This is a genomic window from Paenibacillus cymbidii (assembly GCF_004764705.1).
GTDB classification, from domain to species: domain Bacteria; phylum Bacillota; class Bacilli; order Paenibacillales; family NBRC-103111; genus Paenibacillus_AN; species Paenibacillus_AN cymbidii.
In genome coordinates this window covers 1-95271 of sequence record NZ_SHLX01000034.1, presented here as the reverse complement: position 1 = coordinate 95271, position 95271 = coordinate 1, and the positions used below count along the sequence as shown (strand labels likewise).

Below are 95271 nucleotides of genomic sequence, written 5' to 3'. Positions count from 1 at the left end.
CCCGCTCGACTTGCATGTATTAGGCACGCCGCCAGCGTTCGTCCTGAGCCAGGATCAAACTCTCCATAAAGGTAGTTCGAACTTGCTCTTCAAAACACTAGCTTACGATCCGAAGATCGTTGTTGCTTGCTCACTCGTTGTTCAGTTTTCAAAGGGCAATGATGAAGCTTGGTGTCGCCCGAAAAGTCAAGCCGCGCAAGACATTGTCGTGATGTTGCCGTCTTGTTGCGAAGCATCTTGCCGGTGGGCTGTCGTTTAACGGCGACTTTTATATCATACCACATCGCCGATCACGATTGCAAGCTTTATTTTTTTCTTCTTCTTTCGTCCGCCGCGCTTCCGGACAAGCCTTCCAAGCGGCGAGTACTAATGTATCACAGACCCGGAACCGAAGTCAACCCCTGTGGAAGCGTTTTTTTACCTTCGGATCAGTCGCCGCAGATCGCTCTTCAGTGGTTCGTCCTGCTTCGGGCGTATTTGGAAATCTCCTTCGGCGAAGCCAGCCTGGCGTACATGCGGAAGATCACCCGATACCGGCTTTCGATCGCTTCCTTCATGTCATTTTCGGTACGCTTGTCGCTCAGATCGAACAACATCTCGTCTAGCTCTTTGCGGAGCACATAATCCAATTCCCGGCATTCCCTGTCGTTAAACAAAAAACCGATCATACTGAGGAACAATCCCCTTTCAGAGGTAGTTCAAAAAGTCGTCTTTTGATCACGAAGCTTTTCATGAAGCGTATTCGGCATCGAATCTTGCGTTCACCTTCGAAGTCCGTTGCTCATTTCGTTAGCGGGGAGAGTTTAGCAAGCTAAACTCCCTATATAGGGCGTTTCCTAAACTCCGCTACTCCTTCTTCAGGTTCTCGCAACCTTCTCGGTGCTGAAAAGCCGTCTTTTTGAACTCGCAATTTCCGAAACTTGTGTGCAGCTCCGGCCCAAACGCCTCCGCCATCGCTTTACTGTTATGCACACATTTTGGAAATTTTATGATCCGCTTTTGTAAAAAAAATCTAGCTCGCCTTACCCCTCCACCAACCACATCGTCAACGTGCTTTCAATAACGGCCGCGACAAACAACAGCGCCACAAGCACCAGCAGCAACGGGATGGAGACGCGGAAGAAGGCGAGCAACTTGCCGCCTGCGCGCGCCCTGCGTGTCGGAAAAGGTAGCGAAAGAAACGCCTGCAGCGTCAATACGCCAAGGCGAATGCCAAATGCGCTGGCGATCAGAATCGCCGGAATTTCAATGATGCCGTGAGGCAGCACCGCCTGAAAAAACCGACCGAGCTGATGGTCGTTAATCGCGGCCAAATGGCCGAGCAGCATGCCATTGGTCAGCAGCGAATACAACGGCATGATCATGAGGAATGCGCCCGTAAACATAATCAGCGTCGTTACGATGGAATTATTCAGGAAAATAAACAGAAACATTTTCAGGTTCTGGTATTCCCCCTGCGACAGGGCATTCACGATGGACTGCAAGCGGTCTTTTTGCGAATCGATCAAATGCGAGAAGCTGCCGTAGTCCTGGGCCCCCAGCCAAATGCCGACCGCAAACACAAGCGTAGCGGCGATAAAATAATGCTTCATCCCGCGGGCGTACAGCAGGAGTGCGCGAATGTTCATGAGATCCTCCAGGTTGCAAGTCCGCGGGCAGCGCAGGAAATCCGGCCAAAAAAGCTGCGGACAAACTGACATAAGATAGGTGTACATGCATACATTGTACAAAGCATGAAACAAGCCGTCGCATGTCCTGCGGCAGGCTACGAAGGAGGAACGGATGCTGTGAATTACTTCTATGTCCTGAATGGCAAAAAACTGAAGCAGGTGCTGATTATCGTTGTTGCTATGTTGTTCGCGGCCGGTATTTTGTATGCGGAGAAGGATCATGTCTCGGTATTCGCGCCGACAGGTCCGTCAGCCATTTACAGCGTGCAAACCGAAAAGAAGGTCGTTGCCCTTACGTTCGATATCAGCTGGGGCGAAAAACGGGCCGAACCCATCCTGAACATCCTCAAGGAGAAAGGGGTCGCGAACGCCACCTTCTTCCTCTCCTCTCCCTGGAGCAAAACGCATCCCGAAATCGTCGACAAAATCGTCAAGGACGGCTTCGAAATCGGCAGCCACGGGCATAAACACCTCAATTACAGCACACTGAGCGACGATGACATTCGCAAACAAATTTCAACCGCTCATCAGATGCTGACCGATCAGACAGGCAAAGCGCCGACGCTGATTCGCATGCCGAACGGCGATTTTGACAAGCGCGTGCTGCGCATTGCCGGCGAGCTTGGCTATACGGTCATCCAATGGGATACCGACTCCCTCGACTGGAAAAACATCGGCACCGAAAACATCATCAATCGGGTCGTATCCAAGGCGCATCCCGGCGACATTATTTTGCTTCATGCCAGCGACTCGGTCAAACAAACGCACGAAGCGCTTCCGATCATCATCGATCAACTGCGGGCCAAAGGCTACGAATTCGTCACGGTATCCGGCCTGTTGAACCAGACGAAAAGCGAACAGCAGCCCGTCGACGACAGTCAGACAAACGGGAATATGGGCTAACGACTCCGCGAAGGAGTCTTTTTTTTGCCCGATTTGGCCTTCTGCCCGCGCGATCCGCCGCCCCCCGCGGGACGATCGTTCCTCGCCGCGGCGCCCGGCGTGCCGGCCAACTGCGGCCGCAATGCCGCTTGCGCGCCTGCTCCACCCGTCTCCTGCTTCTCGCCGCCGGCATTGCCGACGAGCTTGTGCAGCAGCATAATTTGCCACCCGTTGCACACCACGAGCACAGCCAGCATGTACAAATCCAGCGGCAAGCTGTTCTGGCGCAGCGCAACGACCGCCTCAAGCGCAGTAACGGTGTACATAAAAAAAAGCGTCGGCACAAACGCATTGCGATTCGTCTGCCTCACCTTCCAATAGGAAATGAGCAGCGCGGCGGCGAGCAGCACGAGCGGAATCGCCAAATAAGAAGCGATGCTCTCCCCTGGCTCGGCAAAGTTGGCGTATGGCAAATAAATCATGGCGAATACCGTGTCGGCAATAAGGAAAAGCTGGACATACTCCCACAGCCGTTTGCTGCGGAAAATGCCGATCGCGATATAGCGGATAATCAAATACGAAAAAAAGCCCATCTGGCTCAGCACGCTGATCGTCGCGCCAATCAACACGACGAACGTCACCGTATAGCCATCGAACCCGGCTTTCGTCCCTTCGGCCAAGCTGATATCGTCAAACAGCGCGAGCAGCAGCGCCCCCATGGCTACCGACACAACCGTTCCGAGCACAAGCGTTGTCCAGAAAATATAAATCCATTTCTTGATCGTCAAAGCGATGTTCCTCCCAAGCAGGCGATCGGCCAAGCCCCTTTTTCTATAGTTAATAATACCAACGTTCACAGCAAAAAGCCAACCGCACGGTTTGATAAAAAATCAGGAAGCAACGGATACTAGGCCTATTCCGTAAAGCGAAAGGAGCATGCCCGGCGCCATGAAAACGAAATGGATTCGAGCGGTTCCGGCAGTCCTTCTGTGCAGTTTGGTGATTGCCTGCGGATCCGATCAGCAACAGCAGCAGGTGCAGAGCTACAAGGATACGAAATCGATCGTCATCGACGTGTTGAAATCGGAAGACGCCCAGAAGACGATCCAGGAAGCCTTGAACAAAAACAAGGACAAAACGGCGCAGCTGCTGTCGACCAACGAAGGCGTGCAAATGCAGATGGCCGTCAAGCAAGTGCTGACCGATCCGAACAACGCCAAGTTTATCGAAAAGACGATGACCGACCCGCGGTTTGCCGGCGAGTTCGCCAAGGCGATCGAGAAACAAAACAAGCAAATTTACAAGGATTTGCTGAAGGACCCGACTTATCAGAAATCGATGATGGAAGCGATGAACACGCCGGATTTTGACCAAATCATGTTCACGCTGATGAAGCAGCCCAAATACAAGCAAATGATGGCGAACGCGGTCACCGATACGATGCAAAGTCCGTTGTTCAAGCTGCAAGTCATGGATATACTGAAGAAAGTGGTGGAAGAAGGCGCCCGGCCGACAGAAGAAAACGCGCAGAGCGGCGGCGGGCAGAAACAGCAGCAGAAGCAAGGCAACCAGGGCGGACAGTCCTCCCCCTCACCGTCCCAGTCCCCGTCCCCATCCGACGACAACGCCGGCGGCAAATCGGGCGACGAAGCGAGCAACAAGAAGAAGAAGGAAGACGATCAAGAGGAATGACGCGATCACCGCAAAACGGGCCGCTGCAAGTCGACAGGATGTCGATTCGCAGGCGGCCCGTTATTTATGGGAATTTGACGATGATGGCCCGGGCCACCTCGTCGTACATACGGCCGGTCTCCGTATCCGCCTTATAGACGGAAGGCGAGTAGTCCGGCTCCGCAATATGGTTGTCCGGCGCTCCAAGCGGAATTTGGGCCAGCAGCTCGGTGTGAAGCTCTTCCGCCAGTTTGCCTCCGCCGCCGCGGCCGAACACGTAATCCTTCTCGCCCGACTTGTCCAGATAATACGCCATATTCTCGATGACGCCGAGAATTTCATGGTTCGTATGAATCGCCATCGCACCGGCGCGCGCCGCCACGAAAGCAGCTGTTGCGTGCGGAGTAGTCACGACGATTTCCTTGCTTTGCGGAATCATCTGGTGCACGTCAAGCGCAATATCGCCGGTACCTGGAGGCAAGTCAAGCAGCAAATAGTCGAGATCGCCCCACTCGACTTCGCCGAAGAAGTTGCGCAGCATCTTGCCGAGCATCGGACCGCGCCAGATGATCGGCGCGTTGTCTTCGACGAAAAAGCCCATCGACATCACTTTGACGCCGAACCGCTCGACAGGAATGATTTTGTTGTTTTCCTGTTCGGGGCGCTCTTCGATCCCCATCATGTCGGGAACGCTGAATCCGTAAATGTCGGCATCGATGATTCCGACTCTTTTGCCTTGACGCGCGAGCGCAACGGCCAGGTTGACGGTAACGGTCGACTTTCCGACGCCTCCCTTGCCGCTGGCGATGGCGATGAAGCGCACGCCGGACGAAGGTGCGAGCAGCTTGGCCGTTTCCGGCGCGCGCGGCGGGGCGGCGTGCTTATGCTCCGCTTGCGGCGGGGCAGCTTGTTTGGCCGGCTCGGCGGGTCGAGGCGCCTCTCCGGCCGGCGCCGGGTTCAACCGCTTCTCCAGTTCGCCGCGCTCGAAGTCGGTGATGGTGCGGAAGCGAATATGAATTTGTTGCTGGCCGAGCGCGTGGAGCGCTTCCTGGACATCCTGCCGGTATTGCTCCCGCAGCTTGTCCTCGTCCTGCGTCAGTACAACCGTCAAAGAAACTTGCTGCTCCTTGACCATAATGTCGCGAATCAGTTGCAGTTCGGCAAGGGGCTTATGGTAAGTTGGATCATAAATAAAGCTAACGGCTGCGAGCACTTGCTCTTTCGTTGCCAATTCGTTCACTCCTTGTGCCAGTTAAAATAATTATAGCATATTTTCATCCGGAACCCACTTTTTCTCCGCTGTAGAAGCGCAAGACGCCACGGTAAATCGCATCCGCCACCTGCTGCTGGTATTTGCTTTGCGCCATCAGCCGCGCCTCCTGCTCATTGGAGAGAAAGCCTACCTCGACCAGTGCGCTTGGGATTTGCAATGCCTTAAGCAGATAGACGTTGTCGGCCGACTTGATCACGCGGCTGGTATCCAGGTGATCGCGCAGCTCGCTCTGGATGAACGCCGCCAGTTGTTTGCCGCCGTCATTGCCCGCCGGATAAAAGGTTTGCGCACCGCTCCAATTGCCGGTCGGCAAGCTGTTCAGGTGCACGCTGAGCAGCAAGTCCGCCTTCATCCTGCGCACGTAATCGGCCCGCCGCAGCAAATCTTCGGTTTTGCGCCGGCTGAGCCCGTTCGTCCCCTCATCGGCCAGGTCGGTGTCGCTTTCCCGTGTCATGACGACGACAGCGCCGGCCTGCTGCAGGAAATCGCGCAAATAAAGGACGATCGAAAGGTTGATGTCCTTCTCGATAATGCCCGACTTGCTCGACGCGCCGCCATCGGGACCGCCATGCCCCGCATCGAGCGCAATCACCTTGCCCGACAGCGGCATCGTCCAGTAGGTCCACGTGCGAGCCGTGGGAAGCTCGTAACTGAACAGAAACAGCATCATCGCCACGAGCAGCGCCGACATCCCGATTTTGAACAGTCCGTTGCCGTTTACCCAAATGACTACGCGTTTGCGAATTTTGCGCATAAAAAAATCCACCCCTGCTCCAAATAGACTCATGCTCATCTATATGGGACGAGGTGGACAAATATACCTTAGATACCCGATGCGGTGAACTGTTCGCGTACGCCATCGATCAGCACTTCCGCCACTTCCGGACGGGTAAACTCTTTGGGCGGGCACTTGCCTTCGCGAAGCAGGCCGCGCACCTTGGTGCCGGACAGGTGGAGATGATCTTCCGCGCCGTGCGGGCACGTTTTGCTCGAGGCCATGTTGCCGCACTTGGTGCAGAAGAAGCTGTGCTCGAAGAACAGCGGCGTAATGGTCAGCTCTTCCGCGGTGAAGTTGCGGAAAATTTCCTGCGCTTCATACGTGCCGTAATAGTCGCCCACGCCGGCATGGTCGCGGCCCACGATGAAATGCGTGCAGCCGTAGTTTTTGCGCACCATGGCGTGGAAAATCGCTTCCCGCGGCCCTGCATAACGCATGGCGGCCGGGAAAACGCCGAGGAAGACACGATCCTTCGGATAGTAGTTCTCAAGCAGCACCAGGTAGCTGCGCATCCGCACATCGGCGGAAATATCGTCCGACTTCGTTTCGCCGACGAGCGGGTTCAGGAACAACGCGTCGACGATTTCCATCGCGGACTTCTGAATGTATTCGTGTGCCCGGTGCACCGGATTGCGCGTCTGGAAGCCTACTACCGTACGCCAGCCCTTCTCGGCGAACAGACGGCGCGTTTCCGCCGGGTCGAAGTAAAACTCCTGGAATTTCTCCGGCTTCGGACGGTTAAGCACATGAACGTCGCCACCGACATAAATCGACGGCTTCGTATACAGCTTCTGCACGCCCGGATGCGCTTCGTCGTCGGTCTTGAAGACAAGCTTCGCTTCGTGCTTCTGATCGACCTTGTAAATGCTGGCCACGTCGATGATCGCATAAATGACGCCGTCGTTTTCGCCGACAAGCGCCGCGCGTTTGCCGACTGCGAGCTGAGCAGCCAGTTCCTCGGTCACGCCAAGCGTGATCGGAATGCTCCATACATGGCCGTCCGCAAGACGCATGCGTTCGACGACCGAGCTGTAGTCCGCTTCGTTCATGAATCCCTTGAGCGGCGAAAAGGCGCCGATCGCGATCAAATCCAAATCCGATATGGCCCAAGTATTAACCGGAATCGCCGTCAGCGACGCCGCTTCCTGAAGCAATTGCTCACGCTTGCCGGCGTCTGCCAATCGATTGATCAGCGTGCCGCCATGCGGCTTGATCGTTTCTGCCATTGCATTTCCCTCCGTGCCCCGTCCGGGTATCGATTATTTATGCAGCCCGCATTCCGTCTTCTCGGACCCTGCCCAACGGCCTGCGCGCGGATCTTCGCCCGGCGCCACTTGGCGTGTGCAATACTCGCAGCCGATGCTCGGATAGTTCTGGTCATGAAGCGGGTTGTAGATGACATTGTTCGTGCGAATGTAGTTCCATACGTCCTCGGAGGTCCAACTGGCGAGCGGATTGAACTTGATCAAACCGAACTTGACGTCGTACTCCACTTTCTTCGCATTGGCGCGAGTCGGTGCCTGATCGCGGCGAATACCGGTAATCCAGGCATTGTAACGGGACAGAATGTCCGTCAACGGATCCACCTTGCGGATGTTGCAGCATTTGTTCGCATCGGACTTCCACAACGCTTCGCCGAATTGCTCCGCTTGCTCTTCCGGCGTCAGCTTCGGTTTCACCTGCACGAACTTCATGCCGTAATGCTGCTCCATCCGATCGCGGGTCTCATACGTTTCTTTGAAGTGGAAATCCGTATCTAAATAGAAGATGTCCGTCTTCGGACTTACCTTTTGCAGCATATCGACAAGCACAACATCCTCGGCGCCAAAGCTGCATGCGAGCGTAATACTCGGGAATTTCTCAACGGCCCAAGCCAGAATTGTTTCCGGAGATTCGTTCTCGAATCGTTCTGCCGCGTCCCGCACCAAAGCTTCTTTTTCAAATAAATTCATGGTTACAGCCTCCCGTTCATAATCCCAAGTAAAACAGTCTGAATAAAAAGTTTTGTCTTTATTATATTCCATTATGGATTAAAGTCAATGGCTTTCACACATTTTCTATAGGCACTTATCATCATATTGGCAAAAGGAAAAACTGGTGCCGGCCGGAGTCGGAGAATGACTAAAAAACCTTTCCCGCCGCATGACGGGAAAGGTTCTGAATCCAGGCCGGGGCCAGGATTAACGTTTCGAGAACTGAGGCGCGCGACGAGCTGCTTTCAAGCCGTACTTCTTCCGTTCCTTCATGCGCGGATCGCGCGTCAGGAAACCGGCTCTCTTCAGCGAACCGCGGAATTCCGTATCCGCCTTCAGCAGAGCGCGGGAGATGCCGTGACGGATCGCGCCCGCTTGACCTGTCGTGCCACCGCCGTGAGCAATAACCAACACGTCGTACTTGCCAAGCGTATCGGTCAGCGTCAGCGGTTGTTTCACGATCAGCTTCAGCGTTTCCAAACCGAAATAATCGTTGATGTCGCGTTTGTTGATGATGATGCGGCCTTCACCCGGCACAAGACGTACGCGCGCAACCGAATGCTTGCGACGACCCGTTCCATAGTATTGAACTTGAGCCATGAAACTGTCCTCCTCTAATGTTCGCTATTATCCGCGAAGTTCCCAAACTTCCGGTTGTTGTGCTTGATGCGTATGCTCGGCGCCTGCGAATACTTTCAGCTTCGTCTTCAAACGCTCTCCCAGACGCGTCTTCGGCAGCATGCCATGAATGGCAAGCTCCAGCATGCGCTCCGGATTCTTGTTCAACATTTCTTGTGCGGGGGTAACTTTCAAGCCGCCCGAGTACAAGGAGTGACGGTAGTACATTTTCTTCTGCAGCTTCTTGCCGGTAAGGACAACTTTGCTAGCATTGATGACGATCACAAAATCGCCTGTATCAACATGAGGCGTAAATTGCGGTTTATGTTTGCCGCGAATGATACTTGCCGCTTCGCTGGCGAGACGGCCAAGCGTCTTGCCTTCGGCGTCGATGATGTACCATTTGCGCTCAACTTCATTCGGCTTCGCCATATATGTGGTACTCATGGGTTTGATCCTCCTAAACGATTCATGCCTGACTCGAAAACTTGCGATTCAAAAGGTAAAGTGCGTTCTTCCGATCCGGGGCAGTGGGTGTGCCAATCAAAAAGAACAGCTTTATAATTGTACTACAGATTAGGAACGATATCAATACTTAACTTCCATCATCGTCAGTCCATGCGCCATGGCGGTCGGTCCCGCTCTCCTGCGGTTCCTGGCTGCCAGAATGGCCGGAATGGAGTCGCTTGGCCGCTTGCCTTCGCCGACGTCCATCAACGTGCCGACGATAATTCTCACCATATGCTGCAAAAATCCGCTGCCGGTAATATAAATATGGATCACACCTGCTCCACCATAATAATCCGATCCTTCCGGCACGAATTCGATTCGGGCGTCGTATATGGTGCGCACGTGTGATCCTACCGGCGTGCGGGCGGAGCAAAAGGAAGTGAAATCGTGCTCCCCCTTGAAGTGAGCCAGCGCTTCGCGCATCCGCTCGACATCGAGCGGGGTCGGATGATGAAACTCCGTTCGCCGCGTGAACTCATTGGGCCAACGCGAACGGCGGATACTGTACCGGTACGTCTTGGAAACAGCCGAGTATCGTGCGTGGAACTGGGCTGTCGTTTCTTCGGCCGACCGAATCACAATATCATCCGGAAGCCTGCCGTTAAGCGCCAGGCACCACCGCTCCAGCGGAATACGCGAATTCGTGGCAAAATGGAACACTTGCGCGAGAGCGTGAACGCCGGCATCGGTTCTGCCCGACGCTTCAATCTCGATCCTTTCGCCGGTCAGGTGCCAAATCGCATCCTGCAGCTTATCCTGAACGGTGTTGCCGTTTGGCTGCGTTTGGAACCCTTCGTATGCCGTCCCTTCGTAACTGACAACCATCACCAAATGTTTCACGGGACCCTCCGCCGAAGTGCTGCCTGCGATAGCTTGACTCGGGACGATCGAGGCCCTGAAGCCATTCGCTAAGAAACGTTATGCGCGGTCGACAAGCTCCAGGTAAACCATAGGCGCAGCGTCGCCGCGGCGAGGACCGAGCTTCAGAATCCGCGTATAGCCGCCTGCACGCTCGGAATAACGAGGCGCCAGCTCGGCGAAAAGCTTCTGAATCGCGTCTTGATCGTCGTTAACCGGCTCGCGGCGAACGAAGGATGCTACTTGACGGCGGGCATGAAGATCGCCGCGCTTCGCAAGCGTGATGAGCTTCTCGGCGATGGAGCGAACTTCTTTCGCTTTCGCTTCCGTCGTTTGGATACGCTCTTGAATGAACAGGTCGGTAACCAGGTCGCGGAACAAAGCTTTGCGCGCGCTGGCATCGCGACCGAGTTTTTGGTATGCCATGATGGTACCTCCTTACTGATTTGTGAAGCTAGTCTTCCATCCGAAGGCCGAGTCCAAGCTCTTCGAGCTTCTCCTGCACTTCTTCCAGCGATTTGCGGCCCAGGTTGCGGACCTTCATCATATCTTCTTCGGTCTTGGTGATGAGCTCCTGCACCGTATTGATGCCGGCGCGTTTCAGACAGTTATAGGAACGTACGGAAAGATCCAGCTCTTCGATGGTCATTTCCAGCACTTTCTCTTTTTTGTCCTCTTCCTTCTCCACCATGATTTCCGCGTCTTTCGCTTCATCCGTGAGACCGACGAACAGGAACAGATGCTCCGTCAAGATTTTGGCGCCCAGACTTACCGCTTCTTCCGGACGAATGCTTCCGTCCGTCCAAACCTCGAGGGTTAGCTTGTCGTAGTTCGTTACTTGACCTACGCGCGTATTCTCGACGCTGTAATTCACGCGGCTGATCGGCGTATAGATCGAATCGACCGGAATGACGCCGATCGGCTGGTCTTCACGCTTGTTCTTGTCTGCCGGTACATAGCCGCGGCCTCTGCTCGCATGAATGCGCATGTGCAGGCGCGCATCGGGCGACAGCGTCGCGATATGCAGATCGGGATTGAGGATCTCCACGTCGGAATCGGCCCGAATGTCGCCAGCCGTAATGCGGCCGTCGCCTTCCGCGTCGATTTCGAGCACTTTCTCCTCATCGGAATGAATCTTCAGCGACAGCGCCTTGAGATTCAAAATAATTTCCGTCACATCTTCAAGTACGCCGGGAATCGTCGAGAATTCGTGCAGCACGCCGTCGATCTGAACGGAGTTAACCGCCGCGCCGGGCAAAGAAGAGAGCAGAATGCGGCGAAGCGAGTTGCCAAGCGTCGTGCCGTAACCGCGCTCCAGCGGCTCGACGACGAACTTGCCGTATGTGCCTTCTTCGCTCAATGCGATGGTTTCGATTTTCGGTTTTTCGATTTCGATCATGACTACTAACCCTCCTTCGACGTCGCTACCTTTCCTGAACCGTCTATGCATTCAGGCTTCCGCTGGTAACCAGGCGGACATGAGTGTCTTTCCGGTAACAAGCAAAGAAACAGATAGTATGCCTATCCTTCAACACCATTATTCACATGTTGCGGATATTTATACCATGCATCATTAAACGCGACGACGTTTAGGCGGGCGGCATCCATTGTGCGGGACTGGAGTCACGTCTTTAATCATGTTCACTTCAAGGCCTGCGGCTTGCAAGGAACGGATAGCGGCTTCGCGGCCGGCGCCCGGACCTTTGACCATGACCTCGACGGTTTTCATGCCATGCTCCATGGCGGCTTTGGCAGCGGATTCGGCAGCCATTTGCGCGGCGAACGGCGTGCTTTTGCGCGAGCCTTTGAAGCCGAGATTGCCCGAGCTTGCCCAGGAAATCGCATTACCGTGCGGATCGGTAATCGTTACGATCGTATTGTTAAACGTGGAACGGATATGCGCCACGCCGGATTCGATATTTTTGCGGTCACGACGTTTCGTACGGGCTACTTTTGCTTTCGGTTTTGCCACTGGTCTTATCCCTCCTTATTATTTCTTCTTGTTCGCTACAGTACGGCGAGGACCTTTACGCGTACGAGCGTTTGTTTTCGTGCGTTGTCCGCGAACAGGCAAGCCGCGGCGGTGACGAATTCCACGATAGCAGCCGATTTCGATCAGACGTTTGATGTTCAGCGCGATTTCGCGGCGAAGATCGCCTTCCACTTTGCCGACTTTGTCGATCGCTTCGCGCAGGCGGCTTACTTCGTCTTCGGTCAAATCGCGAACGCGAGTGTCGAAGTTAATGCCGGTGCTTTTCAAGATGTTTTGCGAAGTCGTTCTGCCGATGCCGAAAATGTAAGTCAGCGCGATTTCCACTCGCTTGTCGCGAGGCAAGTCTACTCCAGCTATACGGGCCATGGTTGCAAGTGCACCCCCTTATCCTTGTTTTTGTTTGTGTTTCGGATTTTCGCAGATCACCATTACGTTGCCTTTGCGTTTAATGACTTTGCATTTTTCGCAAATCGGTTTGACGGACGGTCTCACCTTCATGATCTTTACCTCCTGTTTGAACATTCGCCTGAATGTCCGGTTATTCCGCGTTCATTTATCATTTAAAGCGATACGTTATCCGGCCTCGCGTCAGATCATAGGGCGACAGTTCCACCGTAACCTTGTCGCCGGGCAGGATGCGGATGAAGTGCATCCGAATTTTGCCCGACACGTGCGCCAGCACCTTATGTCCATTCTCGAGCTGCACTTTAAACATCGCGTTTGGAAGAGGCTCGATCACAGTACCTTCCACTTCGATTACGTCCTCTTTGGCCAACCGTCATTCTCCTCTCTGTTGCGCTTCCGCTTCGCGCTGTTCGGCGAATCGGGCTAACGCATATCGCAGTTTTCCATTGGTCACGCGGCCGGTTTCGCGAATGCTGTCGGCCACCTCGCGGCTGATCTCTGGCTGCAGTTGAAGATGCTGCACGTTCTTCTTCTTCGGTTGATCGAATTTGCGCTTGTCGCCGTCGGCAATGTGCACGAACCGTTCATCGACGATGGCGATCACGACGGCAAATTTGTCCGTTTCTCTGCCGCGGACGATTCGGACTACTTGCCCAAGCTGCGGGGCAGGTTTGCTTTGACTCATGGCACGGTCACCTACATCTCCCGCTTGGTTAAAATCTCGCAGCCGTCCGCCGTAATGGCAACCGTATGCTCGAAATGGCAGCAGAGCGAGCCGTCCACCGTCACCACGGTCCAATCGTCCTCCAGCGTTTTCACGAACCGTTCGCCGACGTTCACCATCGGTTCGATCGCCAGCACCATGCCGGGCTTCAGCCTGGGACCGCGTCCCGGCGGCCCGTAATTCGGAATTTGCGGCTCTTCATGCAGCTTTGCGCCGATGCCGTGACCGACATATTCCCGCACGATGGAGAAGCCTTCCTCTTCAACGCACTGCTGAATCGCGTGCGAAATGGTGAACAATCGCGTATCCGGCATCGCCAGCGCCAGTCCGGCATATAGCGACTTCTCGGTAATGTCGAGCAGCCGCCGAGCCGTTTCGGATATCGTCCCGACCGGATAGGTCCAGGCCGAATCTCCGTGATAGCCTTTGTATTGCGCGCCAATGTCTATGCTGATAATGTCGCCTTCGGCGAGCTTCCTGGGACCCGGGATGCCGTGTACCAGCTCGTCGTTGACGGAAGCACAGATGCTGCCGGGAAAACCGTTGTAGCCTTTGAAGGACGGAATCGCGCCCTGGCTGCGAATGTACTGATCGGCCATTTGATCCAATTCCTTGGTCGACACACCGGGTACGATGGCTTTGGCAAGCAACCGGTGCGTTTCCGCCACGATCTGCCCAGCCCTGCGCATGATGTTCAATTCGTCCGCGGATTTGATAATGATCATCAGGCTTGACCTCTCAGCAGCGAGTCGATCTGTCCGGTAACAGCCTCAATTTCCTGTTCGCCGTCAACTTCCCGCAACTTGCCTTGCTCGCTGTAGAACGCAAGCAGCGGCGCCGTTTTGCTCACGTACTCGTCAAGACGGGTGCCGACCTTCTCTTCGGTATCGTCGGAACGCTGGTACAGCGAACCGCCGCACTTGTCGCATACGCCTTCCGCCTTCGGCTGGTTGAACAGCACATGGTAGGTGGAGCCGCACGACTTGCAGATCCGGCGTCCCGTCAAACGGGCCAGCAGCAAACCGCGGTCAACCGTCAGGTTGATGACGTGATCGATGCCGCGGCCGGAGGCCGACAAAATCTCGTCGAGCGCTTCCGCCTGGGAAATCGTCCGCGGGAAACCGTCCAGCAGGAAGCCGCGCTTGCAATCGTCGTGCGCAAGCCGGTCGCGCACAATGCCGATCGTGATTTCGTCCGGTACGAGAAGCCCTTGGTCGACGAATTTCTTCGCTTCGACTCCGAGCGGCGTGCCTTGGCTCATCGCCGAACGAAACGCGTCCCCGGTAGAGATGTGCGGGATGCCGAACTCGCTGACAATGCGTTCCGCTTGTGTTCCTTTGCCTGCGCCCGGAGGGCCCATAAATATGACGTTCATCGTTTACCTCCTCCGATGCATCGGCGCCTCGCCGGAAATCGGAATCGATTTCGTTCGTGGTTACTTATTGATAAACCCTTTGTAGTGACGTTTGATCAACTGGCTCTCGATTTGCTTCATCGTTTCTAGCGCAACGCCTACGACGATGAGCAGCGACGTGCCGCCGACGCGCACCGTGTTCGGAAGACCCGCCACGCTGGCGAATACCATCGGCAGAATCGAGATAAAGGCCAAAAACAAAGCGCCCGTCAGCGTAATCCGGTTCATGACGCGCGTCAGGTAAGTCGAAGTCGTCTTGCCTGGACGAATGCCCGGGATATAGCCGCCGTTCTTCTTCATTTGCTCCGCCATTTGCACCGGGTTGATTTGGACAAAGGTGTAGAAATACGTGAAGCCGATGATCAGCAGCACATACAGCACCATGCCGAGCAACGCGGAATTGTTGTTGATGCTGAGGTTCTTCACGATCCAGTCGGCTACGATATTGCCGTGCCAGAACTGGGCGATTGTCGGCGGAAAGCTGACGAGCGAAATCGCGAAGATAACCGGAATGACGCCCGCCGCGTTAACCTTGAGCGGGATGTGCGTCGTTTGACCGCCGTACATCTTGCGGCCGACTACGCGTTTGGCATATTGCACCGGAATTTTGCGCACGCCCTGCTGCACGAAGATGACGAGCACAAAAATCAGGATCACCGCAACAATCATGAGCAGCACCATGAGGATGTTCAGGAACAGCGCATCCCCGGCATCGACAAAGTACTGTTGATACACTTGACGGATGCTTGTCGGGAAGCTGGCGACAATACCCGCGAAGATAATGACAGAAATCCCGTTGCCAATGCCGTTCTCCGTAATCATTTCGCCGAGCCACATCAGGAACGACGTCCCTGCGGTGAGCACGAGCGCGATGAGCGCGTAAGTGGCAAAGCTCGGGTCGATGACAAGCGGTTGGCTGTACATACGGTTAAAGCCGTACGACAGCGCGAATGCCTGGATCAAACCAAGAACGACCGTACCGTAACGAGTGACTTGCGTCATCTTTTTACGGCCGATCTCTCCTTCTTTCGCCCATTGCGCGAACTTCGGAATGACGTCCATCGACAGCAGCTGCACGATGATCGAAGAGGTGATGTACGGCATAATCCCCATCGCGAAGATCGAGAAGTTGAACAGCGCGCCGCCGGAGAACGTGTTCAGCAAGCCGAATACGTCGTTGCCGGAGCGGTCGGCTGCTTTCAGAACCTCCTGATCGATGTTCGGCACCGGGATGAACGACCCGATCCGATACACGATCAGGATCATCAGGGTAAATACGATCCGCTTGCGCAGGTCGCCGATCTTCAAAATATTTGAGATGGTCGCGAACATTAAATCACCTCGGTTTTACCGCCGGCAGCCTGGATTTTATCCACCGCAGATTGAGAGAACTTGTTTGCTTTAACAGTCAATTGCACGTTCAGTTCGCCGTCACCCAAAATCTTGATGCCACTCTTCGGATTTTTGACGATACCGGACTCAAGCAGCAATTCCGGTGTAACTTCTGTGCCTGCGGCAAATTTGGCAAGTTCAGTCAAGTTGACAATCGCAAACTCTTTGCGGGTAAAGTTCGTGAAACCGCGTTTTGGCAAACGGCGATAAATCGGGTTTTGGCCGCCTTCAAAGCCAGGGCGAACGCCACCGCCGGAGCGCGCGTTTTGACCCTTGTGACCTTTGCCTGCCGTTTTGCCCGTGCCGCTTCCGATCCCGCGGCCGATCCGCTTGCGCGGCTGGCGGGAACCTTCCGCTGGGCCGAGTTCATGTAACTTCATCGCTTACGCACCTCCTTAGTGTATTTGTCATGAATAGTACGTTCCTCGGAACGATTACGCTTCGACTACTTTCACTTCGACCAGGTGGCTCACTTTGCCGACAACGCCGCGGATCGCCGCATTGTCTTCGTGAACGACCGTTTGATGCAGCTTGCGAAGTCCGAGCGTTTGCACGGACGCGCGTTGACCTTCGGGACGGCCGATCAGGCTGCGCTTCAACGTAATTTGCAGTTTCGCCATTGTATTTCCTCCTAACCTAACAGTTCGGCAACGGTTTTGCCGCGAAGTTTGGCCACTTCTTCGGCTCTCTTGAGGCGTTGCAAGCCTTCAAGCGTTGCGTTCACCATGTTGTTGGAGTTCGAAGAACCGAGCGACTTCGTCAAGATGTCGCCGATGCCTGCAAGCTCAAGAACCGCACGAACCGGACCGCCGGCAATAACGCCGGTACCTTCGGATGCCGGTTTCAGCAGCACGCGGCCTGCGCCGAAACGACCGATGACTTGATGCGGAATCGTCGTGCCGACGATCGGAATGTGGATCAGGTTCTTCTTCGCGTCTTCGATGCCTTTCTTGATGGCGTCGCCGACTTCGGAAGCTTTGCCGATGCCTGCTCCGACCCAGCCGTTGCCGTCGCCGACGACGACCAGAGCACTAAAGCTGAAACGGCGTCCGCCTTTGACTACCTTGGCGACGCGATTGATGTGGACTGTCTTATCTTTCAGATCTAATGTATTCGGATCTACACGCAAGTCGTTTACCTCCTTATGGGTGATTCAAGCTTAAAATTCGAGTCCCGCTTCGCGTGCCGCATCAGCGAGCGCTTGAACGCGTCCGTGGTACAGGTAACCGCCGCGGTCGAATACGACCTTCACAAAACCTTGTTCTTTCGCGCGCTTCGCGATCAATGCGCCTACTTGCTTGGCGGAGTCGATGTTCCCGCCGTTGCCGATCGCTTCGCGAATTTCCTTGTCGTTGGTCGAAGCCGATGCAAGCGTAACGCCCTTCACGTCGTCGATCAACTGAGCATACATATGCTTCGAGGAACGGAATATATTGAGGCGCGGACGTGCTGCCGTGCCTTCGATTTTTTTGCGTACGCGAAGGTGCCGTTTCAGACGAGTCTGATTTTTGTCAGCTTTCGTGATCATTGCCCTTGTTCACTCCTTTCAGCTAGGCAGCCTTATTTCTTCTTGCCTGCTTTACCTTCCTTGCGGAGAATCCGTTCGCCTTCGTACTTGATGCCTTTGCCTTTATACGGCTCGGGCTCGCGTACCGAACGCACTTTAGCCGCCGTAGCGCCGACAAGCTCTTTGTCGATGCCTTTGACAATAATTTTAGTATTGGTAGGAACTTCAAACTCGATACCGTTCTCCGGCTGGATCTCCACCGGGTGCGAATAGCCGACGTTCAGTACCAGTTTGTTGCCGTTCTTGTTGGCACGATAGCCGACGCCGACCAGATCCAGGTTCTTCGAGAACCCTTCGGTCACACCGTTGACCATGTTGGCCACAACGGAACGGGTGGTGCCATGCAGGGAACGATGCAGCTTGTTGTCGGACGGACGCTCCACGTTGATGACGTTGCCGTCGACCGTTACTTTCATATCTTTATGAAGTTCCCGGGAAAGCGAACCTTTCGGGCCTTGCACCGTAATGTTGGTGTCGGCCAGCGTGATGGTTACGCCGCTCGGAACATTGATTGGTTTACGACCAATACGGGACATCTATTGCACCTCCATTCTTATGCGAATTGATTACCACACGTAGCAGATAACTTCGCCGCCGGATTTCGCCTGGCGAGCTTCTTTATCCGTCATGATGCCGCGCGACGTCGAGATGATCGCCATCCCCAGTCCGCCCAGAACGCGCGGTACTTCCTGGCTCTTCGTGTAAACGCGCAAGCCCGGTTTGCTGATGCGCTTCAGACCGGAAATGACACGCTCGTTGTTCGGGCCGTATTTCAGGAACAACCGGATAATCCCGTGTTTGTTGTCTTGCACGTATTCGGCGTCACGAATGAAACCTTCGCGTTTCAGAATTTCCGCGATTTCCTTCTTCTGCTTCGAAGCGGGAATTTCCACTGTTTCGTGACGAACGATATTGGCGTTACGGATACGCGTGAGCATATCTGCAATAGGATCTGACATTACCATAGTAGCGTACCTCCTTCCCGAATCGGGGATTTTACCAGCTTGCTTTTCTGACGCCAGGAATCTGGCCTTTATAAGCTAATTCGCGGAAACAAATCCGGCAAATTTTGAATTTGCGCAGAACGGAATGCGGCCGACCGCAACGTTCGCAACGCGTGTAGGCTTGCACCTTGAACTTCGGTTCGCGCTGCTGCTTGACGATCATCGACGTTTTTGCCACCTAATTAACACCTCCGTCGGCTTTACGCAGCCTCTTATTTCGTAAAGGGCAACCCGAGTTGGGTCAACAATTCACGCGATTCTTCATCCGATTTCGCCGTAGTGACGATGACGATGTCCATACCGCGGGTTTTGTCAATTTTGTCGTACTCGATTTCCGGGAAGATCAGCTGTTCTTTCAGACCGAGCGTGTAGTTGCCGCGGCCGTCGAACGCTTTGCGCGATACGCCTTGGAAGTCGCGTACCCGCGGCAGCGCCACGTTGAACAGCTTGTCGAGGAAATGGTACATGCGCTCGCCGCGCAGCGTAACCTTCGTGCCGATCGGCATGTTCTCGCGAAGCTTGAAGCCGGCGATCGATTTCTTCGACTTCGTGATGACCGGCTTCTGGCCGGAGATCAATTGCAGATCTTGTACGGCGGCGTCCAGTACCTTCGAGTTCGCAACGGCTTCGCCAACACCCATGTTGATGACAACCTTCTCGACCTTCGGCACTTGCATGACCGTTGTATAGTTAAACTTCTGCATCAAAGCGGGAGTGATTTCGTTCAGATAACGATCTTTCATTCTTGCTGCCATGTAACGTGGACCTCCTTTCCAACTTTACTCTTAGTCGATAATTTCGCCCGATTTTTTCGCAACGCGCACTTTTTTGCCGTTGTCGAGCACTTTGTAGCCGATCCGTGTCGGTTGGCCGCTCTTCGGATCGATCAGCATGACGTTCGAAGCGTGAATCGGCGCTTCCTGGTTCAAAATCCCGCCTTGCGGATTTTGTTGCGTCGGCTTCGCATGCTTCTTGATCATGTTAATGCCTTCCACGAGCACGCGATTCTCGCGCGGATAAGCGGCGATAACGCGACCCTTTTTGCCTTTATCTTTACCGGTGATCACAAACACCGTGTCGTCTTTTTTGACGTGCAGCTTGTGGTTGTGGGACTCCAATTTCTTCGGTTGTTTCGGCATCGATCTTACACCTCCTAGAAAAAAGCTATCGTCGTAAGCTTATTCGAACCCGGCAGTGCGGGCAGTCTTAGATAACTTCTGGCGCCAGCGATACGATTTTCATGAAATCCTTATCGCGCAGCTCGCGAGCCACTGGTCCGAAGATCCGGGTGCCGCGAGGGCTCTTGTCGTCCTTGACGATAACGGCTGCGTTCTCGTCGAAGGTGATGTAGGAACCGTCTTTCCGACGAGCGCCGCGCTTCGTACGAACGATAACCGCTTTGACTACGTCGCCCTTCTTGACAACGCCACCTGGTGTTGCTTCTTTAACGGAGCAGATGATCAAGTCGCCGATATGGCCGACACGACGTCCCGTACCGCCCAACACGCGAATGCACATCAGCTTCTTCGCTCCGGAATTGTCTGCCGCGCTTAACCGTGTAAATGGTTGAATCATGCGAATGCCCTCCTTTCAGCTAAGCTGGGTTAAATAACAACGGCTTCTTCTACGACCTCAACCAACCGCCAGCACTTGTCTTTGGACAGCGGGCGCGTTTCCATGATTTTCACGGTGTCGCCGATCTTGGCTTGGTTGTTCTCGTCGTGAGCCTTGAATTTCTTCGTGTACTTGATGCGTTTATGATACAGGTTGTGCTTCTTGTACGTTTCGACCGCGACGACGATCGTTTTGTCCATCTTGTCGCTGACGACTTTGCCAATTTGCACCCTGCGTTCGTTGCGTTGCTCAGCCATTTAAGCTCCTCCTTCCCGTGTCTTGGCCAATTAGCCGATCCCGAGTTCTCTTTCGCGCAAAATGGTTTTGGCCCGTGCAATTTCCTTGCGCACATCGCGAATTTGCGTCGGGTTGTCGAGCTGACCGGTAGCCATCTGAAAGCGGAGGTTGAACAGTTCTTCCTTGAACCCGGCGATTTTTTGCTCGATCTCAGCAGTGGTTAAGTTACGAAACTCACTAGCCTTCATTTGCTTCACCACCCAGTTCTTCACGTTTCACGAATTTCGTCTTGATCGGCAGCTTGTGAGCCGCAAGACGCATCGCTTCGCGTGCGATTTCTTCGGTTACGCCGGCCATCTCGAACAGGATCTTGCCCGGTTTGACGACGGAAACCCATTTCTCGACGTTACCTTTACCGCTACCCATCCGGACTTCAAGCGGCTTTTGCGTAATCGGCTTGGCCGGGAAAATTTTGATCCATACTTTACCGCCCCGCTTGATGTAACGGGTCATCGCGATACGAGCGGCTTCGATTTGACGGTTGGTTACCCAAGCCGGCTCGACAGCCACCAGGCCATATTCGCCGAATACGATTTCCGTACCGCCTTTGGCGTTGCCCTTCATGTTGCCGCGATGCTCTTTGCGGTGTTTGACGCGTTTAGGTACCAACATGATCAGTTTCCTCCTTCCTGAACAACCTTCTTCTTGGCTGGCGGAAGAACTTCTCCACGGTAGATCCAGACTTTGACGCCGATGCGACCGTAAGTAGTGTGCGCTTCAGCTGTGCCGTAATCGATATCGGCGCGGAGCGTGTGAAGCGGAACCGTTCCTTCGCTGTAGCCTTCCGAACGGGCGATTTCGGCGCCGCCGAGGCGACCGCTCACGCCGGTTTTGATCCCTTTGGCTCCGGCGCGCATCGAACGTTGAATCGCTTGTTTCATCGCGCGGCGGAACGATACACGGCGTTCCAGCTGCTGGGCGATGCTTTCGGCGACCAAGATGGCGTCGAGGTCAGGGGTTCTGATTTCCGTAATGTTGATGTGCACTTTCTTGTTCGACAGTTTCGCAATGTAATTGCGAATCACTTCGACTTCGGCGCCGCCTTTGCCGATCACCATGCCGGGCTTGGCCGTATGGATCGTCACGTTTACGCGGTTGGCCGCACGTTCGATATCGATATGGGACACTGCGGAATCTTTCAGTTTCCCTTTCAAATACTCGCGGATTTTGACGTCCTCAAGCAGCAGATCGCCGTAGTCCTTGCCTGCGTACCATTTGGACTCCCAGTCCCGGATGATCCCGATGCGAAGACCGACCGGATTTACTTTTTGACCCACTCGTTATCCCTCCTTATTTCTCGGCTACCACCAAAGTGATGTGGCTGGTGCGTTTGTTGATCCTGCTTGCACGGCCCATAGCGCGTTCGCGGAACCGTTTCATCGTCGGCCCTTGGTTGACGAACGCTTGCGTAATCACGAGCTTCTCCGGATCCAAGGAATGATTGTGCTCCGCATTGGCGATCGCCGCGCTCAAAATCTTCTCCACCACAGGCGATGCCGCACGCGGCGTATGGCGCAAAATCGAAATCGCTTCGCCTACTTGCTTGCCGCGGATCAGATCGATGACCAGCTGCACCTTGCGAGGAGCGATGCGGATGAATCTTGCATTAGCTGTTGCTTGCATGGAATACCCTCCTCTCGAACATGTCGCTTAAAGCTTGGCGGCAACTTAACGTTTGCCGGTTTTTTTGTCGTCGTCGGTATGACCTTTGTACGTGCGCGTCGGCGCGAATTCGCCGAGTTTGTGTCCGACCATGTCTTCCGTCACGTAGACCGGCACGTGCTTCTTGCCGTCATATACGCCGAAAGTATGTCCGATAAATTGTGGAAAAATCGTCGAGCGGCGCGACCACGTTTTGATGACTGTCTTCTTCTGCGTACCGGAGATAGCGTCCACTTTCTTCAGCAAATAGTCGTCGACGAATGGGCCTTTCTTCAAACTGCGTCCCATAGAGATCCTCCCTTCACATGAACCTTGCGAATGTACATCAGGCTAGCGCAGCGATTACTTCGTGCGGCGGCGTACGATGTATTGGTCCGAAGCTTTTTTCTTCTTGCGGGTTTTGTAGCCGAGAGTCGGTTTGCCCCAAGGGGACATAGGCGACTTGCGGCCGATCGGAGCGCGGCCTTCGCCACCGCCGTGCGGGTGATCGTTCGGGTTCATGACGACGCCGCGAACTTCCGGACGTTTGCCGAGCCAACGAGCGCGGCCTGCTTTACCGATCTTCACGAGCTCGTGGTCTTCGTTGCCGACCGAACCGACTGTAGCGCGGCATACTTTCAGTATTTTGCGCATTTCGCCGGACGACAGACGAATCGTCACGTACTCTTCCTCTTTACCAAGCAATTGAGCTTCGGTGCCGGCAGCGCGTACGAGCTGGCCGCCTTTGCCCGGCTTCAATTCGATGTTGTGGATGATCGTACCGACCGGAATGTTCTCGAGCGGAAGCGCGTTGCCGGTTTTGATGTCGGCGCCTGCGCCGGATTCGATCACGTCGTCTACCTTCAGGCCTTTCGGCGCGATGATATAACGCTTCTCGCCGTCTACATAGTGGATCAACGCGATGTTGGCGGAACGGTTCGGGTCATACTCGATTGTAGCAACGCGACCTGGTATGCCATCTTTGTTCCGTTTGAAATCGATGATCCGGTATTGGCGTTTATGTCCGCCGCCGTGATGGCGTACCGTAATTTTGCCTTGGTTGTTGCGGCCCGCTTTCTTGAAAAGAGGTGCTAAGAGCGATTTCTCCGGTGTCGATGTGGTGATTTCTTCGAACGTCGAAACGCTCATCGCACGCCGAGCCGGGGATGTCGGTTTGTACTTTTTAACTGGCACGTAGATTCCCTCCTTGCTTGACAGGATTTCGGTTATACCGATTCAAAAAATTCGAGTTCTTTGCTTTCCGGGCTCAAAGTAACGATGGCTTTTTTCCACTCGGACGTATAGCCTTCGTGGCGGCCGTAACGCTTCGGCTTCGCCGGCATGTTCATCGTGTTGACACCCGTAACTTTTACTTTGAAAATCTGTTCGATCGCTTGTTTGATTTCGGTTTTGTTCGCGCGCTTGTCGACTTCAAAAGCGTACTTCTTGATCGCCATCAGATCGCTAGTCCGTTCCGTAATCACCGGGCGCTTGATAATATCGCGTGGATTTTTCATTACGCAAGCACCTCCTCCACTTTCTCTACCGCCGCTTTCGTGATGATCAGCTTGTCGTGCACCAGCACGTCCAACACGTTGATGCCTTCGGCCGTAACGAATTTTACGCCGGGCACGTTGCGTGCGGAAAGAGCCACATTGTCATCGAAATCGGCTGCTACCACGAGCGCTTTCTTGCCAACTTTCAGGTTGTTCAGCACGGCAACGAATTCTTTCGTTTTCGGCTGGCTGAAGCTCAGTTGATCCAATACGATAATTTCGTTCTCCGCCACTTTCGAGGAAAGCGCCGATTTGATCGCGAGACGACGCACTTTCTTCGGCAATTTGAAGCCGTAGCTGCGCGGAGTCGGTCCAAACACAACGCCGCCGCCTTTCCATTGCGGAGCGCGAATGGAGCCTTGACGAGCGCGGCCGGTTCCTTTCTGTTTCCAAGGCTTGCGACCGCCGCCGCGGACTTCCGAACGTCCTTTGACTTTGTGCGTGCCTAGGCGTTGCGAAGCTTGCTGCATAACGACTGCATCGTGAAGCGCGTACTTGTTGGGCTCGATGCCGAACACGCTGTCCGCGAGCTCGATTTCGCCCACTTGCGCGCCGCTTACGTTGTATACCGATACTTTAGGCATGTAGGATCCTCCTTTCTGAACCTGTTACTTTTTCACCGTTGTTTTGATGCTGACGTAGCTATTTTTAGCTCCTGGAATCGAGCCTTTTACGAGAATAACGTTGCGATCGGCGTCGACTTTCACGATTTGCAGGTTTTGCAGCGTGACGGTCTCTTGCCCCATGTGACCCGGCAAGTGTTTGCCTTTCGGTACGCGGTTCGCCTGGATCGAACCCATCGAACCCGGTCCGCGATGGTAACGGGAACCGTGAGCCATCGGGCCGCGCGATTGTCCCCAACGCTTGATTGTACCGGTAAAGCCTTTGCCTTTGGAAGTGCCTGTTACATCGACGAATTCGCCTTCGGCGAACAGGTCCGCTTTCAGTTCCTGTCCTACCTCATAGTCCGTCAACTGGACTCCGCGAACTTCTTTAATGTAGCGCTTAGGCGCTGCGCCCGCTTTCTTCGCATGGCCCAGCTCCGGTTTGTTGGCGCGGCTTTCTTTCTTGTCGTCAAAACCGATTTGGATGGCCTCGTACCCGTCGTTGTCCGCATCTTTCTTCTGCAGCACCACGCAAGGGCCTGCTTGGATTACGGTAACCGGTACAACCAATCCTTCCGGGGTAAACACTTGGGTCATCCCCAGCTTCTTCCCTAAGATACCTTTGGTCAATGTTGACACCTCGTTCCTTTTACGTTTGTTGTTCGATTATTAAAGCTTGATTTCAATGTCTACGCCAGACGGCAAGTCAAGACGCATCAGCGCATCGACTGTTTGCGGCGTCGGGTTGACAATGTCGATCAAGCGCTTGTGCGTGCGCATTTCGAATTGTTCCCGGGAATCCTTGTACTTGTGTACCGCGCGCAAAATCGTGATGATTTGCTTCTCGGTCGGAAGCGGAATCGGCCCGGACACACCTGCACCGGAACGTTTTGCGGTTTCCACAATCTTCTCGGCGGATTGATCGAGAATTCTGTGATCGTACGCCTTCAAACGGATTCGAATCTTTTGTTTTGCCATATAAGTCCCTCCTTCTATCGCCCAATATCAGTTATCGGACCTACTCCGCGAAAATCTCCTGATCACTCACCATGGCAAAGGGGCCGGGTGTATCAGCAACCTCTCGCATCATCGCATCGTCACAGACCAACGTTCACTATTATATAAAAAATGAAAATGAAACGCAAGAAAATTTTCAGTAAATGCCCAGTTTTTTTTGCGAAACGATTTCTTGTTGCGTTTCTTCTATTATATAGAGAAACACGGGCGATTTTTCGCTCCCGCTGCGCGCGGGGGTTGGTATTCCGATCGCTTCTTGTTTTCCGGATTCTTCTGAATCAATCAGGTCGAATGATGAATCCGGAAAACAAAGGCGAACGCTGCCGCTTCTCCACACCACCCCCCGCTCTCCGCTCCCGCCCCCTCGCCTCTGCTTTCAAACATTGCGAATCGCCGCCGCCGGCGCATTGCTTCGCTCGCTTCTTTGTGCCGCCGCCCCCCGCTTCCGCGGCGGCTGAAAATCCTTTTGCCCCAACGGCCGCCGCACGCAGGGCACAACTTCATGTGCCCTGACGATTTCGGGCAATGGCAGTTTCTCCATCCGCATATTGCAGGATGGCAGGCGGACGCAGCGGCTGGTGATGCAGCCGCACGGTAGGAGCCCCCCTCATAAAGTTGACACTTTGTTTGATGCGCCGCATTCTCCCCTCCGTCTGTTTACAAATTTGCTTCTGGGCTGCTCGAGTAAGGCGCTTCGCGAAATAGGCCATGTTTTATTGCCTATTTCGTCAAAAACGGCCGCCCTCATCCAAATAGCCAGTGATTTCACTTGCTATTTGGCTTGAAGTGCCTATTTGATGCCAACCTTGGACTCGTTGATCCCGGGCATCCGAAAACAAGAAGCGATCGGAGGAGCACCCCTTCCGCGCAGCGGTTAAGGCGTGAAGCTTCGTTTGCATTGCTGATGTTTCACGCAAGTAGCGGAGTAGAAGGGGTGCTCCGGAGAAGCGGCAGCGGTCGCCTTTATTTTCGGATGGCCACCTTGACCTCGTTGATTCCAGGCCATCCGAAAACAACAAGCGATCGGAGGAGCAACCCTTCCGCGCAGTGATGCTTCGTGATGCGGTTGCTAAAAAGCCGCCTCATCCCCGTTCGGGAAGAAGCGGCTGTCGGACAGCGGGCCGATCAAGTCATAGCCGCCAATGGATAGTGGCAAGCCGACCAGTGGCCGTCCGCAGTTTCGCGGAACATCGGTTCCGTCGTCTCGCAGCGTGGCTGCGCATAGGGGCAACGGGTATGGAACGGGCAGCCGGACGGGGGATTCGTCGGGCTGGGCAAGTCCCCCTGCAGCAAGATCCGCTCGCGCCGCCGCTCCGGTTCGATTTCCGGAATGGCCGATAACAGCGCTTGCGTGTAAGGATGGGCCGGCTGATTAAAAATCGCATCTACCTCGCCCAGCTCGACCAGCCGCCCCAAATACATCACGCCGACGCGGTCGGCAATGTGATGGACGACACTCAGATTGTGCGAGACGAACAAGTAAGTTAAACCAAACCGCTGTTGCAGCTCCTGCAGCAAATTCAATACCTGCGCCTGTATCGAAACGTCGAGCGCCGATACCGCCTCGTCGCAGACGACGAGCTTCGGTTGGAGCGCCAGCGCCCGCGCGATGCTGATCCGCTGCCGCTGGCCGCCGGAAAATTCATGCGGATAGCGCTGCAGCATCTCTTCGCTCAACCCTACGATTTGCATCAGCTCCTTGACGCGGCGCAGCCGTGCGGCGGCATTGCCTTCCCGATGAGCGACCAGCGGCTCGGCGATAATATCCTGTATTTTCATCCGCGGGTTCAGCGATCCGAACGGGTCCTGGAAAATGATCTGCATGTGCCGCCTCATCTCGCGCATCCGCTTCCGCGACAAGGCAAACAGATCGTTCCCCTGAAACTTCACCGTCCCCGACGTTGGGTCAAGCAGACGCAGAATCAAGCGGCTTGCCGTACTTTTGCCGCAGCCGGATTCGCCGACAAGCGCAAACGTTTCGCCGTCCCGAATGTCGAAGGTCAGCCCGTTCACCGCCTTCACTGTTCCGGCCGGCTTGCCGAACAGCTTGCGTTCGGTCGCAAAATGCTTCGACAGCCCCTCCACCTGCACGAGCGGAGGCGGAGAGGGGACCGCCGGTCCGGAAGCCGCGCCGCGTGCTGCCGTTACGTTTCCCATGGCGCTTTCCCCTTTCGTGCGGCATCGCCAACCGCAAGCGATTGCGTCGGCTGCAGTCCGAGCTGCTCCGCATACCAGCAGGCCGCCATTCTGCCGTTGCCCGCTTCCCGAAGCTGCGGCATCTGCTGCGTGCAGCGGTCGAAGGCGTGCGCGCAGCGCGGATGGAACCGGCATCCCGCCGGCATCGCATGCGGCGACGGCACGCTGCCGGGAATGGAAAACAACCGGCCGCGTTCCTTGCCGATGACAGGGATGGACTGCAACAACGCCGCTGTATACGGATGCCGCGGATCACGGAATACGTCGGCAACCGGGCCTTGCTCCACGATTCGTCCGGCGTACATCACGATGACGCGTTCGCAAGTTTCGGCAACGACGCCGAGGTCGTGCGTCACCATCAACAACCCCATGCCTTCAAACCGGTTCAGCCGCTTTAGCAAATCGAGAATTTGCGCCTGAATCGTCACATCGAGCGCCGTCGTCGGTTCGTCGGCGATCAGCAGCTGCGGATCGCAGGACAACGCCATCGCTATCATCACCCGCTGCCGCATGCCGCCGGAAAGCTGATGCGGGTATTGGCGCAGCCGCGCCTCCGCCATCGGAATGCCGACCTTCTCCAGCAGGTCGGCGGCTCGCTTCATCGCTTCCATACGCCCGCGGCTTTGATGAAGCCGGATCGTTTCGGCCAATTGTTCGCCGATGGTCAATACCGGATTGAGCGACGTCATCGGTTCTTGAAAAATCATCGCCATTTCCTTGCCGCGAATAGCCCGCCATTCCTTCGGCCGACATCCGGCCAGCTCTTGGCCGCGGAAGCGGATCGAGCCTTCGAGCACGACGCCCGGATGCTTGACGAGCCCCATAACCGACAATGACGTCACGCTTTTGCCGCTGCCCGACTCGCCGACGATGCCGACCGTTTCCCCGTACGCCACGTCGAACGAAATGCCGTCCACGGCGCGCACCGTGCCCCTCCCGGTGCGAAACGCCGTCACAAGATTGCGCACCGACAGCAACTGCTCCTTCATGCCCGTCCTCTCCTTTCCTGCAGCAATCGGAATCGCTCCGCGCATCGCCGCCAGTCGTCGCGAACCGCGACATTCGGTTCAAGCACGCCGGTTAGGCGAACGATACGTTCGGCAGCATGCCGCCATGTCGGGACGACCCCAAGCCCTTTCAGCGCGATCATCGCTGCGCCGAGGGTGCCGTCCCCACCCTGCGTAAGCACTACCGGCAGTTGAAACAAGTCGGCCATATCCTGCATCCACGGCCGGTTCGCCATGCCGCCGCCGATCGGCCGAATGTCGCGGAAGCCGCGGCCCGCAAGCGCCGGCGCCATCCCCCGGTGCAGCGCGAGCAGGATGCCGTCCTGCACTGCGCGCAGCCGTTCGCCGCGGCCGACGGATTCGCCGCCGCCGACAAAACGATTCGCCTCTTCTTCGGCATACGGGTCGAACTGCAGCGCGCCGTCGCCCATCGTGCGCGCCGGCAATGGGGCCGTCTCGTCTGCAAATGCCGGCAGCAGCGGCTCCAGCGCAGGCCCCGCGCCTTCCAGCCGGCAGCCGTGCAAAAACAGCCGGCCGCCGAAATGCTGGCGGAACGTCCGCCGCCGCATCGCCGCCTCCGTCCCTTCCTCGGCTGCCGGCGCCACTTCGAAAGCCGGGTTCTCCTCCGAAAAATAGCGCGTTACGGCGGTCGTACCGAATGAAACGCAAAGCTCGGCGGAGGTGATCGCGCCGGTCGACAAGTTCGCGGCAGGTCCGTCGCCTGTGCCTACCAATACCGGCATGCCCTCGAACAAGCCCAGTTCCCGGGCGGCAGGCGCCATCAGCGACCCCGCCGTTTCCTCCGGAGCGAGAAGCGTCGGCAGCATGCCGCTCTTGATGCCGATCGCCGCAATCGCTTCCGGCCACCAATCGCCGGATCGCTGGTCGTACAGCTGCGTGCAGGAAGCCGTTGCCGGATCGGTCACCCAACGGCCGGTCAGCCGCTGCACGACATATTCCTTGACGCCGCCGATGAAACGCGTGCGCCGCAAGGCATCCGGCTCTTCTGCCCGCAAACCGATCAGCTTCACGCTCGGGTAGATGCCGATCGGCGGGCAGCCGGTACGCGCATAGACGAGCGGCTCCTGGAGCCGTTCGGCGAACGCCTCCACGTACGCGGCACCGCGGCTGTCGACACCGGGAATCATGCCCCGCACCGGTCGAAACCGTTCGTCCAGCAGCACCAGACCGGCCATTTGCGACGTCACGCTTACCGCTTCAAGCCGTGCAGCAACGTCCGCCGTCTGCCGGTGAACGGCCTGCACTGCTGACACAAATGCCGCCCACAACGCTTCCGCCTTCAATTCCGCTCGTTCGCCCGTACGTTCGACGGGCAGCGTCGTTTTACCGGCAGCGATTATCGCGCCGTCCGCAACCCTGATCAATGCCACCTTGACCAGCGTGGAGCCGATGTCAACCGCAAGCAGCAGCTCGCGACCGCCCGACTCCGCAGGGTCGGAATTGCCGCTGCCGGACCGCTGCCCGTCCGCCCCGCGCGCGGTCATGCTCCGCTCCCCGCGAACAACCGCTCCACTTCGCGAGCGGCACGTTCCAGTCTGGCGATGTCGAGATCATTCGTCGACGGGTCCTTCAGCGAACCGTATAAATGCGGCATAACGCACCTCACCCCTTCGGCGAGGCAAGCATCGACCACACGCGCCACATTGTCCGGGGTTATGCCGCCGGTTGGCTCCAGCATCATATCGGCGGCTGCAACCGCGCGGGCGACCGCGCGCACTTCGTCCAGCCGGAGGTCGCCCTCGATCGGAAACAGTTTCACCGACACGATACCCATCTCGCACATCATGGCAATCGCCGCATCCGCCGGCACTCGTACCCCGCCTGCCATTCTGCCGCTGAGCGGACCGGTGCCGAGCGACACAATGCCCGGCTCGCCGGCAGGGCGGATCATGGCGTTCACGACGGTATGCGCTCCTTCGCGCCGGAGCGCGAATTGCGAGAGCGCCGCCGCCGAAAAAATTTGATTCAAATGCGGCGGACGAGCCGCCAGCGCCAGCTGTAGCGCCCGTTCCCACTCGTCGGGGCTGCCGTCGCCGAGTCCGGCGGACACTTGTATACCGGCTTCGTGCAAGCGCCCGATATAGGCGGCCCCGTCGGCCAAATTCGGATAATCGCGAGCCATGACGCCAACGAATACGGCGCGGCCCAGCAGTTGATGCGCAGCCAACGAGGCGCCAAGCGAGCTCGTCTGGACGTTCAGGATGACGCTTCCGCCGATCGCGTGTTCAAACCATTCCATTGTCTCTCCCCCTATCCCCTTGACCAATCCCCAATCGCGCCAGGTCCCAATCTTATAGCCAAATTACGTCAGAATCATGGTCAGCGCTTGCCGGATGATCTTCGTCTCTTCCGGCTTCAGCTCCCGCGGATCGAACTGGATGATGCCTTCGTCCACCAGGTGGTTTCGGGTCCGGATCGACGGGTTGCCGGCTTCCAGCAGCCGGATGACTTCCTTCGCCGTTCGGCCCGCGCCGGCCTGCACGGTCACCAGCAGACGCGGGATCGGCCGTGTGGCATCCCAGACGATGCTCGTCGCAATGCCGGGCAAATCGGCCAATTCCCGCTGAAGCTCCTCCGTTACGCGCAAACAACGCTCCTGCGCCGCTTCCGGCTGCTGGCGAACGTAAGCTTCCAACGCCTTGTAGAAGCCGATCAGGTTCTCTTTGCCCAGCTTCATGGCGCGTCCGTATCCTTTTTCTTGCATCATACATGCGTCGATCAACGGCTTACGGCCGACAATCAAACCCGAAGTCGGTCCGCCGATCGCCTTGTGCCCGCTATAGACGACAAGATCGGCCCCTTGCGATATATACAGCGCAAGATCGACCTCCGCCGCGGCGTCGACAATCACAGGTACGCCGCGCTTCGCCGCGATGGCCGCGACTTGCGGCAGCGTCAGCATCTCGTTGGATACCGCATGATGCGACACCACATATACAATGGCAGCCGTCGTTTCGGACAACGCGCTTTCCAAATGGTACGGCTTGACGCCGTTCACTGTGCCGATCTCGACAAGGCGCGCGCCGGTCATACGAATCATCTGCGCCAGGTTGGCGCCGAAATTTACGACATGCCCCTTTTGTAAAATAACCTCGCGCTTGGGGCCCGTTATATCCGGCAGCGCCTCAATAGCCGCCAAATCAGTGCCGGTCAACGCCGCGGCCACCGATATAACGATGCCCGCCGCGGCGCTTGCCGTGACGCAAGCCGCCTCCGCACCGGCCAACCCGCCCGTGCGGTCGTTGATCGTCCGTTTGAGCGCGGCCATATCGACATAGCTTTGCGCCGCCTGGGCCATCGCCTCCGCCACTTCCGGCAGAACGGCCGAGCTGCCGAGATACGTCATTTTGCCGGCGGCATTCACGACACGCGGCAGGCCAATCGATTCATAAGGGTCCATCGCGAATTCCTCCTTCTCTTAGCCTTTCGCCCATCCGTTAAGGTGCATTGTCGCCGCCATATGCATGAGCCCCATCAGCGCCTCGTTGATCTCCTGGCTCGTCCCGTCATTTTTGGCGTCGACGTATGCGGTCAGGCCGTCGATAGCGCCTGCGTCGACAAGACGCTGGGTGATTCGGGAAACGCTGATGCCCCGGATAATGTCCGGTTTGCCGATCATGGCCGACAGCATGGCAGCCAACCCGTATGCGCCCCAGTTCGATATATTGGATGCGATCAGCACGTCGACCTCGGTAACCGGCGCGACGGTGTCGCCATTTTTCAAATGTTGAACGATCGCTTGCTTGACGTTGCCCATGCCGAGCTCATTGCCGCCGTCCCCGATGCCGATCGTGGGGATGCGACGCCGGCCGGCTTCGCGGAACAAGATATCCGCCTTGATGACCAACTGGGAAGGCACTTCTCTCGCCGTTACATTGTGATACTTGTCTTCCGCATTGGCTCCCGGCAGTTCAACTGCAATAAGCGCCGCCGGCCCGAGCTCCTGAAGGAACGCATCTGCCGCCGCACGGCCGGCCTCCCAATCGGTCGGGTAGGCAATCGCAGCCGCGACAGCAGCCGAAGGTGGCCCCGGTTTGGAACGAAGCGCCGTTTGCAAATCGCTTACGATCAGTCCGGCCGCGCGAAGCGCCGTTTCTCCGAACGGAAGGAGCGATTGCTCCATGACGACAATCGGTATCGCACCGAGTCCTTGCTCGATCGCACGAGCCAGCACGGCGGCACCCACAGGTCCGTCCGTTTCGGTCAAGCCGCGAATCAGCCAGGACCGCGATGGCCAGCCGGTAAAGATAAGCACCCGATCGCCGGGACGCACATGCCGCACAAGCAATGCCGCGGCGGCGGTCGTCAGCGGCAGCCCGGTCTGGGCGCGGGCTTGCTCATACAGCTCATGCGAGATGCCTCTCGCCGTAAAATCTTTCGATACGAGCGCATCGATCGTTTCGCCGAGCCGAATAAACGTACGGTCGATGGTAGTCGATGGTGTCCCTGTTTCTTTTCCCACTTTTATTCAACTCCGCTTCTTTCCGGTATCGTAAGGATGATGGAAGCAAGGATCATGCCGCCTACCGTTTCTTTGCGTCCAGCGTATCCCTCAGGCCGTCGCCGAGCAGGTTGAACGCGAGAATCAGCAAGGCGATCGCCAGACCGGGAAACAGCATCAGATGCGGCGCCGACATGAAGTAGGAGCGGCTGCGGCTGAGCATCGTCCCCCATTCCGGTTCCGGCGGCTGTACGCCGAGCCCGAGAAAGCCGAGCGCGGCGGCGACGAGCACCGCTTCGCTGGCAAGCAGACTGACGACGACCAGACTGGGACCCAGTATGTTGCGGAGCACATGCCGCATGAGAATGGTCAACGTGCGGCTGCCGGCGGCTTTCGCAGCCGCGATATACTCCATTTCCCTCACCTGGAGCACGAAGCCGCGCAAATAGCGAACGATTTGCGGCGCTTGCGTGATCACAATCGTAAGGATCAGGCCGCTTTTGCCCGAACCGATCATCGAAACGATGATAATCGCCAGCACGAGCGACGGGAAGGTCAGAATCGACTCGGATATCGCCGAAATCAAACGATCGATCCGGCCGCCGAAATAACCGGCGGACAATCCGAAGGGCAGCGCCGCGGCGTAAGCCGCAAGCACGCCGCCAAGCGCGATGAGCAGATCGACCCGGCACGCATAGACGATGCGGGCGAAGTTATCCCGGCCAAGCTCGTCGGTTCCGAAAATATGCTGCGCGGAAGGCGCCTCCAACGCGGCGATCAGATTCTGATCGTCCGGCCTGTAAGGCGCGATCCACGGCGCCAGCAAGCTGCACAGCACGAATGCAAACAGCAAGGCTGCGCCGACGAACAAGGTCGCGTCCTTGAACAGCGGCCTCGTCAGCCGGGCAAGAACGTTGAATTTGGACGGCACGGTCCACGGTGCGGACATCCGTTTCGCCTCCTTTCGCAAAAATCGCCGGCCATTCGGCAATGACGGGCGCCCTCAGTCGTAACGAATGCGCGGATCGAGCCGGCTGTAGAGCAGATCGACGAACAGGTTCATCAGCAAGAAGCCTGCGACAAAAAAAACGGTGATTCCCTGCATCAGCTCGTAATCGCGCATGCTTTGGGCGGATAGCAGCAGTTGCCCCATGCCGGGATAAGAGAATAAATTTTCCACGACGACCGAACCTCCGAGCAAATATCCCGATTGCAGGCCGATCATCGTCACGATCGGCGGCAGCGCCGGCCGCAGCGCATGCTTGAATATCGTCGTACGGACAGGCATCCCCTTCGCCTCTGCAGTGCGAATATAATCCTCATGCAGCACTTCCATCATGACCGTACGCGTCATTCGCGCAATAAGGGCAATGAGACGAGCCGCAATCGCCGCCGCGGGAAGCAGCATGCCGATCAGACTGCCGTCGCTCATTGCCGGAAGCCAGTTCAGCTTGACGGCGAACAACTGCACGAGGAGCAGTCCGAGCCAGAAGTTCGGGACGGCCAGCAAGCCGATCCAGGCGAGAAGCAGCGCTCGGCTTCCGGCAGCACGCGGCTTGTAGCCCGACCATATTCCGGCCGGTACGCCGATCAGCACAGCAAGGGCGGTGCTGAGCAGCATCAGCTCGATGGTCGGCCAGACGCGATCGGCCAGCACGCTTAGCACGGGCATGTTATAGCTGAGCGAGAATCCGAAATTGCCTTGAAGCATGTGGAGCAAGTATGTTGCGTATTGCAGCAGCATCGGCTCGTCAAGGCCGAGCTTGGCGCGCAGCGCATCGACCTCGGCCGAGGAGGCGTTGCCGCCGAGCATCAAGGAAGCCGGATCGCCCGGCACGAGACGAAACAGGAAAAACATTAGCGTCAGAAGCACAAACACCTGCAGCAGCAAATACAGAAATCTGCGCCGCATGTAAACCATCACGGCAATTCCTCCTTGGGCAACCGGCCGTCAAAGGCGCGTTTCGATTGTCGTGCCGGGGAGGAAACGGCCCCTGGCTCCGTCATCCGGAGCGGGACCGTTCCCTGCAGACGCGCCGCTATTTGGTTTGGTGCACCAGCGTAAAGACGACGGGGAGCACCGTCACCGGACCGATTTCCTTTTTCTTCGCAACGATGTTGTTTTTGGCATACAGCCAGATGTACGGCGATTCGTCCCAAACGATTTTTTCCGCTTTGCCAAGCGACTCGTTGCGTTTGTCGGGGTTTGTCTGCTTATTCGCGTCCTTGATCGCGGCGTCTACTTCCTTGTTGCTGTACCAGTTGAAATTCCACTGCACCGGGTTTTCCGTCTCGCTCGGGTTCGTTGCGAACATCGCATCCATATGGATGACGCCGTTGCCATGGGACGGATTGTAACCGAACAAAGCCATATCGTAATCGACCTTAGCCTTGGGCACCTTGATGCTGTTCCAGAACGTCGACTTCTCCACCTTGTCGATTTTCACTTCAACGCCGATCGCTTTCAGCTGATTTTGCACCGTTTCGGCAACCAGCACATCGTTCGGATACATGCCATCCGGGGTGCGCAGCTTGAACGACATCCGTTTGCCGTCCTTCTGCAGAATGCCGTCCGCTCCCGCTTTCCAGCCGGCGTCTTCGAGCATTTTTTTCGCTTTGGCGGCATCGTAGCCGTATTCGCCCGACTTGACGTAGCCGGTCGTGTTCGGCGCCAGCGGGCTCGTTAGCACCGTCGCGTATCCTTTGAACAGCGCCTTGACGATCGCGTCCTTCTGAATCGCGTAGTTGAGCGCCTGCCGTACCGCCTTGTCCTGCAGAATCGGATTCGTCTGGTTCAAGCCGACTCCGAACACCTGCAATCCCGGTTTGTTGATCACTTCAATGTTCGCGTTTGACTTCAGGTCGTCTGCCATTTCGACCGGCACCGCATCGATGACGTCGGCCTGGCCGCTTTTCAGCGCCGCGATGCGGCCTGCTGCGTCGCCGACGTACTTGTACGTGATTTGTTTGTAAAGCGGCTTGCCGCCGAAGTAGTTGTCATACGCCTTGAGCGTCAGTTCCGTGCCGGGCTGAAATTTGTCGAGCATATACGGGCCTGTGCCGACCGGGTTCAAGCCGATGTCCTTGCCGTATTTGGTTAGCGCGGCCGGACTCGGAATGAGCGCCGATCCGTGCGCCAGCGTGTTAAGCAATCCGCCGTAAGGCTCTTTCGTCACGATTTTGACCGAATAGTCGCCATCCTTAACGATTTTGTCGATCGGCGCCCATAACGTAATCGAACCCACGTTGTAGGTTTTGTCGAGCATCTTCGTGTAATAACCGACCACTGCATCGGCGTTGAAGGGAGTACCGTCCTGGAACGTTACACCTTGACGAAGTGTGAAGGTCCAGGTGAGGCCGTCGTCGCTCGTCGTCCATTTCTCCGCCAGACTCGGCTGGAAGCCAAGCGACTCGTCGAATTTGACGAGCCCGTTGTAGATGGCAAAAGCGGCTTCATAGCCCGACGGATACCCTTGCGGCTGAGCGCCGGCCGTATCCAGCGACGTGATGGCGACGCTTTGCGCGTAAACGATCGAATCTTTGGTTGTCGCTGCCGGCGACTGCTGCGGCGATGCTGACGAAGCGGATGGCGAAGGCGTGCCGCTTGCCGAATCTTTCGTCGTACATCCGGCAAGAACGGCAAGCGACAAGACGACCGGCACAGCGAGAAGACCCAATTTCCGCATGACTTATGCCCCTCTCTTCTATTGGTACTGCTAATTTCTGCGCTGCAAATCGCGAATGTGATCGATACGCATATCCGTTGTGCCTTCGCGCGCCTTGTCGTAGTTGCGAATGACTTGCTCGTACCGGGTCAGCGCCACGCTGACGAACAGCGTATCGAGCAAGGCGCTTTGCGCAATTCGCGATGCCATCGCTTCGGTGCGGAACGCCGTCTCCATCGAAGAGGTAAACAAAACGACATCGGCGAGATCGGTAATCGGCGAATGGCCGAATTGCGTGATGGCGATGGTCCGGGCCCCCCCGAGCTTAGCCGTATGCAACGCCCGCAGTACGTCGCGCGTGCGCCCGGAATGCGAAATCCCGATCACGACATCGCCCTCTCCGAGCAGAATCGCTTTGTTCGCCTGGCTGTGCCCGTCGGTTGCGACGTGGCATCCGATGCCCAGCTTGGAGAAGCGATAATAGGCGTCCGTTGCGATAACGCCCGAAGCGCCGATGCCGAAGAACGAAATGCTTGTTGCGCCGCGAATGGTTTCCACCGCGTGTTCGAGCTGCTCCGTCTGGTTCAGCGATTCGGTGTCGGCCAACGCTTGACGGGCGGCCTGAAACACTTTGCGCATCGTTTCCTCCGTCGAGTCCTGCAAATCGACCTGCGCATGAATTTGTTTGACCGGAGAAGCCAACTCCTGCGCCAGCACAACCCGCAGCTCCTGATACCCCTTCAACCGCAATTTTTTGCACAGCCGGACGATGGTCGATTCGCTGCTCTCGCTTTTTTGCGCCAGATCGGTAATCGACAAGTGAATGACTTCATCGGCATTTTGCATGATATATTCCGCCGCTTTCCGTTCCGACGAAGTCAGGTCGTCGGCAATTTCCCGCATGCGTGCGAACGTTCCCGATATCGGGTGAACAGCTTCCATCGCGCTTCTTGACCCCCTTTTTGCTTTCGATAAATGTATTATAAATCGGGTGAATATTTTCTTCAATATAAATTAATTATTTTAGAAAATTATTTTCATTTTCGGCTGAGGATCTTCTTGCCCCGACGGCCGCCGTAGGGCACAACTTCATTTGCCCCGACGATTTCGGGGCAATGACAGTTTCGCCATCCGCATATTGCAGGATGGCAGGCAGTTGGGGCGGCTGATGATGCAGCCGCCGGTAGGAGCACCCCTCGAGTAAGGCGCTTCGCGAAATAGGCCATGTTTTATTGCTTATTTGGCTAAAACGGGCCCCGTCTTCGCAAAATTTGCGACCAGCGGCCATGGCGTGAAACTATGCTCTAAGTCGCGCTTGGCTGAGAGCCAGCGAAAAACAAAAAAAAGCCCCCACCAAGGTGAGGGCTTCGCAAGCGGAGGAGCCATGCAGGCTCCGCCAGCTTATTTGGAGATTGTAGCAACAGCGCCGGCGCCAACGGTACGGCCGCCTTCGCGAATCGCGAAGCGAGTACCTTCTTCGATAGCGATTGGCGAAATCAGCTCAACCGTTACCGTGATGTTGTCGCCAGGCATAACCATCTCGGTGCCTTCCGGCAACGTGATGACGCCCGTTACGTCCGTCGTCCGGAAGTAGAACTGCGGACGGTAGCCTGTGAAGAAAGGCTTATGACGGCCGCCTTCTTCTTTGGTCAGGACGTAGATCTGAGCCGAGAAGTTCGTGTGCGGTTTAACGGAGTTCGGCTTCGCCAAAACTTGGCCGCGCTCGATGTCTTTACGGTCAACACCACGGAGCAATGCGCCGATGTTGTCGCCCGCTTGAGCGGAATCAAGCAATTTGCGGAACATTTCTACGCCGGTTACGACGCATTTGCGAGTGCCTTCTGTCAAGCCGATGATTTCAACTTCATCGCCGACTTTAACAACGCCACGCTCTACGCGACCGGTAGCAACCGTACCGCGGCCTGTGATCGAGAATACGTCCTCGACAGGCATCAGGAAAGGCTTGTCAGTGTCGCGCTCAGGAGTCGGGATATACGTATCGACATGCTCGAACAGCTCAACAATTTTTTGTGCCCATTCGCCTTCCGGATTTTGCAGCGCTTCGCGAGCGGAACCGCGCACGATCGGCGTGTCGTCGCCCGGGAATTCATACTCGGACAGCAGGTCGCGTACTTCCATTTCAACCAGCTCGAGCAATTCTTCGTCTTCCACCATGTCGCATTTGTTCAGGAATACGACGATGTAAGGCACGCCTACCTGGCGGGAGAGCAAAATGTGCTCGCGCGTTTGCGGCATTGGGCCGTCAGCTGCGGATACAACGAGAATCGCGCCGTCCATTTGTGCTGCGCCGGTGATCATGTTCTTGACATAGTCGGCGTGGCCTGGGCAGTCAACGTGTGCGTAGTGACGGTTGTTCGTTTCGTACTCAACGTGTGCCGTCGAGATCGTGATACCGCGCTCGCGCTCTTCCGGCGCTTTGTCGATTTGGTCGAACGCTACTGCAGCGCCGCCGTATTTTTTGGACAGTACAGTCGTAATTGCCGCCGTCAAAGTCGTTTTGCCATGGTCGACGTGACCGATGGTGCCGATGTTTACGTGCGGTTTGTTGCGTTCAAATTTCGCTTTACCCATAGTAAACTGATCCTCCTTAATAGGTTCCTCATTATATTTTACAAGAACGGAGCGCTCTTGGCGAGCACGTCCTCCGCTCTTATAACACATCGGATGCAAACGGCGGGATTAGGCGCCTTTATGCTTGGCGATGATTTCTTCCGAAATCGAACGCGGCACTTCTTCATAGTGCGAAATTTCCATCGAATACACGCCGCGGCCTTGCGTCCGCGAACGAAGCGTCGTCGAGTAGCCGAACATTTCCGCGAGCGGCACCTTGGCACGGATGATTTGCGCGCCGGCGCGTGCATCCATCCCTTCGATGCGTCCGCGGCGGGAGTTCAGGTCGCCCATAACGTCGCCCATGTACTCTTCCGGAACCGTAACTTCGACCTTCATGATCGGCTCGAGCAAGGCAGGGTTGCACTTGTCTTTGGCCGCTTTGAGCGCCATGGAGCCGGCGATTTTGAACGCCATTTCACTGGAGTCGACGTCATGGTACGAACCGTCGAAGATCGTCGCTTTGATATCGACGAGCGGGAAGCCGGCCAGAACGCCGTTCTTCATCGACTCTTCAATACCGGCTTGAACCGGCGCGATGTATTCGCGCGGAACAGCGCCGCCGACAACCTTGTTCTCGAATACGAAGCCGGATCCTGCCTCCAGCGGCTCGAACTCAACCCAGCAATGGCCATATTGGCCACGGCCGCCGGATTGGCGAACGAACTTGCCTTCGACTTTGGCTGCCGTACGGAACGTTTCGCGATACGCAACCTGCGGTTTGCCGACATTCGTCTCTACCTTGAATTCGCGGCGCATCCGATCGACGATGATTTCCAGGTGAAGCTCACCCATCCCCGCCAAAATCGTTTGTCCCGTTTCTTCGTCGGTATGAGCGCGAAGCGTCGGATCTTCTTCCGTCAGCTTGGAAATCGCAATCCCCATTTTATCCTGGTCGACCTTCGTCTTCGGCTCGATCGCAATCGAGATAACCGGATCCGGGAAGTTCATCGACTCGAGAATAACCGGGTGCTTCTCATCGCACAGCGTATCGCCGGTGATGGTGTCCTTCAAGCCTACAGCCGACGCAATATCGCCGGAATATACGACGGAAATTTCCTGACGGCTGTTGGCGTGCATTTGCAGAATACGGCCGATGCGCTCGCGTTTGCCTTTCGTTGCATTCAACACGTAAGAACCGGATTCGAGCACGCCGGAGTATACGCGGAAAAACGTCAGTTTGCCAACGAACGGGTCGGTCATAATTTTGAAAGCAAGCGCGGCGAACGGCTGGTCATCCGATGATTTGCGAACCGCTTCCGTACCGTCTTCCAGGTGGCCCTTAATATCCGGGACGTCGATCGGAGCCGGCAAGTAGTCGATAACGGCGTCAAGCATCAGCTGAACGCCTTTGTTCCGGTAGGATGAACCGCAGATAACCGGGAAAATCTTCACTTCGCAAACGCCTTTGCGCAGCGCAGCTTTGATCTCGGCTACCGTGATTTCTTCGCCTTCCAGATACTTCATCGTCAACTCTTCGTCAAGCTCGGCAACTTTCTCGACAAGCTCGGCACGAAGCTCTTCCACTTTGTCCGCGAACTCGGCCGGGATAGCCGTTTGCTCGATGTCCTTGCCCAAGTCGTCCTTATACATATAAGCGACGCGCTCGACGATGTCGATGATGCCTTTGAACTCGTTCTCGGCGCCGATCGGCAGCTGAATGGCAACGGCGTTGGCTTTCAGCTTGTCGCGCATCGAATCGATAACCGCCAAATAGTCGGCACCGATGATGTCCATCTTGTTTACGTAAGCGATACGAGGTACGCCATAGCGGTCAGCCTGTCTCCATACGGTTTCGGACTGAGGCTCTACGCCTTCCTTCGCACTGAATACACCTACGGCTCCATCCAATACACGAAGGGAACGTTCGACTTCGACCGTGAAGTCGACGTGTCCCGGGGTGTCGATAATATTGATGCGATGACCTTTCCACTGCGCAGTCGTCGCGGCCGACGTAATCGTAATGCCGCGCTCCTGCTCCTGCTCCATCCAGTCCATCGTCGCTGCGCCTTCATGCACTTCGCCGATTTTGTGGGTACGGCCGGTATAGAACAAAATGCGTTCCGTGGTAGTCGTTTTTCCAGCATCGATATGCGCCATGATCCCAATATTGCGTGTATCTTTTAAGGAGAACTCTCTTGCCATATGCGTTGTCTCTCCTTTCATCCTCTACATTGGGACTTGCAGCATTCTACCAGCGATAGTGGGCGAACGCCTTGTTCGCTTCCGCCATCTTGTGCGTGTCTTCGCGTTTCTTGACAGAAGCGCCGGTGTTGTTGCTGGCGTCGATGATCTCCGATGCGAGTCTTTCTTGCATCGTTTTCTCGCCGCGCAGGCGAGAGTAGTTCACGAGCCAACGCAAGCCGAGCGAGGTGCGGCGTTCCGGTTTGACTTCGATCGGAACCTGGTAGTTCGCACCGCCGACACGACGTGCTTTAACCTCCAGCACTGGCATGATGTTCTTGATCGCTTGCTCGAACACTTCCATCGGATCTTTGCCGGTACGCTCCTTGATGGCATTGAATGCATCGTAGAGCAGCGATTGAGCAACGCCGCGCTTGCCGTCGATCATGATGCGGTTGATCAAACGGGTTACGAGCTTGCTGTTGTAAATCGGATCGGGCAATACGTCTCTGCGTGTTACGGGACCTTTACGTGGCATAGTTATCCCCCTTTCTGGCGTGATTCATTCCGATTTGGTAAAGAACGGATTATTTTTTCGCTTTCGCGCGTTTCGTTCCGTACTTGGAACGTGCTTGCTTGCGGTTGTTCACGCCTGCTGTGTCCAGCGCGCCGCGAACGATGTGATAACGGACACCCGGCAGGTCTTTTACCCGGCCGCCCCGTACAAGAACAACGCTGTGCTCCTGCAGGTTGTGACCGATCCCCGGAATGTAAGCCGTAACCTCAACCTTATTCGTCAAACGTACCCGCGCATACTTGCGCAGCGCCGAGTTCGGTTTTTTCGGAGTCATGGTACCTACACGGGTGCATACGCCGCGCTTCTGCGGTGCGCTCAGATCGGTTTGTTCCCGTTTCAATGCGTTGAATCCTACTTGCAAAGCCGGCGATTTGGATTTCGTTACTTTCGCCTCGCGGCCTTTGCGAACCAATTGGTTAATCGTTGGCATGTCGCCACCCCCTTCCCCAGAATATCAAATCGCATCCGCTATACGCTTATTGCAAGCCCACAGATCCAGGCGATTCGTAAATGAGCAAAAAAAATCGTTCAATCCTTCACAATTGCCACAATCGCGGCGCCCACGTCGATGCCGCAGCTCTTGCCAAGCTGCTTCATGGAGTCGACGTATGTGACGGTGATGCCCATCTTCTTGCACAGATTCGCCACCCTGCCGGTAATTCGCGGATCCGCATCGCTAGCGACGAACACTTCCGCGGCAATGCCGAGCTCAATCGCCTTCGTCGCTTGTTTCGTGCCAATGCTGATTTTCCCGGCTTGTTTGACTTTCTCGTAAGGCATGCAAGCATCCCCCGTTACAAAGCGGTTCCATAGCCATTTTGGCACACTACGATATAGTAGCATTTCGAAAATGCCCTGTCAAGAACGTTCCGAGGCAAAATCTTTCCCCGCATCCCCAGACAAATATGCCGGTCAGCGCCGCGCTTCCCAGCCTTGCGAAGGGAAACGCGGCGGCCGGCTATCCAAGTCCGGTAGCCTTGAGATTGCGCTAGTTGACGCCTACCACGGCGCCGCCTGTTTCCAGATCGGCCACGTCTGCGCCTTCAAGCTCGTCAACTGCTTCTTCGTTCGGATCGGTGACGCGAATGTTGCGGTAGCGCGCCATGCCGGTGCCGGCCGGAATCAGCTTGCCGATGATGACATTCTCCTTCAGGCCGAGCAGTTGGTCGACTTTGCCCTTGATCGCCGCGTCGGTCAGGACGCGCGTCGTTTCCTGGAACGAAGCCGCCGACAGGAAGGAATCGGTTTCGAGCGACGCTTTCGTGATCCCGAGCAGGACCGGTTTCGCAACCGCCGGCTCCAGACCCGCAAACAGCGCGTCTTTGTTGGCCGCTTCATATTCATGGATATCGACGAATGCCCCCGGAAGCAGAACCGTGTCGCCTGCGTCGACGATCCGGATTTTGCGGAGCATCTGGCGAATCATGACTTCAATATGCTTGTCGTTGATTTCTACGCCCTGGTTCCGATAAACGCGCTGCACTTCCTGCAGGATGTAGTTCTGCACCCCGCGGATGCCCTTGATGCGCAGCATGTCTTTCGGGTCGATCGAACCGTCGGTCAGCTCGTCGCCGGCTTCGACGACTTGCTCCTTCGTCACGCGGATCCGCGATCCGTAGGTGACGGAATATACCTTCGATTCGGCTTCGCCTTGCACTTCGATCTCGCGGCGGTCCTTCGTCTCGCGAATATCTTTGACAACGCCGTCGATTTCGGAGATGATCGCTTGCCCTTTCGGATTGCGCGCCTCGAACAGCTCCTGAATCCGCGGCAAACCTTGCGTGATGTCGTCGCCCGCAACGCCGCCCGTATGGAACGTACGCATCGTGAGCTGCGTGCCCGGTTCGCCGATCGATTGCGCCGCGATGATGCCGACGGCTTCGCCGATCTCGACGTGCTGGCCGGTCGCCAGGTTGCGGCCGTAGCATTTCTTGCAGACGCCGTGTTTGGCGCGGCAGCTGAGCACGGAGCGGATCTGCATTTTCTCCACGCCGGCCGTTATGATCGCATCGGCGATATTTGCTTCGATCAGCTCGTTGCGGCTGACGAAAATTTCGCCGGTTTTCGGATGTTTGATCGTTTCGAACGCGTAACGGCCTTCGATCCGGTCGTACAAATCTTCGATAACTTCCTTGCCGTCCTGAATCTTCGAAACGGTGAAGCCTTTATCCGTGCCGCAATCGTCTTCGCGGACGATAACGTCCTGCGCGACGTCGACGAGACGACGGGTCAAATAACCCGAGTCGGCCGTCCGCAGCGCCGTATCGGCAAGACCTTTCCGCGCGCCGTGCGTGGAGATGAAGTACTCCAAGACGGTCAAGCCTTCGCGGAAGTTCGACTTGATCGGGAGCTCGATGATCCGCCCCGACGGATTGGCCATCAGGCCGCGCATCCCGCCGAGCTGGGTGATCTGCGACTTGTTGCCGCGCGCCTTGGATTCGACCATCATGTTGATCGAGTTGAACTTGTCGAGCGACTTCATCAAAATTTCGGTGATCGCGTCTTTCGCGCGGCCCCAAATGTCGATGACGCGGTCATAACGCTCGTCTTCCGTAATCAAACCGCGACGGTATTGCGTGGTAACGGTTTTGACCTTCTCTTCCGACTGGCGCAAAATCTCGTCCTTCTCCGCAGGCACCGTCACGTCGGAAACGGCGATGGTTATCCCCGCTTTAGTCGAGTACGTAAAGCCAAGCTCCTTGATCCGGTCGAGAATGATCGACGTCTGCATCGTGTGGTAGCGGCGGAAGCACTCGGCGATAATCGAACCGAGGTACTCCTTGCCTACTGCCATCTTGTTCGGGAAATTCGCGATGCGTTCGCTGATATCCGCGCCCTTCTCGAAGGCGAAATATTCGTCGGAAATGCCGTTCAGCAAATTCGTTTTGGTCGATTCATTAATGTAAGGAAAATCGGTCGGGAAAATATCGTTGAAGATAATTTTGCCGATCGTTGTAATCAGGATCGCCTCTTGCTGACGCGGCGAAAAGCTGGCTTTATTCAGCACCTTGGCCGGGATGCCGACAATGGCATGCAGCGACGAAATGCCGCGCTGGTAAAGCGAAACCGCTTCGTTCACAGAGCTGATGATCATCCCGGTGCCTTTGGCGTCCGGGTTGGACATCGTCAGGTAGAAGCTGCCAAGCACCATGTCCTGCGAAGGCGTAACGACAGGTTTGCCGTCCTTCGGGTTCAGGATGTTGCCCGATGCCAGCATCAGAATGCGCGCTTCCGCTTGCGCTTCCGCGGACAGCGGCACGTGGACGGCCATCTGGTCGCCGTCAAAGTCGGCGTTGTATGCCGTACATACGAGCGGATGCAGCTTGATCGCGCGGCCTTCGACCAGAATCGGCTCGAACGCCTGGATGCCGAGACGGTGAAGCGTGGGGGCACGGTTGAGCAGAACCGGATGCTCCTTGATCACTTCTTCCAGCACGTCCCATACTTCCGGGCTGACGCGTTCAACTTTGCGCTTCGCGCTCTTGATGTTATGCGCAAGGCCTTTGTTGACGAGTTCCTTCATGACAAACGGCTTGAACAGCTCGAGCGCCATTTCTTTCGGCAAGCCGCACTGGTACATCTTCAGGCTCGGACCGACAACGATAACCGAACGGCCGGAGTAGTCGACCCGTTTGCCGAGCAGGTTTTGCCGGAAACGGCCTTGTTTGCCCTTCAGCATGTGGCTGAGCGACTTCAACGGACGGTTGCCCGGTCCGGTAACCGGACGGCCGCGGCGACCGTTGTCGATCAGCGCGTCGACCGCTTCCTGAAGCATCCGCTTCTCGTTCTGCACGATGATGTCGGGAGCGCCAAGGTCGAGCAGCCGCTTCAGCCGGTTGTTCCGGTTGATGACGCGGCGGTACAAATCGTTCAAGTCCGACGTGGCGAACCGGCCGCCGTCAAGCTGCACCATCGGGCGAAGCTCCGGCGGAATGACCGGCAGCACGTCGAGCACCATCCAGTCCGGCATGTTCTTCGAGTTGCGGAACGCCTCGATTACTTCGAGCCGCTTGATTGCGCGGTTGCGGCGCTGGCCTTGTGCCGTGCGCAGCTCTTCCTTCAGCGTATCGACTTCGCGTTCGATGTCGATATCCTGAAGCAGCTTCTTAACGGCTTCAGCGCCCATGCCTGCCTGGAACGCATAACCGTACTTTTCGCGGTAGCTGCGGTATTCTTTCTCCGACAGCAGTTGCTTCTTCTCGAGCGGCGTATCGCCTGGATCCGTTACGACATAGGAAGCGAAATAGATGACTTCCTCCAGCGAACGCGGCGACATGTCGAGCGCCAGACCCATGCGGCTCGGAATGCCTTTGAAGTACCAGATGTGCGATACCGGAGCAGCCAATTCAATATGGCCCATGCGCTCGCGGCGCACTTTCTGACGCGTGACTTCAACGCCGCAACGATCGCAGACGACGCCTTTGTAACGGACGCGCTTGTATTTGCCGCAATGACATTCCCAGTCCTTGGTAGGTCCGAAAATTTTCTCGCAGAACAAGCCTTCCTTCTCCGGCTTCAGCGTACGATAGTTGATCGTTTCCGGCTTCTTCACTTCGCCGCGCGACCAGGAACGAATTTTTTCCGGAGATGCCAACCCGATTTTCATATACTCAAAGTTGTTGACGTCGATCAAGGAGCAACCCTCCTCAAGATAGTTCGAACGGTCCTAGAATCGTCCGTTGTTCAGCGGTGAAGCTCCGCCGCTCCCTAAGCGAGCGGAAGACGCGGTTGCCGAAGGCTTGCTTACTCCCCGCCGCCGTACTCGGAGCCTTCCAGGTTGAGATTGAGCTTGTCGCTCGTGTTGTCTTCGTCTTCGTCGAGTTCTTTCATTTCGATCTCTTCTTCGTTCTCGGAAAGGATCTTCACGTCCATCCCCAAGCTCTGCAGTTCCTTGATCAATACCTTGAACGACTCCGGTACGCCCGGCTCCGGCACGTTCTCGCCCTTGACGATCGATTCGTACGTCTTCACGCGGCCGACCACGTCGTCAGACTTGACGGTCAAAATCTCCTGCAGCGTATACGCCGCGCCGTATGCCTCCAGCGCCCACACTTCCATCTCGCCGAAGCGCTGGCCGCCGAACTGGGCTTTACCGCCAAGCGGCTGCTGCGTTACGAGCGAGTAAGGACCGGTGGAACGGGCATGGATCTTGTCGTCGACCATGTGCGCCAGCTTGATCATGTACATGACGCCGACCGTAACTTCGCGTTCGAACGGTTCGCCGCTGCGGCCGTCATACAGGATCGTTTTGCCGTTGCGCTGCATGCCTGCCTCTTCCATCGCGTCGAACACGTCGTACTCGTTGGCGCCGTCGAATACCGGCGTCGCCGTATGGATGCCGAGATACTTGGCCGCCATACCCAAGTGAACTTCCAGCACCTGGCCGATGTTCATCCGCGACGGAACGCCGAGCGGGTTGAGCACGACTTCGACCGGCGTGCCGTCCGGCAGGAACGGCATGTCTTCCTCCGGCAAAATGCGGGCGATAACCCCTTTGTTGCCGTGGCGTCCGGCCATTTTGTCGCCTTCGGAAATTTTCCGCTTCTGGGCGATATAGACGCGAACCAACTGATTGACGCCCGGCGGCAGTTCGTCGCCGTTCTCGCGGGTAAACACCTTCACGTCGACGACAATACCGTCCGTACCGTGCGGCACGCGCAGCGACGTATCGCGCACTTCGCGCGCCTTCTCGCCGAAGATCGCATGGAGCAGCCGCTCTTCCGCCGTCAGTTCGGTGACGCCTTTCGGCGTTACTTTGCCGACGAGGATGTCGCCGGCGCCGATCTCCGCGCCGACGCGAATGATGCCGCGCTCGTCGAGGTTCTTCAGCGCGTCTTCGCCAACGTTCGGAATATCGCGCGTGATTTCTTCCGGTCCGAGCTTCGTATCGCGCGCTTCGGACTCATATTCTTCAATGTGAATGGAAGTATAAACGTCTTCCTTCACCAGTTTCTCGCTGAGCAGAATCGCATCCTCGTAGTTGTAGCCTTCCCACGTCATGAACGCAACGACAACGTTGCGGCCAAGCGCCAGTTCGCCTTGCTCCGTGGACGGACCGTCCGCCAAAATGTCGCCCGCCTTGACAATTTCGCCGCGGCGTACGAGCGGACGCTGGTTGATGCACGTTCCCTGGTTGGAACGCATAAACTTGTGAAGCTTATATTTCGTAATGTTGCCGCTGACTTGTTTGCCATCCACCATCTCCTGGCGGCGCAGCCAAATTTCGTTGGCGGACGAACGCTCGATCACGCCGTCGAACTTGGCGACGACACAGACGCCGGAGTCCTTGGCCGCCTTGTGCTCCATCCCCGTGCCGACGAGCGGCGAGCGCGGAATGAGCAGCGGAACGGCCTGGCGCTGCATGTTCGAACCCATCAGCGCGCGGTTCGAGTCGTCGTTCTCGAGGAACGGAATGAGCGCCGTTGCGACCGAAACGACCTGTTTCGGCGAAACGTCCATATAGTCGACGCGTTCTTTGGGCAACATAAGGTTGTCGTCCTTGTAACGAACGATAACGGTATCGTCGGCGAACGTGCCCGCGTCGGTCAGCGTCGCATTCGCTTGCGCGATTACGTAGTTGTCCTCTTCGTCGGCGGTCAAATAAGCGATCTGATCCGTTACCGCGCCGGTCTTCGGATCGACCCAGCGGTACGGCGCTTCGATAAAGCCGTATTCGTTGATCCGGGCGAACGTCGACAGCGAGTTGATCAAGCCGATGTTCGGACCTTCCGGCGTTTCGATCGGGCACATGCGGCCGTAGTGCGAATGGTGAACGTCGCGAACTTCGAAGCCCGCGCGCTCGCGCGTCAAACCGCCCGGTCCGAGAGCCGACAGACGGCGCTTGTGCGTCAATTCCGCCAGCGGATTCGTTTGGTCCATGAACTGTGACAGCTGCGAACTGCCGAAAAACTCTTTGATCGACGCGATAACCGGACGAATGTTGATCAGCGCCTGCGGCGTAATCACATTGGCGTCCTGGATCGACATCCGCTCGCGCACGACGCGCTCCATCCGCGACAGCCCGATGCGGAACTGGTTCTGCAGCAGTTCGCCGACCGAACGCAGACGACGGTTGCCGAGATGGTCGATATCGTCGGTGCTGCCGATGCCGTGCAGCAGGTTGATGAAATAGTTGATCGACGAAATGATATCCGCCGGGGTAATATTTTTGACCGACTTGTCGATGTTGCCGTTGGCGATCACTTTGACGACCTTGCCGTCTTCGATCGGCGAGAACACCTCGATGCATTGCATGACGAAATGATCGTTCTCCGTCACGCCGCTGCGGATCGGGTAATCCTTGAAGCCAACGCCACGGTCCTTCTCCAGGAACGGCAACACTTCGTCAAGCAGACGACGGTCCAGGAGCGAGCCGGCTTCGGCCACGATTTCGCCCGTTTCCGGATCGACCAGCGTTTCCGCCAGCCGCTGATTGAAGAGCCGGTTCTTTATATGAAGCTTCTTGTTGATCTTGTAACGGCCGACATTGGCCAAATCGTAACGTTTGGGGTCGAAGAAGCGTGCGATCAGCAAGCTTCTGGCGTTGTCCAACGTCGGCGGTTCGCCCGGACGTAGCCGCTCGTAAATTTCGATGAGCGCCTTGTCGGTCGAGTCGGTGTTATCTTTGTCGAGCGTGTTGCGTATATATTCATCATCGCCGAGCAAATCGATGATTTCCGCATCGGAGCCGAAGCCGAGCGCGCGAAGCAGCACCGTAACCGGGATCTTGCGCGTACGGTCGATCCGTACGTAAATGATGTCTTTGGCGTCCGTTTCCAATTCCAGCCACGCGCCGCGATTCGGGATGACCGTCGCCGTGAACGTGCGTTTGCCGTTTTTGTCGACTTTCGTGCTGAAGTAGACGCTGGGCGAGCGAACCAATTGGCTGACGATAACCCGTTCCGCGCCATTGATAATGAACGTTCCCGTTTCGGTCATGAGCGGGAAATCTCCCATAAATACTTCCTGCTCCTTGACTTCGCCCGTTTCCTTATTGATCAGACGCACTTTCACCCGCAGCGGAGCCGCGTAGGTAACATCGCGTTCTTTCGCATCATCGACCGTATACTTCGGTTCCCCCAAGCTGTAATCGATAAATTCAAGAATCAAATTCCCCGTAAAGTCCTGAATCGGGGAGATGTCCAGAAACATTTCGCGAAGCCCTTCGTCCAGAAACCATTGGTATGATTTTTGCTGGATTTCGATCAGGTTCGGGATGTCCAACACTTCATTGATTCTTGCATACGTCCTGCGATTACGCCGACCAAATGGAACAAGTTGACCCGCCAACTGCATTCACCCCTCAAGTCTACTCATTTATTTCAATCCACGCACTCCGGCGGAATGCGACACGGATTCGAACGACTGCCCGCGAACATTCACAGCAATTCGACTGGCGCCGATCGGGCAAATGCTGTATCATCAAGAGAAAACAACTTTAACCGTCCTTCTTGGAGATGACGGCGACGTTGGTTGCTCGTAATGCCATGTGCTGTTGTTCCATACGAATCCGCAAAAATACCCTACCAACTAGATTGACGAAAATTTTACCATTATACGCCACAGAACCGCAAAATATACCTGTCTGCGGCGTGAGCGCATAAGTATCCCGGGGACTGGAAAAAGCCGAAAAATGGACGCCATCGCTCGTGCCGCTTGACCCGCAAAAAAGTGCTTGACATTTTAGCGCACTAAAGACATATCGCCCATTTTAATACTGACATTTTATAATAATACCACAGCGGAAAAATGAAGTCAACAAGAAAGTGAGCGAAATGGCATTCGCCCACTTCCATCCCAACTCTCTACGCATCTGTCGCCTCCACGGCCGCCGCCGCTTCCTTCTCCGCCCTGATTACCCAGTATCCTTTGTCTTTATCCACGATGCGCACGTTCGGAAACAACGTTTCCAGCTTCGCCATCGCGGAAGGCGCCCCCTGCTTCTTCTGAATGACGATCCATAGGCAGCCGCCGGGCCGCAACCTGTCGCTCGCCTGCTCGAACAGACGATGCACGACCGCCTTGCCGGCGCGAATCGGCGGATTCGATACAATGACGTCGAATCGTTCGCCGGATACGCGCTCCAGCAAATCGCTTTGCAGCACCGTCACGTTGCCGATGCCGTTGCGCGCCGCGTTGTCCCGCGCCAGTTCGACGGCTCGTTCGTTGATATCGAGCATCGTCACATGGCCGCGCGGCGCCGCTTTCGCCGCGGCCAGGCCGATCGGCCCGTAACCGCATCCGACGTCGAGCACGCGGCTGTCGTCCGCGAGCTCCATCGCTTCGATCAGCGCGCAGCTGCCGTAATCGACGCCTTTTTTGGCAAATACGCCGGCATCCGATTGAAACGTGAAGCTCGTGCCCCTCAGCGTCTCGACAATCGTATGCAAGTCGCGCTTCCCCGTAGGCTTGGCGGTATAGTAATGTTCATTCGGACCGGACACGTTGCGCTCCTTCCCCCGCCCATACAAAAACACCCCTGAGAAGCCAGGCTTCTCAAGGGATGTTCGTCAGGCGACAGCCTTATTTCACTTCTACAGTAGCGCCGGCATCGGCAAGCTTCGTTTTGACCGCTTCTGCTTCTTCTTTGCCGACTTTCTCTTTGACCGGTTTCGGTGCGCCGTCAACCAGGTCTTTTGCTTCTTTCAAGCCGAGGCCCGTAATTTCGCGAACGACTTTGATAACGTTGATTTTGGAAGCGCCGGCGTTCATCAGGATAACGTCGAATTCCGTTTGCTCTTCCACTTCGGCTACAGCCGCGCCGCCGCCTACTACTGCAACCGGAGCTGCAGCCGTTACGCCGAACTCTTCTTCGATTGCTTTGACCAGGTCGTTCAGTTCCAGTACTGTCATGCCTTTAATGGCTTCCAAGATTTGCTCTTTACTCATTTGGATTACCCTCCGTTTTCGTTAGGAAATAATGTGGTGTTGCTTATCGAACACGCCAAGCCGTCTTACGCTTGTGCGCCGCCTTCTTGTTTCTCTGCCACAGCCTTGACCGCAAGCGCGAAGTTGCGCATCGGCGCCTGCAGCACGCTGAGGAGCATGGACAGCAAGCCTTCTCTGGACGGCAGGCTGGCCAGGGCCGAAATTTGCGCGCTGTCGACGACTTTCCCTTCGACGATGCCCGCTTTGACACTCAGCTTGTCGTTCTTCTTCGCGAAATCCGACAAAATTTTGGCCGGACCTACGACGTCGTCCTTGCTGAACGCAATCGCAGTCGGACCGGTCAAATACTGATCCAGCTCGGTCAAGCTCGCTTCCGCCGTCGCGCGGCGAGCCAGCGTATTCTTGATGACCTGGAACTCGATGCCCGCTTCGCGAAGCGACTTGCGCAGCTCGGTTACTTGCTTCACGTTCAAACCGCGGTAGTCGGTTACGATCGTGCAAGAGCTTTCGCGCATCTTCGTCGTCACTTCGGACACGAGCAGTTGTTTCTCTTCACGTACTTGTGCGTTACCCATCGTTACACCTCCTGCAAAATGTTGCACCGGCGGCCGCCGATGTCGAATGTCGCCTGCACCAGCATCGAAGCCGAAGTTTGCCATTAAAAAAGCCTTCGCAGACACGCGAAGGCTTGATTCGTTCACGGACGTTCCTTACAGGACGACACGCAACCTTTATCACAAACCTCGGCAGGAAATTAAGCCTTGCGGCACCTGCTGTCTACGGCAACATATTCGATTTTAAATTGAATCTTCGCTAGCTTACCACGAAATCTCGCGGCAAGTCAACGGCAATTACCGGAACGATTGCAGGCTCAGCTTGACGCTTGGCCCCATCGTCGACGATACCGCGGCGCTCTTCAGGTACACGCCTTTGGCAGCGGCAGGCTTCGAACGAACGAGCGCTTCGATCAGCGCGCGCAGGTTTTCGGCGAGCTTCTCGTCGTCGAACGACGACTTGCCGATCGGCGCGTGAATTTGACCCGCTTTGTCGAGACGGTATTCGATTTTACCGGCTTTGATCTCCTGGATCGCTTTGCCGACTTCGAACGTTACGGTGCCTGCTTTCGGGTTCGGCATCAAACCTTTGCCGCCGAGCAGACGGCCGAGTTTACCGACTTCGCTCATCATGTCGGGCGTTGCCACGCAGACGTCGAATTCGAACCAGCCTTGTTGAATTTTGGTGATGAGCTCTTGATCGCCGACAAAGTCAGCTCCGGCCGCTTCCGCTTCCTTCACTTTTTCGCCTTTGGCGAACACGAGCACTCGCTTCGTTTTGCCTGTGCCGTGCGGCAGTACAACGACGCCACGAACGGCTTGGTCTTGCTTCTTCGGGTCAACGCCCAAACGTACGGCTACTTCGACCGTTTCGTCAAATTTGGCGGTTTTCACCTTCTTGACGAGGGTGACGGCTTCGAGCGGTTCCAGCAACGCTTCCTGGTCGACCAGCTTCAACGCTTCATTGTATTTCTTGCCATGCTTAGCCATTAGAAGTCCTCCTCGAGTGGTAATAGCGGAGTTTGTCCTCCCACTTTTGCGGCGCAAGCGCCGCGGCATCCGCGAACGGACGCAACTCCCTGCCTGGGCGGGGATTAGTCGACGATCGTAACACCCATGCTGCGCGCCGTACCTTCGATCATGCGCATTGCCGCTTCCACGGATGCCGCATTCAGGTCGGGCATTTTCTGTTCGGCGATTTCGCGAACCTTGTCACGCTTGAGCGTGGCGACTTTCTTCTTGTTCGGTTCGCCCGATCCGCTGGGAATGCCAGCCGCTACGCGAAGCAATACGGCTGCCGGCGGAGTTTTGGTGATGAACGTGAAGGAGCGGTCCTCGAATACCGTAATTTCGACAGGAATAACAAGACCTGCCTGATCCGCGGTGCGAGCGTTGAACTCTTTGCAGAACGCCATGATGTTGACGCCTGCCTGACCGAGCGCAGGACCGATCGGCGGAGCCGGATTCGCTTTGCCTGCGTTGACTTGCAGTTTCACAACCTTGATTACTTTCTTGGCCATGTGAGACACCTCCTTGCCTTAGTATGACGCTGATAGCCGCAACGACCGCAAACAAACAAAAAATTGCGATCGCGCATTAATGAAGGCCTACCCGAATGAATAGACCCTTCAGAAACCGCCGTTATAATCGCAATTGATCTATAACTTTTCCACTTGAGTAAAATCGAGCTCAACTGGGGTTTCCCGTCCAAACATATTCACATGGACCTTCAGCTTGCTTTTATCGACGAGTATCTCTTCGACGGAGCCGACGAAGTTGGCGAACGGTCCCACTTTGACGCGTACGGACTCTTTCAGGTCGAAGTCGATCTTCGGCTTCGGCTCTTCCATGCCCATATGCTTCAGGATCTGTTCCACTTCTTCCGGCAGCAGCGCTGTCGGCTTCGAGCCCGAACCGGTCGATCCGACGAACCCGGTAACGCCCGGCGTGTTGCGAACGACATACCACGAGTCGTCGGTTTGAATCATTTCCACGAGGACATAGCCGGGATAAACTTTGCGCATGACGGTTTTCTTCTTGCCGTCCTTGTTCACGATCTCTTCTTCCATCGGAACGAGCACCCGGAATATGTTGCCCTGCATGTTCATCGATTCAACGCGCTTCTCGAGGTTGGCCTTCACCTTGTTCTCATACCCGGAATAGGTATGAACCACATACCATCTCTTCTCCATCGCCATCACCCGTTTCCTATTCTGTCACGAGTCTGACCAATTCGGAAATGATAACATCCAAGATGGCGAAATAGATCGTCACGAAAACAACGGTGCAAATAACAACCAGCGTATAACTGGTCAACTCTTTGCGCCCCGGCCACTTGACTTTCTTCAGTTCCGCCCAGCTGTCCGTGAAGAACGAAAAGGTAGTGCCGAAACTCTGTTTCATTTTACCGATAAATTCCACTGCTACACCCCCGAATATTACCGCGTTTCACGATGAGCAGAATGTTCATTGCAAAACTTGCAATACTTCTTCTTCTCTATGCGGTCAGGATTGTTCCGCTTGTTCTTGTTGGAAGTATAGTTGCGCTGCTTGCAGTTCACGCATGCTAGAGTAATAATAACCCGCATGTTCACACCTCCGTTCCAATCCCCTCTCCGTATGGGAGAGACTGTTCTATTTAAAGAACCCTAGGATTGTCTTTGGGACATGCCGACAATTTAGGGTTACCTAAAATACTTTAGCACAGCGAGAATACCGTGTCAAGAAGACATCTCTGCAAGATAGCGCCCCCGGCGGCTGTTATATTATTACCACATAAGAATTTAATGGTTTTCGAGCTAGGCGAAAATACAAATTCTTATTGGCGATAAAACCTACCTCTAACCGCGGTCGCCCATCTTCGAAAAGCTTCGATAGAGGTTTTCTCACATCTCCAGTATGGGCATAATTCCGCCTTCCATACCTGCCTTTCATCGATTGCCGGCAATCACGAACAAAGCGCGCGGCGGCTTGCGTAGTATCGGCTACTCGCCTTCGGCGTCCGCCTGGATTCGTTTCCTCGCTTGCTGCAGCGCCGCGATCACGTCATCCAGTTCCCGGACAGTAGCGATATGAACGGTAATGTACTTGGGCACCGCGCTTCCCGAATTCACTTCCAGCATGACGCTTCTTCTTGCATCGTCGACGATCACTTCCAACTGTTCCGTTTCCAGCAGTCTCTCCCAAGCCATTCTCGACACCAACTTCCGTTATTTTTGCGACTGTCACTAACCAAATAAGCCATGTTTTATTGGCTATTTCGTCCAAAATAGCCGACAGCCGGAAAATAGCCAGTGATTTCACTGGCTATTATGGACGAGCCGAGTAAATTGGGGCGAATAGGCCATTTTATATGGCCTATTCTGACAACAGGAGATACTGCCCGCTATCGCGCTGCGACGACGACAAATAAAAAAGCACCCCTCGTGGTGTAGGATGCCGGGTCAGATCAAGTTGCGGATTTCCAAATACCGTTCGAGCTTGCGCTTCACGCGCTGCAAGGCGTTGTCGATCGATTTCACGTGGCGGTCGAGGTCGACGGCAATCTCCTGATACGATCGGCCATCCAGATACAGCATCAGCACGCGGCGTTCCAGGTCGCTCAATATTTCCCCCATCTTGTCTTCCAGGCCGCTGAACTCCTCCTGGTTGATAATCAGCTCTTCCGGGTCGGTCACGCGGGAGCCGCAGATGACATCCAGCAGCGTGCGGTCGGAATCTTCGTCGTAGATGGGCTTGTCCAACGAAACGTAAGAATTCAAGGGGATGTGCTTCTGCCGAGTGGCCGTCTTGATCGCGGTAATGATCTGACGGGTGATGCACAATTCGGCAAACGCTTTGAAGGAGGCGAGCTTGTCTCCGCGGAAATCGCGAATCGACTTGTACAGGCCGATCATGCCTTCCTGCACGATGTCTTCCCGGTCGGCGCCGATCAAAAAATACGATCGCGCCTTGGCGCGAACGAAGTTCTTGTATTTGTTGATGAGGTATTCCAGCGCATCGCCGCTGCCTTGACGCACCGCTTCGACGTTGTCTTCGTCCGTCTGCAGCTCGAACTCGTGTAATCGCCAATCGCTCAGGTTGACACTCACCAACAATCCCTCCGGTGCGGCTGCCAGGTACGACTTGATTGCGACGGTGTCGCATCGCTTCCAGTAATTCCTTGGCATTCAAATAACAATGACCTTTTTCCGAAAAATATATTTTGAGTATACATGATGCTGACAATTATCGTCAACTGCCAGAAGTGCCGAAATCACTTGTCGCGACGCCATTTCTCAAAAAGCTGACGCATTTCTTCGCTCATGTTGCTGGCCACCGTGTTGCGCGCCGAAGCGCCGCCCCGGTCGATCTGCTGCCGCACCTCCTGCTGGCTTTGGCGCACTTTCACCAGCAGTTCGCGGGCCGGCAGCCGCAGCGCCCCGAGCCCGAACACGACATGCTGCTCGGTCATGTCCGACGTGGCCACATACACGAGCTTGCGCCTGCCCCGCAGTTCGCCGACCAGCCGTTCGATCAGCTCGTCCGCCGTCTCCTTCTCCCGCGTGTATTCGATATGCAGCTTGTTCTGGTCGTACCGGCCGCCGAGTCCGGGCACCTGGTGCGCGTCGAAGACGAGATAAACCCGCGCGCCGGAGTAAGCCTGGTAATCGGCGAGCATCTGGATCAACAGGTCCCGAGCCTGCTCCAGCTCCACATCCTTCAGCTTGCGCAGCTCCGGCCAGGCGCCGATGATGTTGTAGCCGTCGACGATAACGATTTCCTGCATGCCGCCGCTACCTGGCCGGCTGCGACGCGCCCATGCGCTGACGGACGGCTTCGTACATGAGCACGGAAGCCGCGACCGAAGCGTTGAGCGAATTGATGCGGCCGAACATCGGCAGCTTGACGAGAAAATCGCACGACTCCTTGACGAGCCGGCCGATGCCGCTGCCTTCGTTGCCGATAACGAGCGCCAGCGGAATCGTCAGGTCGGCGCGGTACGCTTCCTGCTTCGCCGCCCCGTCGGCGCCGCCGATCCAGACGCCGCGCTCCTTCAGCCTCTCGATCGTCTGCACGAGGTTGGTCACGCGGGCAACCGCTACATATTCCACGGCGCCGGCCGATGTTTTCGATACGGTGGCGGTCAGTTGGGCCGAACGGCGTTTCGGGATGATGACGCCGTGCACGCCCGTGCAGTCGGCGGTGCGCAGAATCGAGCCGAGGTTGTGCGGGTCCTCGATTTCGTCGAGGATCAGCAGGAACGGCGGCTCGCCGCGCCGCTCGGCGATGGCGAGAATGTCCTCGACCTCGACGTAGGCGTAAGCGGCCGCCTGGGCGATGACGCCCTGATGCGGCACGTCGCTGACCATCTGGTCGAGCTTGCGCTTGTCCGCGGTCTGCACGATGATGCCGGCTGCCTTCGCTTCGGTCAAAATGTCGTGCACATGATGCTTCTGGGCGCCTTCGGCCACCCAGATTTTGTTGATCGTGCGGCCGGCGCGCAGCGCCTCCAGGATGGAGTGCTTGCCGGCGATGTATTGCTCCTGCTCGGCGCCCGCTTCGTGCTCGCGCTCCTGTTCGCGCCCGTGCGCACGTTCGTCACGGCCGCGGTTATCCGGCCGGCCGCCCGGAGCCGCGGCTCTGCCGCCCGCAGGCCTGCGGTCGCGGTTGCCCGGTGCCGCCGGCTTGCCGCCGCGGCCCCCGAAGGCGCCGCTTCCTTTGTATTCGTTGCGTTTGTCCATCATGCAGCCGCTCCTTACTTCGTCTGTTCGGGTTCGACCGTCGTCAGGAGCAGGCTGCGCAGCCGTTCCCATTCGCGGCGATAATACAAAAAGCCGATCAGGCACTCGAACGCCGTGCTGTGGCGATAGTCGAGAATGTCGGCGCTCTTCGGCGCGCTGCCCGACTTGGCGTTGCGCCCGCGCTTGACGACATCGAGCTCGTCGTCGGTCAACAGCGGCAGCCACCGCTCCAGCGCTCGCGCCTGCGCCTTCGCCGACACGAAGCGCGTCGCTTCGCGGTGCAGGTGGTGCGGCCGGTGGTTCGGCTGCGACACAACGTACCCGCGCACGAACAGCTCGTACACGGCGTCGCCGACGTAAGCGAGCACCAGCGGCTGCAGCTGCCGCGGCTCCTTGGCCGGCGGGAACGCCAGCAGCGCCGCGGCCAGCGCATTGTCGGCGGCCGCTGCGGCCGGCGAGGCCGGGACACCCGGGCGCTGATCGTCGCGCCCGCTCATTTGCGCCGCCAGCGGATGCCTTGCGGCGTGTCCTCAAGCACGATGCCGCGCTCCGTCAGCAGATCGCGGATTTCGTCGGCGCGCGCCCAGTTCCTGGCCTTGCGCGCTTCCACGCGCTCCGCGATAAGCCGGTCGATGTCGGCATCCGGCAGCTCATCATCCGCCGGGCTTAGTATGCCCAGCACGTCGTCCATCGCCTGGAACTGCTGCAGAATCAGTTCCAGCGACCCCGCCGTTACTTGCTCCTGCTGCAAGTAACGGTTCGCCAGTGTCACGAGATCGAATACGGCCGTAATGGCGTCCGGCGTGTTGAAGTCGTCGTCCATTTTCACGCGGAACGTTTCGTCCACCCGCTTCACCGCTTCCGCAACGTCCGCGGCCGCCGCGCCGGCCACTGCCGTCTTCGCGCGGTGTTTCACGTTCGCGACGCAGTTGTCGATCCGCTCGACGCTCGCTCCCGCCTGGCGGAGAATGTCGTCGCTGTAATTCAGCGGGTTGCGGTAGTGGCCCGACAGCACAAAATACCGAATCGCCTGCGGCTTGGCCGCCGCCAGCATATCCTTGACGTCGAGCCCGTTGCCGAGCGATTTCGACATCTTCTCATTGTTGATGTTCACGTATCCGTTATGCATCCAATAGTTGGCCAGCGGCTTGCCGGTCAGCGTCTCCGACTGCGCGACCTCGCACTCGTGGTGCGGGAACTGCAAGTCGTGCCCGCCGCCGTGAATGTCCAGTGTGTCGCCCAAATATTTGCGCGCCATCGCGGAGCATTCGATGTGCCAGCCGGGCCGCCCTTCCCCCCACGGGCTCGGCCAAAAAATTTCGCCCGGCTTCGCGTTCTTCCACAACACAAAATCCTGCGCATTCTCCTTGCGTTCGTCCACCTCGACACGGATGCCGAACTGCAGCTCGTCCATGTTCTGATGCGACAGCTTGCCGTAATCCGGGAACGCGGCTGTGCGGAAATACACATCGCCGCCGCTTTCGTATGCGGCATCCTTGGCGACCAGCCCTTCGATAAAAGCGATGATCTCGGGGATGTTGTCCGTCACACGCGGATGCACCGCCTCCCGGATGCCCAGCTCGCGGATGTCCTTCAGGAACGCCGCGATGTACGTTTCCGCCACGTCCATCACGGTCGTGCCGGTTTCGTTCGCCTTGCGGATCATTTTGTCCTCGACGTCGGTGATGTTGACAATATACGTCACGTCGTAACCGCTCTGCGCCAAATACCGGCGCACGACGTCGAACACGATCAGCGGCCGCGCGTTGCCGACGTGGATGTAGCTGTACACTGTCGGCCCGCATACGTACATCCGGACTTTGCCCGGTTCGATCGACACGAACGACTCTTTGGTCCGGGTCAGCGAATTAAACACTTTTAACGTCATACGCTTGCGTTCCTCCGTTTCGTTGCCGTTCTTCCGCCAATTGGCGCTTCAGGTCGTCGATCTGCCGCTGCATCGTCTGGAACATGTCGATCACCGGGTCGGGCAGCGCGCCGTGGTCGAGGCGGTCGACGCGGATGCCGTCGCGTTTGACGATGCGTGCCTTGAAGCCGACCACCGTGCTGTTCGCCGGCACTTCATCGAGCACGACGGCATTCGCCCCGATGCGCGAATTGTCGCCGATCCGGAACGAGCCGAGCACCTTCGCGCCGGAGGCGATGACGACGTTGTTGCCGACCGTCGGGTGGCGTTTGCCTTTCTCCTTGCCGGTGCCGCCAAGCGTCACGCCTTGGTACAGCACGACGTCGTTGCCGATTTCGCACGTTTCGCCGATGACGACGCCCATGCCGTGGTCGATGAACAGCCGCTCGCCGATCCGCGCGCCGGGATGGATCTCGATGCCGGTGAAGAAACGGCTCACCTGCGACACGATCCGCGCCAGCGTAAACCGGCGCCACCTGAACAGCCGGTGCGCCACCCGATGCGCCCATATGGCGTGCAGGCCGGAGTACGTAAACACGATCTCGAATGTGCTGCGCGCGGCCGGATCGTTGTCCAGCACCGTCTGAATGTCCGATCGCATCGACCGAAACATGACTCTCACCTTCTGCCCGTAAAATGAGAAAACCTTCTATCGTCGCTCGACGCTTGCTCAACGCAGTTGGCCTGCGGTTAGCTTGGTATGCCGACCGTTCCTAAAATGAATAACAGGAAAACCTACCTCTATTTCGCATCAAAAACGTCGATTTGCCAAAATGACAGGAAATCATACCGTTAATTTTCGGCTTTTTGCCGGAATCCGCGATTTGGCGCTGAAATAACGGGAGGTTTTCCGGCTATTCCTCTGTTTTCGCTGAAAACCGGAAAAATAACGGGAGGTTTTCCCGCTAAGAGTAAAGCAAGCAGCGGTCCCCCTCCAACCTCCGCAAAACAAAAAGCCCCTGCAGCCAGATAAGCTGCAGAGGCGTCGTCACGCGGTTCCACTCTGCTTGGGCAGCCATGCGCCGATGCCAATATGCGCGCCGCCCCTCTTCGGCAGTCTGTAACGGGACTCCCCGGTCAGGTCTAGCCGGCTCGCATCAGCATTAGCGAAGCGAATCCCGGTTCAACCCACAGCTCACAGGCGCATTTCCGCACAAGGGGAATGGATATCTCGCAGCCGGAAAGGCCTGTGAAGGCCCGCCCGAATATCCTCTCTGGAAATCCTTACTCGTCCGTACTTTTCCTGATCGTTGCTTTGCTATACAGTATACTCCATCACTTTTGGCTTGACAATACGCCATAGAGGCGATCTTTTACTTTGGCCGGGCCGAGCAGCGAGATCGACTGGTTCAGGTCGGGACCGTGCATTTGGCCGGTCAGCGCCACGCGCACGGGCATAAACAGCTGCTTGCCCTTGAAGCCGGTTTCCTTCTGCACCTGCTTCAGCATAACGCCGATCGCCTCCGGCACAAAGTCCTCCGCCGCCTCGACCTGCGCCAGAAAGCCGGCCAGCACCTTCGGCACGTGCTCCTCGCGCAGCAGCGCCTGCGCCTCCTCGTCCGGTTCGGCCGCGCGGAAGAACGGTTCGGCGAAGCCGACGATTTCGCCCGCCGCGTGCAGCTGGTCTTTCACCAGCGCCACCAGCCGGTCGACCCAGTCGAGCGCCGCAGCGTCCGGCTGCGCCGGGACATAGCCCGCCCGTTGCAGATGAGGCAGCGCCAATGCCGCCACACGGCTGCGGTCGGCCGCTTTCATGTAGTGGTTGTTCATCCAGGTCAGCTTGTCTTCGTCGAAGACCGAGCCGGACTTGATGGCGCGATCCAGGCTGAACAGCGCAATCAGCTCGTCTTTCGAAAAAATTTCCTGCTCCGTGCCCGGCGACCAGCCGAGCAGCGCAAGGAAATTCAGAATCGCTTCCGGTAAATACCCGAGATCGCGATACTGGCTAATAAACTGCAGGATCGATTCGTCGCGTTTCGACAGCTTTTTGCCTTCCTTGTTCAGGATCAGGTTGAGATGCGCGAACTTCGGCACCTCCCACCCGAAGGCGCGATAAATCTGCATCTGCCGCGGCGTGTTGGAGATGTGCTCCTCGCCGCGGGTCACGTGCGTAATCCGCATCAGATGGTCGTCGATAACGACGGCCAGGTTGTACGTCGGCATGCCGTTCGACTTGACGACGACGAAGTCGTTGCCGTCGGACTCGAACGAGATCGGGCCGCGCACGAGATCGTCGAACGCCAGCGTTTCGCCGATCGAGGAACGCAGCCGGATCGTCTTTGCGCGCCCTTCGCGCTCGAACGCTTCGCGCTGCTCCGCGGTCAAATGGCGGCAGCGACCGGAATATTTGGCCGTGGCGCCGGCGGCGATTTGCGCTTCGCGCTCGGCGTCAAGCTCCGCTTCCGTGCAATAGCATGGGTACGCCTTGTCTTCCGCCAGCAGCTGATCGATATGGCCGCGGTAAATGTCGAGACGCTCCGTGCAGCGGTACGGGCCGTACGGGCCGCCTACGTCTTCCCCTTCGTCCCATTCGACGCCGAGCCAGCGCAGCCCGTTATAGAACTCCTCCGCCGCGCCGCCGACGTTTCGCTCAAGATCGGTATCCTCGATGCGCAGCAGGAATGTGCCGCCGTGCCTGCGGGCGAACAAATACGTGAATAATGCCGTACGTGCGCCGCCGATATGCAAGTGCCCCGTCGGGCTCGGCGCATAACGGACGCGAACTTCTTGTGACATGCCGGTCCCCCCTAATAAGTTTTATGAATCATAGCACATCGCGAACGAGACAAACAACCGCTTGCGCGGCAATGCCTTCGCCGCGGCCGGTGAAGCCGAGCGCTTCCGTCGTCGTCGCTTTGACATTGACCGCATCCGCATCCGCTTGCAGCGCGGCGGCGATTACGGCTACCATCGCCGGAATATGCGGCGCCATCTTCGGCCGCTGCGCGATGATCGTCGCGTCGACATTGCCGAGCCGGTAGCCGCGTTCGGTCGCGAGCGCCCACACATGCTCCAGCAGCTTGACGCTGTCGGCATCCTTGAACCGCGGGTCCGTATCGGGAAAATGTTTGCCGATATCGCCCAGCGCCAGCGCGCCGAGAATCGCGTCGCTGATCGCGTGCAGCAGCACGTCGGCGTCGGAATGGCCGAGCAACCCTTTCTCGTAAGGAATGTCCACGCCGCCGATGATGCATTTGCGCCCTTCGACCAGCGCGTGGACGTCGAATCCGTTGCCAATGCGAATCATGCTTTCGTCTCCCCCCGCCATTCCAACAGGCGTTCCGCCCAAACCAGATCTTCGGGCGTCGTAATTTTGATGTTTTCGTAGCTGCCCATCACCACATGCACGGCATGGCCGAGGCGCTCCACAAGCATCGCGTCGTCCGTGCCGGCGAATCCTTCCGCCTCTGCGCGCTCATACGCTTCCAGCAGCAGCGGCAAACGGAACGCCTGCGGCGTCTGGATCGACCACAAGCTCGAGCGGTTCGGGGTCGATTCGATGCGCCCCGCGCCGTCGACCACCTTGATCGTATCCTTCACCGGCACGGCAAGCACCGCGGCGCCGCATTCGCGCGCCTTCTCCCAGCACGAGCGCACGAGCGCCGCCGGCGCAAACGGCCGCACCGCGTCGTGCACCAGCACGCCGCGGACGCCGTCGCCCAGCGCGCGCAGGCCGGCATATACCGACGCCTGCCGTTCGGCGCCGCCGGGCACGACGGCCGTCAGCTTGGCGATGCCATAGCGTTCGCCATAGGCGCGGCAGCGGTCTACATCGTCAGCTCCGGTGACGACAACGATCTCGTCCACTTCGGCGATCGACTGGAACAGCTCCAGCGTGTGCGCAACAATCGGCTTGCCGGCCAGCGGCAGGAACTGCTTGCTCTCCGCCGCGCCCATGCGCGACCCTTTGCCCGCGGCCACCACAACCGCTGCCAGTTTCTCCATCCCCGCTCCCCCCATGGAATCGTCTGAACAAGAGAAAACCTCTACCGCAGCCGCCCGCAAGAGGAGCGACCGCGTTTAGAGGCAAGTTTCATTACCCGTAAATTTCGCCTGTTTCGCCGGGCGTTCGGCCCTGGTTGCCCTCAGCCCATTGTACCGGTTTTACTGCGCTTTTTCCAACAATTTCGGCTTGGCAAAAATCATCCGGCCCGCCGACGTCTGCAGCACGCTCGTCACCATCACTTCCATCGTCGATCCGATGAACTCGCGCCCGCCTTCCACGACAATCATCGTGCCGTCGTCGAGGTACGCGACGCCTTGCCCGTGCTCCTTGCCGTCCTTGATGACCTGCACGAAAATTTCCTCGCCCGGCAGCACAACCGGCTTGACCGCATTGGCCAGATCGTTGATGTTGAGCACAGACACGCCCTGCAGCTCGCAGACCTTGTTCAGGTTGAAATCGTTGGTGATCACTTTGCCGTGCAGCACTTTCGCCAGCCGCACCAGCTTGCTGTCGACCTCGGAAATTTCCTCGAAGTCGCCTTCGTAGATGAGTACCTTGACGTCCAATTCCTTCTGGATTTTGTTCAGAATGTCGAGCCCCCGCCGGCCGCGGTTGCGCTTGAGCAGGTCCGACGAATCGGCGATATGCTGCAGTTCCTCCAGCACGAATTCGGGGATGACCAGCGTGCCCTCGATAAATCCGGTTTTGCAAATGTCGGCGATGCGGCCGTCGATAATGACGCTCGTGTCCAAAATTTTATGCTCCTGCATCGCTTTCGGAGCAGTACCGTCGCTGATCTGCGCCCGACGCAGCACAGAAATGAATGCGAGAATCTCTTCCTTCTTCGTCAACCCGACCCGGTACCCGAGCGTGCCCGCAACAACCGCAACCAGCAACGGCAACACCGATCCGGCCCCGCTCATTTTCTGCAAAGACGGAAAGAACAGTACGGCAACGACAAGCCCGGCGGTCAGCCCGGCCAATCCGGCGATCAAATCGGGCAGCGGCACGCTCCCGAGCGTTTCTTCGCCGCGCTTCAACGCATAGCGGGCGACGGCCAACAGGCAGACGGCTGCCGCATAAACCACCACAGCACCGCCAAGGACCATCCATACCGGCTGCACGCCCGACTGCCCCGCCCCGAACCAGGCTCCCGCCGCATCGCGCCATTGATACCCGAGCAAGCCACCGGCGAGCAGCACCGCCATTCGAAACCCTAATCTCATCATCATGTTCACCTCGAAACAACAATTATTGGTTACTTCAGCATTATGGTCCAAATGGCAGACGTCTAAACCAGCGCCCAGGCAATTTGCGACGGCGGCAACAACACGCAAAAAAAGCATTTCTTTCCCCCGGGGGAGAAATAAATGCTTTTTATTTCGTTACGCGTTATGAAATTGCAAAAGTGCGGTCCGGCTACAGGCGCCGTTTTACCGATTCCTCGTACGACCGGCTGCGCCGGCGTCCGAAACGGAAGAGGATCCTAACGTTTTTTTTTAAGCCGTACAGCGCGTAAAGCACGAGCGGCACAAAAATCATTTTGGACAGCGTGCCGGGGAAGGCGACGGCCAAGATAACCGCGGCGATGACGATGATCGGCGTCAGCCAGATGGCGGTCTTAGGGATGCCTACTTTCTTGAAGTTCGGGTACTTCACCGTGCTGACCATTAAATACGAAAGCAACAGCGTGCTGACGAGCAGCACGTAAGGGTTCAGATCTTTGGCGAATAGCGCCAGCGTACAAAGCACGCCGCCGGCGGCCGGAATCGGCAAACCGATGAAATAGCCGGGGGTGCCGGCAATGACGTTGAATCGGGCCAGCCGAAGGGCGCCGCAAATCGGAAAAATTGCGGTGACGATCCATGCCGTCGGCTCATTCACAAGCGAAGCGTCGCGGAAAGCGACGACGTACATGATGAAGGCAGGCGCGACGCCGAACGAAATGACGTCGGACAACGAATCGAGCTCCTTGCCGAATTCGCTCTGCGCGTTGAGCGCGCGGGCAACTCGTCCATCCAGACCGTCAAGCAGCATCGCTACGATAACCATAATGGCGGCAAGCTCCGGCTTGTCGTTAAAAACCAATATTATCGAAATAATTCCCAGGAACAGATTACCGACGGTAAACATGCTGGGAACCGAATTGCGTAACATTCGTGCGTCCACTCCCGTTCCGTTAAAAACGTTTTGTGAAGATTACATTAAAGTTTCCTTAACTTTATCACTATATGCGTTTTAGATGTGTCTGTCAATGAACACTTGTTCCTGGATGCGCTTGAGCCCTTCCTTGATGGCGCGGGCCCGCACTTCGCCGATGCCGTCCACTTCGTCGAGCTCCTCGATCGTCGCCATCAGGATGTGCGGCAAATAATCGAATTTGTCCACCAGGTTGGCGATGATGAGCGACGGCAGGCGCGGAATTTTGTGCAGCATGCGGTACCCGCGCGGCGAAACCGCTTCTTCGAGAATCGACGCGGAATGCGGATAGCCGAGCAGCCGTGCCATCAGATGGTGGTCGCGCAGCTCGTCGGAAGACAGCCGCTTGATCGCGGCGCGGGTTTCCCTGACCTTCTCGTCGCTGCGGTCGCGGCTGTAATCCTTCAGCAGCAGTTGCTCCTCCAGTTCCGCCGTGCCAAGCAGCTCTTCGAGCTGCATGCTGATGAGCCGGCCTTCCACGCCGAGCTCGTTGATGTATTTTTTGATTTCCGCATTGACGCGAAGAACCATCTCCGCCCGCTGCAGCACGCTCGTGACATCGTGCAGCGTAACCAATTCCTCGAATTCGGAGGCGCCGAGGTTGGTCAGCGACTGGTCGAGCACCACCTTGTATTTCTCCAGCGTCTGGATCGCCTGGTTCGCTTTCGTCAGGATGACGTCGATATCTTTCAGCGAGTAGCGCAGATTGCCTTGGTACAGCGTAATGATGTTGCGCCGCTGCGAAATCGAGACGATCAGTTTGCCGGTTTGTTTGGCGACGCGTTCCGCGGTGCGGTGGCGAATCCCCGTTTCGCTCGACGGGATGGAGGAATCCGGGATCAATTGCGTGTTTGCGTATAAAATGCGCTTCATGTCTTCGCTGATGATGATCGCGCCGTCCATTTTGGCCAGTTCGTACAAATAGTTGGGCGAAAAATCGCAATTGATCGAAAAGCCGCCGTCCACGATCGCCATCACTTCCGGGCTGTAGCCGACTACGATGAGCGCGCCGGTTTTGGCCCGCAGCACGTTCTCCAGGCCGGCGCGGAACGGAGTGCCGGGGGCGACGAGCTGCAGCAGCTCGCTCATGACGTCTTTGTTTCCTTCCTCTTTAACCATGTGTGCTCCTCTCGGCCCTCTATGTTTCGCTATTGTCAGCGCAGCGCTGCGGCGAGCGCCTCGGCAACCGTGTTAACGGCGACTATTTCGATTCCCGCTGGCGGGTTCCATCCTTTTAAACTTTTGCTCGGCATGATGACGCGCTTGAAGCCAAGCTTCTGCGCCTCGTTCACCCGCTGGTCGATGCGCGAAACGCCGCGCACTTCGCCGGTTAAGCCTACCTCGCCGAAGATGACGTCGTAAGGCTCCGTCGGCTTGTCGCGGAAGCTGGAGGCGATGCTGACGGCCACGGCCAAATCGACGGCCGGCTCATCCAGCTTGACGCCGCCGGCAACGTTGACGTAGACGTCCTGATTTTGCAGGAAGCAGCCAAGCCGCTTCTCCAGCACGGCGATAATGAGCGCGAGCCGGTTGTGATCGATGCCGGCCGCCATCCGCCGCGGCGACGGAAAGTTGGTCGGCGCGACAAGCGCTTGCAATTCGACCAGCATCGGCCGCGTCCCTTCCATGCTGGCGACGACGGTCGATCCGGCAACGCCCATCGGCCGCTCCGACAGGAACAATTCCGACGGGTTGGCGATTTCGACAAGACCCGACTCCTGCATTTCGAAAATGCCGATTTCGTTGGTCGAGCCGAACCGGTTCTTCACCGCGCGCAGCAGCCGGTACGTATGGTGGCGCTCGCCTTCGAAGTAGAGCACGCAATCGACCATGTGCTCGAGCATGCGCGGTCCGGCAATCGCGCCCTCCTTCGTAACATGGCCAACAAGCACCGTGGCAATACCCTTTGTTTTGGCGATGCGCATAAAATGCGAGGTGCACTCGCGCACCTGGGCCACGCTGCCCGGGGCGGAGACGACGCTCGGATGGAACACGGTCTGGATCGAGTCGATGACAAGAAACTGCGGTTCGACTTCGTCAATCGCTTCCATAATATGATCGAGGTTCGTTTCGCACAGCACGTACAGCCGCTCCGACATGGCGCCGAGCCGGTCGGCGCGCAGCTTCGTCTGCCGCGCCGATTCCTCGCCCGATATGTACAGCACCCGCAGATCGGCCTGCGTCAGCGCGTGCGACGTTTGCAGCAGCAGTGTCGACTTGCCGATCCCGGGATCGCCGCCGACCAGAATGAGCGAGCCCGGCACGATGCCGCCGCCGAGCACCCGGTTCAGCTCCTGATTGTCCGTGCGAACTCTCGCATCCTGCGTACTTTCTATAGTTATGATCGGCTGCGCCTTTTCTTGCGTACGAAAAAGCGGCCCATTCATGCCTTGTGTCTTGACGACCGTTTCGGTCTCTTCGATCATGCTGTTCCACGACTGGCAGCCCGGGCACTTGCCCAGCCACTTGACCGATTCGCAGCCGCATTCCTGACAGACGAATTTCGTTTTGGGCTTGGCCATTGGTTCTCCTGTTCATAAACGCGTTCATCCGCAATCTCGGCGCTGAGGCCGCAATTCAAAGTTTACCATTTTCTACGTACGAAGAAAACATGTCCGGCGTCCCGGTCCTGCCCGGCGCTGCCGCAGCGGACAGTATTCAGAACAAACGGCATATTGTATACTTAAAGAAACGATGCCCTACTACAGTCGGGAGGGACAGCAAATGACATTTGATTCGTTCGGTATCATTTCCGTTTCCCGCTGCCGCTACAAGCATCAGAACCATGTCGTCAACCACTGCCACAACTTCTACCATCTGGTCTGCATAACGGGCGGCAACGGTACGCTGCGCATCGACGGCGCCGTGTGCAAACCGCGCGTGAACGACTTGTTCCTGTTCCTCCCTTGGGTATACCACGAAATCGTTTCCGATCAAGACCATCCGCTGTGCACCGTGGACGTCAAGTTTCTGCTCGCCGACGCGGACATGGAGAAGCAACTGCAGAAGCTGCCGGTGCCGGTCAGCCAGATGCCGAACGAGTTGCGCCTGATTCTGGAGAACATGGTCGAAGAAGCGCAAAGGAAACGACCGTATTACAAAAGCATCCTCACGGCCAACTTCGTCGCCTTTCTGCTTCATTTGCTGCGAATGAACGGCGAATCCCGCGACGCTCCGGGCGAAGAGCAGGCCGCCGAACCGCTTGTGCCGATCGGGCTTACCGAATCGGCGGATGAATTGGCCGACCGCGTGGTCCGGTACTTGCACAACCATTACAGCGAAAAAATTTCGCTAAGCCGCCTGTCCCGCCAATTCGCCGTCAACCAGGCCCACCTGTGCCGCCTGTTCGCCAAGTCGTACGGCGTCTCTCCCATCCAGCACCTGAACAACTGGCGGCTGTATAAAGCCAAGGAGCTGCTGGCCAACACGGAGCTGTCCATTACGGAGATCGCGCGTCAGGTCGGGTTTCAGAGCGTCCATTATTTGAGCCGCTATTTTACCGGCAAGGAAGCGATTTCGCCGCTTCAATACCGGCAAAAAATGCGGGAAAGCGTTTATTTGACCGTAGAGGAGAAATATACGATCGTCGATGCCAAAGTCGTCCAATAAGACAAATCGACACCTCCCGAGAAAACACATGCCGCCCGGTCGACCGCAAGGTCGGCCAGGCGGCTTTTTGCTGCGCGCCATAGCCAACGATCGTGTTAGCCGTCCGGTTTATTCGCCCCAAGCCATGCAGAAACGTGCAAATTTTTATTACGAATCGCTAAAGAATTGGCCTGCCGATTCGGCTACACTTTGGGTAGAAATCGCTTTCAGGAAAAAGCGATTTTGCAAGACCATTCCAAAAGGGGTTGAAAGGGTGAGGGTATGAGCAGGAAGAAGGTTGTGAGGAAGGGAGCGCTGCTGGTCGCCGCGCTGTCCGTTACATGGCTGGCGGCATGCAGCAGCGACGGCAAGAGCGCGGCGCCTTCCGCGCAGGGAAGCGCCAGCGCGGCGCCGGCAGGCAAGTTCAATCCGCCGCTCGAGGTGACGACAGTCACGACGATCAAGCCGGCGGTGAAATTCCCGTCCGGCGACGACTACGACAACAACGTGTGGACGCGGGCTTATCTGGACAATTACGGCATCAAGCTGAAAAACCTGTGGGTTGTCGAAGCCGGACAGAAGGATCAGAAAACGAACCTGATGATCACGTCGGGCGATCTGCCGGATTATCTCGAAGTAAACGGCGTACAGTTCAAGCAACTGATCGACGCCGGGCTGATCCAGGACTTGAGCGATGCGTACAAGGGCGCCTCGGACAGCGTGAAAAAAATATTGACCGAAGGCGGCCCGAAGCCGCTGCAAGCGGCCACGGTGAACGGCAAGCTGATGGGCATTCCGTTTACCCGCAACACGAAGGAAGCGGCGCAAATTTTGTGGGTGCGCACCGATTGGCTGCAGAAGCTGAACTTGCCCGAGCCGAAAACGATGGACGACGTGGTCAAAATCGCCGAGGCGTTTGCGACCAAGGACCCGGACGGCAACGGCAAGCAGGACACCTACGGGTTGTTGCTCGACAATACGCTTGTCTCGGCCAAAGGATTCATGAACGGGTATCATGCCTACCTCGACATCTGGACGAAGGACGCTGCCGGCAAGCTTGCTTTCAGCAGCACATTGCCGGAAATGAAGACGGCGCTGCAGAAGCTGCAGGACATGTATAAAGCCGGCTGGATCGACCCGGAATTCGCCGTAAAGGATTTCTCGAAGGCGTCGGAAAGCATGGCCGCAGGCAAAATCGGCATGTTCTTCGGCGACAGCTCCGGCTCGTCGGGCGGCATCAGCATCCAGACGGTGCGCGACAACGATCCTAAAGCGAACTTCAAAGGGTATCCGCTGCTCTCCGTCGACAGCAAGCCGGCCCAGCCGCAAATCGAATCCGGCGTGCTTTCGTACTGGGTCGTGAACAAGAAGTTCAAGCAGCCGCAAGCGGTATTCCAGTTGCTCGACTTCTGGGTGAAGACGTTCTACGAGAACAAGTCCGACGACATCGAGGATAAGTTCATCTCCTCCAAGGACGGCAACCAGCCGTGGTACCTGAACGAGATCGCCGCCTATCGGGCGCTGCGCAACGTCGATATTTACGTGCATGTCAACGAAGTATTCGACGGGAAGAAGAAGCCCGAGGATTTGACCCCGGCGGAACGGGGCGCCCTCGACAAAATCAAGCAATTCACCGAAAAGGGCGAAAATAAGTTTTTCAGCATGAACGCCGCGTTCGGCAAGGAAGGCGGACGGGGCATCGTCAACAACTACAATACGAAAAACCTGTTCATGGAGAACGAGTTCTATACCACCGCAACGCCGACGATGGCCGACAAGTGGTCGACGCTGTTGAAAATGGAGAATGAGGCGATGATCAAAATCATTTCCGGCAAATCGCCGATCGACGAGTTCGACAAGTTTGTCGCCAGCTGGAAGCAAACCGGAGGCGACGCCGTGACGAAGGAAGTCAACGACTGGCACGCCAGCGTCAAGTAGTTGCGGCGCAAGCCGCGCGGGAAGCGGGCAAGAACCCGCTTCCCTTGCCCTGTCCGGCCGCCTGAAGCCGCACTGGAGTTCGCCTTGCGTCAAGGAGTGCAGCCCGCATGAAAAAACGAAGAATCAACGATTGGCCGCTCCATTACATGATCATTCCCGGTTTTCTTCTCGTGCTGGTGTATAGCTACGGCCCGATGATCGGCATTGTCATCGCCTTCGAAAAATTCATCCCGACCAAAGGCATCTTCGGCTCGCGCTGGATCGGGGGCGACAATTTCCGCTACGTGCTGCAAATTCCCGGCATCTACCGCATTGTGTGGAATACCGTCTATATCGCTTTTATGAAAATCGCGCTGGGCATCGTTGCGCCGATCACCGTCGCCTTGCTCCTGAACGAGCTCGGCAAAGCGTGGTTCAAGCGCACGGTGCAGACGGTCATTTACATTCCCCATTTCCTGTCCTGGGTCATTCTCGGCGGCATCATGATCGACATTCTGTCGCCGACGAGCGGTCTGGTCAACCAGGCGCTTGGCTGGCTCGGCGCGAAACCGATTTATTTTCTCGGGGACAATCGCTGGTTTCCGTTCACGCTCGTGCTTTCGGACATCTGGAAAGAACTCGGCTTCGGCACGATCATTTATTTGGCGGCGCTGACAAGCATCGATCCTTCGTTGTACGAAGCGGCGATCGTCGACGGCGCGGGCCGCTGGAAGCAGACGCTGCATATCACGCTTCCGGGCATGATGCCGATTATCGTGCTGATGGCGACGCTCAGCCTCGGCAACATCCTGAACGCTGGCTTCGACCAGGTGTTCAACCTGTATAATCCGCAAGTGTACGAAAGCGGCGATATCATCGATACGTTCGTTTATCGGCTCGGGCTGGTCGATGCGCAATACGGGCCGGCCACGGCGATCGGGCTGTTCAAGTCGGTGGTGTCGTTCCTGTTCATCTCCGGCGCCTACACGCTGGCTTACCGCTTTGCGAACTATCGGATTTTTTAGCCGGGAAGGCCGAACCTTTATGAGGAGGAACCGCGCATGAGCTCGACCTGGAGCCGGAAAGTATTCATCGGCTGCAACTATTTGCTGCTTGCGGCGCTTGCCGTCCTGTGCCTGGTGCCTCTCCTTCACGTACTGGCGATTTCGCTGAGCGCCTCGTCGGCATCCGCGGCGGGGCTGGTGAAATTGTGGCCGGTGCGATTCACCTGGAAATCTTACGAATTTGTGCTGAGCAAACAGGAATTTTTCACCTCGATCGGCGTTTCGGTCAAACGGCTGCTTGTCGGCACCTCGGTCAACATGCTGCTGACGATTCTGATCGCCTACCCGCTGTCCAAAGAACCGCACCGGTTCCGGTACCGCGCGTATTACGCCTGGTTCTTCGTGCTGACCATCCTGTTTCACGGCGGCCTCGTTCCGCTGTACATGACCGTCAATCTGACCGGGCTGCTGGACACGATCTGGGCGCTTGTACTTCCGGGCGCAGTGCCGGTCTTCAACATGCTGCTCTTGCTGCACTTCTTCCGCAATTTGCCGAAGGAGCTGGAAGAATCGGTGTTCATCGACGGCGCGGGCTACTGGCGGGCGCTATGGACCATCTATATCCCGCTGTCGTCGCCGGCGCTCGCCACGCTGACGCTGTTCTGCATGGTGCATCACTGGAACTCCTGGTTCGACGGCCTGATCTTCATGAATGCGCCGCAGCACTATCCGCTGCAAAGCTACCTGCAGACGATGATCATCCGGCTCAATTTCAGCAGCATTTCCGAAAAGGAGCTCGAGTTGTTGCAATTAGTGTCGGACCGTTCGTTCAAAGCGGCGCAAATATTCCTCGGCGCGCTGCCGATCCTGCTCGTGTATCCATTCCTGCAAAAATACTTCGTCAAGGGCATGGTGCTGGGAAGCGTCAAGCAATAACACACCGGAGAGGAGCTTCACCCATGGAAAATCGTACGTTCGAAGAAGCCCGCGGCGATCGGCCGGACGCGGTTGCGCTGCGGAAACAATTCGAGGAATCGGGTTATGTCGTCCTGCGCGGGTTTCTGCCCCGGGAAGTCGTCGACAACGCCATTTCGTCCATGAAGCAGCTGGTCGACGAAACGGCGGCGAAGCTTGCCGCAGACGGCCTTATTGCCGATACGCTGGCGGAAGAGCCGTTCGAGACGCGGCTGTACACGCTCTATCGCGACCGTCTCGAGCGTGCGCCCAAGTCGTTCCGCAAGGAGCTGCATTTGCCGGGTTTGTTCGGCCTGTTCTTTCATCCGCCGCTGCTGGACGTGGTGGAGTCGCTGCTTGGCGACGAAATCCGGCTGTACCCGAACTACACGGCGCGGCCCAAGCTGCCGGGCTGGGAAGGCACACAGGTGCTATGGCACCAGGACGCCGGCTATACGGAATCGATCAAAGTGGACGCCTCGGCTTCCGTTGACGCCCTGCGCATGGTTAATGTATGGGCGCCGCTTGTGCCGGCGACGAAGGAGAACGGCTGCATGCAATTCATCCCGGGCACGCACAAGCTCGGCACCGTGCCGCACGAGAAGCGGGAGCACTATTTGCAGATCGCGGACGCGTATTTATCCCCCCGTCTCGCCGAGGCGACCGATATCGAGCTCGATCCGGGCGACGTCGTGCTGTTCAACAACCTGCTGTTCCATCAGGGACAGCCGAACGCCACGGAACGAATCCGCTGGAGCATCGATTGGCGCTATCAGGATGCCGGTCAACCGACGTATCGCGCGGACCGGGGTCATCTCGCAAGAAGCCGGACGCATCCGGACGACGTCATCGGCAACGCAGCGGAATGGGTGCGCGTCGGCTGGCAATAACGCCGTTCGTTAGACCGGCGCAAGCAACGAAGAGATATCAATTGCGGAGGATACTCATGAAGAACGAAAACACGATCCGCGCGGCCGTCATCGGCTGCGGCGGACTCGGCAAGGTGCACAGCGAATGCATCAGCCGCCTGGAAGGAATGGAAGTCGCCGCTTATGCCGACGTGGCGCCGGGGCAAGCGGAAGCGCTGCTGCGGCAGTTCGGCGGGTCGTACGCCACCGACGATCCGGAACGCATTTTCCAGGACGCGACGATCGACGCGGTTTATGTCGCCACGCAGCATGACAGCCACGCCGACTTGTGCATCCGGGCGCTTGAGGCGGGCAAACACGTTATGGTGGAAAAACCGTTGGCCATGACCGTAGAGGACTGTCTGCGCATCGGCGAGACGGTCCGGCGAACCGGCGGCAAGCTGATGACGGCGTTCAAGATGCGTTATTACGACATGCTGCTGAAGGCGAAGGAGCTGATTCCGCAGCCGCTGGTCGTCACCATGCAGATGATGGACAACCGCTGGGCGAACGAAATGTGGGCCAACGACCCGATTCGCGGCGGCGGCAACGTCGTCAGCCAGGGCTGTCACTCCTGCGATATTTTGCGCTTCGTGGCGGGACGCGACCCGGTCGAGGTGTACGCCGCGGGAGGGAATTACTATCAATCGTCGGGCGTAGTCGACAATTTGACCGCGACCTTTCGTTTTGACGGAGGCGCGGCAGGCAGTTGGGTGCAAGGCGATTGCGGCTGTCCGCCGCTGACGAGCAAATTTTTCATGCAGCTGTTCGCCGAGAACAAGTCGATTACGCTTTCCGATCGGCTTACGACACTGGTGTATCAGGAGACGGGGGGCGAGAAGCAAGTGTTCCGCGGAACCGAAACCGGCTTCCTGGAAGAAAACCGCGCGTTCCTCGCCTGCCTGCGCGACGGTACGGAACCGCCGATCGACCATATCGACGGACTGTACGCCACCTTGATGCCGCTGCAGGCGATCCGTTCGCTGCAATCCGGCAAGCCGGAGCCGATCCGCGCCCTGATCGAGCAATATACGCGGCAGCCGTCTCCATGAGCCCCGATCGGGAAAGGAAGATAGACGCGATGAGCGAATCCTCTCATTTGGCAGGGACGGAGCCTTTCACAGCGGAGGAGCGGAGGCGAAACCCCGTCTTCGCCGACCGGTATGCCAAGCAATGGGCGATGTCGCTGCAGTGGCTGCGCGGCGAATTGGATCGCGTCGCGTTGGCGCGCGACGCCGTCCGCCGCCGCGATGCCGCCTGGCTCGACGCGAAGCGGCTGGCGCTGGCGGCGATGACCGGCTTCGACCGGTTCGCCGGCGCCGCGGCGGACACTCGCCGACTGGCGGTCGCCGAAGGCGAGGGTTGGACGGCGGCCGCCTACGAGGTCGCGACGGCCGGAGGCCTGCGTTACGCGGCGACGCTGTATCGCCCGCGGCGGCGGCCGGCGGCCGGCGCCGTGCTGCTGGCCGGCGAGGACATCGGGGAGCTGGACCGGGCGCGGAGCGCCTACCTGGCGCAAGGGTTCGCCGTCATCCGGCCGCAGCTGGCCGGAACCGGCTTCAGCTTCCGCGGTCATCCGCAGCGGCAATGGTTCGCCTACCCCGACCACGAGCTGCTGCACAACCTCGCGTTCGTCTGCGGCGGCTCGCTGGCCGGCATGGAAGCGGCCGAGCTGCTTGCGGTCGGGGACGAAATGGCGCGGCTGGCCGGCACTGAGGCTGCGGAAGTGCCGTTGATCGTCGATTGCCGCGGCCGCCATCTGCTTGCCGGCGCTGCGGCCGCGGCGCACCGTCCAGGCCGGACCGCCGCCATCGTGCTTGCCGGCGACGCCGGCAGACTGGACCGCCAACAGGACGACGCGCGCTCGAATACGGTCTGGGGCTTCCACCGCGAGTTCGATTTGTTGACGCTGCTGCAGCTGGCGGCGCCGGGCACGGTCATTTTCGCCGAAGACGGGCCCACGCCTTCGGCGGAAGCGGCGCGCGCCGCCGTTTGGTTCGCGGAGGAGCGCGAGACGCCGGACACCGGAACGCGCGTGGTACGGTGCGCGCGCGAGGAGAAAGCGCTGGGGGCAGCCGCGCAAGCTGCCGTCACGCATTGGCGTGTTCGCGCCGACGCGTTGCCCGCGGGATCGCCGACCGAGGCGCCGCTGACGGAGCCGGCGCGGCCCGAAGCGCCGGGCCCGGGCGGCGGCGATGCCCTGGCCGAGGTGCTGCAAGCCGCTTACGCGGCCTCCGTTGCGAACAAGGTCGACTTCCTCGAACGGCTGCAAGCGGAAGCGCTGCGGGAGAAGGAGGACCGGTACGACTTGTCCGCACTGACGCCGGATGCGTATCGGCATCGCGTTGCGGAAGCGCTCGAGCGGACGATGGGTGCCGTGCCGCCGCCTCGGCAAGCGCGGCCGCCGCGCGTTCTCACCGGCAAGGCGGCGTACTCCCAAGGCGGAGCTTCGCACGACGCGTACGAGGTGGTGCTGGAAAGCTTGCCCGGCGTAGAGACGGCCGGCTACCTGCTGCTTCCGCGGAGCGGCGCGGTCCGATCCGGGCGCGCGGACGCGCCCGCTGGCAGCGACTCAGGGAGCGCGCCGGCGCGGCTTGCTGCCGTCATCTGCCAGCACGGCCTGATGGGCCGCCCCGAAGACGCGCTCGGCTGGAGCGGAAGCGGCGTCTATTACCGTTTCGCCAGCTCGCTGGCGGACAAGGGGTATGCCGTTTTCGTGCCGTTCATGACCTGGGGCTGGGGCGGGAATCCGGCTCGCGACGCCTTGACGAAACACGCCTACGCGCTCGGCTTCGCGCCGAACCGGCTGGAAGCCGCGCAATTGCGGGCAATCGTCGATTTCCTTGCTTCCCGTCCGGAAATCGATCCGGCCAGGATCGGCTTCTACGGCCTCTCCTACGGCGGGCATGCCAGCCTGTGGCTGGCGGCGGAAGAACGCCGGCTCGCCGCCGTCGTCACTGCGGGCCACTTCAACGACTGGGGCCGCAAGCTGGTCAGCACCGCGATCGAACGGCCGGGCACCACACCGCTGTCGTTCATAACGGTCGACGATTGCCTGGACATGTTCGGCTTCGACGTGCTGCGGCTGATCGGCCATGCCGAACTGGCCTCGCTTGCGGCTCCCCGGCCGCATATGGTGGAGAACGGGCTGCGCGATCCGGTCACGCCGTACGCATGGGTCGCCTCCGAACACGCCCGGCTTCGCCGCGTGTTTGCGTGGCTGGGTGCGGAGGACCATGCCGAAATTGAACATTTCGACGGCCCGCACCGTATTTGGGGCGAACGTTCGTTTCAATTTCTGGAGAAGCATCTGCGGCCGTGAATGGGCGCAGATAGGCGCAAATTTGATGGCGTAAAAAAATAAGCCACAAAAAATGGCCTATCCGCTCCATTTCGCACGCCTCGTCGAAAATAGCCAGCGAAAACACCGGCTATTGGGGGCGAATGCCGCTCAATCGGCGATTTGTACGCGAATAGCCAGTGAAATCACTGGCTATTTCGTGGCGACTGCTTATTTGGGTCGGAATAGGCCACAAAAAATGGCCTATTTCGCCACCCCCTCATTGGCAGCAGCCCCGCCGCCTTCCCTACTCCCCGCGCTTCAGCCAGCGGTCGAGGAACGAATACGCCATCTCGCGCACGAGCGGCGGGAAATCGTGCCCGCCCGAGCCGAGCATCGACACGAAACGGTCCGCGGCGCCGGACCATTCGTACAGTTCGGCAATCTGCACCATCGCCTCGCCAACCGACTGCCAATGGGGAAAAATATGATCCGCTTGCGCCGCATAATTGAAATAAGGCGTCGGGCAACAAAGCGCGATAATTTCGTGAAAATCGAACGGCACCTCGTCCCGCTCCAGGTCCGACGTAATTCGCGGCAGATGCGTGTACCACGACGCGCGGACGCCCCAGTGCCACGGATTCGGGTCGCGCGCGAACGGGCTGACGCCGCAGCTCGCGGCGATTGCCCGAATCCGCTTGTCGAAGCCGGCGAGGAAATACGCGTTGTACGAGCCGAACGAGTGGCCGATCGCACCGATGCGCCCCGCGTCGACATAACCGAGCGTTGCCAGCAGATCGACGCCCTGCATGTGGTCGACGATATTTTTGGCAACGGTCGTCCAGGCCGGATGCCGCTCGTAGAACGGCCCGCTCTGGAACGGCTCCATCCCGGGATAAATGCGCTCCCCCGCCGTAAGCGCATCCGGCGCGAGCACGACGTATCCGCGGGCGACGAGCTCCACTGCATACGTGCGATTGAGCTTGCCCGGATACGTTGCGATGTCGTCCTTGCCGGTCGTGTTGGTCGGATGCAGCGCCAGCACCGCCGGCAGCCGGGACTCCTCCCCGCCGTCCGCCGCCGCATCCGCCCGTACGCCGCCAACGATCGGAACGAGCAAATACGCCGTAACGGTGTCGCCATAAACCGTATCGTAAGCGAGATGAATCCGCACATGATCGTCCAGCACGGTTTCCCCAAACACTTGATAGCGGACCGGAACCCGCTCCGGCAGCCCGCCGATATAAGACATCCACGTGTCGCGAATGCCCGCCAGCTTGCGCTCCCAGTCCTCGCGCGTGGCGATGCCGTCCAGCAACGGCGGAACTCCCGTTTGATGCAACACCGACAATGAATACGCCATGCCGCCCACTCCTTTCGTCGTTTCCCGAATTGTCTTCATTATAGGAGCGGAGCCGAACCGGCTACAATACCCGCCCCGCGAAAAATACGCAAGTTGCAGCCATGTACGAAAATGGCAGTCGTTCATCGGCTTTTCGAAGAGGGACTATCGCTGATTCCTCCCACAAAGTGTAGCGAACGTAAACTTTCCGATGTGGTAAGATGTAGACAAAGCCGCCGCCGTTCGCGTTAAGCGGCAACCGTACGACGAAGAGGGGAAGCCGCGATGACCAGATATACGACACCTCGCACGGCCACAATCGCCAAAAGCGTTGCCGTCTGGATCGCGCTCGCGCTTGTCTCGGGCGCCTGCCGGGCCGGCGGAGGCGAAGGCGCCGCTGCAGGCGACGCGGCATCCCCGGCGCCGAACGCGGCCGCCGGCCAGCAGCCGCGGCTCAAGCTGGTGTGGGCGGCGCCGTTCCTGCAGACGACGGCCTCGCTGCCGCCGGCCGAACAAGACTTCGTCAAACAAACGATCGACCGCAAATTTCATGTCGATTTTACGCTGCTGCCGATGACCGGCAGCGCCAAAGATACGGAGAACGCAATCAACATCAAGCTGGCCGCCGGCGACCCGCTCGATCTGTTCGTGTACCCGGGCGTCAACTCCAACAAACTGATCAAGGACGGCGCCGTCAAGGAGCTTACCCCCTGGCTGAACAAGCAGCGGGTGCCGAACTATTTTCGCTGGGTGGACGAGCAGGAATTGCAATATTACCAGGTGCAGAACGTGTTCAAACGCGCCCCTTTCCCGTTCCCCCGCACGACGCTCGGCAGCTATTACATCCGCAAGGACTGGCTCGACAAACTGCAGCTGCCGGTGCCAAGGTCGTACGAGGAAATGGTCGAGGCAATGAAAGCTTTTACGTTCCGCGACCCGGACGGCAACGGCAAAAACGATACGTACGGCTTCACCACCGCCGGCAACGGCCAGACGGTCAGCTTCGAATTCCCCGTCTTTCTGAAGAACGGGCTGCAGACGACGTATTGGGTCGAAAACGACAAGCTCCGCGTGGCCAAATACGATGCCGCATTAGGCCAGGCAATCGACGATTTGCTTCTGCTGCTGCAGTTGAATGTCGTCGACCCTGACTGGTTCCTGAACCGGTCCGCGCAAACGCTGGAGAAGGCGGTGCAAGGCAAAGCCGGCATCATTCAGTCCTGGGACACGAACATTGCGTTCGACAACAACCCGAACGGCTTGCTGCGCCGCACGAAAGAAACGACAGGCGTCGCCGCCGCCGACTGGGAACCGTTCAATCCGTTCCCGGACGAACCGTTCACAATCGAAAACAATCCCGGCAATTTTAATCCGTTTCTGATTAACGTCCAATCGCCCGACGCTTCAACGGCCCGCTCGATGGAAATTTTGAATTGGCTGGTTGGCGAAGAAGGCTTCCTGCTCACCCATTACGGCAAAGAAGGAGAGCATTACACCCGCTCCGGCAGCCGGATTACGCTGAAGCCGGAGGCGTATAACGAGGCTATCGCGAGGAACGGCAATTTCCTGGCGCTGTATGCGCAGTTCACGCCTTACGAACCGGAAACGCTCGGTCTTACGGTTGTGGGCCCGGACGAAACGGATCGCGACCGGGCCATCGTCCGGCAGCTGCGCTCCTACAAGAAGTGGCCGTCCATCGGCACGGCGCTCAGTGTCAGCGAGGGCCTGGATTTGCCTACTTTATCGAAGAAGAGTACGGATCTCATCAACAAAATGATCTTTGAGGACAAGAGCGGCGCGAATTGGCCGGCCTACCGCCAGGAACTGATCGACCGCTACGGGCTGCACGCCGTCATGACCGATTACGCCAACCAGGTAAGCCGCGCCCTCGGCAAACGCATCGTCCCCGAGCCGTAGCCCGGCCGACCCGGCTTACGCTCCGGCGGAAGAGGCGACGCTTTGCCGGTATTCGTTCGGCGTGACGCCGTTCGTCTTTTTGAACACCTTGAAGAAATACGTGCCGTTGGCGAATCCGACGCTTTCGGCAATATCGCCGATCGCCGCGTCTGTGTGGGCCAGCATGCTTTTGGCCTGCTCGATGCGCACTTCCAGAATGTAGTCCGGAATCGATTTGGCCGTCAGCTTCTTGAACAGCCGGCCAAGATACGCCGGGGACATGCCGACCGAATCGGCGATGCTGTCCAGCGACAGGTTCGGCTCGCCGTAATTGGCGCGGATCAGCGCAATAACGCTGGCCGTCAGTTCGTCGTACCGCGACTTGGTCTTCTCCTCCGGTTTGACCGCCATCCGCTCGAACAGCCTCGCGAAGTGCGCATTGATTTCCGCCAGCGTCTCCATCTGCTGAAACTCGGTCACGAACGTGCCGTACGGGATGTCCGGCAGCAGGAACGAGCCGTTCTTGCGCATCAGCTCCAGGCAGCGGCCGGCGGCGAACGCCAGATGAGTCAGCGTCAGCTGCACCGCCGTGTAGCTGTTCGTTTCCGCGGCCCGCGCCGCCATTTCCTCGTAGCGCAGCCGGGCGTCTTCGCTCCGGCCGGCCAGCAGCGCTTCGGCGAACGCCTGCTCGCGATGGAACGGATACACATAATGCTCCGACGCGTCGTCGTCCATCGTTTCCATTTCGATGATGCAGCGATGGCCGCGAATGAGCCGCAGCAGCGAAGCCTGCTCGGCTTCCCCGTAGATGTCCGGGCCCGCTTCCTCCAGCCGGAACGGCGCCGAAACGACCGCCGACAAACTCATTTGCACATAGGCCTCCGCCGCCTCCTGCAGCCGCTCCACCCATTCGCGGACCGCCTCGCTTCCGCCGCCTTCGTCGTGCAGCAGCACGGCGATCCGGTCGCCGTCCATATCGACGGTTTCGCCGCGCAGCGAGCCGGCGAACAGCTCGCGCGCGATGTTCATCGCCGCATAACGCAGCAGCGTCCGGTCGGCGGCGTTGCAGGCGCTGCAGAACGCGGCGTAATGATCGATGCGCAGCAGCACGAGGCGCAGCGGCTTCGCCGGATCCAGGTCGATGCGGTACGCCGCCAGCATCGCGCTCAGCTCGGCCGGCTTCGGCGGTGCGCCGCGCACGATGCCGCGCAGCGCATCCTGCTTCTCCGCCTCAAGCGTCTCCAGGCTCCTGAACGCACGACCGATCGGCTTGTAGAGCCGTCGCGACAGCACGTAAGAAGCCGCCACGCCAACGGCAAGAATCGCCAGCCCGACTCCCAGCGTCGCCTCTTTCATCCGATCGATGCGGGACGTGATATGCGCATAAGGAATCGTGCGGACGAACGTCCAGTCAAGCGGCTTGTAGGTGGCGTAAATGACAAGCGACTTGACGCCGTTCACCCGGTCGACGAAATACCCGGCATCCCGGCCGATCGCGCGAATCTGCTCGACGTACGAACGGTCCGCGACATCCGTCAGCATCGGCTCGTTGTTGTTGCTGACGATCAGCCGGCCTGCGGCGTCGACGATGGACGTATCGCTCGGCGAACCGCCTTCCAGCGACTTGATCGTTTCGCGAATGAACGCTTCCGATATGTTCACCACCACGACGCGCTTCGGCCCGGCGGCGGCGTCCGGCGCATCCTGGATCACGTACGTGAACACGCTGTCCGGCCGCATGGCGCTGCCGGCCGTCGCCTTGCCGGGAATGAGCCGCGGAATCGGGCGCAGCGACTGGCCTTCGTACTTCTGCATCAGCGCCGCCGCCTCCCGGTCGGAGAAGTCGGAGAGCCGCTGCATGGCGTCCATAATGATGGGCGAACTGATGTATACGCTTTGGGTATTGCCGCTGTAAACGTAGATGGAATGAATAAACGGGGAGATATAACGGTATGTGTTAAGCTTCTCGAGCGCTTCGCTCAGTTCGACCGGCGTGCTGGTCGTGTCCTCGATCGGCCCGGAGATGCTGCGGTCGGTATAAATTTGCAGCGCCAGCGTACGGACGGAATCGTCCATGAACTTGACGCTTGCGCTGGTCTGGGACAAGCTCGTTTCTTCCGAGTCGTTGATGTGCGAAAGCGCAACGCGCTCGAAGTTGACGTACAAAATAATCGATACGGCAAACAGCGTGGATACGATGGAAACGACAAGCGACAGCAGCAGCTTGGCATAGGTCCGGTTCGCATTCGCAGCCATCGCATGATCCGCTTTTCCGGCTTTTCCGGCTTTCCCCGTTTTTCCCGCTTTCTTCGCGTCCATCGGCCGTCCCCCCGGATCGTTTCCCATTTTCCCGCCTGAAGAAGTACATCCATTATAGCATGGGCGTTTGCGGGCTCAACTGCTTTAAATCCCGGAGTACGAAAGTTGGAGCCGTGTACGAAATTGACAGTCGTCTTTCTACCGGAAAGTGCAATCGTCCACCCGGATTGACACTGGTTCGCCCCGCTTGCGCCGGTTATGGTGAAAGCACGGACGGCGCCCACGGCCGCTGGCACAAGAAACGCGGAACGTTCGCCGAACCGAACGACAACAATTTCCGGGGAGGTCATTATCAGTATGAAAGCAATCAAAACCAAACTCGCGGCAACCGCGGCGCTGGCGCTCGTTTGCACGACGGCGCTTGCGGCGTGCGGCACATCGGGCGGCGACAAGCCTGCAGCGTCGGCCAGCCCGTCGGCCGTCGGCAGTCCGGCGGCATCCGCTTCGGCGGCTCCGGCTTCGGTCAAGCCGAAGGAGAAGCTCAAGATCGTCTGGGCGATCGGGCAAGTCGACAACACCGCCAAGTTCCCGGCGGGCGATCTCGACTTCGTGAAGAAGACGATCGACGAGAAGTTCAATGTCGACTTCCAGTACGTACTGATGCCGAACATCGGCACGCCGGAGTACGAGAACCAGATCAACCTGAAGCTGGCGTCCGGCGAGCAGATGGATCTGTTCACTTATCCGGGCGTCAACTCGAACAAACTGATCAAGGACGGCGCAGCCAAAGACCTCACCGCTTTCCTGACGCCGGCGAAAGTGCCGAACTATTTTAAATGGGTAAAAGAATCGGAGCTCAAGGTGTATCAGGTGCAGAACGTGTTCAAGCGCGCCGTCTTCCCGTTCCCGCGGGAGCAGCTGTGGAGCTACTACGTCCGCAAGGATTGGCTCGACAAGCTGAACCTGCAGGTGCCGAAGACGTACGACGAACTGGTCGAAGTGATGAAAGCGTTCACGACCAAAGATCCCGACGGCAACGGCAAAAACGACACATACGGCTTCACGACGGCCGGCAACGGCACGGCGATCAGCTACGAGTTCCCGGTGTTTCTGAAGAACGGGCTGCAGAGCCAGTATTGGGTCGACAACGGCGTGCTGCGCCATGCCAAATACGATCCCGATCTGAGCAAGGCGATCGACGATCTGCTGAAGCTGATCGACCTGAAGGTGATCGATCCGGACTGGTTCCTGAACAAGCCGGCGCAGGTCATGGACAAGGCCGCCCAGGGCAAAGTAGGCGTGTTCTACGGCTGGGGCCGCGACATCGCTTTCGACAACAACCCGAACAGCATACAGAAGAAGACGAAGGAAGTGTCCGACAAAAACGCCAACTGGGTGCCGTTCAATCCGTTCGGCGACAACACGGTCATGGGCGTGGAAACGAATCCGGGCAACTACAACCCGTTCCTCGTCAACGCCAAGTCGTCCGATGCCGCAGTGGAACGCTCGATGGAAATTCTCAACTGGCTGACGGGCGAAGAAGGCTATCTGCTGACGCATTTCGGCAAGGAAGGCGTGCACTACAAGCGCACCGGCAACAAAATCGAAATCAACAAGGAAGCGTACAACCGCGATATTATTCAAAATGGCAACTTCCTTGCGCCGTATTTGCAAATTACGCCGAATGAGCCGAGCGCGATCGGTCTCGAGCTGATCGACCCGAACGAAACCGACCGCGACCGTTCGATCGTCGCACAGATTCGCAAGTACAAGCTGGCGCCGTCCATCGGCACCGCGCTGTCGGTCAAGGAAGGGCTCGACCTGCCGTCGCTGTCCAAACGCGGCAACGAGCTGATCAACAAGATGCTGTTCGAGGACAAAAGCAGCGCCAACTGGCCGAAATACCGCCAGGAAGAGTTCGACAAGTTCAATCTGAAAGGCATCATGGATTTCTACGCGGAGCAGATCAGCGCCGCCCAAGGCAAGCCGGTCGTCTTCAAGTAACGTCGCCATACCGCAAGAATCCGCCTCCGGCTCGAAGGGTGCCCCCGGGCGCCCTTCCCGCCGCCCGGCTTGAAGGAGAGCTGCCATGAACACGCAACCGGAAGCCGCTGCGGCGCGCCCGCCTGTCTCTTCCGCCCGCTATCGTCCGATCGTCAAAAGCATCGTCAGCCAGCGCTGGCTGTATCTGATGCTCGTTCCGGGCATCTTGTATTACATCGTTTTTCATTACGTGCCGATGTTCGGCATCCTGCTCGCGTTTAAGGATTACAGCCTGACGAAAGGCATTTTGCACAGCCCGTGGGTCGGCTTGCGCAATTTTCGCGTCATCTTCTCGTCGTACGATTTTTTCGACATTTTGAAAAATACGATTCTGCTAAGCTTTTACCGAATCGTTTTCAATATGATTCCGGACGTCGTCTTTGCGATTCTGCTGAACGAGGTGCGCGTGCGCTGGTTCAAGCGGGTCGTGCAAACCGTGACGTACGGTCCTTATTTTCTGTCGTGGATTATTGTGTACGGGCTTGTGTTTTCGTTCTTCGCTCCCGGATCCGGGCTGATTACCAACCTGTTCCGCGACATGAACTGGGGCGAGATCAACGTGATGACCAACCCCGATATGTTCCGACCGATGCTGCTCCTGTCCGACATTTGGAAAAACACCGGGTTCGGCGCCATCTTCTATCTGGCCGCGATCGCCGCGATCAATCCGGAGCTATACGAAGCCGCGATCGTCGACGGCGCCGGGCGGATGCGGCAAATCTGGCACGTGACGATTCCCGGGATCGCCGGCGTGTTTTTGCTGCTGCTCATTTTGCGCCTCGGCACCGTGCTCGACGCCGGCTTCGAGCAAGTATACATTTTCCTGAACACGCTCGTGTACAGTGTCGGCGACATTCTCGATACGAACATTTTCCGCCGCGGCATCGAGCAGTTCGATTTCGGCGTGCCGATTGCGATGGGCTTTTTCAAATCGGTCGTCGGGCTGATCATGCTCGTCACCGCCAACAAGCTCGCCAAAACATTCACCAATTCCGGCATCTGGTAAGGAGGAAGCGCCTGTGTCCGCCGCTTTGGGCAAATCAACCGTCGTACGGGCGACCGACATCGCCATTTATGTCGCGCTTGGTCTGTTTGCGCTTTCCACGCTGTTCCCGCTTTATTACGTGTTCGTCGTTTCCGTCACGCCGTTCAAGGACGTGCTGCGCCACGGCGGTTTCATCGTTTTCCCCGAGCATGTGACGTGGGAGGCGTACCGCACGATCTTCGGCAGCCCGGTCGTGCCGCAGGCGATCAAGGTGACGGTGCTGATCACCGTCGTCGGCACGGTGCTGAATGTGCTGCTGACGCTGCTGACCGCCTACCCCCTGTCCAAAAAAAAGCTGTGGGGCCGCACCGCCGTCCTGTTCCTGATGGTGTTTACGATGCTGTTCTCCGGCGGGATCATCCCGCTCTATTTGACCGTACGCGCGCTTGGTCTGTTCAACACAGTCTGGGCGCTCATTATCCCGACGGCGCTGTCGACCTTCAATATGCTGATCGTCAAGACGTATTTGGAGAACTTGCCGGCCGAAGTGGAGGAAGCGGCCCGCGTCGACGGCGCCGGCGACCTGCAGACGCTGTTCCGCATCGTGCTGCCGCTGTCGAAGCCGGTCATCGCCACGGTTGCGCTGTTCTATGCCGTGACCCACTGGAACAGCTACTTCGCGGCGATCATGTACATCACGAACCGCGACTTGTATCCGATCCAGGTCGTGCTGCGCAACATGATCCAGTCGCAGAACCTCAGCAACGACTTGTCGGCGCAATATGCGGTGATCCAGACGCTGCCGCCGGAAACGATCAAGATGGCGACCGTGTGCGTGGCGATTTTGCCGATTCTGGTCGTGTATCCGTTCCTGCAGCGCTACTTTGTGCAAGGGGCCACGCTCGGGTCGGTAAAGGGCTAGCGGCAGCGGCCCATTCGGCAAGCATTTCGCATGACGGGCGAATAAAGTGACAGCAGGAAAGGGGTGGAGGGATTGACGACCATCACGATCGCTGCAGTCGGGGATTTGTTGGTGAAGAAGACGATGATCGCCGCAGCCGCGCGGGAAGGCGGATTCGCTCCCATGCTGGCCAAGGTCAAGCCCTATTTGCAAAAAGCGGATTTCACCGTCGGCAACCTGGAGACGACGTTCGCCGGCAGCCGGTTCCGCGGCGCACCCGGCAAATTGTTGTTCAGCTCGCCGGACGGGTTCGCCGCGGCGCTCCGGGATGCGGGCTTCGATGCGCTCGGCACCGCCAATAATCATTGTATGGACGGGAAGCTTGCCGGCTTGAAGCGCACCTTGACCGTGCTTGACCGGCACGGCATCCGGCATACGGGCACCGCCCGCTCCGCCGGGGAAGCCCGCCGCAAGCTGATTGTGAACGTAAAAGGAATCCGCGTCGGCCTGCTCGCTTACACGAAAGGAACAAACGGCATTCCGGTGCCGCAGCCATGGCTAGTGAACCGGCTGAACCGCGGCAAAATGATCGCGGACATTAGCCGTTTGAAAGGGCGAACCGATCTGATCGTCGTTTGCCTGCATTTCGGCAAAGAATTTCGACCGTATCCGGGCCGCGGCCAAATCCGGCTGATGCGCGAATTGTTCCGTCACGGAGCCAATGTCGTGCTGGGCGCCCATCCCCATGTGCTGCATCCGATTCGCATGTTTGCGCTGAAGGATGCCGGCGGGCGGGTCAGAAACCGGGTCGCCGCGTCTTCTCTCGGCAATTTTGTGTCCGCCGAGCTTCCCCGGCATACCGCCAGACTGCGGGGAACGATTTTGCGGCTGACGGTAACGAAACGTGCCGACGGAGTTACCGATGTGACGAAGCTGACGCGCGTGCCGACTCGCATCGTACAGCCGCCGGCGGGGAAGCGCGCCGGATTCCGCCTCGTGCCGGGCCGATAGCGCCGCACGGACAAAAACAGGCTGCCCCGCCCCCGGTTCGTACCGGAGAGCGGAGCAGCCTGTGGTTCGTTCAGCCGTTATTTGACGGCGGGCGTTGCCGTTTCCTGGTTGCGCAGGACGACCAGTTCGCCTTCTTTTTCGTCGATGGTGACGTGATCGCCCTTCTCGATGTTGCCCTTCAGCATCTCTTCGGACAACCGGTCCTCGATATGCTTCTGGATCGCGCGGCGCAGCGGTCTTGCCCCGTACGTCGGATCGAAGCCTTCCTTCGCCAGAAACTTCTTCGCGCTGTCCGTCAGCAGGAAGTTGACGTCATACTCGCGCAGCCGTTTGCTCAGCTCGTCGGCCATCAGCGTCACGATGCGTTCGATGTGCGTTTCGTCGAGCGAATGGAAGACGATGATTTCGTCGATCCGGTTGAGGAATTCGGGACGGAAGCTCTTCTTCAGCTCGCCCATCACCTTATCCTTCATGTTGTTGTAGTCGCGTCCGGAATCGATCGCCGCGGTGAAGCCGAGCGTCGAATTTTTCTTGATCATTTCGGCGCCGACATTCGACGTCATGATGATCAGCGTGTTGCGGAAGTCGACGGTGCGGCCTTTGGAATCGGTCAACCGGCCGTCTTCGAGCACTTGCAGCAGGATGTTGAACACTTCCGGATGCGCCTTTTCGATTTCGTCCAGCAGCACGACCGAATAGGGCTTGCGGCGCACTTTCTCAGTCAACTGGCCGCCTTCCTCGTAACCGACATACCCCGGAGGCGCGCCGACCAGACGCGAAGTCGAATGCTTCTCCATGTACTCCGACATGTCGATGCGGATGACCGCATTTTCGTCGCCGAACATCGACTCCGCCAGCGCGCGCGCCAGCTCGGTTTTGCCGACGCCGGTCGGACCGAGGAAGATGAACGAGCCCATCGGCCGCTTCGGATCCTTGAGCCCGGCTCTCGCCCGGCGAATAGCGCGGCTGACCGCCTTGACCGCTTCGTCCTGGCCGATGACGCGCTCGTGCAGGATCGATTCCATCTTCAACAGGCGTTCGGTTTCTTCCTCCGCCAGCTTGCTGACCGGAATCCCCGTCCAGCTTGCCACTACTTGGGCGATGTCCTCCGGCGTCACCGACGAATCGGTACGGCCTTGCTTCTCTTTCCAGTCGTTGCGCGTCTGCTCGAGATCCTCGCGCAGCTTCTGCTCCGTATCGCGCAGCGCCGCGGCTTTCTCGAACTCCTGGCTTTGCACGGCGGCGTCTTTTTCCTTGCGGATGTCTTCGAGCTTCGTTTCCATCTGCTTCAAAGACGGCGGTACGGTGTAGGAACGCAGCCGCACCTTCGAGCCGGCTTCGTCGATCAGGTCAATCGCCTTATCCGGCAGGAACCGGTCGGTGATATAACGATCGGACAGCTTCACCGCTTGCTCGATCGCTTCATCGGTAATTTTCACGCGGTGATGCGCTTCGTACCGGTCGCGCAGCCCGTGCAGGATCTGAATCGCTTCCTCCGGCGTCGGCTGATCAACCGTAATCGGCTGGAACCGGCGCTCGAGGGCGGCGTCTTTTTCGATGTATTTGCGGTATTCGTCCAGCGTCGTGGCGCCGATGCACTGCAGCTCGCCTCTGGCCAGCGACGGCTTGAGAATGTTCGACGCGTCGATCGCGCCTTCCGCGCCGCCTGCGCCGATCAGCGTGTGCAATTCGTCGATGAACAGGATGATGTTGCCCGCCTGGCGGATCTCATCCATAATCTTCTTCAGCCGGTCCTCGAATTCGCCGCGGTACTTCGTGCCGGCGACGACCGAACCCATGTCGAGCGTCATGACGCGCTTGTCGCGCAGCGTTTCGGGAATTTCGTTGTTGATGATCTTCTGCGCCAAGCCTTCGGCGATGGCCGTTTTGCCGACGCCGGGCTCGCCGATGAGCACCGGATTGTTTTTCGTGCGGCGGCTCAGCACCTGGATAACGCGTTCGATTTCCTTGCTCCGGCCGATGACCGGATCGAGATTGCCTTCGCGGGCGAACGCCGTCAGGTCGCGCGCGAGGCCGTCCAGCGTCGGCGTGTTGACGTTCGTGTGCGTGCCTTGCGTCGACGATACCACTTCGCTGCTGCCGAGCAGCTGCAGCACTTGCTGGCGCGCCTTGTTCAGCGACACGCCGAGGTTGTTGAGCACGCGCGCCGCCACGCCTTCGCCTTCGCGAATGAGGCCGAGCAGGATGTGCTCCGTGCCCACGTAAGTATGGCCCAGCTTGCGCGCTTCGTCCATCGACAGCTCGATGACCTTCTTCGCGCGCGGCGTGTATGCGATATTCGTAGGCTGCTCCTGGCCGCGGCCGATGAGCGCCTCCACTTCGTCCTGTATCTTCTCCAAGCCGAGGCCAAGCGCAATCAGCGCCTTGGCGGCGATGCCGTCGTTCTCGCGAATCAAGCCGAGTAAAATGTGCTCGGTTCCGATGTTATTGTGCCCAAGCCTCACGGCTTCTTCCTGGGCCAGTGCCAGCACTTTCTGTGCGCGTTCCGTGAATCTGCCAAACATCATCGTCAAGCACCTCCATAGACTTTATTATAACGCAGTTGGCGGCGGGTTGCCGCTACTTGTTGCCAAAACTTTCGCGGATCAGCTGGGCCCGGCGAATGTCCCGCTCTTCCGCCGACAGCTTCTTGCCGGCGTATTGCTGCAGAAATCCGGGCTGCGTCATCACCAGCAGCTCCTCGAGCACGGACGCCGACACGTTCTGCACGATGCCTAAATCGATGCCGAGCCGCACGTCCGACAGCCGCTGCGCCGCTTCCTTGGAATCCATGATGACGGCGTGCGACAGAATGCCGTACGACCGGTTGACGCGGTCCGTCAGCCGATAACTGGATTCTTCCGCCAGCTTGCTGCGCGCCGCCCGTTCGTGCTCGATAATTTGCCGAACGACGCTGTACAGGTTGTCGATAATTTCCTCTTCCGACTGCCCCAGCGTAATTTGATTGGAAATCTGGAACACATTGCCGATCGCTTCGCTGCCTTCGCCATACAATCCTCTTACCGCCAGCCCGACTTGCGTAATCGCCTGCAGGATGCGGTTGATTTGCTGCGTCATGACGAGCGCCGGCAGGTGCAGCATCACCGATGCGCGAATGCCCGTGCCGACATTGGTCGGACAGCCGGTCAAGTAGCCGCGCTTCTCATCGAAGGCGTATTCCAGCGCATCCTCGAAAATATCGTCCAGCCGGTTCGCCGCGGCCCACGCTTCCTTGATCTGAAATCCCGAGCGCAGGCACTGAATGCGCAGATGATCCTCTTCGTTCACCATAATGCTGATCGATTCGTCTTCGCTCAGCATCACGGCGCCGTTGCGCGATTCGGCCGCCAGATTCGGGCTGATCAAATGCTTCTCGACCAGCACCTTCTTCTCCAGTTCGCTCAATTCCGCCAGCGGCATGAACGAAAATGTGCCGAGTTCGCCGAGTTTGCCGCCGTCGAGGACGCCTCTCACTTGCTCCAGCACTTCGGCGGACTGCTGATTCGTCGCCAGCATCGGGAACGGATAAGCGAGCAGATTGCGCGCAATCCGCACCCGGCTGCTGATGACGATATCCGAATCCGGCCCTTCCCGTTTCATCCATTCGCTAAGCGCATGATGCGTAAATCGATTCGTCTCCATCTCCGGTTCCATGCCTCCTTACGCATTCCTTTCGCTACGCGCCATTTACAATCCGGCGATCTTCTTCTCCAGTTCCCGGATCTGATCCCGGATTTCCGCCGCCTGTTCAAATTCTTCCTGCTCGATGCGCTGCGCGAGCTGTTTCTTGAGCGCGTCCACTTCGCGTTTGACCTGGATTCTGCCGCCGGTCCGCTTCGGCACCTTGCCGACATGGACCACATTGCCGTGCACCCGCTTGAACAAGGGGTCCAGTCGGTCTTCGAAATGCTTGTAGCAGGAACTGCAGCCGAAGCGGCCCAGCTTGCTGAACTGGCCGTAGGTCAGTCCGCATTGCTCGCATCGCAGCGTCTGCTGCTTGGCGCCGCCGACCGAAGCCGGGTCGAAATCGAGCAAGCCCGACAGCAGGTTATGGATCGAAAATCCGCCCGCCGTACCGGGAATCAGCTCGCCCTTCTCTCTTGCGCACGTTTCGCAAATGTGAAATTCCGTCTTTTCGCCATTGACGATCTTCGTAAAATGCAGCGTTGCGGGCTTCTTCCCGCACTCCTGACAATTCAAAACAGCCACCTCCGCAATGTGGGCGTATTACCGGCTCAGCAACGTAATGAGCATCGCCTTCAGCACTTTCGCCCGGATCTCGTCGCGCAGCGGAAGCTTCAGCGCCAGCGAGTCCCGGTGCAGCGCGGCGTTGATCAGGTTCGCTTCGCGCACCGTAATATGTCCCCGTTCCAGCAGCTGATAGATCAAGCCTTCCGAAGCCGTCTGGTCGATCCGATCCTCCACCATATGAAAGATGGAATCGAGAATCGCTTCCTTTACGCCCAGTTCCACCTTCTGTATACGTATATACCCGCCGCCGCCGCGTTTGCTTTCGACCAGATAGCCTTTCTCCAGCGTAAAGCGGGTGCTGATCACATAATTGATCTGGGAAGGCACGCACTGGAAGCGGTCCGCCAGATCGTTGCGCTGAATTTCAATGACGCCGGCGTCGCTCTGCAGCAAACTGCGCTTCAGGAACTGTTCGATAATTTCCGAAACATTTCGCATTCGTCATCCCCCACCGTTGAAAAATCAAGTCCGTCTGCCAAGTCGTTGACTTTGACTTTCTTTGACCTTAAAACCATTATAGCATCATTTTTCAATTTGCCAAGAGGGGCAATGCAAATTAGAGGACGGCATGCGCCGCTCGCCGGCGGCCGATTGTTTTCAGTATATCCAAAAGCCGAAAAACATACGACCCGCGGGAACCGCCCCTTCCTTACAAAATAAGTGTATTTTTCTGTAAGGGGTTTGTAAAATCCGCTTCTGTATACTCAGAATTGACGAAAGACAATTCATCCAAATGGAGGAAACGACGATGAAAAAAGGGATCGCCACGATCGCGGGCGCATTGATCGGGGCTGCTTTGCTGGCAAGCTCCGTCTCCGCGGCAGACTTGAAAATGAGCGTGAAAGGCAAACCGGTCGCATTTCAATACGGCACTCCTTTCATTGAAGACGGCAGCTCGCTGATGCCGCTGCGCGATCTGCTGGTTGCGCTCGGCGTGCCAAACGACGACGATCACATCCAATGGGAAGGCGACACGAAGACAGTCACGGTTCGCCACCAGGGCATGACGATCAAACTGGCGGTGGGAGACAAGGCCATTTACAAGAATGGCGCCTTGTTCAAAGAGCTGGAGGTGCCGGCGAAGCAAGTGATCGAGCAGGACAGCCGCGTGTTCCTCCCGGCCCGGGCGGTTGCCGAAGCGCTGGGCAATAAGGTCGGCTATAACGAGGCGACATCCACGGTGACGATCGAAGCCGCCGAACCGGTCAACAAACCGGCCGTGCTTGCGTCCAAAGATGGTGATTCGATTCTCCTCCCTGCTAAGACAGCAGCGGATGGCCAACTGTATGGCATGATTCTCGAAACGAGCTTCGAAACCGGCAAACTGACGCTCGTACTGGCGGACGGTTCGAAAAAAGAGCTGCTCGTAGCCGACGATGCGAATATTGTCGGGATCGACGGCGACAAGTCGACGGGGCAAGCGTACAAAACGTATTTCCACAGCGGCATCGCGGCTACCGTAAAGCTTTCGTCGGACGGCAAGACGATCGTTGCCGCCGAGTTGGAACCGATTCAGGTGGAAGCGAAGGTCTTGTCCGTAAAGCAGGAGAAAATAACGATCAACGAATCGAACGGCAAAACGACGGAAAGGCTTTATACAGAATTGAGCGCGGATGTTGGCGGCCGCACGATTACGTTTAATACGGTCTACGACGTCAAGCTGGACAATGTGTCGGCGATCGGCGACCTGAAGCAGGGCGACGCGATCGTCGTCGCGGGCACGGTTGTCGGGGATGCCGGCTACCTGCTCGGTATCGCCAAGAAATAATTCCTCGCATCCGTAAATCATCGACGCCTGCCTCAATGCCGGCATCGACACCGATGAATACTCGATGCGAAAACGATTCGGAGACGTTGCTATCGAATGATGGCATGAGAAACGTCTGCGTCGTCAGTCATGTGAGCGGAAGACGCCTGAACCGGCCAAAATGGCTGACGTCATTGCGTGCAGATGAATGGTTATGGCGAGCGGCTAACCGTTCTGACAGCGCTTGCGGATACGGACAACATTGGCTCCCAAGACACAACAGCAACGATCTCCAAAAATAGCCCATAAAAAATGGCCTATTGGCCCGATTTCACTCGCTTCGTCGAAAATAGCCAGTGTTTTCGCTGGCTATTTCCCGCCAACCGCCACAAAATCGTTCGTTTCGCAAAAATAACCAGCGATTTCACTGGCTATTTCGCGGCGGCCAGCCGTTTTGGGCGAAATAGCCAATAAAACATGGCTTATTTCGCGCATGGCTCGCCATGCTTCCCTTCGGGACAACAACAAAGCAGCCCTCCCTGACTCGCGTCAGAAAAGGCTGCTTGGGTGCGCTTGGCAACGTCCTACTCTCCCGGAACCCTGCGGTTCAAGTACCATCGGCGCTGGAGGGCTTAACGGTCGTGTTCGGGATGGGAACGCGTGGGTCCCCTCCGCCATCATCACCAAACGTTCAGTGCTTGCGCCCTGAAAACTGGATACGAAACGAATGTCATGCACACAAGGTTTGAAGCATACGCTTCCGAAGCCGTCTTTACCTGTCGGTAAAGCCGTTTAGGATAAGCCCTCGACCGATTAGTATTCGT

Annotated in this window: 103 protein-coding genes, 2 rRNA genes and 1 other annotated feature; of the genes, 15 read left to right on the top strand and 90 right to left on the bottom strand. The window is 57.6% G+C overall.

The annotated features are described in order from the left end of the window. The 3 genes from EXY20_RS32370 to EXY20_RS32360 all read right to left on the bottom strand — a co-directional run. Window positions 1-70 (bottom strand): 16S ribosomal RNA (locus EXY20_RS32370); the annotation flags it as partial. A 379-nt stretch (window positions 71-449) separates the two neighbouring features. Beyond that, window positions 450-668, bottom strand: a complete 219-nt coding sequence (locus tag EXY20_RS32365; RefSeq protein ID WP_135556562.1) for a hypothetical protein — start codon at window positions 666-668, stop codon at window positions 450-452. Window positions 669-1022: 354 nt separating this feature from the next. Continuing rightward, a complete protein-coding gene (locus EXY20_RS32360; protein WP_167859678.1) occupies window positions 1023-1628 on the bottom strand; it encodes a stage II sporulation protein M in 606 nt (201 codons plus the stop codon). 159 nt (window positions 1629-1787) lie between these two features. Between EXY20_RS32360 and pdaB the strand changes: the two genes are divergently transcribed. Next, the gene (gene pdaB, locus EXY20_RS32355; protein ID WP_135556560.1) at window positions 1788-2573 is read left to right on the top strand and encodes a polysaccharide deacetylase family sporulation protein PdaB; all 786 of its coding nucleotides are present in this window, start codon (window positions 1788-1790) and stop codon (window positions 2571-2573) included. Here the strand turns inward: pdaB and EXY20_RS32350 are convergent. Then, complete coding sequence (locus EXY20_RS32350) at window positions 2570-3340, bottom strand: KinB-signaling pathway activation protein (RefSeq protein WP_135556559.1); 771 nt, start codon at window positions 3338-3340, stop codon at window positions 2570-2572. The genes pdaB and EXY20_RS32350 overlap by 4 nt on opposite strands. Window positions 3341-3500: 160 nt before the next feature. Here EXY20_RS32350 and gerD point away from each other — a divergent pair, with 160 nt between their 5' ends. Beyond that, the gene (gene gerD / locus EXY20_RS32345; RefSeq protein WP_135556558.1) at window positions 3501-4244 is read left to right on the top strand and encodes a spore germination lipoprotein GerD; all 744 of its coding nucleotides are present in this window, start codon (window positions 3501-3503) and stop codon (window positions 4242-4244) included. A gap of 64 nt (window positions 4245-4308) precedes the next feature. Here the strand turns inward: gerD and EXY20_RS32340 are convergent, their stop codons facing one another. From EXY20_RS32340 to radA, 78 genes are all read right to left on the bottom strand, one after another. Continuing rightward, window positions 4309-5454 carry an Mrp/NBP35 family ATP-binding protein gene (locus EXY20_RS32340; protein ID WP_135556557.1) on the bottom strand — a complete coding sequence of 382 codons (1146 nt, stop codon included), beginning with the start codon at window positions 5452-5454 and terminating at the stop codon, window positions 4309-4311. Window positions 5455-5497: 43 nt separating this feature from the next. Then, complete coding sequence (gene cwlD / locus EXY20_RS32335) at window positions 5498-6250, bottom strand: N-acetylmuramoyl-L-alanine amidase CwlD (protein ID WP_135556556.1); 753 nt, start codon at window positions 6248-6250, stop codon at window positions 5498-5500. Between the two features lie 68 nt (window positions 6251-6318). Continuing rightward, complete coding sequence (gene sat / locus EXY20_RS32330; RefSeq protein WP_135556555.1) at window positions 6319-7500, bottom strand: sulfate adenylyltransferase; 1182 nt, start codon at window positions 7498-7500, stop codon at window positions 6319-6321. A gap of 33 nt (window positions 7501-7533) precedes the next feature. Then, the gene (locus tag EXY20_RS32325) at window positions 7534-8226 is read right to left on the bottom strand and encodes a phosphoadenylyl-sulfate reductase (protein WP_135556554.1); all 693 of its coding nucleotides are present in this window, start codon (window positions 8224-8226) and stop codon (window positions 7534-7536) included. Between the two features lie 228 nt (window positions 8227-8454). Continuing rightward, window positions 8455-8847 (bottom strand): 30S ribosomal protein S9, encoded by a 393-nt coding sequence (gene rpsI, locus EXY20_RS32320; RefSeq protein ID WP_135556553.1) that lies wholly within the window; start codon window positions 8845-8847, stop codon window positions 8455-8457. A 27-nt stretch (window positions 8848-8874) separates the two neighbouring features. Beyond that, entirely contained in the window at window positions 8875-9312 is a 438-nt protein-coding gene (rplM, locus tag EXY20_RS32315; protein WP_135556552.1) for a 50S ribosomal protein L13, read from the bottom strand. Between the two features lie 141 nt (window positions 9313-9453). Further along, entirely contained in the window at window positions 9454-10215 is a 762-nt protein-coding gene (gene truA / locus EXY20_RS32310) for a tRNA pseudouridine(38-40) synthase TruA (RefSeq protein WP_135556551.1), read from the bottom strand. Between the two features lie 78 nt (window positions 10216-10293). Then, window positions 10294-10659 carry a 50S ribosomal protein L17 gene (gene rplQ, locus EXY20_RS32305; RefSeq protein WP_135556550.1) on the bottom strand — a complete coding sequence of 122 codons (366 nt, stop codon included), beginning with the start codon at window positions 10657-10659 and terminating at the stop codon, window positions 10294-10296. Window positions 10660-10687: 28 nt separating this feature from the next. Next, window positions 10688-11632, bottom strand: coding sequence for a DNA-directed RNA polymerase subunit alpha (locus EXY20_RS32300; RefSeq protein ID WP_135556549.1), 945 nt, complete (start codon window positions 11630-11632; stop codon window positions 10688-10690). A 174-nt stretch (window positions 11633-11806) separates the two neighbouring features. After that, on the bottom strand, window positions 11807-12205 hold the full coding sequence (gene rpsK, locus EXY20_RS32295; RefSeq protein WP_135556548.1) for a 30S ribosomal protein S11: 399 nt from the start codon (window positions 12203-12205) through the stop codon (window positions 11807-11809). 18 nt (window positions 12206-12223) lie between these two features. Then, window positions 12224-12592: a 30S ribosomal protein S13 gene (rpsM, locus tag EXY20_RS32290; protein WP_135556547.1), complete on the bottom strand. Its 369-nt coding sequence runs from the start codon at window positions 12590-12592 to the stop codon at window positions 12224-12226. 18 nt (window positions 12593-12610) lie between these two features. Then, on the bottom strand, window positions 12611-12724 hold the full coding sequence (rpmJ, locus tag EXY20_RS32285) for a 50S ribosomal protein L36 (RefSeq protein WP_023388342.1): 114 nt from the start codon (window positions 12722-12724) through the stop codon (window positions 12611-12613). Between the two features lie 58 nt (window positions 12725-12782). Continuing rightward, a complete protein-coding gene (infA, locus tag EXY20_RS32280; protein ID WP_135556546.1) occupies window positions 12783-13001 on the bottom strand; it encodes a translation initiation factor IF-1 in 219 nt (72 codons plus the stop codon). A 3-nt stretch (window positions 13002-13004) separates the two neighbouring features. After that, window positions 13005-13316 (bottom strand): KOW domain-containing RNA-binding protein, encoded by a 312-nt coding sequence (locus EXY20_RS32275; RefSeq protein ID WP_135556545.1) that lies wholly within the window; start codon window positions 13314-13316, stop codon window positions 13005-13007. Window positions 13317-13327: 11 nt separating this feature from the next. Then, a complete protein-coding gene (map, locus tag EXY20_RS32270) occupies window positions 13328-14080 on the bottom strand; it encodes a type I methionyl aminopeptidase (RefSeq protein WP_135556544.1) in 753 nt (250 codons plus the stop codon). Then, the gene (locus tag EXY20_RS32265) at window positions 14080-14730 is read right to left on the bottom strand and encodes an adenylate kinase (protein WP_135556543.1); all 651 of its coding nucleotides are present in this window, start codon (window positions 14728-14730) and stop codon (window positions 14080-14082) included. The genes map and EXY20_RS32265 overlap by 1 nt, the downstream gene beginning before the upstream one ends. Before the next feature lie 60 nt (window positions 14731-14790). After that, window positions 14791-16101 (bottom strand): preprotein translocase subunit SecY, encoded by a 1311-nt coding sequence (gene secY / locus EXY20_RS32260; RefSeq protein ID WP_135556542.1) that lies wholly within the window; start codon window positions 16099-16101, stop codon window positions 14791-14793. Next, a complete protein-coding gene (gene rplO / locus EXY20_RS32255; RefSeq protein ID WP_135556541.1) occupies window positions 16101-16541 on the bottom strand; it encodes a 50S ribosomal protein L15 in 441 nt (146 codons plus the stop codon). Before rplO ends, secY begins: the two co-directional genes overlap by 1 nt. A 54-nt stretch (window positions 16542-16595) precedes the next feature. Beyond that, complete coding sequence (rpmD, locus tag EXY20_RS32250; protein WP_135556540.1) at window positions 16596-16781, bottom strand: 50S ribosomal protein L30; 186 nt, start codon at window positions 16779-16781, stop codon at window positions 16596-16598. 11 nt (window positions 16782-16792) lie between these two features. Next, a complete protein-coding gene (gene rpsE / locus EXY20_RS32245) occupies window positions 16793-17290 on the bottom strand; it encodes a 30S ribosomal protein S5 (protein ID WP_135556539.1) in 498 nt (165 codons plus the stop codon). A gap of 30 nt (window positions 17291-17320) precedes the next feature. Further along, window positions 17321-17689, bottom strand: a complete 369-nt coding sequence (gene rplR / locus EXY20_RS32240) for a 50S ribosomal protein L18 (RefSeq protein ID WP_135556538.1) — start codon at window positions 17687-17689, stop codon at window positions 17321-17323. A gap of 32 nt (window positions 17690-17721) precedes the next feature. Continuing rightward, window positions 17722-18264, bottom strand: coding sequence for a 50S ribosomal protein L6 (rplF, locus tag EXY20_RS32235; protein ID WP_135556537.1), 543 nt, complete (start codon window positions 18262-18264; stop codon window positions 17722-17724). 30 nt (window positions 18265-18294) lie between these two features. Continuing rightward, window positions 18295-18693: a 30S ribosomal protein S8 gene (gene rpsH, locus EXY20_RS32230; protein ID WP_135556536.1), complete on the bottom strand. Its 399-nt coding sequence runs from the start codon at window positions 18691-18693 to the stop codon at window positions 18295-18297. A 31-nt stretch (window positions 18694-18724) separates the two neighbouring features. After that, on the bottom strand, window positions 18725-18910 hold the full coding sequence (locus EXY20_RS32225) for a type Z 30S ribosomal protein S14 (protein ID WP_135556535.1): 186 nt from the start codon (window positions 18908-18910) through the stop codon (window positions 18725-18727). 34 nt (window positions 18911-18944) lie between these two features. Then, entirely contained in the window at window positions 18945-19487 is a 543-nt protein-coding gene (rplE, locus tag EXY20_RS32220) for a 50S ribosomal protein L5 (RefSeq protein WP_135556534.1), read from the bottom strand. A 30-nt stretch (window positions 19488-19517) separates the two neighbouring features. Further along, window positions 19518-19871 (bottom strand): 50S ribosomal protein L24, encoded by a 354-nt coding sequence (rplX, locus tag EXY20_RS32215; protein WP_235886297.1) that lies wholly within the window; start codon window positions 19869-19871, stop codon window positions 19518-19520. A gap of 67 nt (window positions 19872-19938) precedes the next feature. After that, window positions 19939-20307 carry a 50S ribosomal protein L14 gene (gene rplN / locus EXY20_RS32210; RefSeq protein WP_135556533.1) on the bottom strand — a complete coding sequence of 123 codons (369 nt, stop codon included), beginning with the start codon at window positions 20305-20307 and terminating at the stop codon, window positions 19939-19941. A gap of 29 nt (window positions 20308-20336) precedes the next feature. Continuing rightward, a complete protein-coding gene (rpsQ, locus tag EXY20_RS32205; RefSeq protein ID WP_135556532.1) occupies window positions 20337-20603 on the bottom strand; it encodes a 30S ribosomal protein S17 in 267 nt (88 codons plus the stop codon). Between the two features lie 30 nt (window positions 20604-20633). Beyond that, window positions 20634-20831 (bottom strand): 50S ribosomal protein L29, encoded by a 198-nt coding sequence (rpmC, locus tag EXY20_RS32200; protein WP_135556531.1) that lies wholly within the window; start codon window positions 20829-20831, stop codon window positions 20634-20636. Continuing rightward, window positions 20821-21255 carry a 50S ribosomal protein L16 gene (rplP, locus tag EXY20_RS32195; protein ID WP_135556530.1) on the bottom strand — a complete coding sequence of 145 codons (435 nt, stop codon included), beginning with the start codon at window positions 21253-21255 and terminating at the stop codon, window positions 20821-20823. The genes rpmC and rplP overlap by 11 nt, the downstream gene beginning before the upstream one ends. Before the next feature lie 2 nt (window positions 21256-21257). Beyond that, the gene (gene rpsC / locus EXY20_RS32190) at window positions 21258-21920 is read right to left on the bottom strand and encodes a 30S ribosomal protein S3 (protein WP_135556529.1); all 663 of its coding nucleotides are present in this window, start codon (window positions 21918-21920) and stop codon (window positions 21258-21260) included. Between the two features lie 13 nt (window positions 21921-21933). Continuing rightward, entirely contained in the window at window positions 21934-22266 is a 333-nt protein-coding gene (gene rplV / locus EXY20_RS32185) for a 50S ribosomal protein L22 (RefSeq protein WP_135556528.1), read from the bottom strand. A gap of 45 nt (window positions 22267-22311) precedes the next feature. Further along, a complete protein-coding gene (gene rpsS, locus EXY20_RS32180; protein WP_135556527.1) occupies window positions 22312-22593 on the bottom strand; it encodes a 30S ribosomal protein S19 in 282 nt (93 codons plus the stop codon). A 54-nt stretch (window positions 22594-22647) separates the two neighbouring features. After that, window positions 22648-23478, bottom strand: coding sequence for a 50S ribosomal protein L2 (gene rplB, locus EXY20_RS32175; RefSeq protein ID WP_135556526.1), 831 nt, complete (start codon window positions 23476-23478; stop codon window positions 22648-22650). A gap of 32 nt (window positions 23479-23510) precedes the next feature. Beyond that, window positions 23511-23801 carry a 50S ribosomal protein L23 gene (gene rplW, locus EXY20_RS32170; RefSeq protein WP_135556525.1) on the bottom strand — a complete coding sequence of 97 codons (291 nt, stop codon included), beginning with the start codon at window positions 23799-23801 and terminating at the stop codon, window positions 23511-23513. After that, entirely contained in the window at window positions 23801-24424 is a 624-nt protein-coding gene (gene rplD / locus EXY20_RS32165; RefSeq protein WP_135556524.1) for a 50S ribosomal protein L4, read from the bottom strand. The genes rplW and rplD overlap by 1 nt, the downstream gene beginning before the upstream one ends. Window positions 24425-24448: 24 nt before the next feature. Continuing rightward, entirely contained in the window at window positions 24449-25075 is a 627-nt protein-coding gene (gene rplC / locus EXY20_RS32160; protein ID WP_135556523.1) for a 50S ribosomal protein L3, read from the bottom strand. A 39-nt stretch (window positions 25076-25114) separates the two neighbouring features. Further along, window positions 25115-25423: a 30S ribosomal protein S10 gene (gene rpsJ, locus EXY20_RS32155; RefSeq protein WP_005544556.1), complete on the bottom strand. Its 309-nt coding sequence runs from the start codon at window positions 25421-25423 to the stop codon at window positions 25115-25117. A 175-nt stretch (window positions 25424-25598) separates the two neighbouring features. Then, the gene (locus EXY20_RS32150; protein WP_135556522.1) at window positions 25599-25802 is read right to left on the bottom strand and encodes a hypothetical protein; all 204 of its coding nucleotides are present in this window, start codon (window positions 25800-25802) and stop codon (window positions 25599-25601) included. Between the two features lie 785 nt (window positions 25803-26587). Next, window positions 26588-27619, bottom strand: a complete 1032-nt coding sequence (locus EXY20_RS32145; RefSeq protein WP_207671363.1) for an ABC transporter ATP-binding protein — start codon at window positions 27617-27619, stop codon at window positions 26588-26590. Beyond that, window positions 27607-28647: an ABC transporter ATP-binding protein gene (locus tag EXY20_RS32140; protein WP_207671362.1), complete on the bottom strand. Its 1041-nt coding sequence runs from the start codon at window positions 28645-28647 to the stop codon at window positions 27607-27609. Before EXY20_RS32140 ends, EXY20_RS32145 begins: the two co-directional genes overlap by 13 nt. After that, complete coding sequence (locus tag EXY20_RS32135) at window positions 28644-30170, bottom strand: xylulokinase (protein WP_135556520.1); 1527 nt, start codon at window positions 30168-30170, stop codon at window positions 28644-28646. Before EXY20_RS32135 ends, EXY20_RS32140 begins: the two co-directional genes overlap by 4 nt. Further along, the gene (locus EXY20_RS32130; RefSeq protein WP_135556519.1) at window positions 30167-30925 is read right to left on the bottom strand and encodes a KDGP aldolase; all 759 of its coding nucleotides are present in this window, start codon (window positions 30923-30925) and stop codon (window positions 30167-30169) included. The genes EXY20_RS32135 and EXY20_RS32130 overlap by 4 nt, the downstream gene beginning before the upstream one ends. A 63-nt stretch (window positions 30926-30988) precedes the next feature. Next, complete coding sequence (locus EXY20_RS32125) at window positions 30989-32086, bottom strand: aminotransferase class V-fold PLP-dependent enzyme (RefSeq protein ID WP_135556518.1); 1098 nt, start codon at window positions 32084-32086, stop codon at window positions 30989-30991. Window positions 32087-32104: 18 nt separating this feature from the next. Next, a complete protein-coding gene (locus EXY20_RS32120) occupies window positions 32105-33148 on the bottom strand; it encodes a glutamate cyclase domain-containing protein (RefSeq protein WP_167859677.1) in 1044 nt (347 codons plus the stop codon). A gap of 61 nt (window positions 33149-33209) precedes the next feature. After that, window positions 33210-34076 carry an ABC transporter permease gene (locus tag EXY20_RS32115; RefSeq protein ID WP_135556516.1) on the bottom strand — a complete coding sequence of 289 codons (867 nt, stop codon included), beginning with the start codon at window positions 34074-34076 and terminating at the stop codon, window positions 33210-33212. 54 nt (window positions 34077-34130) lie between these two features. Further along, on the bottom strand, window positions 34131-35048 hold the full coding sequence (locus EXY20_RS32110; protein WP_235886299.1) for an ABC transporter permease: 918 nt from the start codon (window positions 35046-35048) through the stop codon (window positions 34131-34133). Window positions 35049-35166: 118 nt separating this feature from the next. Further along, complete coding sequence (locus tag EXY20_RS32105) at window positions 35167-36813, bottom strand: ABC transporter substrate-binding protein (RefSeq protein WP_135556514.1); 1647 nt, start codon at window positions 36811-36813, stop codon at window positions 35167-35169. 30 nt (window positions 36814-36843) lie between these two features. Then, window positions 36844-37734: a MurR/RpiR family transcriptional regulator gene (locus EXY20_RS32100; protein WP_135556513.1), complete on the bottom strand. Its 891-nt coding sequence runs from the start codon at window positions 37732-37734 to the stop codon at window positions 36844-36846. Window positions 37735-38193: 459 nt separating this feature from the next. Then, entirely contained in the window at window positions 38194-39384 is a 1191-nt protein-coding gene (tuf, locus tag EXY20_RS32095; protein WP_135556512.1) for an elongation factor Tu, read from the bottom strand. 108 nt (window positions 39385-39492) lie between these two features. Further along, on the bottom strand, window positions 39493-41568 hold the full coding sequence (gene fusA / locus EXY20_RS32090) for an elongation factor G (RefSeq protein WP_135556511.1): 2076 nt from the start codon (window positions 41566-41568) through the stop codon (window positions 39493-39495). Between the two features lie 46 nt (window positions 41569-41614). Further along, entirely contained in the window at window positions 41615-42085 is a 471-nt protein-coding gene (gene rpsG, locus EXY20_RS32085) for a 30S ribosomal protein S7 (protein ID WP_135556510.1), read from the bottom strand. Between the two features lie 49 nt (window positions 42086-42134). After that, window positions 42135-42554, bottom strand: a complete 420-nt coding sequence (gene rpsL, locus EXY20_RS32080; protein WP_135556509.1) for a 30S ribosomal protein S12 — start codon at window positions 42552-42554, stop codon at window positions 42135-42137. A 98-nt stretch (window positions 42555-42652) separates the two neighbouring features. Further along, window positions 42653-42904 (bottom strand): ribosomal L7Ae/L30e/S12e/Gadd45 family protein, encoded by a 252-nt coding sequence (locus EXY20_RS32075; protein WP_135556508.1) that lies wholly within the window; start codon window positions 42902-42904, stop codon window positions 42653-42655. Window positions 42905-43112: 208 nt separating this feature from the next. After that, window positions 43113-46730 carry a DNA-directed RNA polymerase subunit beta' gene (gene rpoC / locus EXY20_RS32070; protein ID WP_407944948.1) on the bottom strand — a complete coding sequence of 1206 codons (3618 nt, stop codon included), beginning with the start codon at window positions 46728-46730 and terminating at the stop codon, window positions 43113-43115. 137 nt (window positions 46731-46867) lie between these two features. Beyond that, window positions 46868-50413, bottom strand: coding sequence for a DNA-directed RNA polymerase subunit beta (gene rpoB / locus EXY20_RS32065; RefSeq protein WP_135556506.1), 3546 nt, complete (start codon window positions 50411-50413; stop codon window positions 46868-46870). Between the two features lie 515 nt (window positions 50414-50928). Then, on the bottom strand, window positions 50929-51567 hold the full coding sequence (locus EXY20_RS32060) for a class I SAM-dependent methyltransferase (protein ID WP_135556505.1): 639 nt from the start codon (window positions 51565-51567) through the stop codon (window positions 50929-50931). Between the two features lie 79 nt (window positions 51568-51646). Further along, window positions 51647-52012, bottom strand: a complete 366-nt coding sequence (gene rplL, locus EXY20_RS32055; RefSeq protein ID WP_135556504.1) for a 50S ribosomal protein L7/L12 — start codon at window positions 52010-52012, stop codon at window positions 51647-51649. 65 nt (window positions 52013-52077) lie between these two features. Further along, on the bottom strand, window positions 52078-52587 hold the full coding sequence (gene rplJ, locus EXY20_RS32050) for a 50S ribosomal protein L10 (RefSeq protein WP_135556503.1): 510 nt from the start codon (window positions 52585-52587) through the stop codon (window positions 52078-52080). 76 nt (window positions 52588-52663) lie between these two features. Next, window positions 52664-52813, bottom strand: a sequence feature (ribosomal protein L10 leader region). 50 nt (window positions 52814-52863) lie between these two features. Next, a complete protein-coding gene (rplA, locus tag EXY20_RS32045; protein WP_135556502.1) occupies window positions 52864-53556 on the bottom strand; it encodes a 50S ribosomal protein L1 in 693 nt (230 codons plus the stop codon). A gap of 104 nt (window positions 53557-53660) precedes the next feature. Next, complete coding sequence (gene rplK / locus EXY20_RS32040; RefSeq protein WP_135556501.1) at window positions 53661-54086, bottom strand: 50S ribosomal protein L11; 426 nt, start codon at window positions 54084-54086, stop codon at window positions 53661-53663. Between the two features lie 138 nt (window positions 54087-54224). Continuing rightward, entirely contained in the window at window positions 54225-54758 is a 534-nt protein-coding gene (gene nusG / locus EXY20_RS32035; RefSeq protein WP_135556500.1) for a transcription termination/antitermination protein NusG, read from the bottom strand. A gap of 16 nt (window positions 54759-54774) precedes the next feature. Further along, entirely contained in the window at window positions 54775-54969 is a 195-nt protein-coding gene (gene secE / locus EXY20_RS32030) for a preprotein translocase subunit SecE (RefSeq protein WP_407944947.1), read from the bottom strand. A 35-nt stretch (window positions 54970-55004) separates the two neighbouring features. After that, a complete protein-coding gene (gene rpmG / locus EXY20_RS32025; protein ID WP_135556498.1) occupies window positions 55005-55154 on the bottom strand; it encodes a 50S ribosomal protein L33 in 150 nt (49 codons plus the stop codon). Window positions 55155-55550: 396 nt separating this feature from the next. Continuing rightward, the gene (locus EXY20_RS32020; RefSeq protein ID WP_135556497.1) at window positions 55551-55757 is read right to left on the bottom strand and encodes a hypothetical protein; all 207 of its coding nucleotides are present in this window, start codon (window positions 55755-55757) and stop codon (window positions 55551-55553) included. A 252-nt stretch (window positions 55758-56009) separates the two neighbouring features. Beyond that, window positions 56010-56657 (bottom strand): RNA polymerase sporulation sigma factor SigH, encoded by a 648-nt coding sequence (gene sigH, locus EXY20_RS32015; protein ID WP_135556496.1) that lies wholly within the window; start codon window positions 56655-56657, stop codon window positions 56010-56012. A 164-nt stretch (window positions 56658-56821) separates the two neighbouring features. Next, on the bottom strand, window positions 56822-57334 hold the full coding sequence (locus EXY20_RS32010; protein WP_135556495.1) for an NYN domain-containing protein: 513 nt from the start codon (window positions 57332-57334) through the stop codon (window positions 56822-56824). Between the two features lie 7 nt (window positions 57335-57341). Further along, window positions 57342-58289 (bottom strand): 23S rRNA (guanosine(2251)-2'-O)-methyltransferase RlmB, encoded by a 948-nt coding sequence (gene rlmB, locus EXY20_RS32005; protein WP_135556564.1) that lies wholly within the window; start codon window positions 58287-58289, stop codon window positions 57342-57344. 14 nt (window positions 58290-58303) lie between these two features. After that, window positions 58304-58786 (bottom strand): Mini-ribonuclease 3, encoded by a 483-nt coding sequence (locus EXY20_RS32000; protein WP_135556494.1) that lies wholly within the window; start codon window positions 58784-58786, stop codon window positions 58304-58306. Further along, window positions 58783-60177: a cysteine--tRNA ligase gene (gene cysS / locus EXY20_RS31995; protein WP_135556493.1), complete on the bottom strand. Its 1395-nt coding sequence runs from the start codon at window positions 60175-60177 to the stop codon at window positions 58783-58785. The genes EXY20_RS32000 and cysS overlap by 4 nt, the downstream gene beginning before the upstream one ends. Beyond that, window positions 60158-60829 (bottom strand): serine O-acetyltransferase EpsC, encoded by a 672-nt coding sequence (gene epsC, locus EXY20_RS31990; protein ID WP_207671361.1) that lies wholly within the window; start codon window positions 60827-60829, stop codon window positions 60158-60160. The genes cysS and epsC overlap by 20 nt, the downstream gene beginning before the upstream one ends. A 662-nt stretch (window positions 60830-61491) precedes the next feature. Continuing rightward, complete coding sequence (gene gltX / locus EXY20_RS31985; protein ID WP_135556491.1) at window positions 61492-62952, bottom strand: glutamate--tRNA ligase; 1461 nt, start codon at window positions 62950-62952, stop codon at window positions 61492-61494. Window positions 62953-62980: 28 nt separating this feature from the next. Beyond that, the gene (ispF, locus tag EXY20_RS31980; protein WP_135556490.1) at window positions 62981-63463 is read right to left on the bottom strand and encodes a 2-C-methyl-D-erythritol 2,4-cyclodiphosphate synthase; all 483 of its coding nucleotides are present in this window, start codon (window positions 63461-63463) and stop codon (window positions 62981-62983) included. Continuing rightward, window positions 63460-64161 (bottom strand): 2-C-methyl-D-erythritol 4-phosphate cytidylyltransferase, encoded by a 702-nt coding sequence (ispD, locus tag EXY20_RS31975; RefSeq protein ID WP_135556489.1) that lies wholly within the window; start codon window positions 64159-64161, stop codon window positions 63460-63462. Before ispD ends, ispF begins: the two co-directional genes overlap by 4 nt. A gap of 159 nt (window positions 64162-64320) precedes the next feature. After that, window positions 64321-65391 (bottom strand): PIN/TRAM domain-containing protein, encoded by a 1071-nt coding sequence (locus EXY20_RS31970; RefSeq protein ID WP_135556563.1) that lies wholly within the window; start codon window positions 65389-65391, stop codon window positions 64321-64323. 190 nt (window positions 65392-65581) lie between these two features. After that, a complete protein-coding gene (gene pssA / locus EXY20_RS31965; RefSeq protein ID WP_135556488.1) occupies window positions 65582-66319 on the bottom strand; it encodes a CDP-diacylglycerol--serine O-phosphatidyltransferase in 738 nt (245 codons plus the stop codon). 81 nt (window positions 66320-66400) lie between these two features. Beyond that, window positions 66401-67480, bottom strand: coding sequence for a DNA integrity scanning diadenylate cyclase DisA (gene disA, locus EXY20_RS31960; RefSeq protein WP_135556487.1), 1080 nt, complete (start codon window positions 67478-67480; stop codon window positions 66401-66403). A gap of 35 nt (window positions 67481-67515) precedes the next feature. Continuing rightward, window positions 67516-68883 carry a DNA repair protein RadA gene (gene radA, locus EXY20_RS31955; protein WP_135556486.1) on the bottom strand — a complete coding sequence of 456 codons (1368 nt, stop codon included), beginning with the start codon at window positions 68881-68883 and terminating at the stop codon, window positions 67516-67518. 202 nt (window positions 68884-69085) lie between these two features. Between radA and EXY20_RS31950 the strand changes: the two genes are divergently transcribed. The 7 genes from EXY20_RS31950 to EXY20_RS31920 all read left to right on the top strand — a co-directional run bounded on the left by EXY20_RS31950 (window position 69086) and on the right by EXY20_RS31920 (window position 78054). Next, entirely contained in the window at window positions 69086-69970 is an 885-nt protein-coding gene (locus EXY20_RS31950; RefSeq protein WP_167859676.1) for an AraC family transcriptional regulator, read from the top strand. A gap of 279 nt (window positions 69971-70249) precedes the next feature. Next, complete coding sequence (locus EXY20_RS31945; RefSeq protein WP_167859675.1) at window positions 70250-71887, top strand: extracellular solute-binding protein; 1638 nt, start codon at window positions 70250-70252, stop codon at window positions 71885-71887. 107 nt (window positions 71888-71994) lie between these two features. Beyond that, window positions 71995-72891: an ABC transporter permease gene (locus EXY20_RS31940; RefSeq protein ID WP_135556483.1), complete on the top strand. Its 897-nt coding sequence runs from the start codon at window positions 71995-71997 to the stop codon at window positions 72889-72891. Window positions 72892-72927: 36 nt separating this feature from the next. Continuing rightward, window positions 72928-73806 (top strand): carbohydrate ABC transporter permease, encoded by an 879-nt coding sequence (locus EXY20_RS31935; protein WP_135556482.1) that lies wholly within the window; start codon window positions 72928-72930, stop codon window positions 73804-73806. Between the two features lie 23 nt (window positions 73807-73829). Further along, window positions 73830-74714, top strand: coding sequence for a phytanoyl-CoA dioxygenase family protein (locus EXY20_RS31930; RefSeq protein WP_135556481.1), 885 nt, complete (start codon window positions 73830-73832; stop codon window positions 74712-74714). A gap of 56 nt (window positions 74715-74770) precedes the next feature. After that, entirely contained in the window at window positions 74771-75784 is a 1014-nt protein-coding gene (locus tag EXY20_RS31925) for a Gfo/Idh/MocA family protein (RefSeq protein WP_167859674.1), read from the top strand. 29 nt (window positions 75785-75813) lie between these two features. Continuing rightward, a complete protein-coding gene (locus EXY20_RS31920) occupies window positions 75814-78054 on the top strand; it encodes a S9 family peptidase (protein ID WP_167859673.1) in 2241 nt (746 codons plus the stop codon). Between the two features lie 265 nt (window positions 78055-78319). Here EXY20_RS31920 and EXY20_RS31915 read toward each other — a convergent pair whose 3' ends face one another. After that, window positions 78320-79375, bottom strand: coding sequence for an alpha/beta hydrolase family protein (locus EXY20_RS31915; protein WP_167859672.1), 1056 nt, complete (start codon window positions 79373-79375; stop codon window positions 78320-78322). Between the two features lie 264 nt (window positions 79376-79639). On the opposite strand from EXY20_RS31915, the gene EXY20_RS31910 reads away from it, so the two are divergent. Continuing rightward, window positions 79640-81271, top strand: coding sequence for a type 2 periplasmic-binding domain-containing protein (locus EXY20_RS31910; RefSeq protein ID WP_135556477.1), 1632 nt, complete (start codon window positions 79640-79642; stop codon window positions 81269-81271). Window positions 81272-81286: 15 nt separating this feature from the next. On the opposite strand, the gene EXY20_RS31905 is transcribed toward EXY20_RS31910, so the two are convergent. After that, window positions 81287-83569 carry a helix-turn-helix domain-containing protein gene (locus EXY20_RS31905; RefSeq protein WP_167859671.1) on the bottom strand — a complete coding sequence of 761 codons (2283 nt, stop codon included), beginning with the start codon at window positions 83567-83569 and terminating at the stop codon, window positions 81287-81289. A 297-nt stretch (window positions 83570-83866) separates the two neighbouring features. Between EXY20_RS31905 and EXY20_RS31900 the strand changes: the two genes are divergently transcribed. The 4 genes from EXY20_RS31900 (at window position 83867) to EXY20_RS31885 (ending at window position 88449) form a co-directional block, all read left to right on the top strand. After that, the gene (locus EXY20_RS31900; RefSeq protein ID WP_167859670.1) at window positions 83867-85513 is read left to right on the top strand and encodes a type 2 periplasmic-binding domain-containing protein; all 1647 of its coding nucleotides are present in this window, start codon (window positions 83867-83869) and stop codon (window positions 85511-85513) included. A gap of 85 nt (window positions 85514-85598) precedes the next feature. Beyond that, a complete protein-coding gene (locus tag EXY20_RS31895; protein ID WP_135556474.1) occupies window positions 85599-86558 on the top strand; it encodes an ABC transporter permease in 960 nt (319 codons plus the stop codon). Between the two features lie 13 nt (window positions 86559-86571). Beyond that, window positions 86572-87459: a carbohydrate ABC transporter permease gene (locus tag EXY20_RS31890; protein ID WP_135556473.1), complete on the top strand. Its 888-nt coding sequence runs from the start codon at window positions 86572-86574 to the stop codon at window positions 87457-87459. Between the two features lie 63 nt (window positions 87460-87522). Then, a complete protein-coding gene (locus EXY20_RS31885) occupies window positions 87523-88449 on the top strand; it encodes a CapA family protein (RefSeq protein WP_407944946.1) in 927 nt (308 codons plus the stop codon). 77 nt (window positions 88450-88526) lie between these two features. Here the strand turns inward: EXY20_RS31885 and clpC are convergent, their stop codons facing one another. From clpC to EXY20_RS31865, 4 genes are read right to left on the bottom strand one after another with little or no spacing between them, the layout of a single operon-like run. Next, window positions 88527-90977, bottom strand: coding sequence for an ATP-dependent protease ATP-binding subunit ClpC (clpC, locus tag EXY20_RS31880; RefSeq protein ID WP_135556471.1), 2451 nt, complete (start codon window positions 90975-90977; stop codon window positions 88527-88529). A 52-nt stretch (window positions 90978-91029) separates the two neighbouring features. Beyond that, window positions 91030-92091, bottom strand: a complete 1062-nt coding sequence (locus EXY20_RS31875) for a protein arginine kinase (protein WP_135556470.1) — start codon at window positions 92089-92091, stop codon at window positions 91030-91032. Between the two features lie 45 nt (window positions 92092-92136). Further along, entirely contained in the window at window positions 92137-92649 is a 513-nt protein-coding gene (locus EXY20_RS31870) for a UvrB/UvrC motif-containing protein (RefSeq protein ID WP_135556469.1), read from the bottom strand. 27 nt (window positions 92650-92676) lie between these two features. Then, window positions 92677-93138, bottom strand: a complete 462-nt coding sequence (locus EXY20_RS31865; RefSeq protein WP_135556468.1) for a CtsR family transcriptional regulator — start codon at window positions 93136-93138, stop codon at window positions 92677-92679. A gap of 310 nt (window positions 93139-93448) precedes the next feature. Here EXY20_RS31865 and EXY20_RS31860 point away from each other — a divergent pair, with 310 nt between their 5' ends. Continuing rightward, window positions 93449-94468: a copper amine oxidase N-terminal domain-containing protein gene (locus EXY20_RS31860; RefSeq protein ID WP_167859669.1), complete on the top strand. Its 1020-nt coding sequence runs from the start codon at window positions 93449-93451 to the stop codon at window positions 94466-94468. Between the two features lie 348 nt (window positions 94469-94816). Here EXY20_RS31860 and EXY20_RS40360 read toward each other — a convergent pair whose 3' ends face one another. Both EXY20_RS40360 and rrf read right to left on the bottom strand, forming a co-directional pair. Next, window positions 94817-94942 carry a hypothetical protein gene (locus EXY20_RS40360; protein ID WP_268966446.1) on the bottom strand — a complete coding sequence of 42 codons (126 nt, stop codon included), beginning with the start codon at window positions 94940-94942 and terminating at the stop codon, window positions 94817-94819. A gap of 76 nt (window positions 94943-95018) precedes the next feature. Beyond that, window positions 95019-95135 (bottom strand): 5S ribosomal RNA (gene rrf / locus EXY20_RS31855). Window positions 95136-95271 lie beyond the last annotated feature (136 nt).

Excerpts from the sequence above, each read along its gene's own strand:
- EXY20_RS32365 (WP_135556562.1), bottom strand. The coding sequence starts at position 668 with ATGATCGGTTTTTTGTTTAACGACAGGGAATGCCGGGAATTGGATTAT.
- EXY20_RS32360 (WP_167859678.1), bottom strand. The coding sequence starts at position 1,628 with ATGAACATTCGCGCACTCCTGCTGTACGCCCGCGGGATGAAGCATTAT.
- gerD (WP_135556558.1), top strand. The coding sequence starts at position 3,501 with ATGAAAACGAAATGGATTCGAGCGGTTCCGGCAGTCCTTCTGTGCAGT.
- cwlD (WP_135556556.1), bottom strand. The coding sequence starts at position 6,250 with ATGCGCAAAATTCGCAAACGCGTAGTCATTTGGGTAAACGGCAACGGA.
- sat (WP_135556555.1), bottom strand. The coding sequence starts at position 7,500 with ATGGCAGAAACGATCAAGCCGCATGGCGGCACGCTGATCAATCGATTG.
- EXY20_RS32325 (WP_135556554.1), bottom strand. The coding sequence starts at position 8,226 with ATGAATTTATTTGAAAAAGAAGCTTTGGTGCGGGACGCGGCAGAACGA.
- rpsI (WP_135556553.1), bottom strand. The coding sequence starts at position 8,847 with ATGGCTCAAGTTCAATACTATGGAACGGGTCGTCGCAAGCATTCGGTT.
- rplM (WP_135556552.1), bottom strand. The coding sequence starts at position 9,312 with ATGAGTACCACATATATGGCGAAGCCGAATGAAGTTGAGCGCAAATGG.
- rplQ (WP_135556550.1), bottom strand. The coding sequence starts at position 10,659 with ATGGCATACCAAAAACTCGGTCGCGATGCCAGCGCGCGCAAAGCTTTG.
- EXY20_RS32300 (WP_135556549.1), bottom strand. The coding sequence starts at position 11,632 with ATGATCGAAATCGAAAAACCGAAAATCGAAACCATCGCATTGAGCGAA.
- rpsM (WP_135556547.1), bottom strand. The coding sequence starts at position 12,592 with ATGGCCCGTATAGCTGGAGTAGACTTGCCTCGCGACAAGCGAGTGGAA.
- rpmJ (WP_023388342.1), bottom strand. The coding sequence starts at position 12,724 with ATGAAGGTGAGACCGTCCGTCAAACCGATTTGCGAAAAATGCAAAGTC.
- EXY20_RS32275 (WP_135556545.1), bottom strand. The coding sequence starts at position 13,316 with ATGAGTCAAAGCAAACCTGCCCCGCAGCTTGGGCAAGTAGTCCGAATC.
- map (WP_135556544.1), bottom strand. The coding sequence starts at position 14,080 with ATGATCATTATCAAATCCGCGGACGAATTGAACATCATGCGCAGGGCT.
- EXY20_RS32265 (WP_135556543.1), bottom strand. The coding sequence starts at position 14,730 with ATGAACGTCATATTTATGGGCCCTCCGGGCGCAGGCAAAGGAACACAA.
- secY (WP_135556542.1), bottom strand. The coding sequence starts at position 16,101 with ATGTTCGCGACCATCTCAAATATTTTGAAGATCGGCGACCTGCGCAAG.
- rplO (WP_135556541.1), bottom strand. The coding sequence starts at position 16,541 with ATGAAGTTACATGAACTCGGCCCAGCGGAAGGTTCCCGCCAGCCGCGC.
- rpmD (WP_135556540.1), bottom strand. The coding sequence starts at position 16,781 with ATGGCGAAACTGCAAATTACGTTGAAGCGCAGCCTGATCGGCCGTCCC.
- rplR (WP_135556538.1), bottom strand. The coding sequence starts at position 17,689 with ATGATCACGAAAGCTGACAAAAATCAGACTCGTCTGAAACGGCACCTT.
- rplF (WP_135556537.1), bottom strand. The coding sequence starts at position 18,264 with ATGTCCCGTATTGGTCGTAAACCAATCAATGTTCCGAGCGGCGTAACC.
- rpsH (WP_135556536.1), bottom strand. The coding sequence starts at position 18,693 with ATGGTAATGTCAGATCCTATTGCAGATATGCTCACGCGTATCCGTAAC.
- rplE (WP_135556534.1), bottom strand. The coding sequence starts at position 19,487 with ATGGCAGCAAGAATGAAAGATCGTTATCTGAACGAAATCACTCCCGCT.
- rplX (WP_235886297.1), bottom strand. The coding sequence starts at position 19,871 with ATGCCGAAACAACCGAAGAAATTGGAGTCCCACAACCACAAGCTGCAC.
- rplN (WP_135556533.1), bottom strand. The coding sequence starts at position 20,307 with ATGATTCAACCATTTACACGGTTAAGCGCGGCAGACAATTCCGGAGCG.
- rpsQ (WP_135556532.1), bottom strand. The coding sequence starts at position 20,603 with ATGGCTGAGCAACGCAACGAACGCAGGGTGCAAATTGGCAAAGTCGTC.
- rpmC (WP_135556531.1), bottom strand. The coding sequence starts at position 20,831 with ATGAAGGCTAGTGAGTTTCGTAACTTAACCACTGCTGAGATCGAGCAA.
- rplP (WP_135556530.1), bottom strand. The coding sequence starts at position 21,255 with ATGTTGGTACCTAAACGCGTCAAACACCGCAAAGAGCATCGCGGCAAC.
- rplV (WP_135556528.1), bottom strand. The coding sequence starts at position 22,266 with ATGCAAGCAACAGCTAATGCAAGATTCATCCGCATCGCTCCTCGCAAG.
- rpsS (WP_135556527.1), bottom strand. The coding sequence starts at position 22,593 with ATGGGACGCAGTTTGAAGAAAGGCCCATTCGTCGACGACTATTTGCTG.
- rplW (WP_135556525.1), bottom strand. The coding sequence starts at position 23,801 with ATGAAAAATCCACGCGATATTATCAAGCGCCCGGTGATTACGGAACGG.
- rplD (WP_135556524.1), bottom strand. The coding sequence starts at position 24,424 with ATGCCTAAAGTATCGGTATACAACGTAAGCGGCGCGCAAGTGGGCGAA.
- rpsJ (WP_005544556.1), bottom strand. The coding sequence starts at position 25,423 with ATGGCAAAACAAAAGATTCGAATCCGTTTGAAGGCGTACGATCACAGA.
- EXY20_RS32145 (WP_207671363.1), bottom strand. The coding sequence starts at position 27,619 with ATGGGAAACGTAACGGCAGCACGCGGCGCGGCTTCCGGACCGGCGGTC.
- EXY20_RS32140 (WP_207671362.1), bottom strand. The coding sequence starts at position 28,647 with ATGAAGGAGCAGTTGCTGTCGGTGCGCAATCTTGTGACGGCGTTTCGC.
- EXY20_RS32135 (WP_135556520.1), bottom strand. The coding sequence starts at position 30,170 with ATGACCGCGCGCGGGGCGGACGGGCAGCGGTCCGGCAGCGGCAATTCC.
- EXY20_RS32130 (WP_135556519.1), bottom strand. The coding sequence starts at position 30,925 with ATGGAATGGTTTGAACACGCGATCGGCGGAAGCGTCATCCTGAACGTC.
- EXY20_RS32125 (WP_135556518.1), bottom strand. The coding sequence starts at position 32,086 with ATGGACCCTTATGAATCGATTGGCCTGCCGCGTGTCGTGAATGCCGCC.
- EXY20_RS32115 (WP_135556516.1), bottom strand. The coding sequence starts at position 34,076 with ATGTCCGCACCGTGGACCGTGCCGTCCAAATTCAACGTTCTTGCCCGG.
- EXY20_RS32110 (WP_235886299.1), bottom strand. The coding sequence starts at position 35,048 with ATGGTTTACATGCGGCGCAGATTTCTGTATTTGCTGCTGCAGGTGTTT.
- EXY20_RS32105 (WP_135556514.1), bottom strand. The coding sequence starts at position 36,813 with ATGCGGAAATTGGGTCTTCTCGCTGTGCCGGTCGTCTTGTCGCTTGCC.
- EXY20_RS32100 (WP_135556513.1), bottom strand. The coding sequence starts at position 37,734 with ATGGAAGCTGTTCACCCGATATCGGGAACGTTCGCACGCATGCGGGAA.
- tuf (WP_135556512.1), bottom strand. The coding sequence starts at position 39,384 with ATGGGTAAAGCGAAATTTGAACGCAACAAACCGCACGTAAACATCGGC.
- fusA (WP_135556511.1), bottom strand. The coding sequence starts at position 41,568 with ATGGCAAGAGAGTTCTCCTTAAAAGATACACGCAATATTGGGATCATG.
- rpsG (WP_135556510.1), bottom strand. The coding sequence starts at position 42,085 with ATGCCACGTAAAGGTCCCGTAACACGCAGAGACGTATTGCCCGATCCG.
- rpsL (WP_135556509.1), bottom strand. The coding sequence starts at position 42,554 with ATGCCAACGATTAACCAATTGGTTCGCAAAGGCCGCGAGGCGAAAGTA.
- EXY20_RS32075 (WP_135556508.1), bottom strand. The coding sequence starts at position 42,904 with ATGCCTTACGAGAAAGTCAAACAAGCCGGGAAAATCAGCATTGGCACG.
- rpoC (WP_407944948.1), bottom strand. The coding sequence starts at position 46,730 with ATGAAAATCGGGTTGGCATCTCCGGAAAAAATTCGTTCCTGGTCGCGC.
- rplL (WP_135556504.1), bottom strand. The coding sequence starts at position 52,012 with ATGAGTAAAGAGCAAATCTTGGAAGCCATTAAAGGCATGACAGTACTG.
- rplJ (WP_135556503.1), bottom strand. The coding sequence starts at position 52,587 with ATGGGTAACGCACAAGTACGTGAAGAGAAACAACTGCTCGTGTCCGAA.
- rplA (WP_135556502.1), bottom strand. The coding sequence starts at position 53,556 with ATGGCTAAGCATGGCAAGAAATACAATGAAGCGTTGAAGCTGGTCGAC.
- rplK (WP_135556501.1), bottom strand. The coding sequence starts at position 54,086 with ATGGCCAAGAAAGTAATCAAGGTTGTGAAACTGCAAGTCAACGCAGGC.
- nusG (WP_135556500.1), bottom strand. The coding sequence starts at position 54,758 with ATGGAGAAGAGATGGTATGTGGTTCATACCTATTCCGGGTATGAGAAC.
- secE (WP_407944947.1), bottom strand. The coding sequence starts at position 54,969 with ATGAAACAGAGTTTCGGCACTACCTTTTCGTTCTTCACGGACAGCTGG.
- rpmG (WP_135556498.1), bottom strand. The coding sequence starts at position 55,154 with ATGCGGGTTATTATTACTCTAGCATGCGTGAACTGCAAGCAGCGCAAC.
- EXY20_RS32020 (WP_135556497.1), bottom strand. The coding sequence starts at position 55,757 with ATGGCTTGGGAGAGACTGCTGGAAACGGAACAGTTGGAAGTGATCGTC.
- EXY20_RS32010 (WP_135556495.1), bottom strand. The coding sequence starts at position 57,334 with ATGCAGGAAATCGTTATCGTCGACGGCTACAACATCATCGGCGCCTGG.
- rlmB (WP_135556564.1), bottom strand. The coding sequence starts at position 58,289 with ATGGACAAACGCAACGAATACAAAGGAAGCGGCGCCTTCGGGGGCCGC.
- EXY20_RS32000 (WP_135556494.1), bottom strand. The coding sequence starts at position 58,786 with ATGAGCGGGCGCGACGATCAGCGCCCGGGTGTCCCGGCCTCGCCGGCC.
- cysS (WP_135556493.1), bottom strand. The coding sequence starts at position 60,177 with ATGACGTTAAAAGTGTTTAATTCGCTGACCCGGACCAAAGAGTCGTTC.
- epsC (WP_207671361.1), bottom strand. The coding sequence starts at position 60,829 with ATGTTTCGGTCGATGCGATCGGACATTCAGACGGTGCTGGACAACGAT.
- gltX (WP_135556491.1), bottom strand. The coding sequence starts at position 62,952 with ATGTCACAAGAAGTTCGCGTCCGTTATGCGCCGAGCCCGACGGGGCAC.
- ispF (WP_135556490.1), bottom strand. The coding sequence starts at position 63,463 with ATGATTCGCATTGGCAACGGATTCGACGTCCACGCGCTGGTCGAAGGG.
- ispD (WP_135556489.1), bottom strand. The coding sequence starts at position 64,161 with ATGGAGAAACTGGCAGCGGTTGTGGTGGCCGCGGGCAAAGGGTCGCGC.
- EXY20_RS31970 (WP_135556563.1), bottom strand. The coding sequence starts at position 65,391 with ATGATGAGATTAGGGTTTCGAATGGCGGTGCTGCTCGCCGGTGGCTTG.
- pssA (WP_135556488.1), bottom strand. The coding sequence starts at position 66,319 with ATGTTACGCAATTCGGTTCCCAGCATGTTTACCGTCGGTAATCTGTTC.
- disA (WP_135556487.1), bottom strand. The coding sequence starts at position 67,480 with ATGGTTAAAGAGGAAGGAAACAAAGACGTCATGAGCGAGCTGCTGCAG.
- radA (WP_135556486.1), bottom strand. The coding sequence starts at position 68,883 with ATGGCCAAGCCCAAAACGAAATTCGTCTGTCAGGAATGCGGCTGCGAA.
- EXY20_RS31950 (WP_167859676.1), top strand. The coding sequence starts at position 69,086 with ATGACATTTGATTCGTTCGGTATCATTTCCGTTTCCCGCTGCCGCTAC.
- EXY20_RS31940 (WP_135556483.1), top strand. The coding sequence starts at position 71,995 with ATGAAAAAACGAAGAATCAACGATTGGCCGCTCCATTACATGATCATT.
- EXY20_RS31935 (WP_135556482.1), top strand. The coding sequence starts at position 72,928 with ATGAGCTCGACCTGGAGCCGGAAAGTATTCATCGGCTGCAACTATTTG.
- EXY20_RS31930 (WP_135556481.1), top strand. The coding sequence starts at position 73,830 with ATGGAAAATCGTACGTTCGAAGAAGCCCGCGGCGATCGGCCGGACGCG.
- EXY20_RS31925 (WP_167859674.1), top strand. The coding sequence starts at position 74,771 with ATGAAGAACGAAAACACGATCCGCGCGGCCGTCATCGGCTGCGGCGGA.
- EXY20_RS31920 (WP_167859673.1), top strand. The coding sequence starts at position 75,814 with ATGAGCGAATCCTCTCATTTGGCAGGGACGGAGCCTTTCACAGCGGAG.
- EXY20_RS31915 (WP_167859672.1), bottom strand. The coding sequence starts at position 79,375 with ATGGCGTATTCATTGTCGGTGTTGCATCAAACGGGAGTTCCGCCGTTG.
- EXY20_RS31910 (WP_135556477.1), top strand. The coding sequence starts at position 79,640 with ATGACCAGATATACGACACCTCGCACGGCCACAATCGCCAAAAGCGTT.
- EXY20_RS31905 (WP_167859671.1), bottom strand. The coding sequence starts at position 83,569 with ATGGACGCGAAGAAAGCGGGAAAAACGGGGAAAGCCGGAAAAGCCGGA.
- EXY20_RS31900 (WP_167859670.1), top strand. The coding sequence starts at position 83,867 with ATGAAAGCAATCAAAACCAAACTCGCGGCAACCGCGGCGCTGGCGCTC.
- EXY20_RS31895 (WP_135556474.1), top strand. The coding sequence starts at position 85,599 with ATGAACACGCAACCGGAAGCCGCTGCGGCGCGCCCGCCTGTCTCTTCC.
- clpC (WP_135556471.1), bottom strand. The coding sequence starts at position 90,977 with ATGATGTTTGGCAGATTCACGGAACGCGCACAGAAAGTGCTGGCACTG.
- EXY20_RS31875 (WP_135556470.1), bottom strand. The coding sequence starts at position 92,091 with ATGGAGACGAATCGATTTACGCATCATGCGCTTAGCGAATGGATGAAA.
- EXY20_RS31865 (WP_135556468.1), bottom strand. The coding sequence starts at position 93,138 with ATGCGAAATGTTTCGGAAATTATCGAACAGTTCCTGAAGCGCAGTTTG.
- EXY20_RS31860 (WP_167859669.1), top strand. The coding sequence starts at position 93,449 with ATGAAAAAAGGGATCGCCACGATCGCGGGCGCATTGATCGGGGCTGCT.
- EXY20_RS40360 (WP_268966446.1), bottom strand. The coding sequence starts at position 94,942 with ATGCGCGAAATAAGCCATGTTTTATTGGCTATTTCGCCCAAAACGGCT.